The 115,343-nt window shown below is 60.4% G+C and carries 94 protein-coding genes, 1 pseudogene and 1 riboswitch (1 of these 96 only partly in view); of the genes and pseudogenes, 47 read left to right on the top strand and 48 right to left on the bottom strand.

Translation table 11 applies throughout. The annotated features are described in order from the left end of the window. Positions 1 to 71: 71 nt before the first annotated feature. A complete protein-coding gene (locus D8U73_RS06050; RefSeq protein WP_130903963.1) occupies positions 72 to 1,031 on the top strand; it encodes a caspase family protein in 960 nt (319 codons plus the stop codon). Beyond that, a pseudogene (locus D8U73_RS06045) lies at positions 1,031 to 1,522 on the top strand (toll/interleukin-1 receptor domain-containing protein). The gene D8U73_RS06050 and the pseudogene D8U73_RS06045 overlap by 1 nt, the downstream one beginning before the upstream one ends. Positions 1,523 to 1,651: 129 nt before the next feature. Here D8U73_RS06045 and motB read toward each other — a convergent pair. Both motB and motA read right to left on the bottom strand, forming a co-directional pair. Further along, positions 1,652 to 2,680: a flagellar motor protein MotB gene (gene motB / locus D8U73_RS06040; RefSeq protein ID WP_056852359.1), complete on the bottom strand. Its 1,029-nt coding sequence runs from the start codon at positions 2,678 to 2,680 to the stop codon at positions 1,652 to 1,654. Between the two features lie 3 nt (positions 2,681 to 2,683). Then, on the bottom strand, positions 2,684 to 3,535 hold the full coding sequence (motA, locus tag D8U73_RS06035; RefSeq protein ID WP_056852358.1) for a flagellar motor stator protein MotA: 852 nt from the start codon (positions 3,533 to 3,535) through the stop codon (positions 2,684 to 2,686). A 166-nt stretch (positions 3,536 to 3,701) separates the two neighbouring features. Here motA and D8U73_RS06030 point away from each other — a divergent pair, with 166 nt between their 5' ends. From D8U73_RS06030 to asd, 3 genes are read left to right on the top strand one after another with little or no spacing between them, the layout of a single operon-like run. Further along, positions 3,702 to 5,240 (top strand): HDOD domain-containing protein, encoded by a 1,539-nt coding sequence (locus tag D8U73_RS06030; protein WP_130903962.1) that lies wholly within the window; start codon positions 3,702 to 3,704, stop codon positions 5,238 to 5,240. Between the two features lie 43 nt (positions 5,241 to 5,283). Next, on the top strand, positions 5,284 to 6,099 hold the full coding sequence (locus D8U73_RS06025; protein ID WP_056852356.1) for a rhodanese-like domain-containing protein: 816 nt from the start codon (positions 5,284 to 5,286) through the stop codon (positions 6,097 to 6,099). Positions 6,100 to 6,117: 18 nt separating this feature from the next. Next, positions 6,118 to 6,978 (top strand): archaetidylserine decarboxylase, encoded by an 861-nt coding sequence (gene asd / locus D8U73_RS06020; RefSeq protein ID WP_130903961.1) that lies wholly within the window; start codon positions 6,118 to 6,120, stop codon positions 6,976 to 6,978. Positions 6,979 to 7,099: 121 nt separating this feature from the next. Here the strand turns inward: asd and serB are convergent, their stop codons facing one another. Beyond that, positions 7,100 to 8,314 carry a phosphoserine phosphatase SerB gene (gene serB, locus D8U73_RS06015; protein WP_034148725.1) on the bottom strand — a complete coding sequence of 405 codons (1,215 nt, stop codon included), beginning with the start codon at positions 8,312 to 8,314 and terminating at the stop codon, positions 7,100 to 7,102. Positions 8,315 to 8,449: 135 nt separating this feature from the next. Here serB and D8U73_RS06010 point away from each other — a divergent pair, with 135 nt between their 5' ends. Then, entirely contained in the window at positions 8,450 to 9,967 is a 1,518-nt protein-coding gene (locus D8U73_RS06010; protein WP_130903960.1) for an AhpA/YtjB family protein, read from the top strand. 250 nt (positions 9,968 to 10,217) lie between these two features. Here the strand turns inward: D8U73_RS06010 and D8U73_RS06005 are convergent, their stop codons facing one another. The 9 genes from D8U73_RS06005 to D8U73_RS05965 all read right to left on the bottom strand — a co-directional run bounded on the left by D8U73_RS06005 (position 10,218) and on the right by D8U73_RS05965 (position 19,642). Next, positions 10,218 to 10,931: an ABC-type transport auxiliary lipoprotein family protein gene (locus tag D8U73_RS06005; protein WP_056852353.1), complete on the bottom strand. Its 714-nt coding sequence runs from the start codon at positions 10,929 to 10,931 to the stop codon at positions 10,218 to 10,220. Between the two features lie 176 nt (positions 10,932 to 11,107). Further along, positions 11,108 to 13,375 (bottom strand): DNA topoisomerase IV subunit A, encoded by a 2,268-nt coding sequence (parC, locus tag D8U73_RS06000; RefSeq protein WP_056852352.1) that lies wholly within the window; start codon positions 13,373 to 13,375, stop codon positions 11,108 to 11,110. Positions 13,376 to 13,382: 7 nt separating this feature from the next. Further along, positions 13,383 to 13,907 carry a TIGR02281 family clan AA aspartic protease gene (locus D8U73_RS05995; RefSeq protein WP_056852351.1) on the bottom strand — a complete coding sequence of 175 codons (525 nt, stop codon included), beginning with the start codon at positions 13,905 to 13,907 and terminating at the stop codon, positions 13,383 to 13,385. After that, on the bottom strand, positions 13,904 to 14,890 hold the full coding sequence (locus D8U73_RS05990) for an esterase-like activity of phytase family protein (protein ID WP_130903959.1): 987 nt from the start codon (positions 14,888 to 14,890) through the stop codon (positions 13,904 to 13,906). Before D8U73_RS05990 ends, D8U73_RS05995 begins: the two co-directional genes overlap by 4 nt. After that, on the bottom strand, positions 14,890 to 16,794 hold the full coding sequence (gene parE, locus D8U73_RS05985; RefSeq protein ID WP_056852349.1) for a DNA topoisomerase IV subunit B: 1,905 nt from the start codon (positions 16,792 to 16,794) through the stop codon (positions 14,890 to 14,892). Before parE ends, D8U73_RS05990 begins: the two co-directional genes overlap by 1 nt. Positions 16,795 to 16,837: 43 nt before the next feature. Beyond that, entirely contained in the window at positions 16,838 to 17,446 is a 609-nt protein-coding gene (locus tag D8U73_RS05980) for a YqiA/YcfP family alpha/beta fold hydrolase (protein ID WP_056852348.1), read from the bottom strand. Between the two features lie 208 nt (positions 17,447 to 17,654). Next, positions 17,655 to 18,470 carry a 3',5'-cyclic-AMP phosphodiesterase gene (gene cpdA / locus D8U73_RS05975; RefSeq protein ID WP_130903958.1) on the bottom strand — a complete coding sequence of 272 codons (816 nt, stop codon included), beginning with the start codon at positions 18,468 to 18,470 and terminating at the stop codon, positions 17,655 to 17,657. A 111-nt stretch (positions 18,471 to 18,581) separates the two neighbouring features. Then, complete coding sequence (locus tag D8U73_RS05970; RefSeq protein WP_008063540.1) at positions 18,582 to 19,034, bottom strand: DUF1249 domain-containing protein; 453 nt, start codon at positions 19,032 to 19,034, stop codon at positions 18,582 to 18,584. Beyond that, positions 19,025 to 19,642 (bottom strand): NUDIX domain-containing protein, encoded by a 618-nt coding sequence (locus D8U73_RS05965; RefSeq protein ID WP_056852346.1) that lies wholly within the window; start codon positions 19,640 to 19,642, stop codon positions 19,025 to 19,027. Before D8U73_RS05965 ends, D8U73_RS05970 begins: the two co-directional genes overlap by 10 nt. Before the next feature lie 224 nt (positions 19,643 to 19,866). Here D8U73_RS05965 and D8U73_RS05960 point away from each other — a divergent pair, with 224 nt between their 5' ends. After that, positions 19,867 to 20,613, top strand: coding sequence for an RsiV family protein (locus D8U73_RS05960; RefSeq protein WP_130903957.1), 747 nt, complete (start codon positions 19,867 to 19,869; stop codon positions 20,611 to 20,613). On the opposite strand, the gene cytX is transcribed toward D8U73_RS05960, so the two are convergent. Together cytX and thiC are read right to left on the bottom strand one after the other, a co-directional pair. Further along, a complete protein-coding gene (gene cytX / locus D8U73_RS05955) occupies positions 20,582 to 21,874 on the bottom strand; it encodes a putative hydroxymethylpyrimidine transporter CytX (protein ID WP_130903956.1) in 1,293 nt (430 codons plus the stop codon). The two genes, D8U73_RS05960 and cytX, sit on opposite strands and share 32 nt — an antisense overlap. A 208-nt stretch (positions 21,875 to 22,082) precedes the next feature. After that, positions 22,083 to 23,972, bottom strand: coding sequence for a phosphomethylpyrimidine synthase ThiC (gene thiC, locus D8U73_RS05950; protein WP_056852343.1), 1,890 nt, complete (start codon positions 23,970 to 23,972; stop codon positions 22,083 to 22,085). 163 nt (positions 23,973 to 24,135) lie between these two features. Continuing rightward, positions 24,136 to 24,241: riboswitch (TPP riboswitch) on the bottom strand. Positions 24,242 to 24,447: 206 nt separating this feature from the next. Between thiC and D8U73_RS05945 the strand changes: the two genes are divergently transcribed. Further along, entirely contained in the window at positions 24,448 to 25,887 is a 1,440-nt protein-coding gene (locus D8U73_RS05945) for a TolC family outer membrane protein (protein ID WP_056852342.1), read from the top strand. A gap of 165 nt (positions 25,888 to 26,052) precedes the next feature. On the opposite strand, the gene waaA is transcribed toward D8U73_RS05945, so the two are convergent. Then, positions 26,053 to 27,333 carry a lipid IV(A) 3-deoxy-D-manno-octulosonic acid transferase gene (waaA, locus tag D8U73_RS05940; RefSeq protein WP_056852341.1) on the bottom strand — a complete coding sequence of 427 codons (1,281 nt, stop codon included), beginning with the start codon at positions 27,331 to 27,333 and terminating at the stop codon, positions 26,053 to 26,055. An 11-nt stretch (positions 27,334 to 27,344) separates the two neighbouring features. Beyond that, complete coding sequence (locus D8U73_RS05935; protein WP_130903955.1) at positions 27,345 to 28,247, bottom strand: LysR family transcriptional regulator; 903 nt, start codon at positions 28,245 to 28,247, stop codon at positions 27,345 to 27,347. Between the two features lie 103 nt (positions 28,248 to 28,350). Between D8U73_RS05935 and D8U73_RS05930 the strand changes: the two genes are divergently transcribed. The 4 genes from D8U73_RS05930 to D8U73_RS05915 all read left to right on the top strand — a co-directional run bounded on the left by D8U73_RS05930 (position 28,351) and on the right by D8U73_RS05915 (position 31,802). Further along, positions 28,351 to 28,683 carry a multidrug efflux SMR transporter gene (locus D8U73_RS05930; protein ID WP_008004867.1) on the top strand — a complete coding sequence of 111 codons (333 nt, stop codon included), beginning with the start codon at positions 28,351 to 28,353 and terminating at the stop codon, positions 28,681 to 28,683. 135 nt (positions 28,684 to 28,818) lie between these two features. Continuing rightward, positions 28,819 to 29,994: an FAD-dependent oxidoreductase gene (locus D8U73_RS05925; protein ID WP_130903954.1), complete on the top strand. Its 1,176-nt coding sequence runs from the start codon at positions 28,819 to 28,821 to the stop codon at positions 29,992 to 29,994. Next, the gene (locus D8U73_RS05920) at positions 29,991 to 30,803 is read left to right on the top strand and encodes an aldo/keto reductase (protein WP_130903953.1); all 813 of its coding nucleotides are present in this window, start codon (positions 29,991 to 29,993) and stop codon (positions 30,801 to 30,803) included. Before D8U73_RS05925 ends, D8U73_RS05920 begins: the two co-directional genes overlap by 4 nt. A 33-nt stretch (positions 30,804 to 30,836) precedes the next feature. Beyond that, the gene (locus D8U73_RS05915) at positions 30,837 to 31,802 is read left to right on the top strand and encodes a hypothetical protein (protein WP_056852337.1); all 966 of its coding nucleotides are present in this window, start codon (positions 30,837 to 30,839) and stop codon (positions 31,800 to 31,802) included. 161 nt (positions 31,803 to 31,963) lie between these two features. On the opposite strand, the gene hldE is transcribed toward D8U73_RS05915, so the two are convergent. From hldE to D8U73_RS05900, 3 genes are all read right to left on the bottom strand, one after another. Then, positions 31,964 to 33,388 carry a bifunctional D-glycero-beta-D-manno-heptose-7-phosphate kinase/D-glycero-beta-D-manno-heptose 1-phosphate adenylyltransferase HldE gene (hldE, locus tag D8U73_RS05910; protein WP_046819873.1) on the bottom strand — a complete coding sequence of 475 codons (1,425 nt, stop codon included), beginning with the start codon at positions 33,386 to 33,388 and terminating at the stop codon, positions 31,964 to 31,966. Positions 33,389 to 33,577: 189 nt separating this feature from the next. Next, positions 33,578 to 35,383: a lipid A export permease/ATP-binding protein MsbA gene (msbA, locus tag D8U73_RS05905; RefSeq protein ID WP_056852336.1), complete on the bottom strand. Its 1,806-nt coding sequence runs from the start codon at positions 35,381 to 35,383 to the stop codon at positions 33,578 to 33,580. A gap of 15 nt (positions 35,384 to 35,398) precedes the next feature. Further along, positions 35,399 to 36,571, bottom strand: a complete 1,173-nt coding sequence (locus D8U73_RS05900) for an O-antigen ligase family protein (protein WP_130903952.1) — start codon at positions 36,569 to 36,571, stop codon at positions 35,399 to 35,401. A gap of 108 nt (positions 36,572 to 36,679) precedes the next feature. Here D8U73_RS05900 and D8U73_RS05895 point away from each other — a divergent pair, with 108 nt between their 5' ends. After that, complete coding sequence (locus D8U73_RS05895; RefSeq protein WP_056852334.1) at positions 36,680 to 37,285, top strand: serine/threonine-protein kinase; 606 nt, start codon at positions 36,680 to 36,682, stop codon at positions 37,283 to 37,285. Here D8U73_RS05895 and D8U73_RS05890 read toward each other — a convergent pair. The 15 genes from D8U73_RS05890 to glnE form a co-directional block, all read right to left on the bottom strand. Beyond that, on the bottom strand, positions 37,280 to 38,374 hold the full coding sequence (locus D8U73_RS05890) for a glycosyltransferase (protein WP_130903951.1): 1,095 nt from the start codon (positions 38,372 to 38,374) through the stop codon (positions 37,280 to 37,282). The two genes, D8U73_RS05895 and D8U73_RS05890, sit on opposite strands and share 6 nt — an antisense overlap. Positions 38,375 to 38,576: 202 nt before the next feature. Further along, positions 38,577 to 39,533 carry a glycosyltransferase gene (locus tag D8U73_RS05885; RefSeq protein WP_130903950.1) on the bottom strand — a complete coding sequence of 319 codons (957 nt, stop codon included), beginning with the start codon at positions 39,531 to 39,533 and terminating at the stop codon, positions 38,577 to 38,579. 81 nt (positions 39,534 to 39,614) lie between these two features. Further along, entirely contained in the window at positions 39,615 to 41,015 is a 1,401-nt protein-coding gene (locus D8U73_RS05880; RefSeq protein WP_130903949.1) for a PIG-L family deacetylase, read from the bottom strand. 8 nt (positions 41,016 to 41,023) lie between these two features. Next, on the bottom strand, positions 41,024 to 41,920 hold the full coding sequence (locus D8U73_RS05875) for an antimicrobial resistance protein Mig-14 (protein ID WP_130903948.1): 897 nt from the start codon (positions 41,918 to 41,920) through the stop codon (positions 41,024 to 41,026). Beyond that, positions 41,920 to 43,050 carry a glycosyltransferase gene (locus tag D8U73_RS05870; RefSeq protein WP_056852330.1) on the bottom strand — a complete coding sequence of 377 codons (1,131 nt, stop codon included), beginning with the start codon at positions 43,048 to 43,050 and terminating at the stop codon, positions 41,920 to 41,922. The genes D8U73_RS05875 and D8U73_RS05870 overlap by 1 nt, the downstream gene beginning before the upstream one ends. Continuing rightward, on the bottom strand, positions 43,034 to 44,791 hold the full coding sequence (locus tag D8U73_RS05865) for a carbamoyltransferase (protein WP_130903947.1): 1,758 nt from the start codon (positions 44,789 to 44,791) through the stop codon (positions 43,034 to 43,036). Before D8U73_RS05865 ends, D8U73_RS05870 begins: the two co-directional genes overlap by 17 nt. Positions 44,792 to 44,956: 165 nt before the next feature. Continuing rightward, a complete protein-coding gene (locus tag D8U73_RS05860; RefSeq protein ID WP_056852546.1) occupies positions 44,957 to 45,292 on the bottom strand; it encodes a YceK/YidQ family lipoprotein in 336 nt (111 codons plus the stop codon). Between the two features lie 167 nt (positions 45,293 to 45,459). Next, complete coding sequence (locus D8U73_RS05855; RefSeq protein WP_130903946.1) at positions 45,460 to 46,911, bottom strand: lipopolysaccharide kinase InaA family protein; 1,452 nt, start codon at positions 46,909 to 46,911, stop codon at positions 45,460 to 45,462. Further along, positions 46,911 to 47,663, bottom strand: a complete 753-nt coding sequence (locus D8U73_RS05850) for a lipopolysaccharide kinase InaA family protein (protein ID WP_130903945.1) — start codon at positions 47,661 to 47,663, stop codon at positions 46,911 to 46,913. The genes D8U73_RS05855 and D8U73_RS05850 overlap by 1 nt, the downstream gene beginning before the upstream one ends. Then, positions 47,660 to 48,394 (bottom strand): lipopolysaccharide kinase InaA family protein, encoded by a 735-nt coding sequence (locus tag D8U73_RS05845; RefSeq protein WP_056852326.1) that lies wholly within the window; start codon positions 48,392 to 48,394, stop codon positions 47,660 to 47,662. The genes D8U73_RS05850 and D8U73_RS05845 overlap by 4 nt, the downstream gene beginning before the upstream one ends. Further along, positions 48,394 to 49,200 (bottom strand): lipopolysaccharide core heptose(I) kinase RfaP, encoded by an 807-nt coding sequence (rfaP, locus tag D8U73_RS05840; RefSeq protein ID WP_130903944.1) that lies wholly within the window; start codon positions 49,198 to 49,200, stop codon positions 48,394 to 48,396. Before rfaP ends, D8U73_RS05845 begins: the two co-directional genes overlap by 1 nt. Next, complete coding sequence (locus D8U73_RS05835) at positions 49,197 to 50,321, bottom strand: glycosyltransferase family 4 protein (protein ID WP_056852324.1); 1,125 nt, start codon at positions 50,319 to 50,321, stop codon at positions 49,197 to 49,199. Before D8U73_RS05835 ends, rfaP begins: the two co-directional genes overlap by 4 nt. Further along, a complete protein-coding gene (gene waaC, locus D8U73_RS05830; RefSeq protein ID WP_056852323.1) occupies positions 50,321 to 51,382 on the bottom strand; it encodes a lipopolysaccharide heptosyltransferase I in 1,062 nt (353 codons plus the stop codon). Before waaC ends, D8U73_RS05835 begins: the two co-directional genes overlap by 1 nt. A 1-nt stretch (position 51,383) precedes the next feature. After that, complete coding sequence (gene waaF, locus D8U73_RS05825; RefSeq protein WP_056852322.1) at positions 51,384 to 52,418, bottom strand: lipopolysaccharide heptosyltransferase II; 1,035 nt, start codon at positions 52,416 to 52,418, stop codon at positions 51,384 to 51,386. 314 nt (positions 52,419 to 52,732) lie between these two features. Next, entirely contained in the window at positions 52,733 to 55,672 is a 2,940-nt protein-coding gene (gene glnE / locus D8U73_RS05820; protein ID WP_130903943.1) for a bifunctional [glutamate--ammonia ligase]-adenylyl-L-tyrosine phosphorylase/[glutamate--ammonia-ligase] adenylyltransferase, read from the bottom strand. Positions 55,673 to 56,055: 383 nt separating this feature from the next. On the opposite strand from glnE, the gene aceE reads away from it, so the two are divergent. From aceE to msrA, 5 genes are all read left to right on the top strand, one after another. Further along, on the top strand, positions 56,056 to 58,701 hold the full coding sequence (aceE, locus tag D8U73_RS05815; protein WP_130903942.1) for a pyruvate dehydrogenase (acetyl-transferring), homodimeric type: 2,646 nt from the start codon (positions 56,056 to 56,058) through the stop codon (positions 58,699 to 58,701). A gap of 11 nt (positions 58,702 to 58,712) precedes the next feature. Then, positions 58,713 to 60,674 carry a dihydrolipoyllysine-residue acetyltransferase gene (gene aceF, locus D8U73_RS05810; RefSeq protein WP_130903941.1) on the top strand — a complete coding sequence of 654 codons (1,962 nt, stop codon included), beginning with the start codon at positions 58,713 to 58,715 and terminating at the stop codon, positions 60,672 to 60,674. 279 nt (positions 60,675 to 60,953) lie between these two features. Next, the gene (locus D8U73_RS05805) at positions 60,954 to 62,348 is read left to right on the top strand and encodes an alkaline phosphatase D family protein (protein ID WP_130903940.1); all 1,395 of its coding nucleotides are present in this window, start codon (positions 60,954 to 60,956) and stop codon (positions 62,346 to 62,348) included. A 264-nt stretch (positions 62,349 to 62,612) separates the two neighbouring features. Next, positions 62,613 to 65,306 carry a GGDEF and EAL domain-containing protein gene (locus D8U73_RS05800; protein WP_130903939.1) on the top strand — a complete coding sequence of 898 codons (2,694 nt, stop codon included), beginning with the start codon at positions 62,613 to 62,615 and terminating at the stop codon, positions 65,304 to 65,306. Positions 65,307 to 65,368: 62 nt separating this feature from the next. Next, positions 65,369 to 66,016, top strand: a complete 648-nt coding sequence (gene msrA / locus D8U73_RS05795) for a peptide-methionine (S)-S-oxide reductase MsrA (RefSeq protein ID WP_075947336.1) — start codon at positions 65,369 to 65,371, stop codon at positions 66,014 to 66,016. 135 nt (positions 66,017 to 66,151) lie between these two features. Here msrA and rlmJ read toward each other — a convergent pair whose 3' ends face one another. The 4 genes from rlmJ to putP form a co-directional block, all read right to left on the bottom strand. Next, on the bottom strand, positions 66,152 to 66,988 hold the full coding sequence (gene rlmJ / locus D8U73_RS05790) for a 23S rRNA (adenine(2030)-N(6))-methyltransferase RlmJ (RefSeq protein ID WP_056852315.1): 837 nt from the start codon (positions 66,986 to 66,988) through the stop codon (positions 66,152 to 66,154). Positions 66,989 to 67,079: 91 nt separating this feature from the next. Then, positions 67,080 to 67,817, bottom strand: coding sequence for a DUF4123 domain-containing protein (locus D8U73_RS05785; protein WP_130903938.1), 738 nt, complete (start codon positions 67,815 to 67,817; stop codon positions 67,080 to 67,082). Continuing rightward, entirely contained in the window at positions 67,807 to 69,693 is a 1,887-nt protein-coding gene (locus tag D8U73_RS05780; protein ID WP_130903937.1) for a type VI secretion system tip protein VgrG, read from the bottom strand. The genes D8U73_RS05785 and D8U73_RS05780 overlap by 11 nt, the downstream gene beginning before the upstream one ends. Before the next feature lie 347 nt (positions 69,694 to 70,040). Further along, the gene (gene putP / locus D8U73_RS05775) at positions 70,041 to 71,525 is read right to left on the bottom strand and encodes a sodium/proline symporter PutP (protein ID WP_056852312.1); all 1,485 of its coding nucleotides are present in this window, start codon (positions 71,523 to 71,525) and stop codon (positions 70,041 to 70,043) included. A gap of 462 nt (positions 71,526 to 71,987) precedes the next feature. Between putP and putA the strand changes: the two genes are divergently transcribed. Both putA and D8U73_RS05765 read left to right on the top strand, forming a co-directional pair. Further along, entirely contained in the window at positions 71,988 to 75,938 is a 3,951-nt protein-coding gene (putA, locus tag D8U73_RS05770) for a trifunctional transcriptional regulator/proline dehydrogenase/L-glutamate gamma-semialdehyde dehydrogenase (RefSeq protein WP_130903936.1), read from the top strand. A gap of 230 nt (positions 75,939 to 76,168) precedes the next feature. Continuing rightward, on the top strand, positions 76,169 to 77,971 hold the full coding sequence (locus D8U73_RS05765; RefSeq protein WP_130903935.1) for an acyl-CoA dehydrogenase: 1,803 nt from the start codon (positions 76,169 to 76,171) through the stop codon (positions 77,969 to 77,971). A gap of 140 nt (positions 77,972 to 78,111) precedes the next feature. Here the strand turns inward: D8U73_RS05765 and D8U73_RS05760 are convergent, their stop codons facing one another. From D8U73_RS05760 to D8U73_RS05750, 3 genes are all read right to left on the bottom strand, one after another. Beyond that, on the bottom strand, positions 78,112 to 80,049 hold the full coding sequence (locus tag D8U73_RS05760) for a methyl-accepting chemotaxis protein (protein ID WP_130903934.1): 1,938 nt from the start codon (positions 80,047 to 80,049) through the stop codon (positions 78,112 to 78,114). Between the two features lie 100 nt (positions 80,050 to 80,149). Next, complete coding sequence (locus tag D8U73_RS05755; RefSeq protein ID WP_056852309.1) at positions 80,150 to 80,449, bottom strand: cell division protein ZapA; 300 nt, start codon at positions 80,447 to 80,449, stop codon at positions 80,150 to 80,152. After that, positions 80,446 to 80,676, bottom strand: coding sequence for a hypothetical protein (locus tag D8U73_RS05750; RefSeq protein WP_056852308.1), 231 nt, complete (start codon positions 80,674 to 80,676; stop codon positions 80,446 to 80,448). The genes D8U73_RS05755 and D8U73_RS05750 overlap by 4 nt, the downstream gene beginning before the upstream one ends. Positions 80,677 to 80,950: 274 nt before the next feature. Here D8U73_RS05750 and D8U73_RS05745 point away from each other — a divergent pair, with 274 nt between their 5' ends. The 4 genes from D8U73_RS05745 to selO all read left to right on the top strand — a co-directional run bounded on the left by D8U73_RS05745 (position 80,951) and on the right by selO (position 89,637). Continuing rightward, entirely contained in the window at positions 80,951 to 82,576 is a 1,626-nt protein-coding gene (locus D8U73_RS05745) for a methyl-accepting chemotaxis protein (RefSeq protein WP_056852307.1), read from the top strand. A gap of 417 nt (positions 82,577 to 82,993) precedes the next feature. Further along, complete coding sequence (locus tag D8U73_RS05735) at positions 82,994 to 84,736, top strand: potassium/proton antiporter (RefSeq protein ID WP_056852306.1); 1,743 nt, start codon at positions 82,994 to 82,996, stop codon at positions 84,734 to 84,736. Between the two features lie 35 nt (positions 84,737 to 84,771). Beyond that, positions 84,772 to 88,125 carry a mechanosensitive channel MscK gene (gene mscK / locus D8U73_RS05730; protein WP_056852305.1) on the top strand — a complete coding sequence of 1,118 codons (3,354 nt, stop codon included), beginning with the start codon at positions 84,772 to 84,774 and terminating at the stop codon, positions 88,123 to 88,125. A gap of 48 nt (positions 88,126 to 88,173) precedes the next feature. Beyond that, positions 88,174 to 89,637: a protein adenylyltransferase SelO gene (selO, locus tag D8U73_RS05725; protein ID WP_130903932.1), complete on the top strand. Its 1,464-nt coding sequence runs from the start codon at positions 88,174 to 88,176 to the stop codon at positions 89,635 to 89,637. 6 nt (positions 89,638 to 89,643) lie between these two features. Here the strand turns inward: selO and D8U73_RS05720 are convergent, their stop codons facing one another. Next, positions 89,644 to 90,045 carry a transcriptional regulator gene (locus tag D8U73_RS05720; RefSeq protein ID WP_130903931.1) on the bottom strand — a complete coding sequence of 134 codons (402 nt, stop codon included), beginning with the start codon at positions 90,043 to 90,045 and terminating at the stop codon, positions 89,644 to 89,646. Beyond that, positions 90,042 to 90,338: a type II toxin-antitoxin system HigB family toxin gene (locus tag D8U73_RS05715; RefSeq protein WP_130903930.1), complete on the bottom strand. Its 297-nt coding sequence runs from the start codon at positions 90,336 to 90,338 to the stop codon at positions 90,042 to 90,044. The genes D8U73_RS05720 and D8U73_RS05715 overlap by 4 nt, the downstream gene beginning before the upstream one ends. Positions 90,339 to 90,536: 198 nt before the next feature. On the opposite strand from D8U73_RS05715, the gene trxC reads away from it, so the two are divergent. Then, complete coding sequence (trxC, locus tag D8U73_RS05710) at positions 90,537 to 90,971, top strand: thioredoxin TrxC (protein ID WP_130903929.1); 435 nt, start codon at positions 90,537 to 90,539, stop codon at positions 90,969 to 90,971. Between the two features lie 208 nt (positions 90,972 to 91,179). After that, positions 91,180 to 91,548 carry a hypothetical protein gene (locus D8U73_RS05705; protein WP_130903928.1) on the top strand — a complete coding sequence of 123 codons (369 nt, stop codon included), beginning with the start codon at positions 91,180 to 91,182 and terminating at the stop codon, positions 91,546 to 91,548. A 107-nt stretch (positions 91,549 to 91,655) separates the two neighbouring features. On the opposite strand, the gene D8U73_RS05700 is transcribed toward D8U73_RS05705, so the two are convergent. After that, a complete protein-coding gene (locus D8U73_RS05700) occupies positions 91,656 to 92,426 on the bottom strand; it encodes a ParA family protein (RefSeq protein WP_056852300.1) in 771 nt (256 codons plus the stop codon). Positions 92,427 to 92,778: 352 nt separating this feature from the next. Between D8U73_RS05700 and D8U73_RS05695 the strand changes: the two genes are divergently transcribed. From D8U73_RS05695 to D8U73_RS05600, 20 genes are read left to right on the top strand one after another with little or no spacing between them, the layout of a single operon-like run. Then, positions 92,779 to 93,504, top strand: coding sequence for a beta-ketoacyl synthase chain length factor (locus tag D8U73_RS05695; RefSeq protein ID WP_056852299.1), 726 nt, complete (start codon positions 92,779 to 92,781; stop codon positions 93,502 to 93,504). Beyond that, positions 93,480 to 94,289, top strand: coding sequence for a lysophospholipid acyltransferase family protein (locus D8U73_RS05690; RefSeq protein ID WP_056852298.1), 810 nt, complete (start codon positions 93,480 to 93,482; stop codon positions 94,287 to 94,289). Before D8U73_RS05695 ends, D8U73_RS05690 begins: the two co-directional genes overlap by 25 nt. Next, the gene (locus D8U73_RS05685; protein WP_056852297.1) at positions 94,270 to 94,530 is read left to right on the top strand and encodes a phosphopantetheine-binding protein; all 261 of its coding nucleotides are present in this window, start codon (positions 94,270 to 94,272) and stop codon (positions 94,528 to 94,530) included. The genes D8U73_RS05690 and D8U73_RS05685 overlap by 20 nt, the downstream gene beginning before the upstream one ends. A gap of 9 nt (positions 94,531 to 94,539) precedes the next feature. Next, the gene (locus D8U73_RS05680) at positions 94,540 to 94,794 is read left to right on the top strand and encodes an acyl carrier protein (protein ID WP_028622164.1); all 255 of its coding nucleotides are present in this window, start codon (positions 94,540 to 94,542) and stop codon (positions 94,792 to 94,794) included. After that, entirely contained in the window at positions 94,791 to 95,336 is a 546-nt protein-coding gene (locus D8U73_RS05675) for a hypothetical protein (protein WP_130903927.1), read from the top strand. The genes D8U73_RS05680 and D8U73_RS05675 overlap by 4 nt, the downstream gene beginning before the upstream one ends. After that, complete coding sequence (locus D8U73_RS05670; RefSeq protein WP_130903926.1) at positions 95,333 to 97,030, top strand: acyl-CoA synthetase family protein; 1,698 nt, start codon at positions 95,333 to 95,335, stop codon at positions 97,028 to 97,030. The genes D8U73_RS05675 and D8U73_RS05670 overlap by 4 nt, the downstream gene beginning before the upstream one ends. After that, positions 97,023 to 97,757 (top strand): glycosyltransferase family 2 protein, encoded by a 735-nt coding sequence (locus tag D8U73_RS05665; RefSeq protein ID WP_130903925.1) that lies wholly within the window; start codon positions 97,023 to 97,025, stop codon positions 97,755 to 97,757. Before D8U73_RS05670 ends, D8U73_RS05665 begins: the two co-directional genes overlap by 8 nt. Next, positions 97,754 to 98,695 carry a glycosyl transferase gene (locus tag D8U73_RS05660; protein ID WP_130903924.1) on the top strand — a complete coding sequence of 314 codons (942 nt, stop codon included), beginning with the start codon at positions 97,754 to 97,756 and terminating at the stop codon, positions 98,693 to 98,695. Before D8U73_RS05665 ends, D8U73_RS05660 begins: the two co-directional genes overlap by 4 nt. Continuing rightward, positions 98,676 to 100,220, top strand: a complete 1,545-nt coding sequence (locus tag D8U73_RS05655) for an aromatic amino acid ammonia-lyase (protein WP_130903923.1) — start codon at positions 98,676 to 98,678, stop codon at positions 100,218 to 100,220. Before D8U73_RS05660 ends, D8U73_RS05655 begins: the two co-directional genes overlap by 20 nt. Further along, positions 100,213 to 100,638, top strand: coding sequence for an acyl-CoA thioesterase (locus D8U73_RS05650; protein WP_056852292.1), 426 nt, complete (start codon positions 100,213 to 100,215; stop codon positions 100,636 to 100,638). Before D8U73_RS05655 ends, D8U73_RS05650 begins: the two co-directional genes overlap by 8 nt. Then, positions 100,635 to 101,336, top strand: coding sequence for an outer membrane lipoprotein carrier protein LolA (locus D8U73_RS05645; RefSeq protein ID WP_130903922.1), 702 nt, complete (start codon positions 100,635 to 100,637; stop codon positions 101,334 to 101,336). Before D8U73_RS05650 ends, D8U73_RS05645 begins: the two co-directional genes overlap by 4 nt. Continuing rightward, positions 101,320 to 103,659, top strand: a complete 2,340-nt coding sequence (locus D8U73_RS05640; RefSeq protein ID WP_130903921.1) for an MMPL family transporter — start codon at positions 101,320 to 101,322, stop codon at positions 103,657 to 103,659. Before D8U73_RS05645 ends, D8U73_RS05640 begins: the two co-directional genes overlap by 17 nt. Then, positions 103,656 to 104,816: a sodium:proton antiporter gene (locus D8U73_RS05635; protein WP_130903920.1), complete on the top strand. Its 1,161-nt coding sequence runs from the start codon at positions 103,656 to 103,658 to the stop codon at positions 104,814 to 104,816. Before D8U73_RS05640 ends, D8U73_RS05635 begins: the two co-directional genes overlap by 4 nt. Further along, positions 104,803 to 106,050: an NAD(P)/FAD-dependent oxidoreductase gene (locus D8U73_RS05630; protein ID WP_130903919.1), complete on the top strand. Its 1,248-nt coding sequence runs from the start codon at positions 104,803 to 104,805 to the stop codon at positions 106,048 to 106,050. The genes D8U73_RS05635 and D8U73_RS05630 overlap by 14 nt, the downstream gene beginning before the upstream one ends. Next, positions 106,047 to 106,772 (top strand): class I SAM-dependent methyltransferase, encoded by a 726-nt coding sequence (locus tag D8U73_RS05625; protein WP_130903918.1) that lies wholly within the window; start codon positions 106,047 to 106,049, stop codon positions 106,770 to 106,772. Before D8U73_RS05630 ends, D8U73_RS05625 begins: the two co-directional genes overlap by 4 nt. After that, the gene (locus D8U73_RS05620) at positions 106,772 to 107,275 is read left to right on the top strand and encodes a hypothetical protein (protein WP_082557516.1); all 504 of its coding nucleotides are present in this window, start codon (positions 106,772 to 106,774) and stop codon (positions 107,273 to 107,275) included. Before D8U73_RS05625 ends, D8U73_RS05620 begins: the two co-directional genes overlap by 1 nt. Further along, complete coding sequence (locus D8U73_RS05615) at positions 107,272 to 108,468, top strand: beta-ketoacyl-[acyl-carrier-protein] synthase family protein (protein ID WP_130903917.1); 1,197 nt, start codon at positions 107,272 to 107,274, stop codon at positions 108,466 to 108,468. Before D8U73_RS05620 ends, D8U73_RS05615 begins: the two co-directional genes overlap by 4 nt. Further along, positions 108,465 to 108,926, top strand: coding sequence for a hotdog family protein (locus D8U73_RS05610; RefSeq protein ID WP_056852285.1), 462 nt, complete (start codon positions 108,465 to 108,467; stop codon positions 108,924 to 108,926). The genes D8U73_RS05615 and D8U73_RS05610 overlap by 4 nt, the downstream gene beginning before the upstream one ends. Next, positions 108,923 to 109,651, top strand: a complete 729-nt coding sequence (gene fabG / locus D8U73_RS05605; protein ID WP_130903916.1) for a 3-oxoacyl-ACP reductase FabG — start codon at positions 108,923 to 108,925, stop codon at positions 109,649 to 109,651. Before D8U73_RS05610 ends, fabG begins: the two co-directional genes overlap by 4 nt. Further along, positions 109,651 to 110,877, top strand: coding sequence for a beta-ketoacyl-ACP synthase (locus D8U73_RS05600; RefSeq protein WP_056852283.1), 1,227 nt, complete (start codon positions 109,651 to 109,653; stop codon positions 110,875 to 110,877). Before fabG ends, D8U73_RS05600 begins: the two co-directional genes overlap by 1 nt. A 142-nt stretch (positions 110,878 to 111,019) precedes the next feature. Here the strand turns inward: D8U73_RS05600 and D8U73_RS05595 are convergent, their stop codons facing one another. Beyond that, a complete protein-coding gene (locus tag D8U73_RS05595; RefSeq protein ID WP_056852282.1) occupies positions 111,020 to 111,922 on the bottom strand; it encodes a LysR family transcriptional regulator in 903 nt (300 codons plus the stop codon). A 119-nt stretch (positions 111,923 to 112,041) separates the two neighbouring features. Between D8U73_RS05595 and D8U73_RS05590 the strand changes: the two genes are divergently transcribed. Next, entirely contained in the window at positions 112,042 to 113,319 is a 1,278-nt protein-coding gene (locus D8U73_RS05590; RefSeq protein ID WP_130903915.1) for an MFS transporter, read from the top strand. On the opposite strand, the gene gspM is transcribed toward D8U73_RS05590, so the two are convergent. The 3 genes in view from gspM to D8U73_RS05575 are tightly spaced (at most 20 nt apart) and all read right to left on the bottom strand, a layout consistent with a single transcriptional unit that may run on beyond the window. Beyond that, positions 113,312 to 113,740 carry a type II secretion system protein GspM gene (gene gspM / locus D8U73_RS05585; protein ID WP_130904005.1) on the bottom strand — a complete coding sequence of 143 codons (429 nt, stop codon included), beginning with the start codon at positions 113,738 to 113,740 and terminating at the stop codon, positions 113,312 to 113,314. The two genes, D8U73_RS05590 and gspM, sit on opposite strands and share 8 nt — an antisense overlap. A 20-nt stretch (positions 113,741 to 113,760) precedes the next feature. Beyond that, positions 113,761 to 114,870, bottom strand: a complete 1,110-nt coding sequence (gene gspL / locus D8U73_RS05580; RefSeq protein WP_130903914.1) for a type II secretion system protein GspL — start codon at positions 114,868 to 114,870, stop codon at positions 113,761 to 113,763. Continuing rightward, positions 114,867 to 115,343, bottom strand: partial view of a type II secretion system protein GspK gene (locus tag D8U73_RS05575; RefSeq protein WP_130903913.1) — the 3' portion only. Its footprint extends 354 nt past the window's final position; 477 of the gene's 831 nt are visible here — the last part of the coding sequence; the start codon falls outside the window, past its right edge — the gene reads right to left on this strand; it ends in the stop codon at positions 114,867 to 114,869. The genes gspL and D8U73_RS05575 overlap by 4 nt, the downstream gene beginning before the upstream one ends.

Genomic DNA, 115,343 nt, shown 5'->3' with positions numbered 1-115,343 from the left:
AGCCCTCCGTGGGTCTACCTGTACGCCCCTGCCCACCGCGTCGCCATTTGCCAGCGCACGGCGGTGTAACCATGCGCAAAGGACTGTTCATTGGCATCAACGATTACACCCATGTCTCGCGCCTGAGCGGTTGTTGCAACGACGCCATCGCCATGGCGTCTGTGCTGAAGACCGACGCCAATGGCGACCCGAACTTCAAGAACATCGTGTTGACCTGTGCCGAGGATTACCTGAGTCGAAAGAAACTCGAGGATCAGATCCGCGAGTTGTTTTCCGGGGACTGCAACGTCGCACTGCTGTACTTCGCCGGTCACGGCACTTTCGACACCGATACCGACGAAGGCATGCTGATCCCGCAGGATTACAGGAACGCCAATGACGGGATTCGCCTCAGCGATGTTCTTAATTGGGCAACCAAAGCCACCCGGATCAAAAACAAGGTGATCATTCTCGACTGCTGCCAGAGCGGCTCGGCAGGCGAACTGCGCGCCTTGCGCAGTGAAGGCAGCGTAGTGGGCGAAGGCATGACCATTCTTACTGCGTGCAAAAAGGAAGAGCCGGCGATGGAAGGCGCCCAACACGGCGTATTCACCGGGCTATTGCTCCAGGCTCTGCACGGCGGCGCCGCCAACATCCTCGGCAAGATCACTCCCGGCAGCCTCTATTCGTTTGTCGACAACGCCCTTGATGCCTGGGAACAGCGGCCGGCGTTCAAGACCAACGTGTCGCAGTTCATTTCCCTGCGCGAGGTTTCACCGCTGATCGCCAAGGAAATCCTGCGCAAACTGCCCGAGTGGTTTGCCGAAGCGGAATCGGTCTACCCCCTCGCCCCCAGCTTCGAGCCCAGCGAACCCGAGTTCAATCCGGAACACGGCGAGGTCTTCTCTCAACTGCAAAAGTGCAATCGTCACAGCCTGATCGAACCGGTTGATGCCGAACATATGTATTACGCCGCCATTCACTCCACCGGCTGCCGCCTCACCGCCCTCGGTGCCTATTACCGCGAACTCGCAATCAAGGGACATTTCTGATGCCAGTGTTTATCAGCTACCGCCACATGGATCGCGCCTACGCGGTCAACATCAATACCCGCCTGATGCAGGCCAACATCAAGACCTATCTCGATGTGCTGGACGCCGAATCCCAGACCACCGACGACATCACCGGTGTGATCACGCGCAACATCAGTGAATGCACGCACCTGCTGGCGGTGGTGTCGGAAAAAACCGCACTGTCCTGATGGGTACCGTTCGAAATCGGCGAGGCGACCATCACCAACCGACGCATCTGCTCATTCAAGACCGGCCCAACGGAACTGCCGCTGTACCTCGATAAATGGCCGAAACTGACCAGCGACAGAGACATCGAGTTCTTCATTGATGCCTATCGAAACGAATCGACCATCAAGCGATCGATGTCACTGGAGTCGGTTAACGGCAGCGAGGCGGTGCGCAGCGTCAACAAAACCAACGCCGATCGATTTCACACGGATCTCAAATCCAGGATCATTCGCGGTTTCTGAAGGATCAGGTCGGCTGTCAGTCCGACATCGCTGGCAAGCCAGCTCCCACAGGAATCGTGCCCACACGGAGAATGCAGCGGCCTGATAAACGCCGAAAAAAAACCGACATCACTGTCGGTTTTTTTGGGATCACTGCTTCGCTGGCTCAGCCGGCTTCGGCGCCGGATCATCAAACAGATTCAAACGCTCGCGCAGCTCGTGGGCCGGCAGCGGTTCCTTGTCTGCCGGCAGCGCATTCGGGTCGACCGGTGCAGCCGGGGTGGCGCCTGGCGCTGCAGAACCTTGCGGTGCATCAGGAGCAGGTTCCGCGCCTTGCGAACCTTCAATGGCGCGCTGGGCTTTCTTGGTCAGCACCACAATGTCGATGCGACGGTTGACCGGGTTGAACGGATGTTCACGGTCGAACAAGGCAGACGAGGCATAACCCACCACCCGCGCCACCTGCCCGTCCGGATAACTGCCCGCCACCAGCGCACGGCGGGCGGCGTTGGCACGGTTGGCCGACAGTTCCCAGTTACCGAAATCGCCCTGGCCGCTATACGGTTTGGCATCGGTGTGGCCACTGATGCTGATCTTGTTCGGCACCGCTTTGATGGTGTCGGCCATGGCCAGCAGGATGTCTTCGAAATACGGTTTCAGACGCGCAGAACCCGAGTCGAACATCGGCCGATTTTCGGCATCGACGATCTGGATACGCAAGCCGTCCGGGGTGATCTCGAACATGATCTGGTCTTTGAATTTCTGCAGCTGCGGGTTCTCTTCAACCTTGTTTTGCAGTTCTTGCAGCAACAACTCGAGACGTTCCTTCTCGACCATTTCGGCCATGCCTTCGACCTGTTCGGCGTCGACGGTCACCTTGTCCGGTTGCGGCTGGGACTTCACCTCGGGGTTGAGGGTGTTTTCCGGCGCCAGGGTCGGCGTACCGCCAAGGTCGATGATGTACGGCGTGCCGCTTTCGGAAAAGCCGATCGGGTCCTTGAAGTAACCGGCGATGGCGATCTTCTGTTCCGGCGTTGCCGTCGACAGCAGCCACAGCACCAGGAAGAACGCCATCATCGCCGTGGCGAAGTCGGCGAAAGCGATCTTCCACGCCCCGCCGTGATGCCCGCCGGCGATGCGCTTGACGCGCTTGATGATTATCGGCTGGTTATTTTCCATGGCTTAACGACCGCGAACCGCTTGTTCCAGCTCGGCGAAGCTAGGGCGGTGCGCCGGGTACAGAACCTTGCGCCCGAACTCGACGGCCAGCGATGGCGGCATGCCGGAAGCCGAAGCCACCAGGGAAGCCTTGATGGCTTCGTAGACGTTCAGCTCTTCCTTGGCATCGTGAGCCAGGGAATGGGCCAACGGGCCGAAGAAACCGTAGGCAGCGAGAATACCGAAGAAGGTACCGACCAGCGCCGCACCCACGTGCAGGCCGATGGACTTCTGATCGCCCTCACCCAGGGACGCCATGGTCACCACGATCCCCAATACCGCCGCGACGATACCGAAACCGGGCATGGCGTCGGCGATGCCGTTCACCGCATGGGACGGGTGCTCAAGGTCTTCCTTGAGGCTGTAGAGTTCCATGTCGAACAGGCCTTCCAGCTCATGGGGAGCCATGTTCCCGGAAGACATGATGCGCAGGTAATCGCAGATGAACGCGGTCATGCGCTCGTCTTTCAGGACCGTCGGGTACTTGGCGAAGATCGGGCTCGCGGCCGCATCTTCGATATCGCCTTCAATGGCCATCATGCCTTCACGACGGCTCTTGTTGAGGATCTCGTAAATCAGGCCAAGCACTTCAAGATAAAAACCGTGGCTGAAACGCGAACCGAACATGCTCAGGGACTTCTTGAGCACATGCATGGTCATGTAGCCGGGGTTGGCCTGCAAGAATGCGCCGAGGGCCGCACCACCGATGATCATCACCTCGAAAGGCTGGATCAGGGCGGCAATTTTGCCGTGGGAGAGCACGTATCCGCCGAGCACGCTCGCGAATACGACGATGATGCCGATTATTTTAGCCATAGGTAGGAGAGCACTTACTGAGTCGGGTTCAAGGTCATATTCGGAAGTTAAAAAATCTCTTCTTCTACTTATCGGCAAAACTGCGCCAGACTATAGCCAGTTCAGGCGAAAAGCCAATTTGACCCATTCCGGGCGCAGGTAACGCAGACGATGATCGCCTCCAGACATGGTTAACGAAACGAACGTCCCGACTCCCAAACCAACCACGCTCCAAGGCTGGGTCAAGCTTCTGGATGGCGTCCGCCTGCCGGTTCCGCAGGCCAGTCACGACCGCGTCTGCCGGGCGATCCGCGACAGTCGCAGCTCGCTGCGCGACATCGCCGATTTGATGCAGGACAGTCCGGCTTTGGCCTTGAGCGTGATTCGCGAAGCCAACCGCCACACCCACGGCAGCATGACCGAGCCGGCAGAAAACCTTGAGGTAGCGATCAACCGCCTCGGTTTGAAACGCACCGAAGAATTGCTGGAACGCTTGCCTGCCGCGCCCATGGGCGAGATTCCCAAGGCACTGCGTCAGCTACAAATGATCAGCCAGCACGCGACGCAACAAGCCAACGGTTTTTTTGCCAGCCGCCTCGCACGCCTGTGGCAGGACATTCATTGGGGCAGCCTGCTGTTTCTGTCACCGCTGTGGCCCCTGGCATTGACGCATCCGCAGTTGCTCGAAGAATGGGAGCTGCGGGTCATCCATAAAGGCGAGTCGGCGTGTAAAGTCGAAAAGCAGTTGTTTGGCGCGCGCCTGCTGGAAATCGGCCTGGCCCTGGTGGAGGCCTGGCACCTGCCGATCTGGGTGCAGCAAGGCTATAAACTGTTGCTCACCGAACAGCGGGAACTGGTCAAAGTCCTGCGCATTGCCCGCGACAGCGAGCATCCTTTGCGCCAGCAAAATCGCCTGGATGACGATCCGACGCTGCGCCGCTGGCTCAACCAGCCCGCCAACACGGTGCTGCTGGCCAACGGGCTGGCGCTGTCGGCGCAACAGGCCTGGGACAGTCCGCACAGCGAGCGCTGGCAGTACCTGACCAGCCTTTACCTGCAAATGCCCATGGACGAGGTGCAACAACAATTGCACCAGCAGGCCGCCAACAGCGCCCGCCATCACGCCATGCCCGACCTTTGGCACCCTGCCGTTGCATTGCTCTGGCCATGGGGCACGAATCGATTGCATGCCGGTCTGTTGCCAGCCCCGGCGCCGACCGCCGAAGACCTGGCAAAGTGGCGTCGTCAATGTGCCGAATTGCTGATCGAGCCGAGCCGCTTCACCAACGCCATGCACTTGACCACCTCGGCCCGCGACGCCCTGGTCGCGTGCGGCATGCGCCGGGTAATGATCCTGATGGCTGATCGAGCCCATGCCAACCTGCGAGTGCACCAGAGCGCCGGTTTACCGAAAGAAGTGGCCGGCATGAATTTCGCGGTCAGCCAGAGCACAGTGCTGCAACGGCTGCTCGCGCAACAGGCGCAGGTGCGTTTGACGCCAGCCAACAACGCACAGTTTTCCGCCCTGCTGCCCAACAGCCTGCGCTCACAATTCAGCGGTGAGCATCTGTTGCTGCGCTCACTGGTCAATAACGGCCGCGTGATCATGATTGTCGTGGCGGATCAGGGTGGCGGCGCCTTTTCGGAAATAACCGTACAAGCCTTCGGCAAAACCGCGCAGTGCATCGAGAAAGCCCTGCACAGCTTTAGCCACCGCGGCCAGTAAGGCTGCGTTACAATCTTCCCTTTTTGTGCCCTGGAGACCTCACATGTCTGACTTCTCTGGCTTGCCGCTGGTGATCGAGCCGAGCGACTTGCTCCCTCGCCTCGATGCCCGCGAACTGATCCTGGTGGACCTGACCAGCAGCGCCCGCTACACCGCAGGGCATATTCCCGGTGCTCGTTTTGTCGACCCCAAGCGCACGCAACTCGGTCAGGCGCCTGCGCCGGGACTGATGCCGCCGCAGGCTGCACTCGAGACGTTGTTTGGTGAGCTGGGACACAACCCCGACGCAGTCTACGTAGTGTACGACGACGAAGGCGGCGGTTGGGCCGGGCGCTTTATCTGGCTGCTGGATGTCATCGGCCACCGCAAGTACCACTATATAGACGGCGGCCTGACAGCCTGGCTGGCAGAAGGCTTGCCGATGTCGATCCAGATCCCGCCAGCCGTGGGTGGTCCGGTTTCACTGACCTTGCATGACGAACCCACCGCTACCCGCGAGTACCTGCAAAGCCGTCTCGGCGCCGCCGACCTGGCGATCTGGGATGCCCGCGGACCGCTGGAATACTCCGGCGAGAAAGTGCTCGCGGCGAAGGCCGGTCATATTCCCGGCGCGATCAATTTCGAATGGACGGCGGGCATGGATCAGGCGCGCCAACTGCGCATTCGCACCGACATGCCGCAGATCCTTGAAAAACTCGGCATCACGCCGGACAAGGAAATCATTACCCACTGCCAGACCCACCACCGGTCCGGCTTCACTTATCTGGTGGCCAAGTCCCTCGGTTATCCGCGGGTCAAAGGCTACGCCGGTTCCTGGGGCGAGTGGGGCAATCACCCTGACACGCCTGTCGAGCTTTAAGGTTTTTAAGGACACCCAATGAAAGAACGTTTGTTTATCCTCAGCCAGTACCTGCTGCCCCACCACTTGCTTTCGCGACTGGCGGGCTGCGTCGCCGAATGCCGGGTGCGCTGGTTCAAGAATGCCTTTACCGCCTGGTTTGCCAAGCGCTATCAGGTGGACATGTCCCAGGCATTGGTCGAAGACCTGACGGCCTATGAGCACTTCAACGACTTCTTCACCCGCGCCTTGAAAGACGACGCACGTCCGCTGGACGAAACACCGGGCGCGATCCTCAGCCCGGCCGACGGTGCGATCAGCCAACTCGGCCCGATCGAACACGGTCGCGTGTTCCAGGCCAAGGGCCACAGTTTCAGCGTGCTGGAACTGCTGGGGGGTGATGCTGCCAATGCTGCGCCGTTCATGGGCGGTGATTTCGCGACCATTTATCTGTCGCCGAAGGACTACCACCGTGTGCACATGCCGCTGGCCGGCACCCTGCGCGAAATGGTCTACATCCCGGGCCGGCTGTTCTCGGTGAACCAGTCCACCGCTGAAAACGTACCGGAACTGTTCGCCCGCAACGAGCGAGTCGCGTGCATTTTCGACACCGAGCGCGGGCCGATGGCCGTGGTATTGGTGGGGGCGATGATCGTCGCGTCGATCGAAACCGTGTGGGCCGGCCTGGTCACACCGCCCAAGCGCGAACTGAAAACCTTCCGTTACGACGAAGCCGCCCGTGCGCCGATTCATCTGGAAAAAGGTGCGGAACTGGGCCGCTTCAAGCTGGGTTCGACCGCTGTCGTACTGTTCGGGCCGGATCAGGTGAAGTGGACTGAAGACATGGTCGCCGGCGCCCCGGTACAGATGGGCCAGGGCATGGGCCTGCCGAAGGCTTAAAGACCACGCTGTACCTTGTGGGAGCGGGCTTGCCCGCGATTGCGGACTGACCGTCAACCGTGATGTTGATGGTTGGTCAGTCATCGCTGGCAAGCCAGCTCCCACATTGATTTCCAGCGTATCAGAGCTGTCCGTCGCGATCGCGGAAGCCCAGCAAGTACAGCACGCCATCCAGCCCCAGGGTGGAAATCGCCTGCTTGGCCGATTGCTTGACCAGCGGCTTGGCACGGAACGCCACGCCCAACCCGGCAATCGCCAGCATCGGCAAGTCATTGGCGCCGTCGCCCACGGCAATGGTCTGCTCCAGACGCAAACCTTCCTTGTGTGCCAGTTCTTTGAGCAGATCCGCTTTGCGCTGCGCATCGACAATCGGCTCGATCGCCACGCCAGTCACCTTGCCGTCGACCACTTCCAGTTCGTTGGCGAACACGTAATCGATACCGAGCTTGGCCTGCAATTGCTTGGCGAAGTAGGTGAAACCGCCCGACAGAATCGCAGTCTTGTAACCCAGGCGCTTGAGTTCGGCGAACAGGGTTTCAGCGCCTTCGGTCAAGCGCAACGAAGCGCCGATAGAATCCAGTACACCGACATCCAGGCCTTTGAGCAAGGCCAGACGCTCCTTGAAGCTGGCACGGAAATCCAGTTCGCCGGCCATCGCCCGCTCGGTAATTTCCGAAACCTTGTCACCCACACCGGCGGCCTTGGCCAATTCGTCGATCACCTCGGCTTCGATCAGCGTCGAGTCCATGTCAAACACCGCCAAACGACGGTTGCGACGGAACAGCGAATCCTCCTGGAACGCGATGTCGACGTTCAGCTCCTGGGCGACGCTGAGGAATTCGGCACGCAACGCCTGCGGATCGGCCGCCTCGCCGCGTACGGAAAACTCGATGCAACCCTTGCCTTTATCAGCCGGAGTATCCAGCGGCATGCGCCCGGACAGGCGATCGATGTGATCGATGTTCAAACCGTACTTGGCGGTGATCGAGCTCACGGCCTGCAGTTGTCCGGCAGTCACCTTGCGGGTCAACAACGTGACGATGTGGCGCTTTTTGCCCTGGTTGCCGACCCACTGCTGGTAATCCTCTTCGGACACCGGCGTGAAACGCACCTGTTGATCAAGCTCATAGCCCTTGAACAGGATGTCCTTGAGCACGGATTTACCTTGCTCGGTATCGGGAATTTCAACCAGGATGCCGAACGACAAGGTGTCGTGGATCACCGCCTGACCGATGTCGAGAATGTTCACACCACCCTGGGCCAGAACGCCGGTAATGGCCGCAGTCAGACCCGGACGGTCGACTCCCGTGATGTTTATCAGGACGATTTCGCGCAAGGCGCACCCCCGCAGGTGGAAAAAAACCGCATTCTACCCACTTTCAGTGACCATCGGGCACCGTGAGCGCTTTGACGGTCTAGGGCCTGTCGCTATACTGCGCGTCAACTTCACGGACAAAAGAGCCGAGCTCAAGTGAACCGGCCCACGCCAGTTAAAACCGATAACTTCTTCCTGCTGATCTTCCGGGCACTGCGTCACCGCCGTGTACCGATTGCATTGCGCATTGCCAGCCATAACGTGATCCTGGTCGCTCTGGCCCTGGTGATCTACGCCTGTGTGATGGGTTTGCAATTCAAGCAGGCCATGCATGAGCAGGCGGATGCGCTGGGCGAAAGCCTGACCACGCAGACGGCCACCTCGGCCACCGAGCTGCTGGTGTCCAATGACATCCTCAGCCTCAACGTGCTGCTCAACAACCTGACCAAGAACAAGCTGGTGGCCCACGCCGCCATCTACAGCGTCGACAACCGCATCCTCGCCGAAGCCGGTCAGCGGCCCAAGCACGGCTTGCTGGGCGAAGCCGAGGGCATGTACCAGAGCAAGATCACCTTCCAGGACGTGACGGCCGGGCAACTGCGCATCAGCCTGGACATGGATCAGTTCCAGCAGCCGATGACCATCAGCCTGCAAAGCATGGGCATCCTCAGCGCGATCCTGCTGGCACTTTCCCTGGCCTTGAGCCTGCGCCTGGGTCGGCACATTTCCACGCCGCTCCTGCAGTTGCGCGTCTGGCTGCGCAATATCGACGAATACACCCCGGCCACCGAACGCCAGGACGAGATCGGTGATCTGGCCCGGCAACTGCACGCCAACTTCGCACCGGAACCGGCCGAGCCTGAACCGGCGCCGGAACCCGAGCTCGAAGACAGCGATGATGACGATGCCGAACCGGGCTTCGAAGTGCGCAACCTGCGCGATCCGAGCTTCGACGAAAGCCGGCCGATGGCGGCGAAAAAAGCGGCCCCACGGCGCGTTGTCAGCACCGTTGAAGACGATGACGACGATGCGTTTGCCGATTTGCTCGATGACGCAGACAGCGTAGTGAAACCGCTTGCCCGCCCTGCTCCTTCGAATGTACCGCAGCACAGCGCCGTTCTGGCCGTGCAGCTGGGCTCCCAGGAGCAACTGCGTCGCTTGCCGCGCACACGTCTGGAAGAATTGCTCAAACGCTATCGTGATTGCCTTGATCAGGCCGCTTCGTTGTACGAGAGCGAACTGCACACGCTGAACGACGGCAGCACACTGATGCTGTTCCACACCGAAGACAGCGGCGACGACTACCTGACCAATGCCATTTGCTGCGGCGAGTTGCTCCGCGCGCTCGGCCACCAGTTACAAATCGAAGTCGCCGACAGCGGCATCACCCTGCAATTGCAGCTGGGCCTGACCCTGGGCGACGATTTGTTCGGCCTGAGCCAGATCGATCTGCTGCTGACCGATGCCGCCCAGGACGCCCTGGCCCTGTCGCAACACAGCCGCAACCTGCTGCTGGTGGAACGCAAGATCAGTGACGACGCGCTGATCCGCCAACGCGCGCGGATCCGCCCGATCGCCAGCCCTGAAGGCGCTTGCTGCGTAGAGCGGTTGATGGAGCCTTATCCGTCGATGCTGGAGCGGCAATTGGCGCGGATGCACGAACGCCGGGCGTAAGCCTTAAGCCCCGTTGTGAAAGAGCCCGCAGATCATCACTCGTCTGCGGGCTGATCGTTCCCATGCTCAGCGTGGGAATGCCTCCAGGGACGCTCCGCGTTCCAGCCCCACCTCCTTCCAGCCTGGCCCTGATGTGACGCAGAGCGTCACGGGCTGCATTCCCACGCTGAGCATGGGAACGATCATCTCCAACCCGCAGAAACAACAAGGCCCGCATCAAAGCGGGCCTTGTCATGAATCAATCACAAGCTTAGAAGCGGAACACTTCCATGTCCGTGCGAATCGGCGAGGCCATCGGGATCTTCGGCTGCTTTTCCGCTTCCGCCGCCGGTGCCACAGGCTTGGCCGCCGGTTTTTTTGGCGCTTCGGCGATTGGCGGTTGGTTGGCCAGAGGCTTGAGCGCGGTCGACAGCTGTTCGGCCAGTTTCTGCAACAGCACACCCTGAGCCTGAACCTGCGCCGCCGTGCTGCCGGCGTGCTGCTCCTGCAAATGAATGATGCGATTATCGCGGACCTGCCCACGACGGTCGATGAGGCGCCATTGCGCATCGAGGATGGCCGGCTGCTTGGTCCCAGAATCCAGGCGCGTGATGGTCAACAACACTTGAACGTCCGGCGTGAAGCCAACGGTGGCCGGCGCCAATACCACGCGCTGGCTGTCCAGATGACCGGCGACCTGACGCAGCAACAACTGGTCGATGTCGGAAGACAGGCTGCCGGCCCAGCGACCGTCGGTCGCGGCTTGCAGGCTGCCGTCGGGCTGACGCTGCAACAGGGTTTCGCGTTGCAGATAGTCGGCAACGGTCACCGGGCCCAGCAATACAGCCATGCCCGCGCTTTGCGCAGGCTGAACCGGACTACCGCTGTCCAGTTGATACAGCGACACCGGCTGGTGAACGCTGCAGCCCGCCAGGCCAAGAACGCCGGCGAGCATCAGAATAAAAGGAAGGCGCAGAGCAGTCATCGTCCCATCCAGGTGATTGCCACAAGGCTAATCACAGTGAAAATACTCAATAAATATGAAGAACGCTCGGCCACGCCGGCGCTTGAAAGGCCATATCATCCGTGAATATGCGTTCCGACTCCAGCGCGAAAGCGTCGATCTACGCGTTAAATCGTAGATCGAGCGCTCTAGGACGCTTAATTGAGGTTTTCGACGAGCAGCGCATCCACCCGCTGGAAGCCACGCGGCAGTTTATTACCACGACGCCCACGCTCACCCTTGTAGTGTTCGAGGTCGTCCGCTTTCAGTGACAAGGTACGTTTTCCAGCCTGAAGCACCAAGGTTGCACCCTCCGGGATAACGGCGATGTCCGTGACATATTCTTCGCGACTGGCCACTCGCTCACCGGAAATCCCGATGATCTTGTTGCCTTTGCCCTTACCTAATTGTGGCAGATCGCTGATCTTGAAGATAAGCAGGCGACCTTCGGTGGTCACCGACGCCAACCAGTTCTGTTCACGATCGGCGACAGGCCGCGGCAGGATGACCTTGGCGTTGTTCGGCAGGCTCAACAGCGCCTTGCCCGCCTTGTTCTTGGCCTGCAGGTCTTCACCCTTGACCACGAAACCGTAACCGGCATCGGAGGCGATCACGTACAACGCATCGTCTTCGGGCATCAGCACGCACTCGAAACTCGCCCCCGGCGGTGGCGTCAGACGACCGGTCAGCGGCTCGCCCTGGCCACGGGCCGATGGCAGCGTGTGCGCAGCCACCGAATAGCTGCGACCGGTGGAGTCGATAAACACCGCAAACTGGTTGGAACGCCCCGCCGCCAGGGCCTTGAAGCCGTCGCCAGCCTTGTAGGAAAGCCCGGTGGCGTCGATTTCGTGACCTTTGGCCGAACGTACCCAGCCTTTCTCCGACAGAACGACTGTTACTTTCTCGTTCGGCAGCAGATCGTGTTCGGTCAGGGCCTTGGCTTCAGCACGCTCGACGATTGGCGAACGGCGGTCATCGCCATAGGTTTCAGCGTCCTTGATCAACTCGCTGCGCACCAGCTTCTTCAGCTTGGCTTCACTGCTCAGCAAGGCTTGCAGCTTGGCTTGTTCCTTGAGCAGTTCATCCTGCTCGGCGCGCAGCTTCATTTCTTCCAACCGCGCCAACTGACGCAGGCGGGTGTCGAGGATGTAGTCAGCCTGGATCTCGCTCAGGGCAAAACGCTCGATCAGCGCGGCTTTCGGATGTTCCTCGGTGCGGATGATGTGGATCACTTCATCCAGGTTGAGGTAGGCAATCAGCAAACCGTCCAACAGGTGCAGGCGACGCTCGACTTTATCGAGGCGGAATTGCAGGCGTCGACGAACGGTCTGAACCCGGAACTCCAGCCACTCGACCAGCAAGGCGCGCAGGTTTTTCAGCTGCGGCTTGCCATCCAGGCCGATGATGTTGACGTTGACCCGGTAACTCGACTCCAGCTCGGTGCTGGCGAACAGATGCTGCATCAGCGCATCGTGGTCGAAGTTTTTCCGCGCTCCCGGAATGATCACGATCCGGCACGGGTTCTCGTGGTCGGATTCGTCGCGCAAGTCAGCGATCTGCGGGGCCTTGGACGGTTTGGCCTGCATCATGGCCGCGATCTGTTCCAGCACCTTGGCGCCGGAAACCTGATGCGGCAGCGCGGTGACGATGATGTCGCCGTCTTCGATGTGATAAACGGCGCGCATGCGCACCGAGCCTTTGCCGGTTTCATACATTTTCAGCAGATCGGCACGGGGCGTGATGATTTCCGCTTCGGTCGGGTAATCCGGGCCCTGGATATGCTCGCAGAGCTGTTCGACCGTGGCTTTGGGCTCATCCAGCAAACGCACGCAGGCACTGGCGACTTCGCGCAGGTTATGCGGCGGCACGTCAGTGGCCATGCCCACCGCGATACCGGTGGTGCCATTGAGGAGGATGTTCGGCAAACGTGCCGGCAACACCAGCGGTTCGTCGAGGGTGCCGTCAAAGTTCGGTCCCCAGTCCGCGGTGCCCTGGCCCAGTTCGCTGAGCAGCACCTCGGAGTAGCGCGACAGTCGCGCTTCGGTGTATCGCATGGCCGCAAAAGACTTGGGATCATCCGGTGCACCCCAGTTGCCTTGGCCGTCCACCAGCGTGTAGCGGTAGCTGAACGGCTGGGCCATCAGGACCATGGCTTCGTAGCAGGCCGAATCGCCGTGCGGATGGAACTTGCCGAGCACGTCACCGACGGTACGCGCCGATTTCTTGTGCTTGGAATCAGCGTCCAGCCCCAGCTCGCTCATGGCGTAGATGATGCGCCGCTGTACCGGCTTCAGGCCGTCGCCGATATGCGGCAAGGCACGGTCCATGATCACGTACATGGAGTAGTTGAGGTAGGCATTTTCGGTGAAGTCAGCCAGCGATCGGCGTTCTACGCCATCTAAGCTGTCTGCAAGGATGTCGCTCATGCGGGCCTCATCGGTTCGTTGTCTGGCGCAGCAGCATGGTGCCACCGCGCTGGGTAAATTCAAGTTTGTTCAGTGCGCTCATGCCGAGCAACACCTGGTCGCCATGCAGGCCGGGCGCCACCAGTGCGCGGACATCCCGCAGCACGATGTCGCCCAGTTGCAGGCGTTCTATACGGGTGCGATAGCCCTGGCTCAGGCCATTGGCCGTGCTCAGGGTCACACCGAAACCTTCTGCCAGCTGCAAGCGCTTGGCCAGTTCCGCCGGGACCGCCACATCAGTGGCCCCGGTGTCGAGCATGAAGTCCACCGGCTGCCCGTTGATATGGCCACTGGCGACGAAGTGTCCCTGGGCATTGCTGGCCAGTTTCACCTCGATGTAACCATTGCCCTGTTCCGAGCTCACCATCACATTCGGGTTTTGCTGACGCTCTTCCCACTGCCCGAAAAACCGTGTGGCCAGAAACAGCGCCGCACACCAGGCCAGCACCATCAACACTCGACCGGCGCGTTTACCGGGTGTTTGCTGGCTCACGGCGCGTTCCAGCCACCGTCAGGCGCGGCAAAGCGCCAGACGATCGGACGAAATTCACCATCGGCACGGGCTCCGGTGTTGTTGTCGATACCGATCCAGGCTCCGTCAGCGTCAACTACCAATGCCTCCGTGAGGCCGAAATCCTGGGGATAACGCCGATTTTCCTGCAATGCCTCGTCGGCAAACGACCAGCAACGCTCGAGCTTGGCAGTCAATGCGTCGCGGCGACAGATCTCGAACGCATTGCGTTCCAGGGTGAACAGCTTGCCGTTGAACAGTGACAGATCGGCAAAGTCCCGGGGCATTGCCCTGGCATGGGGGAACTGTGCAGGCTGCATTTCTTTTCCGTCTTCGCTGAGCAGCACGCAGCCGCCGTCGCAATCCCAGACGGTTTGCTTGCGCTTGACCAGCAGCAATCCACGGTTCTGGCGTTCAGCGGCCAACCACAACTGGTCACCCTCAGGATTGATCGCCAGGCCCTCGAACAACGCGTTGAAACGCAACAGCATGCCTCTGGCCCGAGCTTCACGCACCATCAGCGGGGAAATCTTCAACCAGGAAGTCGGCCCGGTCGGCGGAATTTGCAACACCGCTGCATGGGCTTCACTGACGACATAGCGGTTGCCGGCGTTGTCGCAAGTAATGCCTTCGAAGTCCAGACCGCCGCCACGCACGAATGACGCCGCCCAGGCCCGCGAACGCAGGCCCCAGGGCAAGCCGCTGTCAGGCACCTGCGGCACGCCGATGCCCACGGCCTCTGCACGCCAGACGCTGGCCTGGGTATCGAGGCGGTAGATCTGATCGTCGTCGCGGTCGGAGATCGTCCACAGTTCCTTGCCGCACTGAGCCAGCCCGGACAGGTTGCCGCCGCGCATGCCATCGATGGCATGCTCGGACAACAGACGCAGTTGCGGTGCCGGTTCGCCGGACACCGTCATCGAGGTCAGCAGCAACGCACACGCCAGGGCAAAGCCCAGGCGCATCAGCCCAGCACCTCCGCCAGGTTGCCCTTGGATTCCAGCCAGGTCTTGCGATCGCCAGCGCGTTTTTTCGCCAGCAGCATGTCCATGATTTCCGAGGTCGCCTCGAAATCATCCAGCGTCAGTTGCACCAGGCGCCGGGTGTTCGGATCCATGGTGGTTTCGCGCAACTGCGGCGGGTTCATTTCACCCAGACCCTTGAATCGGGTGACCTGAGGCTTGCCGCGCTTCTTCTCCGCCACCAGGCGATCAAGAATGCCGTCGCGCTCGGCTTCGTCGAGGGCGTAGTAGATCTCTTTGCCCAGGTCGATGCGGTACAGCGGCGGCATGGCGACATACACGTGGCCGGCATCGACCAGCGCACGGAAGTGCTGGACGAACAGGGCACAGAGCAATGTCGCGATGTGCAGACCGTCGGAGTCGGCGTCGGCGAGGATGCAGATCTTGCCGTAGCGCAGCTGGCTCATGTCCGCCGCGCCCGGATCGACGCCGATGGCCACGGCAATGTTATGCACTTCCTGGCTGGCCAGCACTTCGCTGCCGTCGACTTCCCAGGTGTTGAGGATCTTGCCGCGCAACGGCAGGATCGCCTGGAACTCTTTGTCCCGCGCCTGCTTGGCCGAACCGCCGGCGGAATCACCTTCCACCAGGAACAGCTCGGAGCGCATCGGGTCCTGCCCGGCGCAATCGGCGAGTTTGCCCGGCAGCGCCGGTCCTTGGGTGATGCGCTTGCGCTCAACCTTTTTGCTGGCCTTCAGACGACGACCGGCGTTGTTGATCGCCAGTTCGGCCAACGCCAGACCGGTTTCCGGGTTGGCATTGAGCCACAGGCTGAACGCATCCTTGACCACGCCGGAAACGAACGCCGCGGCTTCCCGGGACGACAGGCGCTCCTTGGTCTGGCCGGAGAATTGCGGTTCTTGCATTTTCATCGACAGCACGAAAGCGATGCGCTCCCAGACGTCTTCCGGGGCCAGCTTTACGCCGCGCGGCAACAGGCTGCGGAATTCGCAGAACTCGCGCATGGCGTCGAGCAGGCCCTGGCGCAAACCGTTGACGTGGGTACCGCCCTGGGCGGTCGGGATCAGGTTGACGTAACTTTCCTGCACCGCGTCGCCGCCTTCCGGCAGCCACAGCAGCGCCCAGTCCACCGCTTCCTTGTTACCGGCAAACGCACCGCAGAATGGCTCGTCCGGCAGGCGCTCGAATTCGCTGACCGCATCGACCAGGTAGGAACGCAGGCCGTCTTCGTAATGCCATTCGACTTTCTCGCCGGTGGCTTTGTCTTCAAAACTGACCAGCAGCCCCGGGCACAGCACGGCCTTGGCCTTGAGCACATGCTTGAGGCGGCTGATGGAGAACTTCGGTGAGTCGAAGTATTTCGGGTCCGGCGCAAAGAACACGCTGGTACCGGTGTTGCGTTTGCCGACCGTGCCGACCACTTCCAGCTCGGTGGCCTTGTAACCATCGGCGAACGTCATCTGGTATTCGTTGCCGTCACGCTTTACACGCACCCGGACTTCGGTCGACAAGGCGTTGACCACCGAAATACCCACCCCGTGCAGACCGCCGGAGAACTGGTAGTTCTTGTTGGAAAACTTGCCACCGGCATGCAGCTTGGTGAGGATCAGTTCGACCCCGGAAACACCCTCTTCGGGGTGAATGTCCACCGGCATGCCACGGCCGTCGTCGCTGACTTCCAGCGAGTGATCGGCGTGCAGGATGACTTGCACCGATTTGGCGTGCCCGGCCAGGGCTTCGTCGACACTGTTGTCGATGACTTCCTGGGCAAGGTGGTTCGGCCGACTGGTGTCGGTGTACATGCCGGGGCGTTTGCGCACCGGGTCGAGGCCCGAGAGGACTTCGATGGCGTCGGCGTTATAAGAGCTAGCGCTGGGAGTGGCCATGGGGTCTCGTCGTCAGTCATTCATTGAAAATAGGGGCGAGGTTTCACAATGCGGTGAAATCTATCGCCTGATACACATCGGCGCCAATGCCGGCAAAACTCAGCATGGCTGGAAGCTGTGCGGCAAACCCCTGGAAACTATGGTCGCCGCCGGCCTGGATACGCAAGGCACAGGCCCGGTAATACTGCTGGGCCAGGCGATAGTCCAGCGTTTCATCCCCCGTCTGCAACCATACCTGATACCGCAGCGGGTCCAGGGGTGGCGGCACTTCCAGCTCGGCCAGCGCCGTTACGTGGTCGTGGGTCAGTTCCCAGGTCTCATCGGTATACAGGTTTTTCTGCGTCCCCAGAAATCCGTCGAACATCCGGTGCGGGCTGACGGCAGGGTTGATCAGCAGGGCTTTCAGGCCATGGCGCTCGGCCAGGTGAGTCGCATAGTAGCCGCCGAGTGAGCTGCCGACCAGTAATGGCCGCCCGAGCGCTGCAATCGCCTGTTCAAGCTGACCGATGGCCTCGCGGGGATGGTGATGCAAGGCCGGCACGCGCAAATGGTCGCTCAAGCCCAGCCGTTCCATCACTGCGCTCAACTGCGTGGCCTTTTTCGATGCAGGCGCGCTGTTGAAACCGTGGATATAAAGGATCGAACCGGACATTTGGACTCCCTGCGCGTCGGGTAAAGAAGCGGAGTTTACAGGGACTCGGGGGATGTTGGGTGCCATCGCCACCGAATTGAAGACAGCCCCTGTGGGAGCTGGCTTGCCAGCGATGAGGCCGTCACATTCAACATTGATGTTGTCAGGCAGTCCGTAATCGCTGGCAAGCCAGCTCCCACAATGGAAATCAGTGTTCGCAGGAAACGTGTCAGTAGCCGTTGGAGCCGTAGTCGACCTGGAAATCGAAACCGGTAACGCGTTCCACCCCGGTTTGCAGCTGTCCATCGGGCATCAACCGCAACCAGCGATACCCCGGCGCCTGCTCTCCGACCGTGAAGTCCTCGCTGCCCGGTTCAAACTGAATGCAGGTCGACGGCGAGGCGATCAGACGCACATTGTCACGCAATTGATCGATCTCCTGATGCACATGCCCCCACAGCACGGCACGCACCTGCGGAAAACGATCGAGCACTTCAAAAAAGGCGTCCGGATTGCGCAAACCGATCGGTTCCATCCACGCACAACCAATCGAAACCGGATGATGGTGCAGGCACACCAGATGATGCCGCTGCGGTGCCTCGCTCAACGAGCGGGCCAACAGTTGCAATTGTTCGTCCTGCAAGTAGCCCGGCACTGAGCCCGGCACTGCCGAATCCAGCAGCGTGACCCGCCAGTTGCCGATATCCACTACCGGCTCCAGCAATGCACTCTGAACGGCGGCCTCGGCCATGATCTGCGGCTCGTCGTGATTGCCGGGAATCCAGCGCGCCGGCGCATCGAGCTGTCGGGTCAGGTCGCGAAACGCCTGGTAAGACTCCAGCGAGCCGTCCTGAGACAGGTCACCGGTGGCCAGGACCAGGTCGATCCGTGGCTGCTGGGCGCGCACCATTTCAAGGACTTTTTGCAGGCTGTCGCGGGTGTTCATGCCCAGTAGCGTGCCGTGCGCCTCGGCGAACAGATGGCTGTCGGAAATTTGCACCAGCAGTGCCGGCTCAGCGGTGCTCAAGGTGGATACGCTCGGCAAGGTGTTCTCCCAGGGCGTGATCACGGGATTGGATGATTGGCGCAATTATGCTGGGGGACGATCGAAAGAAGAAACCTGTGAACCTGACGCAGTTCACAACTGCGACGGAAGTTAACGTACCACTTCGTACTCATGCCCCAATGCCAGGCAATGACTCAGCCACTCGCCCAGGAACATGTTCAGCTGGGCTTTTTCGTCGGGCTGGTGCATCGAGGCATTTGGATAAGGATAGATGCCGCGAAAGCGTCGCGCATGTTCGGCACTGACCACTTCGGCCATGCAGGCATCGTGATAGACCTGTACTTCCAGTTGCGGCACCGGTAGCCAGGGCAGACTGTGCTCCTGACGCACTTGCAGGGTGGTGGTGTACGGACAGACCTGCAACACCTCCAGCGCCAGCACGCCGAGCATCTGGTCGCCATGGGTCACGGCGATGCGCCTCGCCGCAGGCTCGCTGCGCATGTCCGGCAACAGTCGCATCAGGCGCGCGTAGTTCGCCTCACAGGACGCTTGCAGCCCCACGAGGTCCACCCGATAGCGATCGCGCAGTTTGTTTACGACCATAACCCCCTCACTTCAACGCGATTCAAAGCAAGCCATTGCAAGGCAATGATGCTTGGCGCGTTGGCAATACGTCCATCGCGTACGGCTTGCAGGGCATCTTCAAAGGCCCACACCGAAACGCGGATATCTTCGGCCTCTTCCTCCAGTCCATGCAGGCCACCGGCGCCGGTGGTGTCGCAACGCCCCAGGTACAAATGCACGAATTCGTCGCTGCCGCCCGGCGATGGAAAATATTTGGTCATCGGCCAGAGCGCTGCGATTTCAAGCCCAGCTTCCTCCTGCGCTTCGCGGTGAGCAACTTCTTCCGGCTGTTCGTCCTTGTCGATCAGACCGGCAACCAGTTCTACCAGCCACGGATTGTCGGTCTTGCCGAGGGCACCGACACGAAACTGCTCGATCAGCACGACTTCGTCTCGCTGCGGATCGTACGGCAGCATGCACACTGCATCATGACGGACGAACAGTTCACGGTTGATTTCGCGGCTCATGCCACCGGCGAACAATTCATGGCGCAAGTGCACGCGTTCGAGCTTGTAGAAGCCCTCGAAGCACTTTTCGCGCCGAACGATCTCTACGGCGGTCGGAATGGCGTTGGCAAAATCGGTCATGACAATCCTCATTACTTCAATCCGATACGAGATTCCTTTTCCCGTGGAACCTCGACTTCGCGCCATCCTAACGCGCCCGTGAGGTTTGATGCAGCCCCTTTCCCGTCAGCGGGATAGACGGTGAGGACGAAACCCACTCTAATTAGCTTAGTGGCGAACTGACTGCTCCGTTGGTAGTCGAAGCGGGTAACTTTTTGCCTTTCCCTGATTTATGAAGGACGCACATGTCGCTTTTTAAAATCGCCTCCGTGGCCGCTATCGCCCTGACCCTGGGCGCCTGCCAGAGTTTGTTCCAGCCCAATTATCGCGCACCGCTGGAAGTCACCCGCGACGCCACCGAACAGCTTCAGCCGGGTTGCAAGGATCAGGATTGCCCGCTGGTGAACATCGACACCCTGCACTTCCCCGCGGAACCCGCACTGGATGGCATCATCGAAAAACGCCTGCTGGCAATGACCCACACCTCGCCCGATGCTCCGGTCGCGCCGACGCTGGCGGCCTATCGCGAGCAATTCTTGCGCACTGCGGGGCCACGCAACAGCAGCTACCTGCAAGCGAAAGTACGCGAGCAGCATGACGGCTTGGTGATCATCGAATTGTCCAGCTACCTGGACACTGGCGGCGCCCATGGCACGCCGGGCCGCGGTTTCATCAACTACTCGCGTCAGCAGCATAAAGTGCTGACGCTGGCGGACATGCTGGTGCCAGGGCAGGAAGAGGCGTTCTGGAAAGCCGCGCAGGTGGCGCACAACAGCTGGTTGATCAGCACCAAGCTCGATCAGGAACCGGAGTTCGTCAAAAGCTGGCCGTTCCAGAAAACCCAGAACGTGGCGCTGACCTATGGCGGGGTGATCCTCAAATATGAAACCAGCAGCATCGCGCCGTACGCACTGGGCCATGTCGAACTGAAGATCCCCTACCCTCGCCTGAACGGAATCCTCAAGCCCGAGCTGTTTCCCGGCCGTAACTGAAGGCCCGGCCCAGCACCAGTTGCAGCAGCCCTGCCACCACCAGTGCCGGCAGGGTTGCACCGATATCGGCATACAGGTTGGCCAGCAAATGATAGGTGCTGATCCCGCCCAGCCAGGCGAGCAGCGCCGGCCAGCGCAGCGCGGCTGACGCCACCTGGCCACTGCGCTTGCGCAGGATGAAGTGATCCACCAGCACCACGCCGAACAACGGCGCAAACACCGAGCCGATCAGCAGCAGGAAGTTCTGGTACTGGGCCAATGGCGCCAGCAAGGCGATCAGGGTGCAGACCACGCCGATGGCCAATGCCAGGTGCTCGACTTTCAGGCGCAACAGAATCCCGCTGGACACCGCTGCCGAGTGAATGTCGGCGAAGGCGTTCTCCGACTCGTCCAACAGAATCAACAGCAACGGAATGCCCAGGCCGGCGCCGGCCAGTGCCAGCAACAGGGCATTGACTTCACCGCTCGGCGCGAACGCCAGGGTGTAGGCCACGCCCAGGCTCATCAGCCAGAAATTACCGATGAAGAAACCGATGGCGGTGCCACCGAAGACGTTTTTCGCCCGCTTGCCGAAACGCGAGTAGTCGGCAATCAAAGGCAACCACGACAGCGGCATGGCGATGGCAATGTCGAAGCCCACGGCAAACGGCATCGAGCCATCGCCGGCCTGCGTCCACAATGCGGCCAGATCGGCCTTGGCGAACAGGTTCCAGGTCAACCAGATGCACGCCCCCAACAGCAACCAGATGCCCCACTTGCGCAGTATCTTGCGCACGAAGGTCAACGGACCGCTGACAGCGAGCAAGGTCGCCAGCGCGCCGAAAAACAGCGTCCACAGCACCGGGCTCGACATCAGGCTGGCGTCGCTGAAAGCCTTGGCGCCCAACAGGCTGGCGGCATCGCGCATGACGATGATTTCGAACGCCCCCCAACCGATCAGTTGCAGCAGGTTCAGCACTGCCGGCAGGCTCGCGCCCTTGGCGCCGAGGCTGAGTTTGAGTGCAGTCATCGATGACAGGCCGGTGTCGCTACCGATCACCCCGACCGCCGCCAGTAGAAGAACGCCGACCAGCGTGCCGAGGAAAATCGCCAGCAACGAGCCCGACAGGCCCAGGCCTGGTGCAAGCAATGCGCCGGTCTGCAGGACCATCAGGCCGATGCCGAGGGAGAACCACAGAGAAAACAGATCGCGGCCGCCGAACACACGTTTGTCGATCGGCACGGCGATATCAGGTGAGTAAGTGCTGGGTTGAATGCTCAAGGGTGTTATCTCAGAGGGACATTGTTGTGTAAACCACCCTTGTGGCGAGGGAGCTTGCTCCCGCTCGGCTGCGCAGCAGTCGTAAAATCGGTCATCGCAATCTGGCACCCAGAATGCGGTGGCTGGTTTTGGGTCTGCTTCGCAGGCCAGCGGGAGCAAGCTCCCTCGCCACATGGATAAGCGGCGCACCCGAGTGCGCCCGGTCAGATCAAACCTTCTTGTACAGCTGGCTGCCTTCCTGCTTGAAGCGCTCGGCCTGTTCGGCCATGCCTTGGGCAACGTCCACGTCGACCGCTTCGATGCGTTGGTTGGCCGCGTACTCGCGGACTTCCTGGGTGATTTTCATCGAGCAGAACTTCGGCCCGCACATCGAGCAGAAATGCGCGACCTTGGCCGAATCCTTCGGCAGGGTTTCATCGTGATACGAACGCGCGGTGTCCGGATCAAGGCCCAGGTTGAACTGGTCTTCCCACCGGAATTCGAAACGCGCCTTGCTCAGGGCGTTGTCGCGAATCTGCGCGCCCGGATGTCCCTTGGCAAGGTCGGCGGCGTGGGCGGCGATCTTGTAGGTGATGATCCCGGTCTTCACGTCATCCTTGTTCGGCAGACCCAAGTGCTCCTTGGGCGTTACGTAGCAAAGCATGGCGCAACCGAACCAGCCGATCATTGCCGCACCGATGCCGGAGGTGATGTGGTCGTAGCCCGGCGCGATGTCGGTGGTCAGTGGGCCGAGGGTGTAGAACGGCGCCTCGTCGCAGCATTCGAGCTGCTTGTCCATGTTCTCTTTGATCAACTGCATCGGCACGTGGCCCGGGCCTTCGATCATGCATTGTACGTCGTGCTTCCAGGCGATCTTGGTCAGCTCGCCGAGGGTTTCCAGCTCGCCGAACTGCGCTTCGTCGTTGGCATCGGCAATCGAGCCAGGACGCAGGCCATCGCCCAGCGAGAAGCTGACGTCGTAGGCCTTCATGATTTCGCAGATGTCTTCGAAATGAGTGTAGAGGAAGTTCTCTTTGTGATGCGCCAGGCACCACTTGGCCATGATCGAACCGCCACGGGAGACGATGCCGGTCACGCGTTTGGCGGTCATCGGCACGTAGCGCAGCAGCACGCCGGCGTGGATGGTGAAGTAGTCGACGCCCTGCTCGGCTTGCTCGATCAGCGTGTCGCGGAACAGCTCCCAGGTCAGGTCTTCGGCGACGCCGCCGACTTTTTCCAGGGCCTGATAGATCGGCACAGTACCGATCGGCACGGGCGAGTTGCGGATGATCCACTCACGGGTTTCATGGATGTGCTTGCCGGTGGACAGGTCCATGACCGTGTCCGAACCCCAGCGAATGCCCCAGGTCAATTTCGCCACTTCTTCTTCGATGGACGAACCCAGGGCGCTGTTGCCGATGTTGCCGTTGATCTTCACCAGGAAGTTACGGCCGATGATCATCGGTTCCAGTTCGGTGTGGTTGATGTTGGCCGGGATGATCGCGCGGCCCCGGGCGATTTCGTCACGGACGAACTCGGGGGTAATGACTTTCGGCACGCTGGCGCCGAAGCTGTGGCCGGCGTGCTGCTGGTCCAGCAGGCCGGCGGCGCGGGCCACTTCCAGCTTCATGTTTTCGCGGATGGCGACGTATTCCATCTCGGCGGTGATGATGCCTTTGCGCGCGTAGTGCATCTGGCTGACGTTGGCGCCCGGTTTCGCGCGACGTGGATTGTTGACGTGAGCGAAACGCAGCTGGGTCAACTCGGGATCGGCAAGGCGTTCCTGGCCGAAATTCGAACTCAGGCCAGCCAGTCGCTCGGTGTCGCCACGGGCCTCGATCCACGGCGAACGCACATCGGCCAAGCCTTTGCGCACGTCGATGATGACGTTGGGATCGGTGTACGGGCCTGATGTGTCATAGACCACGACCGGTGCGTTGACCTCGCCGCCGAAGTCGGTCGGCGTCACGTCGAGGCTGATTTCACGCATCGGCACGAGAATGTCCGGACGAGAGCCCTGGACATAGATTTTTTGCGAGCGGGTAAACGGCTGAACCGATTGCTGATCGACCTTGGCCGATTCACTCAGGTTGGTGGCGATTTTTGCTTTTGTAGTCATCACGGGTTCTCCAGACATCATCCAGGCAGTGGATTTTTGTCGGAGCGAACCTGTAAACGAATGGACGCACGGGCGCTGGGAAACCAGCTGTGCTGTGCTCGGTGCACGAGGGCTGTTCGATTGTCGAACAACATCCCGGACGAAGCACAAGAGGACTCGCCGGGTGACGAGAAATCTTGTTCCCTACGCAGGCGTTAACCTGATCAGGTTCAACGGGATCCGAAATTATTCGATCTCAGCCTCATAGCAAGGCACCCCGACAAGAACCCGGCCAGTCTAGACACAACTGGCAAAGAACGCCAACACCGCTGCAAACACCTTGATGAATGGCGTAATTACGGGGGAAGGCAGGATTGTTGCCGATTGAATGCACAACTACACTCGCTACGCCGAGGCTGCGCATTGACGCTGCACCTGTAGCGCCTTAGCCTTGGCGCTTAAATTACTTGTGTAATATTTCTACTAGGGATCGCCTATGCTGCGCAAACTCTCACTGGCCGTTGCCGTGTCATGTGCGTCCAATGGAATGGCCTGGGCAGCAGAAGCGCCCTTGTCGACAAAAAACGATCTGGTCAGCGTCTACCAGGAGGCGGTGGACAACAACGCCGACCTCGCTGCCGCCATCGCTCAATATGGCGCCCAGAAAGAAGTCGTGCCCCAGGCCCGCGCCGGGCTGCTGCCCAATCTGTCGGGTGGCGCGGATGTCACCAGTGTCCGCACGTCTATCGATCAGCCGTCGGCCACTGCCAACCGCAATGCCCACTCTTACCAGGCAACCCTGGCACAGCCGCTGTTTCGTGCCGATCGCTGGTTCCAGTTCCAGGCCGCCAAGGACGTCAACGAACAGGCCGCCCTGCAACTCTCGGCGACCCAGCAAAACCTGATCCTGCAAACCGCCGACAGTTACTTCAACGTGTTGCGCAGTCAGGACAACCTGGCATCGACCAAGGCCGAAGAAGCCGCGTTCAAACGGCAGCTGGATCAGTCCAACGAACGTTTCGATGTCGGCCTTTCGGACAAGACCGACGTCTTGAACTCACAAGCCAGCTACGACACTGCACGTGCCAACCGGATCGTCGCGCAGCGTCAGGTGGATGACGCGTTCGAAGCCCTGATCACCCTGACCAACCGTCAGTACAAGGCTATCTGGGGCATTTCCCATAACTTGCCGATCCTGCCGCCGGCACCGAACGATGCCAAGGCGTGGGTCGACACAGCCGCCAGACAGAACCTCAATCTGTTGGCCAGCAACTATGCCGTCAGCGCCGCCGAGCAAACCCTCAAACAGCGCAAGGCCGGCCATGCACCGACCGTTGATGCCGTGGCCAGATACCAGAAAGGCGATAACGATGCACTGGGCTTCAGTAACCCGAGTGCCTTTGGGCAGTCGTACAAGGGTGATGTCGAGCAATCGTCGATTGGCCTGCAATTGAACATCCCGATCTACAGTGGCGGGCTGATCAATTCCCAGGTCCGTCAGTCTTACGCTCAACTGGACCAGACCGAGCAGCAGCGCGAATCCCTGCGCCGGCAAATCGTCGAAAACACCCGCGACCTGCATCGCGCGGTGAACACTGACGTCGAACAGGTACAGGCGCGCAAGCAATCGATCATCTCCAACCAGAGCGCGGTGGAAGCGACCGAAATCGGTTATCAGGTGGGGACGCGAAACATCGTCGACGTGCTGGATGCGCAGCGCCAGCTGTACACCTCGGTGCGTGATTACAACAACACCCGCTACGACTACATCCTCGACAACCTGCGCCTCAAGCAACAGGCCGGGACATTGAACCCGGGTGATTTGCAGGACCTGGCGCGCTGGCTCAAGGCCGACTACAACCCGGACAAGGATTTCCTGCCACCGGATCTGGCCAAGGCTGCGGCTGAACAGTTGAAGGCCCGGCCGGGTCAGTAAAAAGGCAACTTGGGTGAAAAGCTTTCTGTGGCGAGGGAGCTTGCTCCCGCTCGGCTGCGAAGCAGTCGTAAAACCTGGCAATGCGATATGTCTGTATGCAGTGCGGTGTCGGGGTATGGGGCTGCTTCGCAGCCCAGCGGGAGCAAGCTCCCTCGCCACAATTGGTCAGTGGCCAGCGATCAACCGGCCTAGCCCATCCAGCAACCGCTGCAATGCGCCCTGATTGCTGCGCATCACTTTCAAGCCTGCTTCGGCCATGCGTTGTGCATCCCGCGGCAATTCGAACAGCCGCTGAACTGCCAGGGCCAAACCTTCGGCATCTTCCACTTCCTGCAAGGCCCCGGCACTGCGCAGTTGCGCGGCGATTTCGAGGAAATTGAACAGGTGCGGGCCACTCAATACCGGTTTTGCCAGCGCGGCCGGCTCCAGCAGGTTATGCCCGCCGTTGGGCACCAGACTGCCGCCGACAAAAGCGCTGTCGGCCAACGCGTAGAGAAACAGCAATTCACCCATGGTGTCGCCGAGCAGCACCGAAGTACCGGCACCAACCGGCTCGCCGCTGGAACGCCGGACCGTGGCAAACCCTTGTTGCTGGCACAAGCCGTACACCGAATCGAATCGCTCCGGATGACGCGGCACCAGGATCAGCAACGCATCAGGATGATCGGCCAGCAACCGGCGATGGGCCGCCAGCACCACTTCATCTTCGCCGTCATGGGTGCTCGCGGCGATCCACACCGGGCGCTCCTGGGCCTGCCATTGGCTACGCAATTCGCTGGCGCGCTGCAACAGTTGCGGATCGATCGTCAGGTCAAACTTGATCGAGCCGGTCACTTCAACCGTTTCTGCCCGCGCCCCCAGATCACGGAAACGCTGGGCCTCGGCTTCGGTCTGCACCGCGAACAGGCTCATCTCGGCGAGCATTGGTCCGGTCAATTTGCCGAAGCGGCCATAACCCTTGGCGGATCGTTCCGACAACCGCGCATTGGCCAGTGCCACCGGAATCCCGCGCTTGGCGCATTGATGAATATGGTTGGGCCACAGCTCGGTTTCCATGATCACCGCCAGTTTTGGTCGGGCCCGATCAAGAAAGCGTTTAGCGGCGCACGGCAAGTCATAGGGCAAATAACAGTGCTGGACGCGCGGCTCAGTGGCAAACAACGCCTGGATGCGCTCCGAGCCAGTTGGCGTCATGCACGTCACGGTGATCGGCAATTGTGGATAGCGTTGCAGCAAGGCACGGATCATCGGCGCGGCAGCAATGCTCTCGCCCACCGACACCGCATGCACCCAGATACCGCCCGGTTTCATCGCGGGCATGCCATAGGAGAAACGCTCGCCAATGCGTTTGGCATACGCCGGCGCCTTGCGTGCGCGCAGCCAAAGCCGAATCGCCACCAATGGCAGCCCCAGATAAAACAGCGCGGTGTAGAGAGTTCTATTCATGGCGGCGGAGTTTATCGGCTTTTTTCGCCGATCGCCTGCAAGTGCACGGCAAAACGTTCAGCAAGCCAGCGAGCCGCCGGACCGAGCGGTTCGTCGCGGCGCCAGACCAGCTCCACCACCAGCGCCGGCGGAGTCCATTCGCTGACCAGTTCCACCATCTGATTCTGATACGTCGGGTACTGCACCACGTGGCGCGGCAACCATGCCCAACCCAGGCCGCGCACCAGCCATTCGGCCATCACGTAGAAACTGTCGGCACGCCAGACTTGCGGACTGGCTGGCTCGCTGCCCGGATAAATGCTGGACTCCGTCGACATCAACAACTGCCGGTGTTGCGCCAGTTGCTGGCAGTCCACTGTGCCCTTGGCCGCCAGCGGATGATCCCTGCCGCACACGGTGACCATTTCGACGCTGCCCAATACCCGCCGTTCCAGCGCTTCGGGTATCTGATCATGAAAGAACAACAACCCCAGATCGGCCCGCCGCTCCACCAGTTTGCGCGCGACATCGCCTTGGGCGGCGCTGGTCAACTGCACTTCGACACTGGGAAATTTTTCCGCCAGGGCTTCGAAGCTTTCGATGATCGGCTGGTAAGGCATCGCCTCGTCCTGCGCCACACGCAAACGGGCCTCTTGCCCGCGCATCATCGCCAACGCCCGGCCATTGAGGCGTTCACACTGGCGCAGCACTTCTCGGGCCTCCTCCAGTAATGTCGTGCCGGCCTCGGTGAGTTTCGGCTGACGGCCGCTACTGCGCTCGAACAGGCTCACGCCCAGGTCTTCCTCCAGCAATGCAATAGAACTGCTGACCGCCGATTGCGCCTTGCGCTGATCCCGCGCCACGGCGGAAAACGATCGTTGCTCAGCCACGCTGACAAACAGCCGCAACTGCTCCAGATTCCATTGTGTGTTCATGGCTCAACCCATCTCCAAAGCAGATAGGTAATGACTTTACCGCATCTGGGGAATCTCTAAAATGCCGACCTCAGAGAGCAACACTTCACACGAGGATTGAACCATGACCGCCTACTACTATCTGGCCATCGCCATCTGCGCCGAAGTGATTGCCACCGTTTCGATGAAAGCGGTCAAAGGCTTCAGCACACCGTTGCCCTTGTTGCTGGTCATCGTCGGTTACGGGATTGCCTTCTGGATGCTGACGCTGGTGGTGCGCAGCGTGCCGGTGGGTGTTGCCTACGCGGTGTGGGCCGGCATGGGCATCGTCATGGTCAGTGTAGCGGCGCTGTTTATCTACGGGCAGAAACTGGATGTGCCGGCGATGCTGGGGATGGCGTTGATTGTGCTGGGGGTTGTTGTCATCCAGCTCTTCTCCAAGACTGCCGGGCATTAAGCTCGCACCTAATGCACTGTGGGAGTGAGCCTGCTCGCTCCCACAGGATTTTGATTCGCCGTGTTGATCGCCAGCAAAACCTCCAATCTTCGAGTCTGTATACTGCGCCCTCGTCTTGAACACTGAGGTCGTCGCATGCCATCCGTTATTTCCACCGACGTTCTGATTGTCGGCGCTGGTGTCGCCGGCCTCTGGCTGAATGCGCGCCTGCGCCGCCAGGGTTTTTCGACCGTGCTGGTGGAAAGCGCCAGCCTCGGCGGCGGGCAAAGCATGAAATCCCAAGGCATCATTCACGGCGGCGCCAAGTACGCATTGCATGGCGCAATCACCGGTGCCTCTGAAGCCATTGCCGACATGCCCCGTCGCTGGCGGGAAGCGCTGGCCGGTGACGGCGAGCTGGATCTGTCCGGCGTGCGCCTGTTATCGCAAGCCCATTATCTGTGGTCCCCCGGCACGATCGCCGGCAACCTCACCAGTTTCTTCGCCAGCAAAGCCGTGCGCGGCCGTGTCGATCAGGTCAAGGGCGAGCAATTGCCGCCCGCCCTGCAAGACAAGCGTTTCAAGGGCAAGGTCTATCGACTGGCCGAATTGGTGATCGACGTGCCGAGCCTGATCCAGCGCCTGGCCGATCTGGCGGGTGATGGCCTGCTCGCCGGTCAGAAGATCGAACCGCTGCTGGAGGCCGGTGTTCTGGTCGGCCTGAAAGTCGATGAGCATGAAATTCGTGCGCAACGCATCGTCTTGAGCGCCGGTGGCGGGACAGCTGCGCTGCTTGAAGCTTTGGGGTTGAGCCAACCCGCCATGCAACGTCGCCCGCTGCACATGATCATCGCCAAAGGCCCGAGCCTCAAGCCGCTGTATGCCCACTGCCTGGGTGGTGGCACCAAACCGCGCCTTACCATAACCACCCATCCGGCAGCCGATGGTCAGTGGGTCTGGTACATGGGCGGAGACATCGCCGAAAGCGAAGGTGTGGCTCGCGAGCCCGCCGAACAGATCGCCACCGCACAGAAAGAACTCGGCCAGTTGTTGCCCTGGATTGATCTGAGCACGGTGCAGTGGGCAACCTTGCGCGTGGATCGTGCCGAGCCGTTGCAATCGGGCCTGACCCGCCCCGACAACGCCTTCCTCGCCGAGGAAGGTCGATTGTTGGTGGGTTGGCCTACCAAGCTGGCATTGGCGCCGGACTTTGCCGACCGGGTGATCGCCAGCCTTGCACGCGACGGCATTCAACCGGGTCCGGTAGCGACGCTGCCGCCGCTGCCAAGGCCACCGATGGGCATTCCGGTCTGGGAGCAACTACTGCCATGAGCCAACCTACCCTGCACGACCTGCATCGCCCCCTGGGCAGCACCGGCCTGATGGTTTCTCCGCTGGGCCTGGGCACCGTGAAACTCGGCCGGGACCAAGGGGTGAAGTACCCCAACGGCTTCCAGATTCCGGACGATGACGAAGCGCGCATGCTGCTCAAGTTGACCCGGGAACTGGGCATCAACCTGATCGACACCGCCCCGGCCTATGGCCGCAGTGAAGAACGCCTCGGCCCGCTCTTGCGCGGCCAGCGTCAGGACTGGGTGATCGTCAGCAAGGTTGGCGAAGAGTTTGCCGACGGCCAATCGCGCCACGATTTCAGCGCTGCGCATACCCGGCTCTCGGTTGAACGCAGCCTGCAACGCCTGGAAACAGATTTCATTGACCTGGTGCTGGTGCACTCCGATGGCAACGACCTGGCGATCCTCAACGATTGCGAAGTCTATGCAACCCTCGCCGCGCTCAAGGGCGAGGGCAAGATTCGCGGCTTCGGTTTTTCCGGCAAAACCGTCGAGGGTGGCTTGAAGGCGCTGGAGCAAGGCGATTGCGCAATGGTCACCTACAATCTGAACGAGCAAAACGAGAAAGCCGTGATTGACTATGCTGCTGCTCACGGCAAAGCCATTCTGGTCAAAAAAGCCCTCGCCAGTGGTCACGTTTGCCTGAGTCCCGGGGTGGACCCGGTGCGCGCCAGTTTCGAGTTGCTGTTTGAACATCCGGGGGTGGCCAGTGCTATTGTCGGAACGATCAACCCGCTGCACCTCGCCCACAACGTCGCGACCGTTGCCCAGGTCCTACGTAGCCACTGATGCCGCCCCACGCGGCCTAAAGCAGGAGCCGACATGCCGCGTACGCTCATTAGAAAGAATCCGAGCAACTTCAAGACCCTGCCGTTATTCGTCGAAGCGACTCCCGAAGGCCTGAGTTACCAGAGCGTCGGCAGGCCGCTGAACTTCTCCCAGACCCTGCAACGTCGCCGCCCGGTCACCGTCGCCGACAGCGAGCGCTTTGCCCTGGAACTGGCCAACCTCGGCGTTTCGGTGCGCCTGACGCTGCATTGGCAGAATCGCGATTACTGGGTACTGGTGCGTCAGCGTCGCCAGGATCGCGGGGACGTCGTGCTCAAGCTGATTTCCGGCTACGTGCCGGCCCACGAGCTGAACCTGCCGCTGCACACGGCGATCCAGGAGATTGCCGAAGAATGCCTGCTGGAAACCCCGGAAGGCTGGCTCGGTGGGCGCTTCAACGACACATGGTTGCCCGCGCCCTACTCGTCTGCTCTGCATTACCGCGAAGCCCTGCCGTTTCGCCTGTCGCCACTGTCCGGCTCGGCGCGGCCGGTGCGTTGCGCCAACCTGCAGCTGATTGAGCGGCCCCGGGCCTATGTGCACCTGCCGACGGCATCGTTGCAGTTGATCTATGATTTGCGCCTGGACGTGCCCAAGGAAGCCAAATCCCTGAGTCTGTTCCACGTCGACGAACGGCTGGAAGGCGATCAACTGGTGGCCCGACTGGATCGCAAGCGGCCCGATCTGTACTTGATGCCTTTGCAGGACGGCCACCCGTTGGCCGAGCTCTATACCTTGAAGAAGGATCAACTGTACCCGGCGAGCACGCGCGGGTTGTTTCTGGCCGAGAGCTTTGCCCGGCAGGAAGGCTGGTTGGTGAGGGATGAGCGCATTCGCTGGAAGGACTGGGTCCGCCAGCAAGGCTTGACGCCACCGGCGAAGGATTCAGGCCTGGCGCGACTGCGCGGGAAGGCCAAGCAACTGCTGAAGAAGATCGTACCGCGCAAGGCTGCACGATAGGCTGATCAGTACGCTGCCGTGGCGAGGGAGCTTGCTCCCGTTGGGTCGCGGAGCGACCCTAAAACCTGCAATCGAGTTGCACCAGGCAAATCGCATTCAATGGTTTTACGACCGCTTCGCAGTCGAACGGGAGCAAGCTCCCTCGCCACAGTGATCACGCGTTATTCGGACTTGCGGATTTTCTCGACAATGGCGGTAGTGGAGCTGTTTTCCACCAGCCCCAGCACTTTCACGGTGCCGCCGTAGGCAGTCACGATGTCCGCGCCCACCACCTGGTCAATCCCGTAATCCCCACCCTTGACCAACACGTCCGGCTTGACCTCGCGCAGGAGGTTTTCCGGGGTGCCTTCGGCGAAGCTGATCACCCAGTCCACCGCACCCAACCCGGCCAGCACGGCCATGCGTCGGTCGACACTGTTGATCGGACGACCCGGCCCTTTCAAGCGACTGACCGACGCATCGTCGTTGACCGCTACGATCAGGCGATCGCCTTGGGCGCGTGCCTGTTCGAGGTAAGTCACGTGGCCGGCATGCAGAATGTCGAAGCAACCGTTGGTGAACACGATCTTCTCGTTGTGCGCACGGGCGTCGTCGACGGCAAGCAGTAATTGCTCGAGCCCCAGCACACCGCGCTCCGAACCTTCTTCACGCTGGATGGCGCGACGCAGTTCCGGCGCACTGATCGCCGCCGTACCGAGCTTGCCGACCACGATGCCCGCGGCCAGGTTGGCCAGGCCCACCGCATGCGGCAGTTCCTCGCCGGCAGCAATCGCCGCCGCCAGGGTGGAAATCACCGTGTCGCCGGCGCCGGTCACGTCGAACACTTCGCGGGCGCGAGCCGGCAGGTGCAGGGCCGGATGATCCGGGCGCAACAGGGTCATGCCGTGTTCGCCACGGGTCACCAGCAAGGCGCCAAGGTCCAGGTCGTGCATCAACTGCGCGCCCTTGCTCACCAGCTCGTGCTCATCGGCGCAACCGCCAACGATGGTTTCGAACTCGCTGAGGTTCGGTGTGATCAGACTCGCACCGCGATAGATCGAAAAATCCTTGCCCTTGGGGTCGGCCAGCACCGGAATGCCACGGGCACGAGCTGCCTGAATCAAGACTTGATGGTTTTTCAACGCACCCTTGCCGTAGTCGGAGAGCACCAGCACCTTGATGCCTTCGAGCAATTCGTCGACTTGCACCGACAACGCCAGCGAGTCGGTGGCGAACGGTTCTTCGAAGTCGATACGCAGCAATTGCTGGTGCCGACTCATGACCCGCAACTTGACGATGGTCGGTTGATGCGCGATGCGCTGGAACAACGCCCGCACACCTGCACCCTTGAGGCTATTGACCAGACTGTCGGCGGCTTCATCGTCGCCGGTCACGCCAACCAGCGAGGCTGGCGCGCCAAGGGCGGCAATGTTCAACGCAACGTTGGCGGCACCGCCGGGGCGGTCCTCGATGTGCTCGACCTTGACTACAGGTACTGGCGCCTCAGGGGAAATCCGTGAGGTACCACCATGCCAGTAACGGTCGAGCATGACATCGCCGACCACCAAGACAGGGGCTTGATCGAATCGCGGCATGGACAACTTCATGGAGCAACCCACATACAAAATGAACAGGGGCGCGATATTAACACAGGGTTGCCGCAGGCTTGTGCGACGGCTGCATCGGGATAAATTCGCGAGGGCAGGACTGTAGAGAGCAACGAGGCTGCGACCTCTTGATCTTTAAAAACAAAGTCAAAAGATCGCAGCCAGGGCAACGCCCTGCAAAAGACTATTTCAGGCGATGTCTTCAGCCGGCGCGTCCAGCCCCATCGCATGCAAACGCGAGTAGTAGCCGTTTTGCGCCAGCAGTTGAGCGTGGGTGCCGCGTTCGACGATCTGGCCCTGCTCCATCACCAGAATCAAATCGGCTTTTTCGATGGTCGACAGACGGTGAGCGATGACCAGCGTGGTGCGCCCTTTCATGACCTGGTCCAGTGCCGCCTGAATGTGGCGCTCGGACTCGGTGTCGAGGGCCGAAGTGGCCTCGTCGAGGATCAGCAATGGCGCGTTTTTCAACAGTGCCCGCGCAATCGCCAGACGCTGACGCTGCCCGCCGGACAGCAGCACGCCGTTTTCTCCGACCTGAGTATCGAGGCCTTCAGGCATCTGCGAGATGAAGTCCATCGCATAGGCATCCGTGGCAGCCTTTTCAATGTCTTCGCGCGGCGCGCCAGCCAGGTCGCCATAAGCGATGTTGTTGGCAATGGTGTCGTTGAACAGCGTCACGTGTTGGGTAACCTGCGCCACGTGCCGGCGCAGGTTGCGCAGGCGATAGTCTTCGATCTCAACGTCATCGAGCAGGATTTCGCCAATGTCGTGATGATAGAAACGCGGAATCAGGCTGGCCAGGGTCGACTTGCCGCTCCCTGAACGGCCGACCAGTGCAATCATCTGCCCCGGCGCCGCCGTGAAGTTGATGTTTTTCAGCACTTCACGGTCGGTTCCAGGGTAGGTGAAGCTGAGGTTGCGCACCTCCAGATGCCCGCTGACGCGGTCTCGCTCGACCGTGCCGCTGTCGACCTCGGGCTCGACGTCCAGTTGCTCGAAAATGCTTTCGGCACCGGCGACGCCTTTCTGGATGGTCGAACTGACCTCCGACAACTGGCGGATCGGCTTGGGCAGCAGGCCAGCGGCGGTAATGTAGGCCACCAGATCACCGGCGGTGGCATCACCGCGCAGGAACAGCACCAGGAACATCAACACAGCCATGGCGGTGTAGATCACCAGTTGCAACATCGGCGTGTAGACCGCGCCGGTCTTGGTCATGCGCAACTGCTTCTCGGTGTTGCCCTGGCTTGCGGCAGCGAAGCGACGCTCTTCATAAGTCTCGCCGCCGAAGCTGCGCACCACGCGATAACCCTGAATGGTTTCGGAAGCCACGTGGGTCACATCACCCATGGCCACCTGGATCTTCTTGCTCTGCTTGCGGAATTTTTTGCTGGCGCTACCCACCATCAAAGCAATCAACGGCAGGATCGCCAGCATCACCAGGGTCAGCTTCCAGTTCATCCACAGCAAATAGGCAAACAGGAAAACCACGGTCAGGCCTTCACGGATCACGACCTTGATCGCATCGGTGGCGGCACCGGTCACCATGGTCACGTTGAACGTGATGCGCGAGATCAGATGCCCGGAGTTGTGGGTGTCGAAATAGCGGTTGGGCAGCACCAGCAGCTTGTTGAACAGCTCGACGCGCAGGTCATGCACCAGCCCTAGCGATACCCTCGCCAGGTAGAAGTTACCGAGAAACGAACCGAGGCCTTGCCACGCCGCGATCAGGATGATCAACAACGGCACGGCCATCAGCAGCTGCAAATCCTTCAGGTAAGGGACTGTAGGGAACAGCACCGCTTCAGGGTTGCTCAGGCCATCGACGAAATATTTGAGAATCCCGGCCAGCATCGGCTGCGTGGAGGCAAAGATCACGAAGCCTACGATACTCAGCAGGAAGAGACCGATATAGGGTTTCACGTACCCCAACAGCCGAAGGTAGATTTTCAGGCTGGAATCCTGTCCCGCTTCAGGCGGTGCATCACTCATCGTAGGGCTCACTGGTTAAATGGAACGTGAAATTTTATCACAGGCGCCGGAGTTGGCCCGTGCCCATACCAGAACACTGGCCAGCCCCACGGGCAACCAGCTTATAAACCATTCGGGCCTCGGGGTCCCGGACAGGCTGGCGGCGTCAAATTGCATGGCCAGCGTCGAGAACACCCAGATGCCAATGATTCCCTTGGCATAAAGCGTCTCCCGGGCTTTCCAGGCCTCGTACAGCACCGCAAGCCAGATCGAACACCACAACAGCAACCCTGGCAGCCCCAATTCGAGAGCCACGTGGGTAAACAGGTTATGCGTATGATTGAAGTACTCACCTGAAGCAAACACTCGGTAGTCACCGCCAAGGCCGAGGCCAAGCCATGGGTGCTCACTGATCATCTGCAGACTGGCTATCAGGATTTGCGGACGATAAGACACTCCGCGCGCCACGACGAACGATTCGAAAAACCAGATTGCCATGACCGCCACGATCAATGCTGCCGCTGCGATGATGCGGCTACGTCGGTCACTGCTCCAAACCGGCATGGCAAGTATCGTGAAAAACAACGCCAGCCCGGCGCCACGGCTCTGGCTAAGCATCACGAATGCACAAAGCAGGGCCAGAGCAATCACCCAGAGCACCTGCAACTTGCCGCTGGCCGGAGGCCAGAAAGCCAGCCAGACCGCAGCCAGCCCAATGACATACCCGCCCAGAATCGGATGAGCCAATTCACCCAACCCCTCCAGGCGTGCGCTCCAATTGTTTCCATCCACTCCATAGAACTTGATGATGGCGATGAGCGCCGTCAGCGCCAACCCGAGCCCACCCCACTGCATGATGCGGATCACGCGATCAGGCTGGCCATTGGCAAATATCGGGAAGAACATCAGGAACACCACGATGTAGAGCAAACGCTTGGCCTCGCGAGCGAGGTCCGGAGCGTTCGTCCAGGCAAGACTGATCAGAGACCACACCAGAAGCCCGAGCATCGGCAGATAGACCCAGCGTTGCTGATGGAATAACTCCCGGAGCCGGGCTCGCGCGGACCATGAAAAAAACAGTGCCGGCAGCCAGACCGATGCGACCAAACCTTGTTGATAGATCTTGTTGGTAGGCGCGACGGCGATGGCCAACAGGAACCAAAGCAGACCTATCGTCATCCATACTTGCGCCCAGCGTTTTTCTTGCATCAAATTACCCCTGAGAAACGTCACCCACCCCGCCCGGCATGGTTAAAGCTGAAACTTTTCGGCATCATTGCCCGTCACAACGCCCGTCTTCCAACAAGGCTTTCTACGATGCAATGTTCTCGGCTTTCACAAGCCGCTCTAAATCAAATGATTGAAGGCGCCAGAGTACTGGAAGCCGACAGCTTTGGGCCGAAAGTCTACCTGTTGCAGAATGGGAATATTCTGAAACTGTTCCGCCGCAAGCGTATTTTTTCTTCTGCGCTGTTTCGTCCCTATTCCAAGCGATTCATCGACAACGCCGTAGAACTGCAAAAACTCGGTGTGCCGACTTTGCAGGTCCTGCAGTACTACCGACTGCAAGCGCCAGGCATGACGGCGGTGCTTTACCAGCCATTGCCAGGCGAGACCCTGCGCCAGATCGCCAACAAGGAAGGATTCACCTGGCCGCAGGCCTTGCCGGACCTGGTGGGCCTGATAAGAAGTCTCCATGAATCGGGAATTTATTTCCGCTCACTGCACCTGGGCAATATCGTGGTCACCCCCGATAACCGCATGGGCCTGATTGATGTGGCGGACATGCGCTTTCTGCGCGCACCGCTGTCCCGTCATCTAGTCAAGCGCAACCTGCAGCACTTCGCTCGCTATATTGCACGGGAAAACCTGAACGACAGCTTTCCGATGAAAGCCCTCGAACAGGCACTGCTCGCTTCATGAGAGCAATGCCCGGGAAGCCTGGCTGAAATCCCGCCAGGCCTGGTCCGGGGCAAGTGCACGATATTGCTCTGCGGCGATCGCTTGAGCGTTGGCACTGAACGCCCGGGCAATCGTGTCGCGCCAGGCAGCCACATCCTCGACGGGGGCATACCAGCCGGCATCGCCCAATTGTTCACGGAACACATCCAGTTCACTGGCGATTACCGGTACCCCGGCCATGACCGCCTCCTGCAGGATCAGCCCCAGGCCTTCGCTCAGCGACGGCATCGCCACCCAGTCGAATGCTCGATAGAGCTGCCCCACGTCACTCACATGACCCGGCAAAAAGACTTTGCCGCGCAACCCTGCCGCGTGGATTTTCGCTTCCAGTTCGGCACGGGCAACACCTTCGCCCACAATCACCAAGCGCAGATCCGGTCGTTCAAGCAATGCTGCCGCGAAAGCATCGATCAGACAGGCAAAACCTTTTCCCCCAACCAGCCGTCCCACGGCACCCAGCATCGATGTGTTATCCACAGGCAAGCCCAACCGGGAACGCGCCTGTTCCCGGGTGAGCAGGGCAGAACGCCAGGCCGTGGGATCAAAAGCGCTGCGCAGTGTCGTGACTGGCCGTTGCAGGTCCTGGCTCAATGACGTCGCGAGGGTTTGCGACACAGCAACCACCGACAGCCGGGACGCCGGGAACCGCTGGAAGAGCGCTCGATCCGCTGCGTGAAGCCGCGTCGAACCATGGAAAACCACTACCGCACGCAAGTGCGGCATGGTCTCGATGCAGGGCAACAGTGCCCGGGCCACGCCCAGGCCATCAAGCAACAGTACGCGCGCATCGCTGGATTTGAGCGCACTCTGCAACTTGTAGTGCATCCAGGGCCGGGCCAGTCGCCAGATGTGTCGCCCTTTCAGTCGCGCAGAGGTCAGCCCCCACTCCCGCACCTTGCCGACCGCCACTCCACACTCCGAGGCATGCCCCTGAAGCAGCCAGGTTTCGATCGGTACAGAGGCCGGGACCTGGGACAATATCTGTTGGTGCACCTTGTGAGTCGAGGCAAACGGAGCGCCGCTGGCCCACATGACGTTAACAATGCTCATAGGGTGAAAAGCCGGGACAGGGAGTGCTTTAGAGAAGCCGTACGGCGCTCAGGGGATGAACCGACCACAACTTCACCATAGCAACCGCCAACAGGAACGCACGCTCGGTGTACCGATGCGATGTCGTTTTCCATGGATAACTGCACCTGATCCCTAAAGAAATGGAGGTCGCCAGCAATGCCAATGGCCGGGTAACACATCGTCAAATGCCTAACTTCAGACGGACTTTTTCCAGCAGGCTCAAGGGCGCGCGAACACGCAATGCCGGTTCGAGCTCCTCGACGATTCGCTGACCGATGCGTGCAAAACTGAACTGGCTGACCGCCAGTTCGCGACCGTTACGGGCAATGCGCTGAGCCAGTTCCGGGTCGCTGCGCAATAGCGCGAGCTTTTGCTGAAGTTGTGCGATGTTCTGGTAGAACACCACGTTTTGCATGTCCACCAGACCCAATGCCTGGCTTTCCGCCTCGCCCTGGTCATACGCCAGCAATACACAACCGCAAGCCATGGCCTCGAAGTTCTTGATCATGAATTCGCCCATGCCGACATCGGCACTGACGAAGTAGCGGATGCGGTTGAGGGTGTCGCGGTATTCCTCGCCGGATTTCGTGCGGGTGACCACCAAGGGTTCGACGCCCGCCAACTCATCGAGCAAGGCTTTGCGCCCGCTGTAGGCGACACTGTTGGTGCTGCCGACGAAGGCCAGTTCGATATCGCGCTCACGCCCTTGATCTTCAAGCTGGGTCTGGTCGTAGCCTTTGGGCACGAATACCGCATCGAACCCTTCGCTGCGCAACCTTTCGGTGACGACGAAACCTGAGCTGATGACTCGCGCCCAGGGCAGCTTGCGGTAATGTGCGCTGAACTTTCCCGTGTACTTGCAAGGAATGTAGTTCTGATAGGCGTCGTGTTCGAGGATCACCAGATTGGGGATCGTGCGGATAAATCCGACCTGGCGGATCTCCTGCTTGAAGCGCAGGAAAAACACGATCCGGTCATACTGCGCCACATCGACTTCGCGTCGAAAATAGCGGCGCAGGTTGCGCTGCTCATCGCTGCTCAGCCACCGCAGGTCGCACTCGCAATGGGCGGCCACGCCCTCGTACAGACGGTCCAGGATAGCCCGCTGATCTTTCTGCACCAGAAACAAAACTTTCATCGTCTTCCTTGCCGCAACAGGCAAACCGAGCAACCTCTGACATACCCCTGCTCGCAGCTGGGGCGCTTCTCGCACGCAATCCTACAAATGCCAGAACAGCTCATGGCGACGTACAGCCTTGCGAAAAAATTCGTTCTCACCGTAGGGCGAACCGCGGCGCCCGGCCAGCAACCGCTGCAATACCCGGCGCACCCGGCGCTTGAACGGGGCTGGCGGCTGCAAGTCATGCATCATTGCCAGCGCCATGGCCTTGTCGCGCTGCTGCGCCGGCGTGAGTAAAAGACAATAGGGATGCAGCAGCGAGGCAGCATCAAACACCGGTGGCAGCGCCACGCCGGTACCGCTATTGCCCATAGGCCAGCGATCGTTGTCATGCAAGTGATTGGCGTAACCCAGCAATGTCGGCTGCCAGTCGAGCCCTTGCAAGGCTTCAAGAACCGCGGCATGAGCGCAAATATGATCCGGATGCGGATCAAGTGTCGGATGCGGCAGCACGATGACTTGCGGTTGCGCGCGCAGCAGCAACTCTCGCAAGTCGGCCAGCAGGTTGTTCCAGGTCGGCGCGCCATCGACATCGCCCGGCAAGGCGAACGGGTTCAACTGGCGAAACACCCGGGTATCACTCAAATCCGCTTCGCGCGAGCCCGCCGGCTGAGCAGGCGAAGCCTGCATGGTCGCCAGTTGCAGGCAGAAATAACCCAATTGCACGCACCGGCTTTCGGCCACGCCAGCCCAACGCGGCACTGCAATGCTGTCCCAGGTTCGCAAACGGCCTTTGAGCCGCGAAGCCTGGACTTTGTCCAATCCCATCTGCTGGTAGTGTTCGGCTTCGATTTCACCGGCGGTGAGCGTGACGATCCAGGCTTCATCCGCCTGGCTGTACAAGCCATAGGCTGCCAGTTCCGCGTCATCGGCATGAGGCGCAATGACCATCACCCGTTGGCGACGGTAATCCGGATGTTCGATCGCCCACAGCACCGGCTCGCCGAGCAGGCGGCAAAAACGGCCGCGCAGGCGGAGCTCGCCTTGGGACAGAACTTGTGCCTGGCCACTGAGGTTGAGATAACGCAGGCCGTTTACACCGCGCTCGAAGGTCAGCCGATCCGGATTGTCACCACCAGCCAGTTCGACCACAGGATCAAGGAAACGCCCCAGCCAGGTGCTTTTGACCCGCAACGCCAGCACCAGCGTCGCGTCTTCGACCAACATGACGCCATCGTCCAACCGCAGGCGATCGCCATTGAGGTGGACTTTCGGTTGCGGCGTGTAGGGCGGGAAGCTGTACTGGTAATCGTCGTTGGGCGAATAGAACAGGTGGTCGGCGAACCACGCTTCATGGGCAATCCAGCCCAGGACTGCGAGCACCAGCGGCAGCCACCAGGCCACCAGCAGGCCCATGACAATCAACATTCCCAGCGCGATCAACAAGCCGATGCGTTTGTTGCGCCGATGGCGCTTGAGCAGTTGTTGTTTGCGGCTCATGGCTTGGCTCATACGGTGAAGACCGGAACAGGGTTGCACCAGCGATCCTTGTATTCCCGGTCGGCGCGACCGAAGGAAAAGCGCAAGGGCTTGTCCAGTGCCCGTGCATGCTCCCAGGCGCTTTGGGTATTGAGGAAGCTCAACACGCTGCCAGGGCTGAACTCGCGGGTTTCAGGGTCGACGCCACCATTGATGTACTCGACGCTGATCCACTGCGGCGTCTCGACGCGGTACACCAGCTGAATGGCAATCGGTGCATCGTTGAGGAAGATCACCGAGCCGATCAGCAACGCGCGCAACAACTCGATGACTTCAGCCATGCGCTCGGCGCCGGTCGCCGGAAAACCCCAGCGGCGCTGGAACAGGTCGCAATAAATGGCCGCCAGCTCGCTACTGGAAAAATCCGAAACCGGGCGTACCACACCGCCCGCCTCTTCCAGTAACCGGAGTTCCCGGCGCTGGTTGTAGCGAAATTTCTTCGACAGTTCTTCGGGAGCGCGGGCCATGGCCAATTGTTCGGCCTGCAACTTGATGCCGGTGAAACGGCTTTCGTTCAGTGCCGAAAGGTAACGCCCGCGATGGCGCAGAGGCACTTGGGCATCGGCCGCAGCCGGCAGGATGATCTCGGCGTTGCCAAGGTCGAACAGGCCTTTTTTACCGCTGCGCTTGAGCACATCCTTGGACAAGGCAAGATCGCGCCCCCAGGTCGGGATCGCCGCTTTCACCTCGCCCTCATGCTCCCAGGCCAGGTAACGCACCGGAATACCAGCCAACTGCGCCAACCGTTCAACCACCATAGGGTGAGTCGCGACGCTGCCGCCATAACGTTGCCAGACCTCGGCATAGATCGAGGCATCGGCTACCGACCAGCCACGTTCGCGCCAGCCTTGAAATCTGTTGAGCATCAGCCCCTCGGTGCCAGTTCGATAACGTGTGGCAAATGCCAGAAAGCATCCTGCACCGCGCGGTCGGAAAAGCGCTCGCGCAAGCGGTCCAGCATCAGCTCGGCACACTGAAGACGTTGTTGATCGTCCATCGCAGCAAGGTGTTTCAATCCTTGCGCCAGATGTTCGGCATCGCCCAGCGGGAACAGAATGCCGACACCTTCGACCACCTCCTTCGCCCCGCCACAAGCGGTGGCGAGCAACGGTACACCAGCGGCCATGGCCTCAAGCAGAACCATGCCGAAAGGTTCGTGATCGGAACTCAAGGCAAAAACATCGAAGGCACGAAAATAACGTCGGGCTTCAGGCACCTGGCCGAGGAACAACACGCGGTCTCCAATCCCCAGTTCACGAGCCTGCGCCTTGAGATCCTGCTCCAGACGCCCGCTGCCGAGAATCACCAGCTGACTGTTGGCGGGTAGCCCTGGCAGCGCTGCGGCAAAGCCCTCAAGCAACGTGGCCTGATCTTTGTCCGGGTGCAATCGACCGACGTTGCCGACGATCCAGGCATCCGCCGACAACCCCAGGATCTCCCGTGCCTCGCGCGCGCAAACCTGGCTGGCCTGCAACGCCGGCACATCGATGCGGTTATAAAGTGTCTGGATGCGCGTCGCCGGCCACTTCGGCAGGCAGCGGCGCATGTCATCGCGCACGGCATCGGAAACCCCGAGCAGGCTCAGGCGCTTGCGGAAAACATGAGCGAACAGCTTGCGCGTGCCGCGCTTGTAATCGTCAAACGCGTGGTGCACGCCGATCACCGGCAACGAAGTGCCCAGCAAGGCGATGTAGATGGGTTTGAAGCGGTGGGCGATGCAGAAACTGAAATTGCGCGAAGCGGCGATCTTGCGCAGATCGCCAATGGCGCCCAGCTTCAGGCCACGAATGGCTCTGGAGCTGTATTCCATGAACAACACTTCATCAGAGGCGCATCCCGCGGCGACTTCGGCGTCGGCGACCCCGGTGAGAAACACCGTGGTCACGCGATAACCGGTCCCCGCGAACAGGCTGGCGTACTGCCGGGCGCAGTCCAGAAACGGCCCGTCATAGCCGTGGCAGAACTGCAACACATGGCGTTCAGCCGAGCGTGTCATATGCGTTCGCGCCCTCTTTGACCACCAGGATGTCTTCCATGATCAGATACTGTAGATCGGAACCGAAGAACATGTTCAAGGCGTCCGTCGGCGAGCAGATCATCGGCTCACCGCGACGGTTGAGCGAGGTGTTGAGCGACACGCCGTTGCCGGTGAGTACTTCCAGCGCTTTCATCATGTCGTAGTAGCGCGGGTTGTATTCGCGCTTGAGCACTTGGGCACGGGAAGTGCCGTCTTCGTGGACCACTTCCGGCACGCGGGTTTTCCACTCTTCAGCCACTTCGAAGGTGAAGGTCATGAACGGCGCCGGGTGATCGATCTTGATCATCTGTGGCGCGACGGTGTCGAGCATCGACGGGCAGAAAGGCCTCCAGCGCTCGCGGAACTTGATCTGGTGGTTGATGCGATCGGCCACGCCCGGCACGCTCGGGCAACCAATGATCGAACGACCGCCCAGTGCACGCGGACCAAACTCCATGCGGCCCTGGAACCAGGCCACCGGGTTGCCGTCGACCATGATTTTGGCGATCTGCTCCGGCATGTTGTCGAGCTTGCGCCACGCAGGTTTGTTCTGATGGCGGGCGCAGGCGGCGATCACATCTTCATTGCTGTAAGACGGGCCGAGGTAGACGTGTTCCATCTTCTCGACCGGAACGCCGCGGGCGTGGGACACATAAGCCGCAGCGCCGACGGCAGTACCGGCATCGCCGGACGCAGGCTGGACGAACAGCTCTTTGATGTCGTCGCGGGCGATGATTTTCTGGTTCAGCTTGACGTTCAAGGCACAGCCGCCAGCGAACGCCAGCTTGCCGGTTTCCTTGAGTACGTCGCCCAGGTAGTGATCGATCATCTGCAACGCCAGCTTCTCGAACAGCGCTTGCATGCTGGCGGCGTAGTGGATGTATGGCTCGTCGGCGATGTCGCCTTCGCGCTTCGGACCCAGCCACTCGATCAGCTTCGGCGAGAAGTAGAAACCCTTGCCCTTCTCTTTATAGCGACGCAGGCCGATGACGTTGGCGTAATCGGTGTTGATCACCAGCTCGCCGTTTTCGAAAGAGGCCAGGCGCGAAAAGTCGTACTTGCTGGCGTCGCCATACGGCGCCATGCCCATGACCTTGAACTCGCCGTCGAGCATCTCGAAACCGAGGAACTCGGTGATTGCGCCGTACAGGCCGCCGAGGGAGTCAGGATCGAAGAATTCCTTGATCTTGTGGATCTTGCCGTTTTCGCCGTAACCGAAGAACGTCGTGGCGTACTCACCCTTGCCGTCGATCCCGAGAATCGCGGTTTTCTCTTTGAAACCGGAGCAGTGGTAGGCACTGGAGGCGTGAGCCAGATGGTGTTCGACCGGCTCGATCTTGATTTTTTTCGGATCGAAACCCAGTTGCTCGAGGCACCAGACGATCTTGTTGCGATAGCGCTTGTAGCGACGGTTGCCCATCAGGATTGCATCGAGGGCGCGGTCCGGCGCGTACCAGTAACGCTTGGCGTAGTGCCAGCGAGCCTTGCCGAACAGGCTGATCGGGGCGAACGGAATGGCCACCACATCAACGTCGGAAGGTTTGATACCGGCCTGTTCCAGGCAGAATTTCGCCGATTCATAAGGCATGCGGTTCTTTGCATGTTTATCGCGCACGAAGCGCTCTTCTTCAGCCGCCGCGACCAGCTTGCCGTCGATGTACAGGGCTGCGGAAGGATCATGGCTAAGGGCGCCGGACAGGCCAAGAATCGTCAATGCCACAGGGGTCTAGCCTCTTTAGTCTGCGTGCAGGCGCAATGCGCCTCAAAAATTTATGTGCCCTCGCAAGGGGCGAGAGACAGCTAAAGGGCGGGATTATAGCGTAAAAGCTGCGGCAAACCTCTAGCGGCAACCGGCAAGCCTTTTCGGAAGTCGACTTGCCGCTGTTTAACCGCGCACGGGTCGCCAATAGATCTGGATATTGCCGTCCACGCTTTGCCGGTAAATCGTGTAGGGCAAGACAACGGTGTCCAGAGCGCCGGACAACGTCAGGTCCAGCAGAATGAATGGCACGAGGAAGCCCGTGGGATCGGGTGGCGCATTCAATACGCAGAAATCATGGGCGAGACCGCTGTAGACCCGCGGTATCGACTGGCAATAGGTTTTTTGCTTTCGCAACCCTTGCGCGGCGTCGGCATCGTCCTGAAGCACCGTCGCAGCGGTCCCGCATCCCGCCAATGCCAGCGAAATCGCGCCTGAAGCAGCTGCCATTCTTATTGTCAAAGTCCGCCCTCCGCAAATGTCAGGGCAAACTAGCATCGGGCCGATCCGGGCCACAGTTCATGGCTTCCGAAGATCGCGTAGGACGGTTCACAAGAACTTGTCCCTGATCTTATTTGGCTGGTCCGATCCCATCGCGGGCAAGCCCGCGACAGGACCGAAGGCCCGATTCAGGAAACGCTGGCGATGTCTTTGGGCAGACGCCGATCGATGACTTGATAAAGCGCGCTACTGTCCGGCCAATTGCGCATGAACCGCGCGCGATCCCGTGCATACGCCGGTGCGAAACTGGCGAGGGAGCCATGCTGGCACATCGAGTCGAGATCGATCAGTGCCCAGCGATCCTGCTGCCAGAACAGGTTGTGGCCCTTGAAGTCACCATGGCTGATGCGCTCGCGAATCAGCTCGGCGAACAAGTGATCCAGCGCTGCCAGCTCGGACTCCGGCGCATCACCACTTTCCACATAGGGCGCAAAGCGCTCGATGATGTCCGGCCCCGACAGATGCTCGGTGATGAGGTAGGCGCGACCACGCAACCCGAGGAAGCGCTTTTCCAATAGCGCCAGCGGCTTGGGCGTGGCGATGCCGAGGAACGCCAGGCGATTGCCTTCGCGCCAGGAGTGCCACGCCCGGCTCGGGCGCCAGAAACGCTTGAGCCAGTGCGCAAAGCCCTTGATGTTGTAGCGCTTGATCACCAGCGTGCGACCATTGACCTGGACTTTGCCGACACTCGCCGCGCCGCCGGTCTTGTACAGATGCCCTTGGTCAAGCAACTCATCGGCCCGCTCCAGCACCGGCAGCATGGCCGCTTCTTCCTCGCGGCGAATCGCCCGCAAGCCGAACGCCCCGCGCTGCACGCTGAACAGTGTGCATTCACGGCCGACTTTGTTCAGAAAATCCTTGAGGCGCCAGTTGCGGACTTTGTCGATCTGCTTCTGTAGCGCTTCCATGGGCAAGGCATGTTCGCCATTGCTCAGCAGGTAGTAGACCAGCAACTCTTCGGTGAACGGCTGCAACGATTGTGGCAACTGGGCAAAGAACACCCCGAGATTTTCCAGGACCTTTTGCCGCGACAACGGCTGGCCAGGCGTTTCGCCGCAGATTCCGGCGCCGTCGATCAGATAGAGCCGACGGCCCTGGCGCAGCAGATTGTCCAGATGCAGATCTTCCTGCCACAGGCCTTTGCGATGCATTTGGCCAATGGCACCCAAGGCTTCGGCCAAAACCGCTGATTGCTCGTCGGCCAACACGGGCAAGCTTTCAACTCGCTGCCACGCATCGCCGAGGCTTTCAGCGCCTTCCAGAAACTCGAACAACAGCCAGCCGCCCTCGCCTTCCTTAAGGCCGTCGGCCAACAGCAGCGGCGTGGTCAAGCCTTGGGCAGCGAGCATACGCACGCCGTCCAGTTCCCGTTGAAAATGCCGTGCAGCCTTGCTGCCGACCAGCAATTTGGCCAGCACCGGCCGGCCACGCCAGACACCGGCGCCCACGTAACGCTGCCCCGGCAACACTCGCAGCAGGCTCAGTAGCTGCAAATCGGCCGGACCGGCCGCGTCGGCCAGGGAAAGAGTCAACGGCAGCGTCGGACTGCGGCCAGCGCTTTTCAGTTCGGACAAACGCATCAAGCTTTCCCCTTATGGCTGCGCCGGGCAGTCAGACGTGTCAGCCAGCTGTCGATCAGCGAACTGTCCTGAGCCTGATCCAGATAGGCGGCCAGAAGCACCCGCAACTGCGCTTCGCTCCACTCGGGTGCTCGACGCAGTAATGGCTCCAGATCCTTGACCCGGTCCCGTTGGCCGAACAGCAGTGGCCGAGTCTTTTCCAGGTCAATCAACTGCGCTTGATAGCCGTCGCCGTTGGCGCGCAGGAAAATGTGCTTGGGATAGAAGCAGCCGTGCACCTGACGCCTGCCATGCAGGCGCTGCGCCAGACGGCCGCAGGCTTGCAGAATGGCCACGTGTTGCGCCTCGCCGAGCTCTGACCAGCGGCGCAGCAGCGAATCCAGATCATCCCAGCCGTCCAGTGCCCGGGTCAGCAGCACAGCGCGGACTTCGCCATCAACTTTGCGCTCGCCGAAAAACGCCGCTTTCAGCGCCGGAATGCCGAGTTTTTCATAACGGCTGATGTTGCGAAATTCACGGGCAAAACTCGGCTCACCGAACGGCGCGTGCAAAGTGCGCATCTGATAGTTGCTCTGGCGCTTGAGATAGAAGCCATGACCTTCCAGGTCCAGTCGAAACACGCTGCTCCAGCCACCGCGAAGGGTGTTGGGTTCGTCCACCGCCTCGAGTTGCCGGGACCACAGCGCATCGAACGTGCCGAGGCCATGGCGTTCGAGCAGCGCACGGTCTTCAGCGGCCAGAAAATCAGTCATTCGCGTCCCTCGAAAAATCTCACCACGTGCCGGATGCGTTTTTTATCGGCGGCATTGAGCCGTTCCCGTTGCCGGTATTGCAGGTAAAAGCGCAGACGCTGAGTGGCCGACAGCTGATATTTGGCGACCTTGTCCAGGCACGCCAGGTCCTTGGTGATGCGGTACTTGAGCCAGAAACCGCTCCAGAAATCACCATTGGGACAGTCAATGAGAAACAGCTGGGGCTGATCGTCGACCAGCAGGTTGCGCCATTTCAGATCGTTGTGGGTAAAACAATGCTCGTGCATGGTCCGGGTGTAGCTGGCCAGCTGGCGGCTGATGGTATCGACCCACGCGCGGTCCGCGAGCTTGGGGTCGTGCCGTTCGGCCAGAGCCGAGAGGTCTTCGGTATGCGGCAGTTCGCGGGTGATCATCGCCCCGCGATCGTAAGCCATGCCGCGACGCTCCAGCCCCCAGGCCACCACCTCGGCGGTGGGAATGCCCCACTTGGCGAAGCGCTTGAGGTTCTGCCACTCCATTTTCACCCGAGGCTTGCCCAGATAACGGCGCAACCCCTTGCCTGCGCCCACGTAGCGTTTGACGTAATAGTTGACGCCCTTGCGCTGGACGCGGATGACTTCCGACAGCGGATCACGGGTCAATCGCTCGCCTTGAAGCGCAAACACCGCTTCGAGGCTGCCGAAGTCCTCTGCCAGATCGCTGTACTCAGGCTCCAGTGTCCAACCCGCCATCAGAGCGCATCCCCGTATCGCTGTTTGCGGTCGTAGAGTTTGTTGGCCTTGCCCTCGAGCCAACTGAGCAGCCCGGCTTCTTCGCTGAGAATCTGCCGCAGCGGTTGCTGGAAATAACCCTTGAGGAACCGCAGCTTGTCGCGACGGGTCAGGCCGATATCCAGAGCGGAAAAATACAGCGCCGCCAGATCCTTGTTGCGCCAGCGGGCAGTGATCCTCGGACGCGTCTGGGCGCGGTGCAGGTCGATTACCGACAGTTTGAAGTCATCGGCCGTCACCGGCTTGTCGGTGTGCAGCAGGAAGTGGCAGATGTAGCAGTCGCGGTGGTTGACCCCGGCGCGGTGCATCATCCCGGTCATGCGTGCCACTTCGGCGATCAGCGCGCGCTTGAGTTTCGGCTCGGGCGGCTGCTTGATCCAGTTGAGGCTGAAGTCTTCGAGACTGACCGTCGGCGCCAGCTCTTCAGTGACGATGAACGAGTGCTGGTCGGCCGGATTGCTGCCTTTCTCACCATAAGCGACGGCGGTCATGGTCGGCACGCCGACTTCCTGCAAGCGCTGGATCGCCTTCCACTCCTGGCCTGCACCGAGTACCGGCAGTTTGGCGGTGAGCAGGTTCTTGAAGATCTCGCCCCAGCCAATGCCGCGGTGGATCTTTACGAAAAACCCGTTGCCGTTCACTTCAGTGCGCAGGGTCCGGCGCGCTTCAAGCTCGCGGTATACCTCGCCCTGCAATCCCTCGACTTCGGCGAACGGATCGCGTCCGGCCCAGAGGCTTTTGAACGGTTCAGCCAGCATCAACTTCATTTAGCGTGCTCCGCCAGAATCACATCGGCCGCGTGCTGCGGCATGCTGTAGAGATCAGCCGTCTCGGCAAACGCCAAACCGTTGCGGCTCCAGGCCGCCCGTGCTTGGGCGTCGTTGAGCATGCCGGTCAGGTATTGCGTCAGCTGTGCTTGCTCGAAGGGTTCGTCCAGCACCAGGCCAGCATCGGCTTCGGCAATGTAATGGGCGTAACCGCACACCGCACTGACCAGCACAGGCAACCCGGCCACCAGCGCTTCAAGCAGCACGGTACCGGTGTTTTCGTTATAGGCCGGATGGATCAACAGATCGGCCCCCAACAGGAAACGCGGAATATCGCTGCGGCCCTTGAGGAACGTCACGTTGTCACCCAGCCCCAACGTCGCACTCTGCATCTGGAACAATTTGGGGTCGTCCTGGCCGATTACAAACAGCCGTGTGCGTTTCTTCAGATCAGCGGGCAATGCCGCCAACGCCTTGAGGCTGCGATCAACCCCCTTGGTCTTGAACCCGGAGCCAATCTGCACCAGCAACAGTTCATCGTCCTTGAGGTTGAATTCGGCCCGGAAGCCGGCGCGAATTTCGTCGGCATCGGCTGGGCGGCGACGATCCTGGGCAATGCCTGGCGGCAGCAGATGAAAACGCTCCAGCGGCGTGTCGTAATGCTTGATGAACAGCGGCTGCTGGACTTCGGAGATCATCAACACTTCAGTCTTCGCGTCTTTGGCAAACACCGCGCGCTCATATTCGGCGAAGTGGCGATAGCGGCCCCAGCGACGATACAGCGAGTTACGCAGGTTCTGCGCTTTGTCTTCGAAGCAGCCGTCAGCGGCGTAATACACATCCAGCCCCGGCATCTTGTTGAAGCCGATCAGACGATCAACCGGGCGCTTGGCCAGGTCCGCTTCCATCCATTCACTGAGCTTTTCGTTGCGACGATGGTTGAAGAATGCCTTGACTGGCGCCACCAGCACTTCAAAACCCGGCGGCACGTCGCCTTCCCAAATCAGCGTGTAGACGCGAATCTGGTGCCCGCGTTTTTGGCATTCCAGGGCGATGCGCATGAAATCGCGCTGCAAGCCACCGAACGGAAAATACTTGTACAGGACAAATGCCAATTGCATCAGCGCAGCTCCTCAGCCAGTAGCAACGTGCTCAGTCGGCTGGCGACCCGCTCGGGATTCAGGCGCGTGAAGCACAAGGGCCACTCGCGCTCAAGGTCGAACTGACGGGCATCTTCGGCCGTCGGTTGATAGGTGCATTTCTTTTGCAGGCAGGGTGCGCAAGGGAAATCGCTGGCCAGGTGGATCTGCGATTTGCCGTAGGCGCCGGTCAGGCCCGGGTTGGTCGGACCGAAGAGCGACAGGGTCGGCACATCCAGTGCAGCGGCCAAATGACCGAGACCGGTGTCGACCGCCACACACGCCTGAGCCCCGGCCAACACCTTGCCGACGCCGGCCAGGTTCAGCTTGGGCAGCACTTCGGCGTGCTTGAAACCGGCAGCGATGCGTTCGGCGCGCGCCTTCTCCACCGCGTTGCCCCAAGGCAGTTTCACCCCGACACCGAGATAACCGACACGCTCGGTCAGCTCGCGCCAATAGGCTTCAGGCCAGTGCTTGGTGTCCCAGGTCGTGCCATGCAGGAACAGTACGTAGGGATTCTTGCGCGGCAATTCCACCAGGCGTTCGACGCTCAGGCCATAGTCGCCCAAGCCCTTGGGCAGGTCGTAGCCCAGGGCGATGGCGAACAATTGACGCACTCGCTCCACCGCGTGCTGGCCACGGGCAACCGCCAGGCGTCGATCATAGAAACGCGCGGCCATTGGCTCGCGGGCCGACGACTTGTCCAGGCCGGCCACCGGGGCTTTGACATAGCGAGTCAGCCAGGCGCTCTTCAGCAAGCCCTGGGCATCAATGACCAAATCGTATTTCGTGGCGCGCAGGCTTTGCTTGAAACGCTTCCACTCGCCGCTCTTGATGGTTTGCCAGAGGTTTTTGCGCCAGCGCCGGATTGCCACCGGAATCACCTTGCCCACCGCCGGATGCCAGGTGGGGATTTCGGCGAAGCCTTCTTCCACCACCCAGTCGAACTTGATGCCGGGGATCGCCCGCGCAGCATCTGTCAGCGCTGGCAACGCATGAATCACGTCGCCCAGCGATGACGTCTTGATCAGCAGTACCCGCAAGCTATTTGACCTCGACCACGGTGCCCTGCAAACGCTGCAAGGCTTCGTTCACGGCTTGCGGCATCAGCTGGCGCAAGCAGTTGTAATGGCCGAAACGGCAGGTGCGATCGAAGCAAGGGCTGCATTCGATGCCCAGGCGTACGATCTCGACATGTTCGGCCAACGGTGGCGTGAAACCCGGCGATGTCGAACCGTAGACCGCCACCAGCGGGCGGTTCAGCGCGGCAGCGACGTGCATCAGGCCGGAATCATTGGACACCACGGAATCAGCGCAAGAGAGCAGATCAATTGCTTCGGCCAGCGAAGTGCCGCCACTGAGGTTCACCGACTCTTCGCGCAAGCCGGGAATCAAACGTGAACGGATGTCTTCACCCACCCCGTGATCATTTTTCGAACCGAACAGCCATACCTGCCAGCCGTCACGGATCTTCGCCTCGGCGACCTTGGCGTAATGCTCGGACGGCCAGCGCTTGGATTCGCCGAACTCTGCGCCTGGGCACAACGCCAACACCGGGCGATCGAGGGTCAGGCCGAACTTGGCCAATGCCGCCTCGCGGGTGACCGGGTCGATCTGCAAGCTCGGGCGCGGATAGGGTTTGGGCAACTCGATACCCGGCTCGAAGGCCAGCGCCATGAAGCGCTCGATCATCAGCGGGTAACGTTCCTTGTCCAGCGTGCGCACATCGTTGAGCAGGCCGTAGCGGAACTCGCCGCGCCAGCCGGTGCGTTTGGGGATGCCGGCAAAGAATGGCACCAGCGCCGACTTCAACGAGTTGGGCAACAGGATCGCCTGGTCGTACTGCCCGGCCAGGGATTTACCGATGCGCCGACGGGTCGCCAGCTCCAGCGCGCCGTGACCGAGCGGAAAGCTCAAGGCCTGGCGAACTTCGGGCATGCGCTCAAGAATCGGCCGGCTCCACTCGGGGGCCAGCACGTCGATTTCGCACTGCGGGTGGCGCTGCTTGAGACACTGGAACAGTGTCTGCGCCATCACCATGTCACCGACCCAACTGGGCCCAACGATCAGAATTTTCATGTGGCTTCCAAAAACGAACCGGGGAGGCTTATGCCTCCCCGCCTCGATAATCCAGCACCTGCGGGATGAACCATCAGGTCATTTGGACGAGCCGGCTGGGGCTCGTCGGATCAATTTCACACATCAATATCAGTCAGCATACAACGTCGTGGCGAGGGAGCTCGCTCCCGCTGGGCTGCGAAGCAGACCCAAAACCTGCGACTGTATTTCATCTGCCAGACCGAGCCGGCTGAGTGGCGACTGCTTCGCAGCCGAGCGGGAGCAAGCTCCCTCGCCACAAAAACCCGCTCCCACATTTGAATCTCGTCGCCTGCTCAGCTTAGCCCCAGCTCGCGCCAGATCCGCATGACCTGTCGCCGCTCGTCCGCGAACTGGTCACCGGCAATCACCCCCGGATCCTTCTGCAAGGCCTGCCGGTGGGCGGCCGAGCGGTAAGCTTTATAGGCTTCACGCAGCAGACTGGCATCTTCGACGGGCATCAGCCCTTCGTGTTCCAGCTCTTCCAGAATGCGGATGTTATCGGTCCAGCGCAGCAATGGCGGGTGCGTTTGCGACCACGCCAGGGCCGCGTATTGCACCATAAATTCAATATCGACGATACCTCCGGCGTCCTGCTTGAGGTCGAAGGGCGCCGTGGCGTCGAAGGCATTTGCCCCGGTGCCGGCCGCCGTGCTCTTGCTGCCAAGGTTCTCGCGCATCTTGGCGCGCATCTCGCTGACCTCCTGGCGCAGGGTCGGCAAGTCACGCGGTTTGCCCAGTATCGCCGCACGGACCTTTTCGAAAGCCTGGCCGACGTCCTGACTGCCCACCAACACCCTTGCCCGCACCAACGCCTGATGCTCCCAGGTCCAGGCTTCATTTTCCTGATAACGGGCAAACGCCCCCAAAGAACTGACCAACAGCCCCGACGCACCGGACGGACGCAGGCGCATATCCACTTCGTACAGCTGGCCCGAGTTGGTCTGGGCCGTGAGCAAGTGGATGATCCGCTGTCCCAGGCGGGTGAAGAACTGGGCACCATCGATCGGCTTCGGCCCGTCGGTTTCGGCCTGCGGATCACCGTCGTGGATGAACACCAGATCCAGGTCCGAACCATGCCCGAGTTCCAGGCCGCCGACTTTCCCGTAACCGACAATGATGAACCCGGGATCGCATAAAGAGCCGTCGGTGCGCAGCGGCGTGCCGTACTTGGCCACCGTTTGCCGCCAGGCCAGGGCCAGGACCTGTTCCAGAATCGCCTCGGCGAGCCAGGTCAGGTAATCGCTGACCTTCATCAGCGGCAGGCTACCGGCGATTTCCGAAGCGGCGACTCGCAAGCGGTGCGCCAGTTTGAAATGGCGCAGGGCTTCCATCTGCTGCTCCAGGTCGTCCTCGGGAATCCGCGTCAGGCGCTCGCGCAATTCGGCGGCCAGCTCGGGAGCCAACGGTGGCTTGAACAGTCGGCCTTCGTTGAGCAATTCATCGAGCAACAGCGGGAAGCGCGTGATCTGTTCAGCGATCCACGGGCTCGCGGCACACAGGGTCAGCAAACGGCGCAATGCACCAGGGTTTTCGGTCAGCAACACCAGATACGCCGAACGACGCGCCACGGCTTCTACCAATGGCAGCACACGCTCGAGTACCAGATCCGGATTGGCATGTTCCACCGCCTGTGCAAGCAGACGCGGAATAAAGGCATCGAGCCGTTCGCGCCCCAAACGCTGCATGGCTCGTAATTGCGGGCTGCTGCGCAAGCCAGCCAAGGCTTTCAGCGCTTTGGGAGCATCAGTGAAACCGCCCTCTTCGAGCTGACGGCAGGCGGCTTCTTCATTCTGCGCCTCCTCCCATAGCGGCAGCCATTCACCACCGACCACCACTTCGCTTTCGGTGCCGGCTTCCTCGTCCGGATCAGCGATGACCTGGCCGAAGTGCCACGCCACCCGACCGCGCCAGTGCATCAATTGCTCATGGAACGCCGCCCAGTCGGCAAACCCCAGCATAAAGGCAATACGCGCCTGATCCTGGGCGCCATCGGGCAGCATCTGTGTCTGACGGTCGGCAATCGCCTGGATGGCGTGTTCGGTGTAGCGCAGGAATTCGTAGCCTTCGCGCAGTTCGCTGATCACCGTCGGCGGCAGATAGCCCTGACCTTCCAGCGTGCTCAGTACTTTTAATAAAGGGCGCTGCTGCAAGCTCAGGTCGCGACCACCGTGGATCAGCTGGAACGCCTGGGCAATGAACTCCACTTCGCGGATGCCGCCGGAACCCAGCTTGATGTTGTCGGCCATGCCCTTGCGCCGCACTTCCTGCTGGATCAATTGCTTCATGGTGCGCAGCGCTTCGATGGCGGAAAAGTCCAGGTAACGCCGGTAAACGAACGGTCGCAGCATTTCCTGCAATTGCGCGCCGGCAACCTGATCGCCCGCCACCACACGCGACTTGATCATCGCATAGCGTTCCCAATCGCGACCCTGATCCTGGTAATACTGCTCCAGCGCATTGAAGCTCAGCACCAATGCCCCGGACGAACCGTAAGGACGCAAACGCATGTCGACCCGGAACACGAAACCGTCGACGGTCATCGGGTCCAGCGCCTTGATCAGGCGTTGGCCGAGCCGGATGAAAAATTCCTGGTTATCCAACGGGCGTTTGGCGCCGACCGTCTCGCCACCCTCGGGGTAGGCGAAAATCAGATCGATGTCGGACGACAGATTCAATTCCACCGCACCGAGCTTGCCCATGCCCAGCACCACCATTTGCTGGGGTTCGCCGCTGCGGCGGCCGGTGGGCACGCCGAATTGCTGGCAATGGCGTGCGTACAACCATTGATAGGCCTGGTCGATACTGGCATCGGCCATGTCGGAGAGATCGCGACAGGTCTGCACCAGATCGGCCTGGCGGGTCAGGTCGCGCCAGATAATCCGCACCTGGTGACGGGTACGCTGACGACGCAAGGCACGGCCGAGCTGGTCATCGGTTTCGGCCGCGTTTGCCGCAGCGGCAATCTGCGCGCACAACTCGCCCGGGCTGAAGCTGCGGTCCAGTTCGCCGGACTGCACCAGCTCCAGCAACATCAAAGGGTCACGCACGCTCTGTTCAATGACAAAGTCGCTGGCAGCGGTCACTCGGGCAAATTGAGCCCAACGCTCAGAAGTCCAGGTGGACAGCCCATGATCGTCGTCCAGGGCATCGACTGCGGCACGGAACGACTGCTCGGCGCGGGTGACAAGCGGCATCAGAATGGCGGGCAGTTCGGCAAGCGTAGGCAGGCTCATGGTCTATCCTTGATCGGCGTGTATCGGGCTGCATGTAGTGAATTTTCATAACGCACTACCTGAAGGACTGTCGAACAAAAGTTAGAAATAGCTGAAATTTCTTTATTTTTGGCAGCCAGCATCAAGCTTTCACCTTTTCGGGTTGGCAAATGACCAACCTTAACGATTATTCTCACAACGCAGCCGGGGGCCACAAGCCGCTCATCTGTAGTTTTACTACTCGTATATACATTAGTAAGGCTGAAATGCCGGATGATTTGTAGTAAAACTACACACCGCCGGAACAACCTATCGGCAATCCAAGAATTCATAACGTCTGCCCACAAGGCCAGTCGCTAACTCAGGCAACCGATTCTGGTAGCCTTTCCGCCCTGGAGCAAGCCATGCAAGACCTCGATCCCGTCGAAACCCAGGAATGGCTGGACGCCCTGGAATCGGTTCTCGACAAAGAAGGCGAAGACCGTGCTCACTATCTGATGACCCGTATGGGTGAACTCGCGACCCGCAGCGGTTCGCAGTTGCCTTACGCCATCACCACGCCTTACCGCAACACCATCCCGGTTACCCACGAAGCACGCATGCCTGGCGACCTGTTCATGGAACGCCGCATTCGCTCGCTGGTACGCTGGAACGCGATGGCCATGGTAATGCGTACGAACCTGAAAGATTCTGACCTCGGCGGTCACATCTCCAGCTTCGCTTCCAGTGCGACCCTGTATGACATCGGCTTCAACTACTTCTTCCAGGCCCCGACCGATGAACACGGCGGCGACCTGATCTACTTCCAGGGCCACACCTCGCCAGGCGTTTACGCCCGTGCATTCATGGAAGGCCGCATCACCGAAGAGCAGATGAACAACTTCCGCCAGGAAGTCGACGGTCAGGGCCTGTCGTCCTACCCGCACCCTTGGCTGATGCCTGACTTCTGGCAGTTCCCGACCGTATCCATGGGTCTGGGCCCGATCCAGGCGATCTACCAGGCACGCTTCATGAAGTACCTGGAAGCCCGCGGCTTCATTCCTGCCGGCAAGCAGAAAGTCTGGTGCTTCCTGGGTGACGGCGAGTGCGACGAGCCGGAATCCCTGGGCGCGATCTCGCTGGCTGGCCGCGAGAAGCTCGACAACCTGATTTTCGTCATCAACTGCAACCTGCAGCGCCTCGATGGCCCGGTTCGCGGCAACGGCAAGATCATCCAGGAACTCGAAGGCGTGTTCCGCGGTGCACAGTGGAACGTGACCAAAGTCATCTGGGGCCGTTTCTGGGACCCACTGCTGGCCAAAGACGTCGACGGTATCCTGCAACGTCGCATGGACGAAGTCATCGACGGCGAGTACCAGAACTACAAAGCCAAAGACGGCGCGTTCGTGCGCGAACACTTCTTCAACACGCCAGAACTCAAGGCGATGGTTGAGGACCTGTCCGACGACGAAATCTGGAAACTCAACCGTGGCGGCCACGACCCGTACAAGGTCTACGCGGCGTACCACGAAGCGGTCAACCACAAAGAACAACCAACCGTCATCCTGGCCAAGACCATCAAGGGTTATGGCACCGGTGCCGGCGAAGCGAAAAACACCGCGCACAACACCAAAAAGGTCGATGTCGAAAGCCTGAAGCTGTTCCGCGACCGCTTCGACATTCCGGTCAAGGACGAAGAGCTGGAGAACCTGCCGTTCTTCAAGCCAGAGCCGAACAGCGCCGAAGCCCGCTACCTGAGCGAGCGCCGCACTGCTCTGGGCGGTTTCGTGCCACAGCGCCGCGCGCAGAGCTTCAGCGTGCCGACTCCGGACCTGGATACCCTCAAGGCTATCCTCGACGGTTCCGGCGACCGTGAAATTTCCACCACCATGGCCTTCGTGCGGATCCTCGCGCAACTGGTCAAGGACAAGGAAATCGGCCCGCGCATCGTTCCGATCATTCCGGACGAAGCCCGTACCTTCGGTATGGAAGGCATGTTCCGTCAGTTGGGCATCTACTCCTCCGTCGGCCAGCTCTACGAGCCAGTCGATAAAGACCAGGTGATGTTCTACAAGGAAGACAAGAAGGGCCAGATCCTCGAAGAAGGCATCAACGAAGCGGGCGCCATGAGCTCCTTCATCGCTGCCGGTACTTCGTACTCCAGCCACAACCAGCCGATGCTGCCGTTCTACATCTTCTATTCGATGTTCGGCTTCCAGCGTATCGGCGACCTGGCCTGGGCCGCTGGCGACAGCCGTACCCGTGGCTTCCTGATCGGCGGCACCGCCGGCCGTACCACCCTGAACGGTGAAGGCCTGCAACACGAAGACGGTCACAGCCACCTGCTGGCCGCGACCATCCCGAACTGCCGCACCTACGATCCAACCTACGGCTACGAGCTGGCGGTGATCATCCAGGACGGCATGAAGAAGATGACCGAAGAGCAACAGGACGTCTTCTACTACATCACCGTGATGAACGAGTCGTACCAGCAGCCAGCCATGCCGGCCGGTGCCGAAGAAGGCATCAAGAAAGGCATGTACCTGCTCGAAGAAGACACCCGCGAAGCGGCGCACCACGTTCAGCTGATGGGCTCCGGCACCATCCTGCGTGAAGTCCGTGAAGCAGCGAAGATTTTGCGTGAAGAGTTCAACGTCGGCGCCGACGTGTGGAGCGTTACCAGCTTCAACGAACTGCGTCGCGACGGCCTGGCCGTTGAGCGCACCAACCGTCTGCACCCGGGCCAGAAGCCTAAGCTGAGCTATGTCGAAGAGTGCCTGAACGGTCGTAAAGGTCCGGTCATTGCCTCTACCGACTACATGAAACTGTTCGCCGAGCAGATCCGTCAGTGGGTACCGTCCAAGGAATTCAAAGTCCTGGGCACCGATGGTTTCGGCCGCAGCGACAGCCGCAAGAAACTGCGTCATTTCTTCGAAGTCGACCGTCATTTCGTGGTGTTGGCAGCCCTGGAAGCACTGGCTGACCGTGGTGACATCGAACCTAAAGTCGTGGCTGAAGCCATTGCCAAGTTCGGTATCAACCCGGAAAAACTCAACCCACTGGACTGCTGAGGAGAGATTCTGTGAGCGAACTCATTCGCGTACCTGACATCGGCAGCGGTGAAGGTGAAGTAATTGAACTGTTTGTGAAGGTCGGCGACCGTATCGAAGCCGACCAGAGCATCCTGACCCTGGAATCGGACAAGGCGAGCATGGAAGTGCCTGCGCCGAAGGCCGGTATCATCAAGAGCCTGAAAGTGAAGCTGGGCGATCGCCTGAAAGAAGGCGACGAGCTGCTGGAGCTGGAAGTCGAAGGCGCCGCGCAAGCGGCTCCTGCGGCTGCCGCGGCGCCTGCTGCAAAAGCTGAAGCCAAACCGGCCGCCGCGCCTGCTGCCGCTCCAGCCGCTGCCCCTGCTGCTCCTGCTGCCGCTTCGGTTCAGCAAGTGCACGTGCCGGACATCGGTTCGTCGGGCAAGGCCCAGATCATCGAGATCCAGGTCAAGGTCGGCGACACCGTCGAGGCTGATCAGTCGCTGATCACCCTGGAATCCGACAAGGCCAGCATGGAAATCCCGTCGCCTGCCGCTGGCGTGGTGAAAGCCATCAGCGTCAAGCTCAACGACGAAGTCGGCACTGGCGACCTGATTCTGGACCTGGAAGTGGCGGGTGCTGCGGCGCCGGCCGCTGCGCCAGCTCAGGCTGCTGCACCTGCCGCCGCTGCTCCTGCGCCAGCTGCTGCCGCTCCGGCTGCACCGGTAGCCGACAGCGTCCAGGACATCCACGTTCCGGACATCGGTTCGGCAGGCAAGGCGAAGATCATCGAAGTCCTGGTCAAGGCCGGCGACACCGTTGAAGCCGACCAGTCGCTGATCACCCTGGAATCCGACAAGGCCAGCATGGAAATCCCATCGCCTGCCGCTGGCGTGGTGGAAAGCGTTTCCATCAAGCTCGATGACGAAGTCGGTACCGGCGACCTGATTCTCAAGTTGAAAGTCAAAGGCGCAGCTCCAGCTGCTGCGGCACCTGCCGCTGCTGCACCGAGCGCTCCGGCTCCAGCCGCTGCTGCTCCGGCTGCCGCTGCCCCTGCTGCTGCCGCTCCGGCCGCTGCGCCTGCCAAGCCGGGCGCGAAAGTTCACGCCGGCCCTGCCGTGCGTCAACTGGCTCGCGAATTCGGTGTCGAGCTGAGCGCTGTCGGCGCCAGCGGTCCGCACGGTCGCATCCTGAAGGAAGACGTACAGGTTTACGTCAAGGCCATGATGCAGAAGGCCAAGGAAGCTCCGGCCGCTGCTGCTGGCGCAACCGGTGGCGCTGGCATTCCGCCGATTCCGGTCGTGGACTTCAGCCGCTTCGGCGAAATCGAAGAAGTGCCGATGACCCGCCTGATGCAGGTCGGCGCTGCCAACCTGCACCGCAGCTGGCTGAACGTGCCGCACGTGACGCAATTCGACTCGGCCGATATCACCGAACTCGAAGCGTTCCGTAACGCCCAGAAAGCCGTAGCAGAGAAGGCCGGCGTCAAGCTGACCATCCTGCCGCTGCTGCTCAAGTCCTGCGCGCACCTGCTCAAGGAACTGCCGGACTTCAACAGCTCGCTGGCGCCAAGCGGCAAAGCGATCATCCGCAAGAAATACGTGAACATCGGCTTCGCCGTCGACACCCCTGATGGCCTGCTGGTACCGGTGATCAAGAACGTCGACCAGAAGAGCCTGCTGCAACTGGCGGCCGAGGCGGCTTCCCTGGCTGAAAAAGCCCGGACCAAGAAGCTCTCGTCGGACGAGATGCAAGGCGCCTGCTTCACCATTTCCAGCCTCGGCCACATTGGCGGCACCGGCTTCACGCCGATCGTCAACGCGCCGGAAGTGGCGATTCTCGGTGTTTCCAAGGCAACCATCCAGCCAGTCTGGGACGGCAAAGCCTTCCAGCCGAAACTGATGCTGCCACTGTCGCTGTCCTACGATCACCGTGTGATCAACGGCGCCGCTGCTGCACGCTTCACCAAGCGTCTGAGCGACTTGCTGGCGGACATCCGCACCATCCTGCTGTAAGACCGGCCGGCCCTCCCTCACGGGAGGGCCAGTCGCGTTCCACGTTTCCGAGCGCCACGCTCGTACCTCAACCCCGCCAATTGGCGGGGCTTTTTTTGCCCGCCGTTTTTTACTCTAAAAGAATCCTTCCTACATTTGTGGCTGACATCGCCCACAACTCAAGTCCGTTTCCGCCCGATATTTTTTGCGATTCAATCACTAGCCTTGGTTATAAGGCTGTTAAAGCAGCCAATAACTTTACCGCTTTGATTAACAGGAAAACATCGAAAGGACTCGACTATGTTCAAGCCTACTGTCGGCCCTATTATTGGCCACACAACAACTAATGACGCACGAATATTCCTGCGCGGAGAATGGCAAAAAGATGCTTTGGTATTTGCCGGCATTCGTTATCGACGGGCGGGGGAAGAGCGCTGGAATAACGGCTTATTTACCCAACTGATCCCGTCGCGCGACATGTCAGATGTCATCGTTCTACAGGATCTCACTGCCGATACTGAATACGAATACCAGGCTGGATGGTTCAGCCCCATGTGCCCGTTGCACAATCCGCAATCCGTCCAGGAGTTGCCTCTACAGTGGCCGCGGGAGGTTTATCACCTGCGTACGCAAGCCAGCAAGGCAGCCATGCCACGAGCTTATATTGTGGGCTCCTGCCGCTATTTGCGCATGACGGCAGGGCAGCCTTCCGCTCCGCACCTGGGCGACCGGATCTTCGCCGCCATCGCCAAACTTGCACACTGCGCGTCACCACCTATCAATGCTGTATTGATGACGGGCGATCAAGTGTATGTTGACGATCTGAACTTCATAGCGCCGGATCGGGAATACACCGAGATACTTGCCAAGTATCGTTCTGCATTTTCCCAACCTAATATTGCAAAACTGATGTCTGGCATTCCCACTTACATGATTCTTGATGATCATGAAATTGAAGATAACTGGCCAGCCAACAAAAACAGCAATGATGAGTATTTATACAAGAACGCCATGGCAGCTTATGAACTGTATCAAGCCAGTCACAGCCCGGCCGGGGAATTCAATGCCCAAGATCAACCAAGTCATTCACCAAGGCGTTACTGGTACCAGTTTGCCAATGGTGATATCGAATGGTTTGTCACCGACAGCAGAACGCGGCGCAACCTGACGGCCAACGACCGGCGCATTCTTGATCGCGAACAGGAACAGGCGCTGTGCGACTGGCTGATTCACAGCCCGGCCCGGGTCAAATTCGTGGTCACCAGTGTGATGTTCTACCCGGACCGCAAACGCTTGGGCGATGACGCCTGGAAAGCCTTTCCCGAGCAACGGTTACGGCTGCTCGAAACGATTCGCACCCACGGCATAAAGAATGTGGTGTTCATTTCCGGCGACGTCCACGGCTCCCTCACCAGCCGCCTGACCCACAGCGAAGACCCGGCTTTCGAGGTCAACACCATCGTTTCGTCACCGCTGTGCAACAGCAAGCTGCTGCCTTATGCCAAGGCTTCGACCTTCATTCTCGATCAACCGTTGGCCCGGACCGCTGCCGGCGACTATCGACACGAATTGACCAGCGACGTGATCAGCCAGGATAACTTCGCGCATCTGATCGTCGATTCGGATCAGATTCATGTGCGTTATCACGATCGGGATGGCCATTTTCTAGAGTCGGTGGCTATTGCGTTGCGTTAAAAGTAAAAAATCGCAGCCTTCGACAGCCCTCGCGTTGGGATGGAATCCCCCCTGCAGGAGCCGACGAAGGCTGCATTCTCTGCGCCGAGAACATTACTTTTGGCTTTAATTGCAGAAATCTTCGCGCCTGCCGACACATTCTTATAGCACTTGGCCTTCATCTCTCTTGTCAGTCGGTGTCGCAATGATGCAACCTTGCCGCAGGCAACAGTAAAGAGGGCGAGAGCCCCGGCGCGTTCAGCAAATTCGAAGCGAGTTCCCTCCATGAAAAGCCAACCCGATGCCGCCAGCCGTATGGTGGCCGAGGTAGTGACGCAGTTGCCCGTGCCCTCGCGGCTCGGCATGCTGCGTTTCGAGCGGCTGAATGAACCAAGCTGGGCGCTGCTGTTTCTTGATCCCAATTGCGAACGCCAGTTCGGCCTGCCGGCTGTGGAACTGTGCGCCCTGGTCGGCTCGCCATACGCCAGCCTCATGGAACCAGAGGCGCGCTATCAGCTGCATGACGCGGTTCAACAGCAACTGAGCGAAAGCACCCATTATCTGATCCGCTACACCCTGCACACGGCTTCCGGCTCGCTGAATCTGCTGGAACTGGGTGAAGCCTACAAACAACACAACCGACACCTGTTGCGTGGCTACCTGTTGGTGATCGACGGATTGTTCGACGACGACCCGTTGCTGCCGGCCCTCGACCTGGAAACCCAGAACTCACGCCTGCAGATCGCCCTTGAGCTCAACCAGCGCGCCCAGCAGGAACAACTGCAGCATCTGGATCGGGTCCGCGCCCAGCAGGACTTGATCCTGCTGTTGACCCGCCAGCGCTACAGCAGCAACAACTCCCTGCAGGAAGCTGCCGAACTGATCACCCGCAGCGCCTGCGACATTTACCAGATCGACTGCGCCAGCCTGTGGCACCTCGAAGGCTCGCAGCTGGTGCCGATTTCGGCCTATCACCGCACGACCCAGGAATACCTGCTGCCGGAACCGATCGATGTCAGCGTATTCCCCGACTACCTCGACGCCTTGCATACCGGCCGCGCCATCGACGCCCACAATGCCATGCGCGACCCGCGCACCCGGGAAATGGCCGAGAGCCTGCGCCCGCGGGATGTCAATGCGATGCTCGACGCCAGCATCCGGGTCGACGGTCAGGTGGTCGGCGTACTGTGCCTGGAGCAAACCGGTGTGACCCGCGCCTGGCAGTCGGACGAAATCGCCTTCGCCGGCGAACTGGCGGATCAGTTTGCTCAGGTCATCAACAATCACAACCGACGCACCGCCACCAGTGCCCTGCACTTGTTCCAGCGTGCGGTGGAACAAAGCGCCAACGCCTTTTTGCTGGTCAACTGCGACGGCGTGGTCGAATACGTCAACCCGAGCTTCACCGCGATCACCCAGTACAGCACCGAAGAAGTCCACGGCCAGCGCCTGTCGGAACTGCCGGCCCTGGAAAACCTCAGCGAACTGCTGTTCGACGCGCCTTCGGCACTGGCCAAGAGCAACAGTTGGCAAGGTGAATTCAAAAGCCGGCGCAAAAACCTGGAACCCTACTGGGGGCAGTTGTCGATCTCCAAGGTTTACGGCGACAACCGCGAGTTGACCCACTACATCGGCATTTACGAAGACATCACCCAGACCAAACTCGCCCAGCAGCGCATCGAGCGCCTGGCCTACACCGACAACCTGACCAACCTCGGCAACCGTCCGGCATTCATCCGCAACCTCGACGAGCGCTTCGCCCGGGACAGCGATACACCCATCAGTCTGTTGCTGGTGGACATCGACAACTTCAAGCGGATCAACGACAGCCTGGGCCACCAGACGGGCGACAAACTGCTCATCAGCCTGGCCCGACGCCTGCGCAACAGCCTCAGCCCGAGCGGCAGCCTGGCGCGGTTTGCCAGTAACGAATTTGCGGTGCTGCTGGACAATACCAATCTGGAAACCGGCCAGCAGATCGCCAGCCAATTGCTGACGACCCTCGACAAGCCAATGTTCGTCGACAACCAATTGATCAGCGTGACCGGCTCGGTCGGCCTGGCCTGCGCGCCGCTGCATGGCCGCGACCCGCAAACCCTGATGCGTAACGCCGGGTTGGCGCTGCACAAGGCCAAGGCCAACGGCAAACATCAGGTGCAAGTGTTCACCGAAGCCTTGAACGCCGAGGCCAGTTACAAGTTGTTCGTCGAAAACAACCTGCGCCGCGCCCTGACCCAGAACGAGCTGGACGTGTTCTACCAGCCCAAGCTTTGCCTGCGCAGCGGTCGACTGCTGGGCATGGAAGCGCTGCTGCGCTGGGACCATCCGGAAAAGGGCATGATCCGCCCGGACCAGTTCATCAGCGTCGCCGAAGAAACCGGCCTGATCATCCCGATCGGCAAATGGATCGCCCGCCAGGCCTGCCGCATGAGCAAGGCACTGACCGCTGCAGGGCTGGGTAATTTGCAGGTGGCGATCAACCTGTCACCCAAACAGTTCTCCGACCCGGACCTGGTGGCCTCCATCGCCAACATTCTCAAGGAAGAAGCATTGCCGGCGCACCTGCTGGAGCTGGAATTGACCGAAGGCCTGCTGCTGGAAGCCACCGAAGACACCCACTTGCAGCTCGACCAGCTCAAACGCCTGGGCCTGACGCTGGCAATGGACGACTTCGGCACCGGTTACTCGTCGCTCAGTTACTTGAAAAAATTCCCGATCGACATCATCAAGATCGATCGAAGCTTCATCCACGAAATCCCGGACAACCAGGACGACATGGAAATCACTTCCGCGGTGATCGCCATGGCGCACAACCTCAAGCTCAAGGTCGTGGCTGAAGGTATCGAGACGGCTGCGCAGCTGGCTTTCCTGCGTCGCCACCGCTGTGACGTCGGCCAGGGCTACCTGTTCGACCAGCCGATCCCCGGCGCCGAGCTGATCGAGAAGCTCAAACGCTACCCGCGCGGTCCAATCGCCTGACAGCGGGCCAACACTCGGGCAAACTGCACTTCTAAATATTCCAACGACTGAGGGGACTGATGATGGTTCTGCGCTCGGAAATTCTGGTGAACAAAAACGTGCTCCCTACCAAAGAACAAGCTCTGCCTGGCCGCGAAACCCCGATCAAGGTTCCGGACGAACACTTCGTCAACAAAAACCCGTTGCTGGGTCCGTTCCCCGGCAATGTCGAATTCGCCATCTTCGGCCTGGGCTGTTTCTGGGGCGCAGAGCGGCGTTTCTGGCAGCGTGAAGGCGTGTACAGCACAGCCGTGGGGTATGCCGGCGGCTACACGCCGAACCCGACCTATGAAGAAGTCTGCTCGGGGCTGACCGGCCACACCGAAGTGGTGCTGGTGGTGTACGAACCCGAGAAAGTCAGCTATGAAGAGCTGCTGAAGATGTTCTGGGAATTGCACAACCCGACTCAGGGCATGCGCCAGGGCAACGACATCGGCACTCAGTACCGTTCGGTGATCTACGCCACCAAACCGGAACAACTGGAAGCGGCGAAAAAAAGCGCGCAAGTGTTCCAGGTCGAACTGACCAAGGCCGGCAAAGGCATCATCACCACTGAAATCGACGAAGCCCCGACGTTCTATTACGCCGAGGCGTATCACCAACAGTATCTGGCGAAGAATCCGGAAGGCTATTGCGGGATTGGCGGTACTGGCGTGACTTGCCCGATCTGATTCAGCACAACCTCTGTACCCGATCGTTCCCACGCTCTGCGTGGGAATGCAGCCCGGAACGCTCCGCGGCCCAAAAGCGTGACGCAGAGCGTCACATGAGGCATTCCCACGCAGAGCGTGGGAACGATCATCGCCTCATTCGGCAATCAACCAATCCATCTGCCACCCACCCTGGGTCTGCCCCAGCTTCTGGGACAACCATGGCAGCAGTTCACGCAGTTCCTCTTCCAGCCCCCACGGCGGATTGGCGATTGCCAGACCGGAACCGTTCAGGCTGTTGGGCGTGTCCAGCGGATGCACCAGCAACTCCACGCGCAACAATTTCGGCGCGCCGGTGCCGGCCAGGTCCTGATAGAAACGGCGCAGTGCGCGCTGATCCTTCACCGGATACCAGATGGCCGCCACGGTTTGCCGCATACGGCCAATCGCCTCTTTCAACGAAGCCGCGCAACGCTGCATTTCATCGAGCTTTTCGAACGGCGGATCGATCAACATCACCGCACGCTTCTCTGGCACCGGCAGCAAGGCGCGCGACACATGCCAACCTTCGCCCAAGTGCACCTTCACGCGACGATCGCCCGCCATGTTGTCCTTGAGCAACAAGCCGTCTTGCGGGTGCTTTTCGTTGAGCAACACGCGATCCTGCTTACGCGTCAGACGTCGCGCCAATTCCGGCGAACCGGGGTAATAGCGCAACTGGCCATCCGGGTTCATCTCATGCAGCACCTGCATGTAGTCAGCGGTCAGGATCGGCAGATCCGGCTGATCCCACAAACGCGCAATGCCCTCCAGGTACTCACCGGTACGACTGGCCTGATCACCCTGAAGGTCATACAGACCGATGCCGGCGTGGGTATCGAGATAGGCAAACGGCTGTTCCTTGCGCGACATCAGGGCGATGAGGCGGGTCAAGGTCAGGTGTTTGAACACATCGGCGTGATTGCCGGCATGGAAGGCGTGACGATAATTCATGGTTGCTCCTGCGAAGGCCGGCAAGTTTACCTTTTACCGGCCTGCAAGTCAGGGTTCACGGCTGAGTGGCCGGCTGTATCGAAGACTGGCGTCAGCTCGACGCCTCCAGCAAATACTCCACCCAATCAGCTTTCGACGCAGCTGCCACGTCAGTTTCCGCAAGGAAATGCGCAGCCTTGCTGCGCAAGACGCGCTCCGAAAACACCTCGAAAATACCCGGCTGCTCTTCACTCAACCATTGCAACAAGTTGTTGATCCGGGTGGTAGCGTCATCCGCAGCCAGTTGTTGCAACAGCGCATCTGGCACCTTCCACCAGGGGAAGACCTTCGATGTTTTCTGCGCATTGCCATCTATCTCGACAGCGTGCCCGTTAATCCAGCATCGGCCGATGACCGGCAGGAGCTCATAAGGATTGACCTCTGTACTGTGCAGGATCGGTATCAGAAAACGCCCATCCCAGAAGCGGAAAAACACCGCATTGTCATTGGGCAACAGAACCTGTGTGAGACTGCGCAGGTGTTCGGCGAGCACCTCTTGGCTCGCAGAAGAAACCGCCAGCCACCCCCAATCGCGAGACCTTGTGGTCGCCACCCACTGCACAAACTCACTGTCCACCGCGACATGTGCGACGTAGGGCATCACTGCTTCCCACTCGGCATAAGCGGTATCGGCCCAGATCGGGGTCGCCTTGCTGATGGGCATCGATCGTCGCCAGGCTTCGAGTGGTTTGGCGGCACTGGCGTTACTGAAGATCGCGAACAACTGCTGCGACGCTTGCAGCGGCTGGCGTTCGAGCCAGTCGAGGGGCAATAGAAAATCAGGCGGCACACGCACCTTCCTTGCAGCGTTCGCACTCTTCGCAAAATGGCGAAGCACTTTGCAAACTCAGCCTCTGCGCCATGCTTAGCGCTACACCTTGCACAGCCACGCTTGATACACCGGGAGCCGACATCGGCGCCCCACCGACTTCGATCGGCACACTGCTGAAAATTCCCGCAGGACCGATATTGATCCAGTGGCCACCGGCCTGAATCGTGGCGTTGGTGCCGCCATCAATCACGACCTGGCTAACGGCATTGACCTGAAACTGCCCGCTCGCCGTGACGGTCTGGCTGCCGACGCGGATGTGCCGGTCACCGGTGACCTGCAGGTATTCGTTTTGCCCGACCTGCACGTGCATGTCATGCAGCACCTGCTGGTTCCAGTTTCGCTGGGCGCGCAAGTGGATTTCCTCGGCCCCTTTGCGATCCTCGATGCGCAATTCGTTGTAGCCCCCGCCACCGGGACTGCTGCGCGAGCGGAAAATACTGCGAGTCTTGTCTGCCGGAAGATCCAGCGGCACCGGGTTCATCGCATTGGGCAGGCAACCCATCACCAGCGGCTTGTCCGCATCGCCATCTACGAACCCCACCAGGACTTCCATGCCGACACGCGGGATCAACACACTGCCGTAGCTGTCGTGCGCCCAACCGCTGGCCACCCGCAGCCAGCAACTGGAATGTTCTTCCAACTGACCGAAGCGGTCCCACATCAACCGGACCTTGACCCTGCCGAATTCGTCGCAATGAATTTCGCTGTCTTTCGGCCCACTCACCACAGCGGCTTGATACCCGGCCACCTGAGGCTTGGCGCGCATTCGCGGGCGGAAAAAAGCGTCCCACGGCGTTGCCAGGAAGGTATTGCGATAACCTTGAAAACTGTCCGTGCTGCCCGCCGACTCTTCCAGTACTTGCGGCTGACAGCCATGGTGTTCGATTTCAGTCAGCAGCCACAGGTTGTTCCACTCCTGCTGCGGATGCTCGTCGAGTAGCAGGAAATGCCCACTGATCAACGCAGCTTGATCACTCTTGCCTTGCGCCTGACGGTAATCCGCGCGATGGCTCTGCAATGCCCGCTGAGCCAGCCGCCCGCCGATTTCCCGATCATTGAACTGCCCCGGAAAACGGTAATCCTCAAGCAGCGGCAACTGCTCACTGTCGGAACGACTTTGCAGTTCCAGGCGTGGTTGATGGAAGTCGTAGTCGCGGCGCGTCACCACGGTGGGTCGGGTTTCCAGACGAACATTGAACCGCTTGATGACAGCTTCATTCACCGCCATGCCACTGCCCGGCCGGTAAGGTATCGGTTCAGGCATGCGTGGAAAAACTGTCTGGTCATCGCCAAACACCAACAGGTGACCGTCGCAACTGTGTTGGAAATGGTAGTGGATACCCAGTTCGGCACACAGCCGCTGGATGAACCCCAGATCGCTTTCGGCGTATTGCACGCAGTACTCGCGTTCGGGATAGGCACCGCCGAGTTGAAACGCGAAGGCATCGCCGAGGATGCCGTGGTCCTTGAAGATTTGAGTGATGATCGCCGGCACAGTTTGGTGCTGAAAGATTCGCTGGTTGATCCGATGATCGAGGTAGGCCAGACGCGGTACAAGGCTGATCTCGTAGCGCGTCAGACGTTTACCGGAATCGCCCTGGCCCACCCGATAAATCTGACCATGAACACCGGCGCCTTGCGCATCGAAACCCAGAAACGCCTGACGATGCAGAAGGTTTTCGAGATCGATGTCCGGCCGCTCGCTGACCAGCTCCACGTCAAAACGGTATGGCTGGCTGATGGCCTCCTTACCGGTGAACTCAAGTACCTTGAGTTCACTCTGGACACCGTCGACGGTCAACGTGAAGCGCGGTTGATTGGCAGAAGCGAACATCCGATGTGTCTCGGCAGAATGACAGCGGGCGATTCTGCATGAGCATCAAGCCTCCCTGATCAAGAAACAGGAAAATCAGATTTGCCCTACCGCTCCTGAAGCATCGCCCCTCAAAAAACGCTTCATTCGACTACAGACAACCCCGAGAACATCGCGCCCCTTGCAGGAACCGAGCTTGCTCGCGATGGCGGTCTGGATGCCAACATATGTGTTGAACGTGCTGCGCGCGCGAGCAAGCTCAGCGCCTACAGAAAACCTAGAAAGTGCAGGCAAAAAAACGGCCCGCTTCCAAAGGAAGCGGGCCGTTTTCGTTCAAGCCATTGGCGCAGAGCTTTCGCTCGTGCCGATTACTTGTTCAGGCGGAAATCACTTTCGGCAGCAGCGAAACGCTGCAGCATGCCGGCAGTCGGCGCGCCCATTTTGCTGACGAAGTAAATCGCCAGGCTGGCGAAGATGAAACCAGGGATGATTTCGTACAGGCCCAGCAACTCGAAATGCTTCCACACGATCACGGTGATTGCGCCAACCAGGATACCGGCCAGTGCGCCGTTGCGGGTCATGTCTTTCCAGATCACGGAAATCAGCACGACCGGACCGAAAGCGGCACCGAAACCGGCCCAGGCGTAGCTCACCAGACCCAGTACACGGTTTTCCGGGTTGGCAGCCAATGCGATGGCAACCAGGGCAACCAGCAACACCATGGCGCGACCGACCCAGACCAGTTCGACCTGGGAAGCCGACTTGCGCAGGAAGGTTTTGTAGAAGTCTTCAGTCAGCGCACTGGAACACACCAGCAGCTGGCAGCTCAGGGTGCTCATGACAGCGGCCAGAATGGCCGACAGCAGTACACCGGCAATCCATGGGTTGAACAGGATCTTGGCCAGTTCGATGAACACACGTTCGTGGTTTTCAGTCACCGGACCGGCCACCTCAGGGTGCGCCGAGAAGTACGCGATACCGAAGAAGCCGACGGCCACGGTGCCGCCCAGGCACAGGATCATCCAGGTCATGGAAATACGACGGGCGTTGGCGATCGACTTGACCGAATCCGCTGCCATGAAACGCGCCAGGATGTGCGGCTGACCGAAGTAGCCCAGACCCCAACCCATCAGCGAGATGATGCCGATGAAGGTGGTGTTTTTCAGCATGTCGAAGTTGCTTGGATCTTGCGCTTCGATGGCCAGGAACGTGGTATCCACGCCACCGGTGGCCAACAGCACGATGATCGGCGTCAGCAACAGGGCGAAGATCATCAAGGTGGCTTGTACGGTGTCAGTCCAGCTCACCGCCAGGAAACCGCCGACGAAGGTGTAGGCAATCGTCGCCGCAGCGCCGGCCCACAGCGCTGTCTCGTAGGACATGCCGAAGGTGCTCTCGAACAGACGGGCGCCAGCCACGATGCCGGAAGCGCAGTAGATGGTGAAGAACACCAGGATCACGACGGCGGAGATGATCCGCAGCAAGCCGCTTTTGTCTTCAAAACGGCTGGAGAAGTAATCCGGCAGAGTCAGGGCATCACCGTTGTGCTCGGTCTGCACGCGCAGGCGACCGGCAACGAACAGCCAGTTCAAGTAAGCACCGACGATCAGGCCGATGGCGATCCAGCTTTCGGACAGACCGGACATGTAGATGGCGCCCGGCAGGCCCATCAACAACCAGCCGCTCATGTCGGAAGCACCGGCGGACAGTGCCGTCACGACGCTGCCCAGGCTACGGCCGCCCAGAATATAGTCAGAAAGGTTATTGGTGGAGCGATAGGCCATGAAGCCGATCAGCACCATTGCTGCGATGTAGATCACGAACGTGATCAGGGTTGGATTGCTTACGCTCATTTAAGTGACGCCCTGGCTTTGTTTTTATGTAGCGGCGGCTGGTGAACCGCTCGCAAACGGTGACGTTTGACAGACGATTCGGGATCCCGCGCATTTATGACTGATGTTTCCCCAGGAAAGCCATCAGCCGGTGCACCTGCCTCTTCGACGGTTGCACCTTGGGGCGCGAATGCTATTCAACAAAGCAAATAAGGTGCAACCCATTTCTGGAGAATAAGTTGCACCTAGTCGGAAAAATCTTGTTATGCGCTTTTTTTGCTCCTTTTCGGAGCAAAGATCGCCAGCGATCCATCAAAAAAGCCCCAAGGAAATGCAGCACGGTCGTACCAGAATTTATTTCCTGACGAGCTGCGTATTAATCCGACAAAAAAAGGGTTGCACCCGGTTGCACCTCAGGAGTCGCACGGCTAATCTTGCCGCCAGCTGATGCCACGCAGTCGTGGCAAACATGAGGATAAAAACATGGCTACCACCACCCTTGGCGTCAAACTTGACGACCCGACCCGCGAACGCCTGAAGGCTGCCGCGACCTCGATTGATCGCACGCCACACTGGCTGATCAAGCAGGCAATTTTCAATTACCTGGAAAAACTCGAGGGTGGTGCAACCCTGACCGAGCTGAACGGTTCGACCAAGGATTCCGACGATGCCGTCGATGCGCCTCTGGATCACGCCCACCAGTGCTTCCTTGAATTCGCCGAAAGCATCCTGCCGCAATCGGTACTGCGCGCATCGATCACCGCCGCTTACCGTCGCCCGGAGCCGGAAGTGGTGCCGATGCTGATCGAGCAGGCACGCCTGCCGGCGCCGATGGCCGAAGCCACCAACAAACTGGCCGCCTCCATTGCGGAAAAACTGCGCAACCAGAAGAGCGCTGGCGGCCGTGCCGGCATCGTGCAGGGCCTGTTGCAGGAATTTTCCCTGTCGTCCCAGGAAGGCGTGGCGCTGATGTGCCTGGCCGAAGCGCTGCTGCGCATCCCGGACAAAGGCACTCGCGACGCGCTGATCCGCGACAAGATCAGCACCGGCAACTGGCAACCACACCTGGGCAACAGCCCGTCGCTGTTCGTCAACGCCGCTACCTGGGGGCTGCTGCTGACCGGCAAACTGGTGTCCACGCACAACGAAGCGGGTTTGACTTCGTCCCTGAGCCGCATCATCGGCAAGAGCGGCGAGCCGATGATCCGTAAGGGCGTCGACATGGCCATGCGCCTGATGGGCGAGCAGTTCGTCACCGGTGAAACCATCGCTGAAGCCCTGGCCAATGCGAGCAAGTTCGAAGCCAAGGGCTTCCGCTACTCCTACGACATGCTCGGCGAAGCGGCGTTGACCGAACACGACGCGCAGAAGTACCTGGCCTCGTACGAACAAGCCATCCATTCGATCGGTAAAGCGTCCCACGGCCGTGGGATTTATGAAGGCCCGGGCATCTCCATCAAACTGTCCGCACTGCACCCGCGCTACAGCCGTGCGCAGTACGAGCGCGTGATGGATGAGCTGTACCCACGCCTGCTGTCGCTGACCCTGCTGGCCAAGCAATACGACATCGGCCTGAACATCGACGCCGAAGAAGCCGACCGTCTCGAGCTGTCGCTGGATCTGCTCGAGCGCCTGTGCTTCGAGCCGCAGCTGACTGGCTGGAATGGCATCGGTTTCGTGATCCAGGCTTACCAGAAGCGTTGCCCTTATGTAATCGACTACGTGATCGACCTGGCTCGCCGCAGCCGTCATCGCCTGATGATCCGTCTGGTGAAAGGCGCGTACTGGGACAGCGAAATCAAGCGCGCCCAGGTCGAAGGCCTGGAAGGCTATCCGGTCTACACCCGCAAGGTGTACACCGACGTGTCCTACATCGCTTGTGCACGCAAACTGCTGTCGGTGCCAGAAGTCATCTACCCGCAGTTCGCCACGCACAACGCCCACACCTTGTCGGCCATTTATCACATCGCCGGTCAGAACTATTACCCGGGCCAGTACGAATTCCAGTGCCTGCACGGCATGGGCGAACCACTGTACGAACAAGTTGTAGGCAAAGTTTCCGAAGGCAAGCTGAACCGTCCTTGCCGCGTGTACGCTCCAGTCGGCACCCACGAAACCCTGTTGGCGTACCTGGTTCGTCGCCTGCTGGAAAACGGCGCGAACACTTCGTTCGTCAACCGTATCGCCGATCAGTCGATCTCCATTCAGGAACTGGTGGCCGATCCGGTGGCCAGCATCGAGCAGATGGCGACCGTGGAAGGTGGTTTCGGCCTGCCGCACCCGCGCATTCCATTGCCGCGTGACCTGTATGGCGCCGAGCGCGCCAACTCCGCCGGCATCGACATGGCCAACGAACATCGCCTGGCCTCGCTGTCCTGCGCCCTGCTCGCCACCGCGCACAACCACTGGAAAGCCGCGCCGATGCTCGGTTGCGCTTCCAGCAACGAAGCGCCGGCGCCGGTGCTGAACCCGTCCGATTTGCGTGACGTGGTTGGCCATGTTCAGGAAGCCACTGTCGAAGACGTCGACAACGCCATCCAGTGCGCCCTCAACGCCGCACCGATCTGGCAGGCCACCCCGCCCGCCGAACGCGCCGCGATCCTGGAACGTGCCGCCGACCTGATGGAAGCCGAGATCCAGCCGCTGATGGGCCTGTTGGCTCGCGAAGCCGGCAAGACTTTCGCCAACGCCATCGCCGAAGTGCGCGAAGCCGTGGACTTCCTGCGCTACTACGCGGTGCAGGCGCGCAACGATTTCAGCAATGACGCCCACCGTCCATTGGGTCCGGTGGTATGCATCAGTCCGTGGAACTTCCCGCTGGCGATTTTCAGCGGTCAGGTGGCTGCTGCCCTGGCTGCCGGTAACCCGGTACTGGCCAAGCCTGCCGAACAGACTCCGCTGGTAGCGGCTCAGGCCGTGCGCCTGCTGCTCGAAGCCGGCATCCCGGAAGGCGTGCTGCAACTGCTGCCGGGCCGTGGCGAAACCGTCGGTGCCGGTCTGGTGGGTGACGATCGCGTCAAAGGCGTGATGTTCACCGGTTCGACCGAAGTCGCTCGTCTGTTGCAACGCAACATCGCCGGTCGCCTGGACAGCCAGGGCCGTCCGATCCCGCTGATCGCCGAAACCGGCGGCCAGAACGCAATGATCGTCGACTCTTCGGCCCTCACCGAACAAGTGGTGATCGACGTGGTTTCGTCGGCCTTCGACAGCGCCGGCCAGCGTTGCTCGGCCCTGCGCGTCCTGTGCCTGCAGGAAGATTCCGCCGACCGCGTCATCGAAATGCTCAAGGGTGCCATGGCTGAAAGTCGTCTCGGCAATCCCGAGCGCCTGTCCGTGGACATCGGCCCGGTGATCGACGCCGAAGCCAAGGCTGGCATCGAGAAGCATATCCAGGCCATGCGCGACAAAGGACGCAGCGTGTACCAGGTGGCCATCGCCGACGCCGAAGAAGTCAAACGCGGCACCTTCGTGATGCCGACACTGATCGAACTGGAAAGCTTCGACGAACTGCAACGGGAGATCTTCGGCCCGGTGCTGCACGTGGTTCGCTACAAGCGCAAAGACATCGATCAACTGATCGGCCAGATCAACGCTTCCGGCTATGGCCTGACGTTGGGTGTACACACCCGCATCGACGAGACCATCGCCAAGGTGATCGATAACGTCAATGCCGGTAACGTCTACGTCAACCGCAACATCGTCGGTGCCGTGGTTGGTGTACAACCGTTCGGTGGCGAAGGTTTGTCGGGTACTGGCCCGAAAGCCGGCGGCCCGCTGTACCTGTACCGTCTGCTGTCGACGCGTCCTACCGATGCGATCGAACAATCCTTCGCTCGCGGTGACGCTCTTGCCGCACCGGATGTACGACTGCGTGAAGCCCTGAGCAAGCCGCTGACCGCCCTGAAAGCCTGGGCCGACAGCAACAAATTCGCTGACCTGAGCACCCTGTGCGTGCAGTTCGCCGCGCAATCGCAAAGCGGTATCACCCGCGTACTGGCAGGCCCGACCGGCGAGCGCAACAGCTATGCGATTCTGCCGCGTGAGCACGTGCTGTGCCTGGCGGAAGTCGAAGGCGACCTGTTGACTCAACTGGCAGCGGTATTGGCTGTCGGCGGTTCGGCGGTATGGCCGGAAGCCGAGTTGACCAAGGCATTGTTCGCACGCCTGCCGAAGGACATTCAGGCACGCATCAAGCTGGTGTCCGACTGGAACAAGGACGAGGTGGTGTTTGACGCGGTTCTGCACCACGGTCATTCCGATCAGTTGCGCGCGGTCTGCCAGCAAGTGGCCAAGCGTGCGGGTGCGATCGTTGGCGTGCAGGGTCTGTCGCAAGGCGAGTCCAACATTGCGCTGGAGCGTCTGGTGATCGAGCGGGCGCTGAGTGTCAACACCGCGGCGGCAGGTGGTAATGCCAGCTTGATGACCATCGGTTAAACCTCTGCACCAAGATTGTGTGATCGTTCCCACGCTCTGCGTGGGAATGCCTCCTGTGACGCTCTGCGTCACGTCGTTTGGGGACGCGGAGCGTCCTGGGCTGCATTCCCACGCGGAGCGTGGGAACGATCAAGTCGGTGCTCGGCTCCAACATCACCGCTATCAATCATCCTGTTCAGCCTCAATTCGCACGCCTAGACTCGGCCCATCCCAATAAAAGGTAGGCCGCCATGTCCGAGACGTTGCTCAGTTCCCGCAATCTGGCTTTCGAGCTGTACGAAGTCCTCGATGCCGAGGGCCTGACCCAGCGTGAGCGTTTCGCCGAGCACAATCGCGAAACCTTCGATGCCGCCATCGGCACTGCCAGAAGCATCGCCGAAAAGTTCTTCGCCCCGCACAACCGAAAGGGTGACGAGAACGAGCCGCGCTACGAGGACGGTCAGGCGATTCTGATTCCGGAAGTGAAACCGGCGGTGGATGCGTTCCTTGAAGCAGGCTTCCTCAATGCCGCGCGCAGTTTCGACGCCGGCGGCATGCAACTTCCTACACTGCTGTCCCAGGCGTGCTTCGCGCATTTTCAGTCAGCGAACGCAGCGTCGACTTCGTATCCATTCCTGACCATGGGCGCAGCGAACCTGATCGAAAGCTTCGGCACCGAAGAGCAGAAACGCCGTTTTCTGCAACCGATGATCGACGGCCGTTTCTTCGGCACCATGGCCCTGACTGAACCCCATGCAGGCTCATCGTTGTCGGATATTCGCACGCGCGCCGAGCCTGCGTCTGACGGCACCTATCGACTCAAGGGCAATAAAATCTTCATCTCCGGTGGCGACCATCCGCTGTCGGAAAACATCGTGCACATGGTACTGGCCAAGCTGCCGGACGCACCGGCCGGGGTGAAGGGGATCTCCCTGTTTATCGTGCCGAAATTCCTGGTCAACGATGACGGCAGCCTGGGCAAGCGTAATGACGTGCTGCTGGCCGGGTTGTTCCACAAGATGGGCTGGCGCGGCACTACTTCTACCGCACTGAACTTCGGTGACAACGGTGAGTGCGTCGGCTATCTGGTGGGCAAGCCGCACCATGGCTTGAGCTATATGTTCCAGATGATGAACGAAGCGCGCATCGGTGTCGGCATGGGCGCAGTGATGCTTGGCTATGCCGGTTATCTGTATTCGCTGGAATACGCCCGCGAACGTCCGCAAGGACGGGTGCCGGATAGCAAAGACCCCAATACCGCCCCTGTGGCGATCATTCAACATGCCGACGTGAAGCGCATGTTGTTGACGCAAAAAGCCTACGTCGAAGGTTCGTTCGACCTTGGCCTGTACGCGGCACGGCTGTTCGATGACACCACGACTCTCGAGACGGAAGAGGCGCGCAAGCAGGCCCATGAACTGTTGGATCTGCTGACCCCCATCGTCAAATCCTGGCCGTCAGAGTTTTGCCTGAAGGCCAACGAACTGGCGATCCAGATCCTCGGCGGCCACGGCTACACCCGCGAATACCCGGTGGAGCAGTATTACCGCGACAACCGCCTGAACCCGATTCACGAAGGCACCCACGGCATTCAATCCCTGGACTTGCTCGGCCGTAAACTGGCGCAGAATGGCGGCGCGGGGCTCAAGCAACTGATCCGCTTGATCGCCGACACCGCCGAGCGTGCACAGGCGTTTGATTCGCTGACTGCGTTGCGTGAACCACTGGAGAAACTGGTGGCGCGCCTGCAAACCGTGACCATCGGCCTGCTGACCGACCTGGCCCAAGGCAAGGTCAACAGCAGCCTGGCGAATTCGGCGCTGTACCTGAAGGTGTTCGGGCACACGGTGATTGGCTGGCGCTGGCTGGAACAGGCGATTCGCGCCGAAGAAGGCTTGACCAAGGGCAATGCGGCGGATGTGAGCTTCTATAAAGGCAAGTTGCAGGCGGCGCGATACTTCCTGACGTGGGAGGTGCCGGGTTGTCACCATGAACTGGCGATTCTTGAAGCGCGGGATGATGTCTGCCTGGGCATGCAGGATGAGTGGTTCTGAAGCAAGTCTTGGGTTGTAGCTGAAATCCAATCGCTGGCAAGCCAGCTCCCACAGGTATCTCTCTTGATCACAAATCTTGTGCTCAACACAAAACCCTGTGGGAGCGGGCTTGCCCGCGATGAGGCCCGCACCGCCAACCATCAACTCAACTTGAACCCACCCATCTGCCGCGCCAGATCGTCCGCCAGACGTTGCAATGTCTGACAATCCTCACGACAAGCCCTGACCTCCCCCGCCGTCGCCCGGGCCAGATCGGAAATGCCCTGCACGTTACGGTTGATCTCTTCGGTCACTGCCGACTGCTCTTCAGTCGCCGTTGCCACCTGATGATTCATGTCGCTGATGCGCTCGACCTGCCCGGTAATCGCGGTCAACGACGCCCCGGTGCGCTGACTGGATTGGACACCGGTGCCAGTCGCCGCTTGCCCGGAATGCATCGACGACACCGCATTTTCCGCACCCTGCTTGAGACTGCCGATCATTTGTTGAATCTCATCGGTGGACGATTGTGTACGCCGTGCCAGTGTGCGCACTTCATCGGCGACCACCGCAAACCCGCGCCCCATATCGCCTGCACGTGCGGCTTCGATGGCAGCGTTGAGCGCCAGCAAATTGGTTTGCTCGGAGATTCCGCGGATCACTGCCAACACCTGATCGATTGACGCCACCTGATGGGCCAGCGCCCCGACCGCCGTGGCGGCAACGCCGATTTCGTCGGACATGCTTTCAATGTGTCGGATCGATCCGCCGACCACTTCCCGCGCCTGCATTGCTTCATCCCGGGCGTTTTGCGAAGCGACTGCCGCGTTACCGGCGTTCTGCGCGATCTCTTGCACGGTCAGGCCCATCTCATGGACCGCAGTAGCGACCATGTCGGTCATTTCCTGTTGTCGGCCCGAGCGTTCGGCGGTGTTTTCCACCACCCGCGCCACTTGCCCGACAGCCGTACGCAAGCGCTCGCTGGTGGTGAGCACTTCGCCGATCATGTCGCGCTGGCTGTCGAGAAACCGATTGAACCCTCGCGCCAGATCGCCCAGCTCATCGGCGCGGCTGGAATCCAGCCGATGGGTCAAATCGCCACCACCGCTACCGATGGCCACCAACGCCGCTGTTACCTGACGGATCGGTCGGACCAATCCACGGGCCAGCACCACCACCAGCAACAGGCATATCACCGCTACTGCCAGGCCGATGCCGCTGCTCATCCACATGGCGCGACGGGCTTCAGCGTAGATCTGCGACTGCGGCACTTCGGCCACCAGGGTCCAGCCGAGATCGCGCAAAGGCAGGCTTAATGCGAGGAAGTCTTCACCGTCCCGCTGGAAGCTATTACTCGTGGCAGTTTTTTGACCCAGGGACGCGCCGGCCGCCGCCGCGCCAATTTGCTCTGCCAGGGTACGTTTACCACTCAATTGCGCTTGGGGATGAACCTGGATCAAACCGTCGGAACGCACGAGATAGACCTTGCCGCGCTCTCCGAAACTGAAGTTGTGAATCAGTTCGGAGAGCTCCTTCATGCTCAGGCCCAGCCCGGCAACGCCCACGACTTTGCCGGCCTTTTCGACTTTAAGGTCGATGAAAAGCGCCAATTCTCCGCTGGCGGTGTCATTGTCGATGTTGAGGGTGCGCGGCTGGTCGCTATCGAGAAACGCATAGAACCACGCGTCTTTGGGGTTGGTGCGGCTGAGGGTCCGGTCCAGGCCTTTTTCATTGAAGTAGTGGTTGGACGCGGTGCCGACAATCAGCGCGGTAAAGGCCTTGTGTTCGGCGCGGATGCCTTCGAGGTAAGTGGTGAACGTAGCGGCCTGGGCACTGTTTTCACCCTCGGCCAACCAGTCGCGCACCATGCTGTTGCTGGCGATGTCCTTGGCGGCGGTGAGCGGTTGGACGAGGATGCGCTCGATGTCGTTGCGCATCGCTTCGATGCTCGACGGCAGCGCTTGTTCGACCAGATAACGCTGGGCGAGGCGATTGACCACAAGGGTATAAATGCCAACCACGATCAGAATACTGACGAGCAGGGCGGTGCCCATGCTCAAGATCAACTGCCATTGAATACTGCGTCGCCAGAACTGCATGGAGCACCCCCAAAGAATAAGAGGCTGAAACACTGCAACAGCCGTGCCGATTGTATACAACGCAAACGACAATTTATTCTTTGGTTGTGCGCAAAGCCGATCAGGCCTGATTGATCGTCTTGGAGATCACTTCAACCGTGGCGTTGACTTGCTCTTGGTAACGGTCGAGTTCGAGCTTGTGTTGCTTCTGCATCTCGATCTGTTGCGAGCACAGATTCATCGCGGCCAGTACCAGCAATCGGTCTCCGATCAGCGTCGGGTACTTCTTTTTGGTGTCGGCCAGGGCAGCCTTCAACATTAATGCAGCGTCCAGCAGGGTCTGCTCTTCCCCGGCCGGGGCCTTGATCGAATAGTCCTCACCCAGGATCGAGACGACTTTCACACCCGGGCCGTAACTCATGCGCTGACTGGGCCAGCGCTCACACGCTCAACCAGGGCTTGAATGCGCGCGGCGGTGGCGCCTTGTTTCTCTTCCTGTTCCATCAGGCTCAGTTGCAGGCTTTCGTTTTCATCCTTGGCCTGGGCCAGTTCGGCGCTCAGGGCTTGGTTGGTGCCGAGCAGGGTCTGGTTCTGTTGCACCAGGTCGCTGACCAGCTGTTCCAATTGGCTTAGGGATGCTTCCAACATTTTGATTTTCCAGGCATTTTCAAAGGGCGCGTAAGATAAAGAAAAGTCACTGTGGAAGCCAGGGTTATACGGGCCCAAGGCCCTGATTTTCCTGACGACCGACCTTTCTCGCGAACTGTAGAGACTGTGATCAGCCGATCTGGTTCCTGCACTTCGTCGCCATGACGTTTGTGCGGCAAAACCGCGCAGGGACTCAAGACTTCAGGCGCATGACCGATAAGTCATCCATACGTCAGCCTCGGCACCCTCTGGTGCGCTCTCTTCGGTAAACACCATGTCCCTTCGAAATATGAATATCGCGCCGCGAGCGTTCCTCGGTTTTGCCCTGATTGGCGGTTTGATGATGCTGCTGGGCGTGTTCGCCCTGAACCAGATGAGCAAGATCCGCGACGCCGCCGAGAACATCACCGTAAGCAGCGTGCCCAGCATCAAGAGCCTCGACGAGTTCACCCAGCTGACCCTGCGTTTGCGCGTGTTGTCCTACCGTTTGCTGGTCAACCGTGAACCAGATGTGCAGCACAAGACCATGGAGCTGCTGGAAATGCGCAACCAGCAAATCCGCACCGCCCAGAACGTCTACGAAAAACTGATCAGCAGCCCCGAGGAACGTGCGGCCTACGATCAATACGTGCAGTTGCTTGGGCAATACCGCCAGATCGAAGATCGGATGAAGACCCTGTCGCGCAACAATCAGGTCGACGAATTGCGCAACCTGCTCAACGCCGACCTGCTGAGTAACTCCGAAGCGGTCAATGCGGTGCTGAACAAACTGCTGGAGATCAACACTCAGCAGACCCTCGACACCAACCAGCAAGCCGCCGACCAATACGATTCGGCCTTCAATCTGGTGATCGCCCTGCTTGTGATCGCCACCGCCCTGACCATGCTGTTCGCCTGGTTGCTGACCAACAGCATCACCCGCCCCATCGCCAACGCACTGAACGCCGCCGAACAGATTGCCGAAGGCAACCTGACGCGCCCGATCACCGTCGATGGCGAAGATGAGGCCGGCCGCCTGCTCTTGGCGATGTCGAAGATGCAGGACAAACTGCGCGACACCCTGCAGCGGATTTCCGGCTCGGCCACGCAATTGGCGTCCGCCGCGGAAGAGCTCAACAGTGTCACCGACGAAAGTGCCCGTGGCCTGACCCAGCAGAACAACGAAATCGAACAGGCCGCCACCGCGGTCAATGAAATGACCAGTGCGGTGGAAGAAGTCGCGCGCAACGCCGTAAGTACGTCCGAAGCCTCGAAGAACGCCACTACGTCTGCCGGCGACGGCCGTGATCTGGTGCAGGAAACCGTCAGCGCCATTGAACGCATGAGCGCCGATGTTCAGAGCACCGCGACCCTGATCGGCGACCTGGCGAACGAGTCCCGCGACATCGGCAAAGTACTGGACGTGATCCGTGGCCTGGCCGACCAGACCAACCTGCTGGCCCTGAACGCGGCCATCGAAGCTGCACGTGCCGGTGAAGCCGGTCGTGGTTTTGCGGTGGTGGCCGACGAAGTGCGGGCACTGGCTCATCGCACCCAGCAGTCGACCAGCGAAATCGAGCGCATGATCGGCAGCATCCAGAGCGGCACCGAACATGCGGTGGATTCGATGCGCAACAGCACAGAGCGTGCCGAATCGACCCTGAACATCGCCCGCGGCGCGGGAATGTCACTGGACACCATCAACAGCGCCATTGTCGAAATCAACGAACGCAATCTGGTAATCGCCAGCGCTGCTGAAGAACAGGCGCAAGTGGCCCGTGAAGTGGACCGCAACCTGGTGAATATCCGCGATTTGTCGGTGCAATCGGCCACCGGCGCCAACCAGACCAGCGCAGCGAGCAGTGAGTTGTCGCGCCTGGCGGTGGACCTGAACACCATGGTTGGGCGGTTCAGCCTTTAATCTGAAGTCGCCTCTGTGGCGAGGGAGCTTGCTCCCGCTCGGCTGCGAAGCAGTCGCAATTGACCCATGCGCTGAATCTGACGAACCGCTGTGTCGTTTTGGGGGCGCTACGCGCCCAGCGGGAGCGAGCTCCCTCGCCACACTGATCTTCCCTGCTCAAGCGGGTGTGCATGTCCGCTGTCAAAAGCTTTCCATGATCGTTCCCACGCTCCGCGTGGGCATGCATCCCAGGGCGCTCCGCGTCCCGGAAGTGGACGCAGAGCGTCCATTGAGGCGTTCCCACGCAGAGCGTGGGAACGATCTGGTATAAACCAGAAAAGCTTTTTGACAGCATCACATTTCAACAGGTTAGAATCGCTGGCACGCAGACTGCATGGTCAGTTTGTGCCCGCCTTTCAGTTTTCTGGAGTACTGCCTTTGAATGCGACCACCATCAACAGCCTGTTCTTGATCGGCGCGTTGCTGGTAGGTGCAAGCATTCTGGTGAGCTCACTTTCGTCGCGCCTCGGCATCCCGATTCTGGTGATCATCCTGGCCGTTGGCATGGCGGCCGGCGTCGACGGCGGCGGCATTATTTTCGATAACTACCCCACGGCTTATCTGGTCGGCAACCTCGCACTGGCGGTGATCCTGCTCGACGGCGGTTTGCGCACGCGGGTCTCGAGTTTCCGCGTGGCGTTGTGGCCGGCGTTGTCGCTGGCCACGGTCGGGGTGTTGATCACCACCGGGCTGACCGGCATGGCCGCGGCCTGGCTGTTCGACCTGAACCTGATCCAGGGCCTGCTCATTGGCGCCATCGTCGGCTCCACCGATGCGGCGGCGGTGTTTTCGTTGCTGGGCGGCAAAGGCTTGAACGAACGGGTGACCGCCAGCCTGGAGATCGAATCCGGCAGCAACGACCCGATGGCGGTGTTCCTCACCGTCACGCTGATCGACATGCTCGCCAGCGGCCAGACTGGGCTGCACTGGAGCCTGCTGGCGCACCTGCTGCGCGAGTTCGGTATCGGTGGTGTGATTGGCCTCGGCGGCGGCTGGCTGATGTTGCAACTGGTCAACCGGATCAATCTGGCCACCGGTCTGTACCCGATCCTGGTCATCGCCGGTGGCCTGGTGGTGTTTGCCCTGACCAACGCCTTGCACGGCAGCGGCTTCCTCGCGGTGTACCTGTGCGGTCTGGTCATCGGCAACCGGCCGGTACGCAGCCGCCACGGCATCCTGCACATGCTCGACGGCATGGCCTGGCTGGCACAGATCGGCATGTTCCTGGTGCTGGGGCTGTTGGTCACGCCCCACGATTTGCTGCCGATTGCCTTGCCGGCCCTGGCCTTGGCGCTATGGATGATTCTGTTTGCACGGCCGCTGTCAGTGGTGGTGGGGTTGTTGCCGTTCAAGGCGTTCCATGGCCGCGAAAAGGCGTTCATTTCCTGGGTGGGCCTGCGTGGCGCGGTACCGATCATTCTGGCGGTGTTCCCGCTGATGGCCGGCCTGCCCAATGCCCAGCTGTACTTCAACCTGGCCTTCTTCATCGTTCTGGTCTCGCTGCTGGTACAAGGCACCAGCCTGCCGTGGGTCGCCAAGCTGCTAAAGGTCACGGTGCCACCGGAGCCCGCGCCGATTTCCCGGTCTGCGCTCGAAGTGCATGTCACCAGTGAGTGGGAACTGTTCGTTTATCGCCTCGGTGCCGAAAAATGGTGCATCGGTTCGCCCCTGCGCGAACTGAAAATGCCCGAAGGAACCCGCATCGCTGCCCTGTTTCGTGGTCAACAACTGCTCCATCCGTCGGGTAGTACGGTGCTGGAAGTCGATGATTTACTGTGCGTAATCGGCCATGAACACAACCTTGCGGCCCTCGGAAAACTGTTCAGCCAGGCACCGCAACGCGGCCTCGATTTGCGCTTTTTCGGCGACTTCGTTCTCGAAGGAGACGCCCAGCTGGCCGCGGTTGCTGCCCTGTACGGGTTGAAGGTCGAAGACATCGATCCGCAGATGACTCTGGGCAAGTTCATCGCCCAGAAAGTCGGGGGAGCGCCGGTGGTCGGCGACCAGGTGGAGTGGAACAACACCCTCTGGACTGTCGCGGTCATGGACGGGAACAAGATCGATAAAGTGGGCGTCAGATTCCCCGAAGGAAGTCGCCCGGGTCCGGGCTTGTTCCTCTAAACTCCACTCTTCGCCTCGTATTTTGATCGGTCTCTATGTCAAGCCTGCGCACCTTTTTCGTCCTGGCCCTGTTGGGCCTGAGCCTCTCCGTCGGACCTTTGCAAGCCGCCGAACCGCCCTCCCGCGAATCTGTGCAGACGAGTCTGGACAAGATTGCCGACCGCAAATTGCCGGAGGCCGATCAAAAGGCTCTGCAGTCCGTCCTGCAAGGCACGCTGACGCAGCTCAACAATCAGCGTGATTACGAGCAGAAACTCAGCGATCTCAAGCAGCAACTGGCCACCGCGCCCAAGCAAACCATCGAAAACCAGCGTGAGCTGACGCGCCTCAAGGCCAGCGTCGTCGCGCCCGTATCGCAACGCTTCGCAAAAGAGTCGATCCAGCAACTCGAGCAAATGCTCACTGAGCGATCGACCCAGCAAAGCGATCTGCAGAAAGCCCTGGCGGACGCCAACAGCCTGATCATTACTGCACAGACCCGTCCCGAGCGTGCCCAGGCGGAAATTTCCGCCAGCCAGACGCGTATCCAGCAGATCAACAATATGCTCAAGACCGGCAAAGACGCCGGCAAGACCCTGAGCGCCGAGCAGCGCGACCAGCTCAATGCCGAGCTCGCCGCCCTCAACGCCTTGATCCCGCTGCGGCGCCAGGAACTGGCCGGCAATACCCAGCTGCAAGACCTGGGCAACAGCCAGCATGATTTGCTGTCGGAAAAATCCGATCGCCTGGACCGGGAAATCCAGGACCTGCAAAGCCTGATCAATCAGAAGCGCCTGGCTCAATCCCAGGAGACGGTGACGCAGCAGTCGATCGAAGCACAGAAGGCCGGCGGCAGCAGCCTGTTGGCGACTGAAAGCACCGCCAACCTGAAACTCTCGGATTACCTGCTCAAAAGCACTGACCGTCTCAACGAAGTCACCCAGCAGAACCTGCAGACCAAGCAACAGCTGGACAGCGTGACCCAAAGCGATGCGGCGCTGGACGAGCAGATCAGCGTGCTCAAGGGCAGCCTGCTGCTCTCGAAGATTCTCTACAAACAGAAACTGGCCCTACCGCGCCTCAAGGTCGATCGCGACCTCGCCGACCAGATCGCCGACATTCGGCTGTATCAATTCGAAGTCAGCCAACAACGGGAATTGCTCAGCAACCCGGCCACTTATGTCGACAATCTGCTGGCCGCCCAACCGCCCGAGCAAGTCACCCCGCAGTTGCGCAAAAGCCTCTTGGAACTGGCGACCACGCGTGCCGACCTGCTCGAGCGCCTGAACCGCGAATTGAGCGCAGTGCTCAACGAGTCCATCACCCTGCAGTTGAACCAGAAGCAATTGCTCAGCACCGCGCAAAGCCTGCGTGCGACGCTGGACGAGCAGATGTTCTGGATTCCCAGCAATAAACCGCTGGACCTTGAATGGCTGCGCAGCGTGCCGGATCGCTTGCAACGCCAGGTCGACTCCCTGCCCCTGGCCTCGAGCCTGAGCGAGTTGACTGATGGCCTGACCCAACGACCGCTGCTGTTCCTGCCACTTGCGCTGTTGATCGGCGCCCTGCTGTGGCGTCGCAAGCAACTGTATGCCCGTCTGAACAAGGTTCACCAGGACATCGGCCACTTCAAGCGTGACAGTCAGTGGCACACACCTCAGGCGATTCTGATCAATATCCTGTTGGCGATGCCGGTCTCGTTGGGTCTGGCCCTGTGCGGCCTGGCCCTGCAAATCGACGCCCGCGGGCAAAACGCCAATATGGGCGCGGCGTTGCTGCAAATGGCCCAGGCATGGCTGGTGTTCTACACCGCCTACCGCATCCTCGCACCGGGCGGCGTGGCTGAACTGCATTTCCGCTGGGAAAAACCTCAGGTCGAATTCCTCCGGGGCTGGGTCCGTCGGCTCGGGATGGTGGTGATGGCCCTGGTGGCAGTGGTAGCCGTTGCCGAACTGCAACCGGCCGGGCTCGCCGATGACGTGATCGGCATGCCGGTCGTACTCACTTGCTACGCCTTGATGACATTGCTGCTCAGCCGCCTGCTGGTCAGCAGCCCGACCCACGAAAACGCCTCGCTGTTCCGCAAAGCCGTGGGCGTCATGTTCACCATCCTGCCCGTGGCGCTGTTCGTGGCCGTGTGCTTCGGCTACTACTACACCGCACTCAAACTCAGCGACCGCCTGATCAACACCCTGTACCTGCTGATGTTCTGGCTGGTGATCGAAGCCACCTTCGTCCGTGGCCTGAGCGTAGCGGCCCGTCGCCTGGCCTATCAGCGCGCCCTCGCCAAGCGGCAGGCAGCCAAGGAGGCCGGCGATGGCGAAGCGGTGATCGAAGAGCCGACCATGGACATCGAGAAGGTCAACGAACAGTCCCTGCGCCTGATTCGCCTGGCCTTGCTCGGCGGGTTCATGGCCTTGCTGTACTGGGTCTGGGCCGACCTGATCACGGTGTTCTCGTACCTGGACAACATCACCCTCTACGAATACACCAGCGGCACCGGCGCCAACATGAGCATGGTGCCGATCAGTATCGGCGACATGCTCGGCGCACTGATCATCATCGGCATTACCTTCGCCCTGGCGCGCAACTTGCCGGGCCTGCTGGAAGTGTTCGTGCTGTCCAAACTCAACCTGGCCCAGGGCAGTGCTTACGCCACGACGACGTTGCTGTCCTACGTGATCGCCGGCGTCGGTTTCGTTTCCACCCTGTCGACACTCGGGGTGAGCTGGGACAAGTTGCAGTGGCTGGTGGCCGCGCTGTCGGTTGGCCTCGGTTTCGGCATGCAGGAGATCTTCGCCAACTTTATTTCCGGGATCATGATCCTGTTCGAACGCCCGGTGCGCATCGGCGACACCATCACCATCGGCAACCTGTCGGGCACGGTGAGCAAGATCCGCATCCGCGCCACGACCATCACCGACTTCGACCGCAAGGACATCATTGTCCCGAACAAGACGTTCATTACCGGGCAGCTGATCAACTGGTCGCTGACCGACACCATCACACGGGTGACCCTCAAACTCGGCGTCGATTACGGTTCGGACCTGGACCTGGTCAAAGAGCTGCTGCTGAAGGCCGCGCGGGATAACCCACGCGTGCTGAAAGATCCGGAACCCCACGTGTATTTCCTGAACTTCGGTGAAAGCACTCTCGACCACGAACTGCGCATGCACGTGCGCGACCTCGGCGACCGCAACCCGGTGCTCGACGAGGTCAACCGCTTCATCAATCGCGAGTTCAAGAAGCAGCACATCAACATCTCGTTCCGGCAGATGGAGGTTTACCTGAAGAACCTGCACGGACAGGAATACAAGATGGTGCCGATCGAGCCGGAAGCGAAAACCATTGTGCCGATAAAGGATGGCAAGCAACCGCCACAAATGCCGCCCGCCGCCAAACTCGACTAACCGGACTTTCCCCAGCAGAATGCTCGGACATTCTGCTGGAGCCGGCCCTTGAAAGCCCTCGACGAACTGACCTTCGATAATCGCTTCGACCGCTTGGGCGATACGTTTTCCGCCCACGTGCTGCCCGAGCCCATCGACAACCCGCGCCTCGTAGTCGCTAGCCCTGCCGCCATGGCGCTGCTGGACCTTGACCCGGCCGTGGCCGAAACCCCGGAGTTCGCCGAGCTGTTCAGCGGCCATAAGCTCTGGGCCGATGCGGTTCCTCGGGCCATGGTCTATTCCGGGCATCAGTTCGGTTCGTACAACCCGCAACTGGGCGACGGTCGGGGCCTGTTGCTGGGTGAGGTGTACAACGAGGCCGGCGAACACTGGGACCTGCACCTCAAGGGTGCCGGCCAGACACCTTTCTCGCGCATGGGCGATGGTCGTGCGGTGCTGCGCTCCTCGATCCGCGAATTCCTTGCTTCTGAAGCGTTGCACGCGCTGAACATCCCGACCACACGAGCATTGTGCGTGATCGGCTCCGACACCCCGGTCTGGCGCGAAAAACAGGAACGCGCCGCCATGGTCCTGCGCCTGGCACCGAGCCATGTGCGCTTCGGGCATTTCGAGTATTTCTACTACACCAAGCGCCCCGAAAAACAGAAAGAGCTCGGCGATCACGTGCTGGCCATGCATTTCCCGCAATGCCTGGAACAACCGGAATCGTATCTGGCCATGTTCCGCGAAATCGTCGAACGCAACGCCGAGCTGATCGCCAAGTGGCAAGCCTACGGCTTCTGCCACGGGGTGATGAATACCGACAACATGTCGATCCTCGGCATTACCTTCGATTTCGGCCCGTTCGCCTTCCTCGACGACTTCGACGCCAACTTCATCTGCAACCACTCCGATGACCAGGGCCGCTATTCCTTCAGCAACCAGGTGCCGATCGGACAGTGGAACCTCAGCGCCCTGGCCCAGGCCTTGACGCCGTTCATCAGCGTCGAGGCCCTGCGCGAAACCCTCGGCCTGTACCTGCCACTGTTCCAGGCCCATTACCTCGACCTGATGCGCCGTCGTCTAGGCTTCACCACGGCTGAAGACGACGACCAGAAGCTGCTGGAACATCTGCTGCAACTGATGCAAAACAGCGGCGTCGATTACAGCCTGTTCTTCCGCCGCCTGGGCGACGAATCACCGGAGGCGGCCGTCGCCCGCTTGCGTGACGACTTCGTCGACCTCAAGGGCTTCGATGCCTGGGGCGAGCTCTACATCGCCCGGGTTGCCCGCGAAGGCGCGCTTGATCAAGCGCAGCGCCGGCAACGGATGCACGCGGTGAATCCGCTGTACATCCTGCGCAATTATCTGGCGCAAAAGGCTATCGATGCGGCAGAGAGCGGCGACTACTCGGAGGTTCGGCGCCTGCACGCGGTGCTGAGCAAGCCGTTCGAGGAACAGCCGGGAATGGAAAGCTACGCCGAACGACCGCCGGAGTGGGGCAAGCATCTGGAGATCAGTTGTTCTTCCTGAATTCGGTCATATGAAGGTTTCCACCGACACACCAAAGCGTTCGGCCAACCAGCGGATCTGCCGCAGGTTGAGCTGACGCTTCCCGCTCAGAATCTCGGATACCACTGACTGGGGGCCGACTCCGGGTAGATCGCTCTGTGTCAGGCCGTGTTCGCGCATCATGTAACCAAGCACTTCGGCACCCGTAGCTTCGGGCATAGGGTGATGTTTGTGATCCCACTCTTCAATCCAGTCACCGATGATGTCCACCAGACTCATCAGGGGGTGTGACTCGTCAACTCCGGTCATCTCGAGTAACTCGTCGAGTGCCTGCACCAGAGTGTCATAGTCGTCTTCGTTCTTGGGCTTGCGCAGCAATGGCGCAACGAACTCCCAATGCTCGGCCGCGTTTTTGATCAGAACACTCATGATCTTCCCTCCTTCCATTTACCGCGGTCATATTCGCGGTGATCCAGCACATGCTTGATGTAGATTTTTTGATGCTGATATCGAACATAGGCAATCAGCCGTAATTTGTTTCCGCCAATATCAAAAACGTGAAACTCACCGACCTTGTCGGTTGCGGGAAACGAAGATTTCATGGCCGAAAAATCAGTTGGCTTGACGCGCTTTGCCAATCGATACCACTGGTCCAGCGCGCTGGCCGCCAGCGGCCACTTTACTTTGGCGTCCCGGATACGCTTTTCGGAAAACACTCGCATGCAACATCCTTATCGCACTTTGCTATGGATGAGTTAATCACAAGGATTTTTTATCGCAACATGCGATACATCTAAACAGACCAACGGTCTCAATCAGATCCTTGTCTCAGCCTAGTTTCAGCTTCAGTTGCTGCACGATTGAAAATATAAGCAAACGTCTCCAACTAGCCGTTATCAGTTCTCTATTGGATATCGCCCATGACCAATCCTCTTCTCATCCCCTGCCCCCACTGCAATGGCCTCAACCGCATCCCGGCCGAACGCCTGAACGATCATCCCAAATGCGGACGCTGCAAAGCCGAGGTCTTGTTGAACAAGCCGTTTGAACTGAAACAAGGTGACTACGCCAGCCAGATCAAGGGTGATTTGCCGTTGCTGGTGGACGTGTGGGCGGACTGGTGCGGACCGTGCAAGTCGTTTGCGCCGGTATTTGAACAAGCGGCAGCGCAACTGGCGGGCAAGTGCCGGCTGGCCAAGCTGGACAGTGAGGCCAATCAGCAATTGTCAGCCCAGCTGGGGATTCGCTCGATCCCGAGCCTGATCCTGTTCAAGAACGGCCGGGAAGTCGCACGCCAGAGCGGGGCGTTTCCATTGCCGCAGTTGATGAGCTGGCTGCGCAGTCAGGGGGTCTGATTCCATTGAGCCGATCACGGGGTGGTACGCTGCCGAGAGGTCCAGCCGCTGAGGCGGCTAGCACCTTTTTCGTGACCTGACCACCTGCGAAATGTGACAGTATCGGCGCTAAAAAAAAGCTGATTGAATCAGTTTCAGTGTTCTGCCGCACGGCCAGGACGCCTTCTGAATCCGGCCTCGGCCAGGACTACTACAAGGGAGAACTGAAATGACTCAATCATCCACTGAATCGTCAAAAGATCTTGCCAGACCAGAGCTACCCGAAAAGCTGAACGGTAGAATTACCGAGCAATTCCTTGATTCCAACCGACAAAGGATTCCGGTGACCATTCAGCGCTACCCGGGGCAAGCGGAGGGCGACCGGATAAATTTGTACAGTGGAGGTCCCGACGCTGATGTCGTGGTGAGCACGGCAATAGTCACCCAAACACAGAGTGAAACCACGATCCACATCGACGCCATCAAACTAAGGAAGCTCGCGCCTGGTACGCATGCGATGTTCTACGACACTACTCCCAAATCCGGGACGCCTGTACGGGAATCCAGCTGGCTACTCTACCAGTGGCTCCCGAAGTAACTTGCACCGGTCTTTTCCTAACGATTCATGCAGTGTCATCCGGGAGCGCTGAAAAGTAGCGAATCCTGTCGCTCGGTGTGTTGCGCCGCACCATCGGTCCGTATCAATCAGGCGTTTTCCAGCAGGTTGTGCAGCTCGACGAATTGCTGCGTCAGCTTGTGTCTTGGATCGAGATGGATCAGCGGCGTATTGGCCTGGTGGGATTCGCGCATGCGCACCGAAGAGGCCAGATACACCGGCAACACAGGCAGCCCCTCAGCGATCAGTTCGTCGAGAATTTGCTGCGGCAGGCTGGCTCGGGCCTGAAACTGGTTGACGACGATGCCTTCAACTTCCAGACCTTCGTTGTGGTCCTCCTTCAGCTCTTCGATTTCCGCCAGCAGGCCGTATAGCGCCTGGCGCGAAAAACTGTCGCAATCGAAGGGAATCAGCACGCGATCAGCGGCAATCAGCGCTGAAACGGCGTAAAAATTGAGCGCTGGAGGGGTATCGAGGTAGATCCGGTCATAGTCTTCGCTCAGCTCTTCCAGCAACTTCCTCAGTTTGTTGATCTTGTGCTTGGCCTCGAGCTTGGGCTGCAGGTCCGCCAGTTCAGCCGTGGCGGTGACGACATGGAGGTTATCGAACGGCGTTTCGTAGATATCGACCTGATTTTTTCTGGAGAACGGCCCGGAAGACAGGGTTTGCTTGAAAAAATCGGCAATCCCCATGGGAATGTCATTGCCGGTGAGCCCCGTCAGGTATTGAGTGGAATTGGCCTGGGCATCGAGGTCTACCAACAGGGTGCGAAAACCCTCGTTGGCGCTGACCGCCGCCAAATTGCAGGCAATGCTGGATTTGCCCACGCCACCTTTCTGATTGAACACCACGCGCCGCATGTCAAAACCTCCGTGTATCAAAGAATGACCGAGTGTAGTGGTGCACGGCGTTGCTTAGCTACCTCCCGGGATGTGGACTGCACAGTCAGTCGTCGTCTCGCACCAAAAAACGGGAAACATCAGAGCCATACGCAGCAATGGCCGACAAACGGCATGATGAAAATGTGAATAATTGCCAAACGTTCATTTTTCGCCAACCAGGCGGTACATCTTGCTGAGCAAAATGTAACCAGCATTTGCTACGCGTTCGTCGCACCGGGATAATGCGCACCACTCGGCGCCAAGCGCCACGTAGGGTGTGCCGTGCATTTGCGCACTCATCGCGTCAAGAAAGCCCGCAGGGGCGGGATGAATGTCTGTGATCAATTTCAACATCGCCCAGTGGCGCGCGTGGGCCCCGGGGCTCGAAAGCGTGGACGATTGGCAAGCCTGGAGTCGACGACCGGTCGTACTCCCGGGCAGCGATGCGGCCCCGGATGTCTCGTTTCTGCCGGCCATGCAGCGCCGACGCCTCAGTCGGCTGGCGAGGATGGCATTCAGTGTCGCTTGGCCCCTGGCCGAAGGTCGTCAGGACTTGCCGCTGGTCTTTGTTTCCCGTCATGGTGAAACCCCGCGCACCTTCGACATTCTCAGTGAGTTGGCCGTTGAACAGCCGCTGTCGCCCACTCAATTCAGTCTTTCTGTGCACAACGCGATCATTGGCCTGTGGTCGATCATGCGCGGTGAAACCAGCGAGATGACCGCCCTTGCCGCAGCCGGCGATGGCCTGGAACACGGCATGCTGGAAGCCGCGGCCTTGCTGAATGAGGGTGCGCCGGCCGTGTTGCTGGTGGTAACCGAGGAACAGCCCCCCGAAGCCTATTCGACGTGGATTGATGACGTGCCGTTTCCGTACGCCCTCGGCCTGCTGATCACGCCAGGCAACGACTGGCAGCTGTCCCTGAACAGCCCCTCGGATGCGTTGTCCAAGTCTCGCTGGCCCCATGCACTGAATCTGTTGAAAACGCTGCTGGGCCAGCAAACCACCTGCCAACATGCCTGGAAAAATCGTGTATGGACCTGGCAACGCAATCCATGATCGAGAAAAACCGCGACGCCTACTACTGGCGCCTGCTGGCAACTGCTGCAAGCTTTACCCTGTTCGGACTGGGCGGGCTGTGCCTGCGCGTGGTGGTTTTTCCGTTGCTCGGCTGTTTGCCGGGCGATGCCCGGACCCATCGCCTGCGCGCGCGGCACACGGTCAGCCGTTGCTTCTGGTTTTTCGTGCGGTTCATGGCTCGCGCCGGCGTGCTGACCTATGACATTCAGGGCGAGGAAAAACTCGGACGCCCGGGGCAGATGATCATCGCCAATCATCCCTCGCTGATCGACGTGGTATTCCTGATCGGGCTGGTGCGCCACGCCAACTGCGTGGTCAAGCAAAGCCTCTGGGAAAACCCTTTCACCCGCGGCCCGCTACGCCGTACCGAATACATCAGCAACGACGGCAGCATGGACATGCTCGATGCCGCCGCCGATGCATTGAAAGAGGGTCAAACCCTGATCATCTTTCCCGAAGGCACCCGCACCCAGCCGGGTCAGGCACCGGCCTTTCATCGGGGAGGAGCGGCAATTGCCGTGCGGGGTGCGAAAATCCTCACCCCCGTGGTGATCAGGGTCAATCCGACCACGTTGACCAAGGCGGAGCCTTGGTATCGGATCCCAAAGCGTCGTGTGCACTTCAGTTTTCGCGTCGGGGCCGATATAGACCCACAGGCCTTCGCTGCGCTGGGCCCAGCGCCTCAAGCCTCGCGCAAGCTCAATGATTACCTACATTCGTACTTTATTAAGGAGCTCGCCGAAGATGAGCGATCTGCACCGTGATATCAAAATGCTTATCATCGACGCCCTTGGCCTCGAAGACATCAGTGCCGACGACATCGGCGATGACCAGACGCTCTTCGGCGAAGGCTTGGGCCTGGACTCTGTCGATGCTCTGGAACTCGGCCTGGCCATCCAGAAAAAATACGGCATCAAAATCGATGCCGACGCCAAGGACACGCGTAATCATTTCAGCAACGTGGCGAGCCTTGCGGCGTTCGTCACCGCAAAACAGGCAGCTTGAGACCGGACCATGCAAACTCGTGACGACATTTTCAACACCCTGCGCGATGCCTTGGTCGAGCTGTTTGAACTGGAGCCCGAGCGCGTCAGCCTCGAATCCAACCTGTATCAGGATCTGGAAATCGACAGCATCGACGCGGTTGACCTGATCGACCACATCAAACGTCAGACCGGCAAGAAAATCGCCGCCGAAGAATTCAAATCGGTGCGTACCGTCAGCGACGTCGTCGAGGCGGTCTACCGTCTGGTTCAACCGGCCGCATGAGCCGACTGATCGGCCTTGGCCTGCTGCTGGCAGGCCTGCTGTACCCCTTTGCGGTGTATTTCGGCATGGAGCATTTCGCGCCGTGGCAATTCGGTTTGCTGCTGGGCAGCCTGTGGCTGGCCCGCGCACTGAGCGGCCAACAAAAGCCCGGCAGCCTGTGGATGGCCGCGGCAGCCATCGTCTTTTGCCTGCTGCTGGCGCTGTTCGACAGCCCGGCGTTGTTGCGTTGGTATCCGGTGCTGATCAGCGGTTTCATGCTGGCGCTGTTCGGATCGAGTCTGATGTACGGCCCGCCAATGGTCGAACGCCTGGCCCGTCTGCGCGAACCGCACTTGCCCGCCAAGGCCATTCGCTATACCCGCCAGGTGACCATCGCCTGGAGCGTGTTTTTTCTGTGCAACGGTTTGTGCGCCGCCGCCCTGACGCTGTGGGCGCCACTGAACTGGTGGATGTTGTACACCGGTCTTATTTCCTACGGATTGATAGGCCTGATGTTTGCCATTGAATGGCTGATACGACAACGGGTACGAGGCCACCCATGAATTGGATAAAACTTGAGCAGCTGCTGCTCAAGGCCGAGCCGCAGCGAGCCGTAACGGCCGAGCCGCCGCTCGATCACGCACATCTGTGTGCCCAGGCCCTGAGCCTGGCCGCCGGCCTGCAAGCCCAGGGTGTGCAGCGCATTGCCGTGCACCTTGAAGACGCCGCCGATCTGGCGATTGCCCTGCTGGGTGCCTGGCGTGCCGGGGTCAGCGTATTGCTGCCCGCAGACTTGCAAGCGCAAACCCGCCAGCGCTGGTCGAAGGAAGTGGACCTGTGGCTCACCGATCAGCCCGACGATGCTCAGCTGAGCGCTTACCGACATGCACCGCTCAGCGCCGCCGCACTGGATCTGGATCAATGCCGGCTGAGCCTGTGCACGTCCGGATCCAGTGGCGAGCCCAAGCGCATCGAAAAAAACCTGCGGCAATTGGCCAATGAGGTCGAGGCCCTGGAACAGCTGTGGGGCGCCGATCTCGGCCCGGCATGCATCATCGGCAGCGTTGCCACCCAACACATCTACGGCCTGCTGTTCCGCGTGCTCTGGCCACTGTGTGCCGGACGCCCGTTCACGCGCAGGCAACTGGCGTTTCCGGAAGACCTGCAACGCGCCAGTCGCCAGCATCCGGCTTTCGCCTGGGTGGCCAGCCCGGCACTGCTCAAGCGCATGGGCGACAACCTCGACTGGCCCGCCATGAGCGCAGTGCGCCGGGTATTTTCTTCCGGCGGCGCGTTGCCGGCCGAGGCGGCTAAGATCTTGTACCAACGCCTCCATCAATGGCCGACAGAAATTTTTGGCAGCTCGGAAACCGGCGGCATCGCCTGGCGCCAGGGGCCAACGCTCTGGCAACCCTTCGCCGATGTCGCCTTGAGCCAGGACGCTGACGGCGCACTGCTCATCGCCTCACCCTACTTGCCCGCCGGCCATGTCGAACATACCGCCGATGCCGCGCGAATTGTCGCTGACGGCCGTTTCGAGTTGCTGGGGCGGCTGGACCGAATCGTCAAACTGGAAGAAAAGCGCATTTCGCTGCCGATGCTGGAACAGGCGTTGATGACCCATGCATGGGTGGCCGAAGCGCGCCTTGGCGTCGTCCAGGAAAATCGCGCTTCACTGGGTGCATTGCTGGTCCTGACAGAAGCGGGCCTTCATGCCTTGCGCAATCAAGGACGACGCACGCTCACTGAACAATTGCGCCAACACCTGAGCCAGCATTGCGAAGCGCTGGCCCTGCCACGGCGCTGGCGCTTGCTGCGACAACTACCGCTGAACACCCAGGGCAAACTGCCCCAGGCCGACGTCGAAGCCTTGCTGCTGGCGCCACGCCTCAAGGCGCCGCAAATTCTGGAACAGCTCGAAACCGAAGGCGAGTGGAGCCTGCAACTGGCCGTACCGCCGGATCTTGCCTATTTCAGTGGTCACTTCCCCACGGCGCCGGTATTGCCCGGCGTGGTGCAAGTGGAGTGGGCGCTGAGCCTCGGCCAGCAATTGATGAACTTGCCGGAAAAGTTCGCCGGCATGGAAGTGCTGAAGTTCCAGCAACTGGTGCGCCCGGGGGATGAAGTCCAATTGCACCTGCGTTTCGACCCGGACCGCAGCAAACTGTACTTTGCCTATCGCAATGAAACAGCGACCTGCTCCAGCGGGCGGATTTTGCTGGAACCCGCACTTGCAGGTGCAAACCAGCATGCATAGCCCCTGCGCAGTCATTCCGGTGTACAACCACGAAAGTGCAATCACCACCGTGGTCGATGCGCTGATTGCCCGCCATCTGCCGTGCATTCTGGTGGATGATGCCAGCAGCCCGGCGTGCGCCAGGGTGCTTGATCGACTGGCGCAACGCGAAATGGTCTACCTGATTCGCCTCGCTGCCAATCAGGGCAAGGGCGGCGCGGTCATGACCGGCCTGCGTGAAGCGTCGCGCCTGGGTTTCAGCCACGCCTTGCAAGTGGACGCCGACGGCCAGCATGACCTGCAAGACGTGCAACGCTTTATCGAACTGTCGCGCAAGCATCCGCAAGCGGTGATCTGCGGCTACCCGAAGTACGATGAAAGCGTGCCCAAAGGCCGCTTGTACGCCCGCTACCTGACCCACGTCATGGTCTGGATCAACACCCTGTCGCTGCAGATTCGCGACTCGATGTGCGGCTTCCGTGTGTATCCGCTGCCGCCGGTTCTGGCACTGATCGAGTCGGCAAAAATCGGCAAACGCATGGATTTCGACTCGGACATCCTGGTACGCCTGGCCTGGCGCAACCAACCGATGCAATGGCTGCAAACCAAAGTGCATTACCCGCTGGACGGTGTTTCGCATTTCCGCCTGTTCTACGACAACGTACTGATATCGAGCATGCACACCCGGCTGTTTTTCGGCATGTTGCTGCGTTCACCGGTGATCCTCTGGCGGCGGTGGCGAGCATGAACGCGCAAAAGCAACACTGGGCCGACCGCGAAGAGCGCGGCAGTTTCTGGCTGATGAAATTTACCGCGGTCGCCGCCAAAGTGCTTGGCCGTCGCCTGCTGAGCCCGCTGCTGTACGGCATCGTCCTGTATTTCTTCCTGTTCGGCCGCAGCGCCCGCCACAGTGCCTGGCAATATCAGCAACGCCTGGCCGAGTGGAGCGGTCGCAATGAATTGCGCCCGAGCCATTGGCGAGTGTTCGGCCAGTTCATGGCCTTCGCCGACTCCATGCTCGACAAACTCGACGTGTGGAACGGCAAGTTGAGCATCGAGCAGATCGAAATCATCGACCCGGCGCTGCTGCGCAATCAGTTGCGCGGTACTCGCGGGCAGCTGCTGGTGGGCGCTCACCTGGGCAATCTCGAAGTCTGCCGCGCACTGGCGGAAATCGGCGAAAAGGTCACTATGAATGTGCTGGTGCACACCAAACACGCCGAGCAATTCAACCGCTTGCTCGGCGAAGCCGGCGCGACCAATCTGCGCCTGATCCAGGTCAGCGAACTGGACCCGGTGATCATGCTGCAACTGCACGAGCGCCTGGAGCGCGGCGAGTGGCTGGCGATTGCCGGCGACCGCGTGCCACTGCATGGCGGGCGCAGCGTGACAGTGGATTTCCTTGGCCATCCGGCCAGGTTTCCGCAAGGGCCGTGGCTGTTGGCCGGTTTGTTGAAATGCCCGGTCAACCTGTTGCTGTGCCTGAAGAAACCCGACGGTGACTATCGCCTGACCATTGAGCCTTTTGCGGACTCGATTATCTGGAAACGTACGGATCGCGAGCAGGTCATTCATCAGTGGGCCTCCCGCTACGCCGAGCGCCTGAGTCACTATTGCCTCGACGCGCCTCAACAATGGTTCAACTTTTACCCTTTCTGGAAGACCGATGACGACGCCAACGCTTGAGCCGGTAACCTTCGGCGAACTCCCTTTGCGCATCGAAGACGTGCTGGCCCTGGCCAACCGCCAGGCGCCGGCGCAATTGCAGAGCGACGCTGCCTACCGCGAGCGCATCGCCAAGGGCGCTCGTTTCCTCGACTCTCTGCTGGACAAGGAAGGCGTGATCTACGGCGTGACCACCGGTTACGGCGATTCCTGTGTGGTGGCGGTGCCGCTGCATCACGTCGAAGCGCTGCCGCAGCATCTGTACACCTTCCACGGTTGCGGGTTGGGCAAATTGCTCGACGCCCAGGCCACCCGTGCGGTGCTGGCGGCGCGGTTGCAGTCACTGTGCCACGGCGTGTCGGGGGTGCGGGTGGAACTGCTGGAACGCCTGCAAGCCTTCCTTGAATACGACATTCTGCCGCTGATTCCGGAAGAAGGTTCGGTCGGCGCCAGCGGCGATCTGACGCCGCTGTCCTACGTCGCCGCCACGCTGTCTGGTGAACGCGAAGTGATGTTCCGCGGCGAACGCCGCCAGTCCGCCGAGGTGCATCGCGAGCTCGGCTGGCAACCGCTGGTGCTGCGTCCGAAAGAAGCCCTGGCGCTGATGAACGGCACCGCCGTGATGACTGGCCTCGCCTGCCTGGCCTTCGCCCGCGCCGACTACCTGCTGCGACTGGCGACGCGCATCACCGCGCTGAACGTGGTCGCGCTGCAAGGTAATCCCGAGCATTTCGACGAGCGCCTGTTCGCCGCCAAACCCCATCCGGGGCAGATGCAAGTCGCCGCGTGGCTGCGCAAGGATCTGGCGATCGACGCCCCGACCGCACCGCTGCATCGCCTGCAAGACCGCTATTCCCTGCGTTGCGCGCCCCATGTCCTTGGCGTGCTGGCCGACAGCCTGAACTGGTTGCGTTCATTCATTGAAATCGAGCTCAACAGCGCCAACGACAACCCGATCATCGATGCCGAAGCCGAACGTGTTTTGCATGGCGGGCACTTCTATGGCGGCCACATCGCGTTCGCCATGGACAGTTTGAAAAACCTGGTCGCCAACGTCGCCGACCTATTGGACCGGCAACTCGCCCTGCTGGTGGATGAGCGCTACAACCACGGTTTGCCGAGCAATCTCTCCGGTGCCACAGCCGACCGAGCGATGCTCAACCACGGTTTCAAGGCCGTGCAGATCGGCACCAGTGCCTGGACCGCCGAAGCATTGAAAAACACCATGCCGGCCAGCGTGTTTTCGCGTTCCACCGAGTGTCACAACCAGGACAAGGTGAGCATGGGCACCATCGCCGCCCGCGATGCGATCCGTGTACTGGAATTGACCGAACAGGTCGCCGCCGCCACATTGCTCGCCGCCAACCAAGGCGTCTGGCTGCGTGGTCAGGCCGAGGACGCGCGACCGTTGCCGCCAGCGCTCGCGGCCATGCACGAAGCGTTGGGCAAAGACTTCCCGCCGGTCATCGAAGATCGTGCGCTGGAAGGCGAACTGCGCCTGTGCCTGAAACGGATCGCCGAACAACACTGGAGGCTGCATGCGTAGCAAGGGAGTGCTGCACACCGATACGGAAATCCTCGTACCGTTCTTTGACGTCGACAGCATGAACGTCGTCTGGCACGGTCATTACGTCAAATACCTGGAAATCGCCCGTTGCGCGTTGCTGGACAAGATCGGCCACAACTACACCGCGATGTCCGACTCGGGTTACGCGTGGCCGGTGATCGACCTGCAATTGCGCTACGTGCGCGGTGCGGTGTTCGGCCAGAAGCTCAACGTGCGAGCCAATCTGGTGGAATGGGAAAACCGTCTGAAGATCAACTACCTGATCAGCGATGCGCAAACCGGCGAACGCCTGACCCGCGCGGTTTCCGTGCAAGTCGCGGTCGACATGAGCAACCGCGAGATGTTGTTGGCTTCCCCCAAAGTCTTCACCGACGCCGTCGAAAGGGCCTTGCCATGATGTTCCGCCACCCCCGGTCCCCTGTGGGAGCTGGCTTGCCAGCGATGGTCGTTAACGATGACGCCGGGGCCAAACCCTGCGGCGTTCTCGGGTTTTTCGCGAGCAGGCTCGCTCCTGCAGTGTTGTGCGTGGTGTTGGGCATTCCGGGGCTGGCTCAGGCATTCGATCTGCAACAGCTCAGCGATCAACTGGCCAAGCCCGACGTCATCCACGGCAACTTCATCCAGGAAAAGCACCTGCGTGCCCTGCCCCAGCCACTGACCAGCAAAGGCACGTTTGTCCTGGCGAAAAAATACGGTCTGCTTTGGCTACTGAAAACCCCGTTACAACAGGATTACCGCATCACCACCCAAGGTATTGCCCGACGCGACGGCAACAGCTGGCAGATGCTGCCTGGCAAAAGCGCCGGCGCCGAGCAGAACCGTTTGTTCCTCGCTGTGCTGCAAGGCGACAGCAGCGGCCTGCAACGGGATTTCGAACTGTCCTTGAGCGGCGACGCGCAGAACTGGAAACTGACCCTGCTACCGCGTTCGATGCTGCTCAAGCAGGTGTTCAACCAGATCAACATTGCCGGCGGTGAACTGGTGCACAGCATCGAATTGCTTGAAACCCAGGGCGACCGCACCCTGTTGCGCATGCAGGACAGCACCAGTGCCCAACCCTTGAGCGACGCGGAGCAACATGACTTTGCCCAGTGAACGCAGGCTGCCGTGGCTATTCGTGATCCTGCTGCTGGCCGTGGTGGCGCTCGCCGGTTGGCAATGGCGCAACGGTGCACCGTTGTCGGCCAACCTGATGGAACTGGTGCCGGGCACTGCGCCCGACGCTCTGGAACTGCGCGCCGAACAACGCATGCAGGAACCACTGAATCGCGAAATGCTGGTACTGGTCGGCCATGAACATCGTGAGCAGGCCATCGCCATGGCGCAAAAACTCGGCGATCAATGGCAGGCCAGTGGTTTGTTCGAGAAGGTCCAGTGGAACCTGCAAGCCGATTTGCCGGCGCTGCGCACGCAACTGTTGCAGGGCCGTTTGTCGATGCTCTCGGCGGACGATCGCCAGCAATTGATCGAGCATCCCGACGCCTTTATCCAGCAACGCGTACAAGCGCTGTTCGACCCCTTCACCGGCTTCAGCCTGGTGCCAAGCCAGGACGACTGGCTGGGCCTGACCGGACGCATCCAGAACAGCCAGCCGCAGCACGGTGCGGTGCAACTGGACCTCGGCAGCGGCGCGTTGATTGCCGATGCCGACGGCAAGAGCTGGGTACTGCTGCGCGCCCGCACCACCGGCAACGCCTTCGACATGAGCCTGCCGCTGCAAGTGGCCGATCTGCTTGCGCAAAGCCGCGAAGAAGCCGCTACGTCTGACGTGCAACTGCTGGCCGCCAGCGGCCTGCTCTATGCCGCCAATGGTCAGAAACAGGCGTCCCGTGAGATGACCTGGGTCGGCGGTGGTGCCACCGTCGGCATCCTGTTGCTGTTGCTTCTGGCCTTCCGCCGCTGGCGTGTGTTGCTGGCATTTGTCCCGGTGCTGGTGGGCATGCTGTTCGGCGCGGTGGCGTGTGTGGCACTGTTCGGTCATATGCACGTGATGACACTGGTGCTGGGGTCGAGCCTGATCGGCGTCGCGGTCGATTATCCACTGCACTATTTGTCCAAGAGCTGGAGCCTTAAACCCTGGCAAAGCTGGCCAGCGCTACGCCTGACTTTGCCGGGCCTGACATTGAGCCTGATCACCAGCGCCATCGGCTACCTGGCCCTGGCCTGGACGCCGTTCCCCGCGCTGACCCAGATTGCGGTGTTCTCCGCCGCCGGTCTGCTGGGAGCTTATCTGTCCGCCGTATGCCTGTTGCCGGCGCTGCTCAAGGGTGTGGAGTTGCGCCCGGCGCAATGGCCGCTGCAGGTTTCCGAGTTTTTGCTGGCTCGTCGCGAAGACTTGCTCAAGATCCTGAGCACGCCGGTGCTGCTGGTGCTGCTGCTCGCTTTCTGTGTCGCTGGCCTGCTGCAACTGCAAACGAAAAACGACATTCGCCAATGGGTCGGTGCACCGCAGCAATTGACCGACGAAGCACAAACCATCGCACGGATCAGCGGCTATCAACCCACCAGCCAGTTCTTCCTGGTGCGGGCCGCCAACCAACAGCAATTGCTCGAACGATCAAGTGCCTTGAGCGAACGTCTGGATCAGTTGGTCAATCTGGAAAAACTTCAGGGCTATCTGTCGCTCGACCAATTGGTCAGCCCGTCAAATGACCAGCAACACGTTCGCCAAGCCTTGGGCAAACTGCCGCAGTTCTGGCAGCCGCTGCTGGATGTCGGCGTGCCGGTCGCGGCGTTGCAAGCGGAGTTGACCCAGCTGCAAGCACTGCCCGTCGAAGACATCGACAGTGCCCTGGCCGGGCCGCTGGCGGAACCTTATCGCTTGTTGTGGCTGGGGCCGACCGATGACGGCGTAGCGGCCATGGTCAGCCTGCAAGGCATCACCAACCCGAACTTGCTGCAAGTCCAGGCTGAAGATTTACCGGGGGTGGTACTGGTGGATCGACTGGGTGAGCTGAACCGTGTTTTCGCTGCCACTCAAATCAGCGCTGCCGAACTGAAACTCGCTTCCTGTGTGCTGATCGTGCTGGTGTTGGTCGTGCCGTTCGGCTTTGGCGGCGCACTGCGCATTGTGTCCCTGCCGCTGCTGGCCGCTCTGTGCAGCCTGGCCAGCCTCGGTTGGCTGGGGCAGCCGCTGACGCTGTTCAGCCTGTTCGGCCTGCTGCTGGTGACGGCGATCAGCGTCGACTACGCGATCCTCATGCGCGAACAGGTCGGTGGCGCCGCCGTGAGCCTGTTGGGCACCTTGCTGGCGGCATTGACTACTTGGCTGTCGTTCGGCTTGCTGGCGGTGTCCAGTACGCCCGCGGTGAGTAATTTCGGCTTGTCGGTTAGCCTGGGGCTGATCTTCAGTTTCCTGCTTGCCCCCTGGGCCGGGCGCCATGTGCATGCGCTACCTGTTGCGGAGCCGACAACATGATGATCGTTGTGTTTTGGCTAATGGCCCTGGCGTTGTTCGCCGTGGCGACTCGCATCGGTCGCCACGTCGGCCTGATCCCGATCGTCAGCCAGTTGTTGCTGGCGACCATTGGCCTGCCGCTGTTGATGTTCTTCTGGATCGAGCCGCAATGGCAACTGAGCGGCGCGGCGCTGGTGTCGCCCATCTGGCTGAAAAACCTCTACAGCCTGAGTTTTGCACTGCTGTTGGGCTATATCCTCAGCGATGTGATCGATCTGCAACTGGACCGCCGAAGCCTGAAAATCGCTCTGCCGAGTTTCTGTATTCCGTTCGTCTGCGGCCTCGCCACCGCGGTCTGGCTGCTGCCGCCGCAACCGTGGATCAGCTCGCTGGCCGTTGGTTTGTTGTTTGCCATCACTGCGATTCCAGTGTTGTACCTGTACCTGCGACACATCGATTACCCGCCAGCCGCCACCCGTCGACTGGTACAGACCGCGATCCTGATCGACCTCGCCTGCTGGACCCTCTTTGCCCTCGCCCAAGGCAGCCTGCACCTGGGCAGTCTCCTGCTGCCCTTGGCCGGTGCCTGCCTGCCCGTGTTGCTGCGGCTACTCGGACTGCGCCAGACCTGGCTCTACAGCCTGGGCTTTTTCGCCCTGCTGGTGGTCGCCGAACACTACAAGCTCAATGCGCTGATTTTCGGCATCGGTTATGTGTTGATCATGGCCGCGCTGAAGGCGCCGCTGGTGCTGCCGCTGCCGGCGATCTGGATGAGCCGCCTGCAGACCTACATCGCCATCCCGTTGATCCTCACCTTCGGCATCGTGCAGATCAACGTGCACAGCGCGATGGACTGCCTTGGCTGGCTGCAACTGGTGGCGCTGCTGCTGTTGCCGATTGCCAGCAAACTGCTGGGCAACTGGATCGGCCTGGGCTGGGCCGGCGCCTCGTTCCAGGGCGCCAGTCGCTGGCGCGAAAGCGTGCTGCTGAACATTCGCGGCTTGAGTGAGATCGTCTTTCTCAACCTGCTGCTGCAACAACAGCTGATCAGCCCGGCGCTGTACTTTGCGTTGATGCTGATGGGCCTGGTCGCGACACTGCTGCCGGCACTCGCCGGTATGCACCGAATTCCCCTGAACGCTGCCGCCCCGGCAAGGAGCCCTCATGCCAACCGTTGAATTGCAACGTCGCCCGATCGTGGTCATCGGGGCCGGCCCTTCCGGCGCTATCGCCGCTGCGCTGCTCAAACGCAAGGGCCATGATGTGCTGGTCATCGAGCGACAGCATTTCCCCCGGTTTTCCATCGGCGAGAGCCTGCTGTCGCATTGCCTGGATTTCGTCGAAGAAGCGGGCATGCTCGATGCCGTCAACGCGGCCGGCTTCCAGCTGAAGACCGGTGCTGCGTTCGCCTGGGGCGAGCGCTACAGCAGCTTCGATTTCGGCGATACGTTCACCCAAGGCAAACCGACAACGTTTCAGGTCCAGCGCGCCGACTTCGACAAGCTGCTGGCCGATCAGGCCGCCCTCCAGGGCGTGGAGATCCGCTACGGCGAAACCATCGTCAGCGTCGATATCGATCAAGCCAAGCCACTGCTCGGCGTCAAGCGTGAGGATGGCAGTGAGTATCGGATCGAAGCGGATTTCATGCTTGATGCCAGCGGTTACGGGCGTGTGCTGCCGCGCCTGCTCGACCTGGAGGCGCCGTCGAATTTCCCGCTGCGCCAGGCCGTGTTCACCCACGTCGAAGACCATATCGACAACCCGAATTTCGACCGCAGCAAGATCCTTGTCACCACGCACCCTACCCAGCGCGATATCTGGTTCTGGACCATCCCGTTCAGCAACGGACGTTGCTCGGTCGGCGTGGTCGCTTCAGCGGAACATTTCGAGGGTCGCACCGACAATCTGGACAATTGCCTGCGCGGCTTCATTGCCGAAACGCCGAGCCTCGCCGGCGTATTGACCAACGCCGTTTGGGACACACCGGCGCGTACCATCGGCGGGTACTCGGCCAACGTCAAAACCCTGCACGGGCCGGGTTTTGCCTTGCTGGGCAACGCGGCGGAATTCCTCGATCCGGTGTTTTCCTCCGGCGTGACCATCGCCATGCGTTCAGCGAGCATGGCCGCTGCGGTTTTGCACCGTCAGTTGCAAGGCGAAACCGTCGACTGGCAACGCGAGTTCGCCGAACCGCTCAAGCGCGGTGTCGATACCTTCCGCTGCTACGTCGAGGGCTGGTATGCCGGGACTTTCCAGGACGTGATTTATTTCCCTGGCGGTGCGCCGGACATTCGCCGCATGATCAGTTCGATCCTCGCCGGTTATGCCTGGGATGAGCGCAACCCGTTCGTCGCCGAACCCAAACGCCGACTGCGGATGTTGTCGCAGCTGTGTTCAAGGGACGCCACATGAGCTACTTGAGCAACACTTACGTCGAAGAGACCCGTTTCGGGCTTTGGTTCCTGCGCAGCCACACCTGGCAGCATCATGTGCTGCGCGTGGCGATCAATGATCTGCAGCGCCTGTTCGGCGACGTGTTGCCAAGCCGCCCGGTGTTGCTGGACGCCGGTTGCGGTCAAGGCAAGTCATTTCGCTATCTGCAACAGGCCTTCATGCCCGAGCGTCTGATCGGCGTGGACGCCGACCCGCAAAGCCTGAACCAGAGCCGCGCAGAAGCAGCTGGCCAAGGTTTGACGGTAGAATTGCTCGGCAGCGATTGCGCGACCCTGGCCGTGCCCGACGCCAGCGTCGACCTGCTGTTCTGTCACCAGACATTCCATCATCTGGTCGAGCAGGAACAGGCACTCGCCGAGTTCTATCGCGTGCTCAAGCCGGGTGGTTACCTGCTGTTCGCGGAATCCACCGAGGCTTACATTGATACCTGGGTGATTCGCTGGTTGTTCCGCCACCCGATGCACGTGCAAAAGAGTGCCGCGCAGTATCTGGCGATGATTCGTCGACAGGGTTTTCAATTCACGGAAAAAAACGTGTCCTATCCGTACCTGTGGTGGAGCCGCGCCAGGGATTTCGGCCTGCTTGAACGTATGGGCTTGCGCCAACCGAAGCCTTTTGGCCAACGGGAAGAAACGCTGGTCAATGTAGTGGCGCGCAAACCTCTTGAAGGTGCTGTGTGATGTTTTTCGTCAACCGCTTCGCCATGCGATTTCTTCTATCGGTCGCAGTCCTGCTGCTCGGCGCCTGTGCCAGCCAGCCGCCGCTGCCCGAAAAAAACCCGAGCCTTTCGTTGCCTTTGCAATTTCACATCCAGCGCTTGCAGGCCGAACAGCGTCAAGACTGGGTATTGGTGATCCAGCGTGAAGGTCCGGCCATTCGCTGGTCGATGATGGACCTGCTGGGCATTCCCCAGGCACGACAGAAACTGGTCGACGGCTCGTGGCGCGCCGATGGCCTGCTGCCGCCCAACCCGGAAGCCCGAGAACTGTTCGCCGCGTTGCTGTTCGCGCTGACCCCGAAAGACGAGCTACAGAGCAACTACCCCAGCGCCTGGCAACACGGCGCGCAACGTTCGCTGCCAGCGCGCTGGGACGTTCATTATTCACAACCCTCGAGCTTCGAATTGAATTTGCCAAAAGGCCCGAATTATCAAATCACGCCCCTGAGCGGTGACACCCCATGACGGCCTACCTGAACGCCCTCGGGGTGATTTGCTCGCTGGGGCGCGGCAAGGCGCAAGTCGCCCGCAACCTGTTCGCTGGCGACTGCTCCGGCATGCGCAGTGAAGCTGGCTGGGTGCCGGAGCGTTCATTACCCGTAGGCGCGGTGCAGGGCGAGCTTGCGGCGATTCCGCCACAGCTGAGTCGGCAGCGCAGCCGCAACAATCAACTGTTGCTCGAAGCCGCCCTGCAAATTCGCCAGGACATCGATCAAGCGATCCAGACCTACGGTCGTCATCGCATCGGCGTGGTGCTCGGCACCAGCACCTCGGGCATCGATGAGGCCAGTCAGGGGCTGGCTCAGTACGTGCGCGAGCAGCAGTTCCCGAACGAATATGACTATGAGCAACAGGAACTCGGCGCACCGGCAAATTTCCTCGCCGACTGGTTGCAACTGAGCGGTCCCGCCTATGTGATTTCCACCGCCTGCACCTCCAGCGCCCGGGCATTGATGAGCGCCCGGCGACTGCTCGATCTGGGCGTTTGCGACGTGGTGCTGTGCGGTGGCGTCGACACATTGTGCAAGCTGACCCTTAATGGTTTCTCAGCGTTGGAGGCGGTGTCCGGGCAACGCTGCAATCCGTTCTCGGTAAACCGCAACGGCATCAACATCGGTGAAGCGGCGGTGCTGTTCCTGATGAGCAAACAGTCCAGTGACAGCCAGGCGATTGCCTTGCTGGGCAGCGGCGCCAGCTCCGATGCCCATCACATTTCCGCGCCGGAACCGACCGGCCGTGGAGCCCGACAAGCGATGCGCAAGGCTTTGAACCAGGCCCAATTACAGCCCGAACAAATCGGCTACCTGAACCTGCACGGCACCGCTACCCAGCACAACGACGCCATGGAAAGTCAGGCAGTGAATGCGCTGTTTGCGCAAGGTGTCCCCTGCTCGTCGACCAAACCCATGACCGGTCATACCCTCGGCGCCGCCGGGGCACTGGAAGCGGCGTTCTGCTGGTTGAGCCTGAGCAAGGACAACCACGCGCACGCCCTGCCGCCGCACATCTGGGATGGCCAACCGGACCCGGCGTTACCGCCCCTGAAATGGGTGACCCCGGCCGATCGAATGGCGTCCACAGGACCTCGCTTCCTGATGAGCAATTCCTTTGCCTTCGGTGGCAACAACGTCAGCCTGATTATCGGAGACGCCCCATGATTGACTGGCCGCTCGCCGAACTGCTGCCTCACGCCGGCGACATGATCTTTATCGATCAGATCCTGGCATTCGATGACGAGCAGATTCACACCCGCCTCACCGTCAAGCCTGATGGCTTGTTCAGCCTGCCTGACGGCAGTTTGCCGGCCTGGGTTGGCATCGAACTGATGGCCCAGAGCGTCGCCGCCTTCGCCGGTTGTCATGCGCGCCAGCGCGGCGAAACGGTGGCCTTGGGCTTTCTGCTCGGCAGCCGCAAGTTCGAGTGCAACGTCGAAAACTTCCCGGCCGGCAGCGAGTTGACCATCCACGGCATCCGCTCGCTGGAGGACGACAACGGCATGGGCGTGTTCGAATGCCACATCGACGGGCCAGGCATTCACGCCACCGCCCGCCTGAACGTGTACCGCCCGCCGCAGGCGGCTCAATATCTTCATGAACCCGCAGGAGTCCAGTCATGACTGAATCCGTACTGGTCACCGGTTCCAGCCGTGGTATCGGCCGCGCCATCGCCTTGCGCCTGGCCCAGGCCGGGCATGACATCGTGCTGCATTGCCGCAGTGGACTGACCGAGGCCATGGCCGTGCAAGCCGACATCGAAGCCTTGGGACGCAAGGCACGCATCCTGCAATTCGACGTCAGCGACCGCGCCATGTGCAAAGCGATGCTTGAGGCCGACGTCGAAACCCACGGCGCCTATTACGGCGTGGTGCTCAACGCCGGCCTGACCCGTGATGGTGCTTTTCCGGCACTGAGCGAGGATGATTGGGATGTGGTGATGCGCACCAACCTCGACGGTTTCTACAACGTGTTGCACCCGGTGATGATGCCGATGATCCGTCGTCGCGCCGCCGGGCGGATTGTCTGCATCACGTCGGTGTCCGGCCTGATCGGCAACCGGGGCCAGGTCAACTACAGCGCCTCCAAGGCCGGCCTGATCGGCGCGGCGAAAGCATTGGCGATTGAACTGGGCAAGCGCAAAATTACCGTTAACTGTGTCGCCCCCGGCCTGATCGACACGGCCATGCTCGACGAAAACGTGCCGGTGGAAGAACTGATGAAAATGATTCCCGCACAACGCATGGGCACACCTGAAGAGGTGGCAGGCGCAGTGAATTTCCTGATGTCCGCGGAAGCCTCGTACATCACCCGGCAGGTTCTGGCCGTCAACGGAGGCCTGTGCTGATGAAGCGCGTCGTCGTCACCGGCATGGCCGGCATCACCTCACTCGGCAGCGATTGGCAGACCATCGTCGGCAACTTCGCCGCCAACCGCAGCGGCATCCGCCGGATGGACGAGTGGGATCGATTCACCGAGCTCAACACGCGCCTGGCGGGGCCTATCGACGACTTCAAGGTGCCGAGCCACTGGACCCGTAAGCAACTGCGCAGCATGGGCCGTGTTTCCCGGCTGGCAGTCGGCGCGGCGGAACAGGCGTTGACGGACGCCGGACTGCTCGACGACGAATCGATCAAGGATGGACGCATGGGCGTCGCCTGCGGTTCGTCCACCGGCAGCACCGACGAGATCAAGGCGTTCGGCAACATGCTGCTCAATTCGGTGGCCGAGGGCCTGAACGCCAACTCGTATGTGCGGATGATGCCGCACACCACGGCGGCCAATATCAGCATTTTCTTCGGCCTCACCGGCCGCCTGATCCCGACGTCAAGCGCCTGCACCAGCGGCAGCCAGGGCATCGGCTATGCCTACGAGGCCATCAAGTTCGGCCGCTTGCCGCTGATGCTCGCCGGCGGCGCCGAAGAACTGTGCCCGACCGAAGCCATGGTTTTCGACGCGCTCTACGCCACCAGCCTGAAGAACGACACCCCGCAGTTGTCGCCACGTCCTTATGACAGCGGCCGTGACGGCCTGGTGATCGGTGAAGGGGGTGGCATGCTGGTGCTCGAAGAGCTGGAGCACGCCCTCGCGCGCGGCGCACGCATCCATGCCGAAATCGTCGGTTTCGGCAGCAACGCCGACGGCCAGCACACCACCCGTCCCGAACAAGTCACCATGCGCCGGGCGATGGAGTTGGCACTGGAAGACGCGGGGCTGCAACCGTCGGATATCGGTTACGTCAACGGCCACGGCACTGCCACCGAACAGGGCGACATCGCCGAAACTTTGGCCACCAGCAGCCTGTTTGGCGAACACATGCCCATCAGCTCGCAAAAGAGCTTCCTCGGCCACACCCTCGGCGCCTGCGGTGCGCTGGAGTCCTGGTTCAGCATCGAAATGATGAACCGCGACCTCTACGCCCATACCCTCAACCTCGACGACGTCGACCCGCATTGCGGCAAGCTGGACTACTTGCGCGGCGAGTTCCGGCAGATGAGCAACCGTTACGTGATGAACAACAATTTTGCGTTTGGCGGGGTGAATACTTCGCTGATTTTCAAGCGCTGGGCGTAACGCGGCAAACTACCGAACGACTTTGAATTTTCGGTGTACTTGCGGACGCTTTCGCGGGCAAGCCCGCTTGTGTCGTCCGCAGAAGCGAGGCTCACATCGAACCCCGTGGGAGCAGGCTTGCCCGCGATTGACGGCGCAGCCGTCATGTTTTCAACGGCTCAACCTTGCGCGTCAACAGCTCCACGAATGCCTTGGCCATCGCTGACTTCTGATCCTTGCGTTGCACCAGCCACACCGCCGACACCGCCGCCGGATCAAGCAATGGCCGATAAACCACGCCATCAATCCGCATCCGCTGATAGGACGCCGGCAGCACCGACACGCCGAGCCCCGCAGCGACCAGGCCAATGATGGTCATTGCTTCGCCTGCTTCCTGGGCAAAGTGCGGACTGAAACCGGCGTCTCGGGCCAGGCTGAGCAACTGTGCATAGAGCCCGCTGCCATAGCTGCGCGGGAAAAACACGAACGGTTCTAGGGCCAGCGCAGACAGGAACAATCCTTCCTCACTGTCATTGACCAGCGGATGCTTGGAGCTGAGTACCGCCACCAGCGGTTCACGCATCAACTCGACGACGCTCAGGCAATCCGGCAGTCCGAGCGGTCGCATGATCCCGACTTCGATCGACTCATCCACCAAGGCATCGGCCACTTGGGTACTGCTCATTTCCCGCAGGTTCAAATGCACCGCGGGGAAACGCTGACGAAACGAAAAAATCGCTTGGGGAATCGTCGAGTTGAACGGTGCCGAAGAGGTAAAGCCGATTTTCAGTTCGCCTAGCTCACCCAACTGCGCCCGGCGCGCCACATCTGCCGCCTTGTCGACCTGCGCCAGTACCAGTCGCGCCTCTTCGAGGAACAATCGACCGGCTTCGCTGAGCTCGACCCGACGATTGGTCCGCTCGAACAAGCGTGCACCGACTTCCTGCTCCAGCGCCTGAATCTGCTGACTCAAGGGTGGCTGGGAGATGCCCAGCACCTGTGCGGCACGGCCGAAATGCAGTTCTTCGGCAACGGCGATGAAGTAGCGCAGGTGACGCAATTCCATGAAAACCTCATTAGGTCGTTAAAGCTATCAAACAGGTCGAACAATATATTGGATTGAATCATTAGCCAGCTATATGCTTTTTTCATTGCCTGACCGGCTGCGCTGCTCCGAGGTTCAACGTGAAAACTGCTGTCGCCCCACTCACCCATGAAGTTCCACCCGCTGCACAGGACGATGTCGTCACTGAGCGGGTGGAGATCTACATCGAAAAAGGCACGCCGGCGTTCATGCGCACGGTATTGGCACTGTTCTGTGGCGGCTTTGCCACTTTCGCCCTGCTCTATTGCGTGCAGCCGATGATGCCGCTGTTGTCCAGCGAATACTCCATCAACGCGGCGCAGAGCAGCCTGATTCTGTCGATCGCTACGGGCATGCTTGCCATCGGCCTGCTGATCACCGGTCCCGTCTCCGACCGTATCGGACGCAAGCCGGTAATGGTTGCGGCGCTGTTTGCCGCCGCCCTGTGCACCATGGCCAGCGCGATGATGCCGAGCTGGCACGGCGTGTTGGTCATGCGTGCGCTGATCGGGCTGTCATTGAGCGGCTTGGCGGCGGTCGCGATGACCTATTTGAGCGAAGAGATTCACCCACAACACATCGGTCTGGCCATGGGTCTGTACATCGCCGGCAACGCCATCGGCGGGATGAGCGGTCGGCTGATTACCGGGGTGTTGATCGACTTCGTCAGCTGGCACACGGCAATGCTGGTGATCGGTGGCCTGGCGCTGATTGCCGCGGCAGTGTTCTGGAAAATCCTCCCTGAATCACGCAATTTCCGCGCCCGCTCATTGCATCCGCGCAGCCTGCTGGACGGTTTCACCATGCACTTTCGCGACGCCGGCCTGCCGTTGCTGTTTCTCGAAGCGTTCGTGCTGATGGGCGCGTTCGTCACGCTGTTCAACTACATCGGCTATCGCTTGCTGGCCGAGCCGTATCACATGGAACAAGCCTTCGTCGGCCTGCTCTCGGTGGTGTACCTGTCGGGTATCTACAGTTCGGCGAAAATCGGCTCGCTGGCTGACAAGCTCGGACGGCGCAAAGTGCTTTGGAGCACCATCGTGCTGATGCTCGGCGGCCTCGCCCTGACGATGTTTACCCCGCTGCCGCTGGTGATTATCGGCATGCTGATTTTCACCTTCGGCTTCTTCGGCGCCCACTCGGTCGCCAGCAGTTGGATCGGCCGCCGTGCCACCAGGGCCAAAGGACAGGCCTCGTCGCTGTACCTGTTCAGCTACTACGCTGGATCGAGCATTGCCGGCACGGCGGGCGGGGTGTTCTGGCACCTGGGCGGCTGGAACGGCATCGGCCTGTTCATCGGCTCACTGCTGGTGATTGCGCTGCTGGTGGCGCTGAAACTGGCGAAATTGCCGCCGTTGCCCGCAAGCGCTGCTATCTGAGCACCACCCGCGCCTCCAGCAATCCATCGCGCGCCTCCAGTGTCAGCGATTGCAGTGTGGAGCCGTCGCGTTCGAGGCGGTCCAGCCATGGCAACAGCGCCATGGCGTCGCCGCTGAGGGTCAGGCGTAATTGATCGTTGTCGCTGTCCATCTGATGCAATTCAAGACCTGCCGCCATAGCGCTGTCGCTGATGCGCCGTGACAGCGGCTGGTTGGCTGATTGCGCAACGCCAAGGGGTTGTGCCTGCTGCAATTGCGCCGCGAGTATCCATTGTTGTTGATAGCGGCGTTCGGCTGTTGCGAGTCGTTGTTGGGTTGGCTGCCAAATCAGCAGGTATGCCGGAACGCCCACCACTAAAACACCCAGTGCCAACAGCAGTCTTCGTTCGCGCAAAGAAAGCCGCTGAAACTTTGCAGCGATTGCGCTCAATCCGCTCAATCTCATGCGCCTTGCTCCACGGTCAGAGTCGCCTGCACCCGGTTGTTGTGCTCCTTGTTTGCGCTGTCGAGCCGAACCGGCAGACCTTGCTGTCGGCCCCGTTCGCGCAGCAGCTCCAGTTCGGCAAAGTTGCTGGCCGTCAGCTGGATTCGCCAGCCATCGCCCTCGCGAAACTCGATGCGCCGGACTTCGACATCGCTGGCACCGATCACTTGCTCGACCAGTCTGACCAATCCTGCAATCCGCCCGCCTTGCGCCTGTGCGCCTTGGCTTTGCAGGTTTTTGAGTTGTGCCGCGAGGTCGACGATGCGGGTCTGCTCGGGGTACAACGCCTTGAACTGTTGCTCACTGCGGTTGTAGAGCTGACGACTTTGATTGTCGAGAAAACGGACACGCGTTTCACTCGCGCCCCAGTTCAGCAGTGCAAGCAGCAGCATCGCGATTACGCCGAGGCGCCAAGGCAGGCGAATACCCCGTGGGGCGAAATCGCCCTGCAACAAATTGATCGCCTGGCCCTGTTCCAGCATCAACCATTGATCACACTCGATGTTTGCCTGACGCTCATCGCGCCATTGGATGTCCGAGGGCAAATGAGGCCTCATCAACGCCAATCCGTCATCGGTCAGTGTCAGGCGAGCGGGCAGCCCCCCACCCAGCATCCAACGGCCAAACCACCAGATGCCGAGCGCTTGATCCCGAGGCAATACGTCGGCGTCGATACACACCGAGCGCACGTCAATTCCCGCCTCTCTCAGCAGCGCAAGTACAGCGGCAAATTGCTCCCGGTCAATCAACATCAGCGGATAACGCCCCAGTGGGTCACGCACGCCAATGCTCAGGTGCAGATGCTCCAGTGCTTCGCTTAATTGCTCTTCAATGGCGAAAGCGAGGGTTTGTGCATCGGGAGCGCGTCGGGACGGCCAGGGTTCACTGCACAGCCAACTGCACAATTCCATGGGAAGCAACAGATCTACGGGTTGGCCTTTCAGTGTCTGTGCTGCGTCGCTCAGGGTCATGGGTTGTCGTTGACCGGTTGCAGACCACCTGCAGCAGGGCCACTGCGCCGAAGGTACAGCCAGGCCTTGCGGGGTCAGGTAGAGCCAGTTTTTCATTGCGCTATCTCGTTGCTGTTCGACGGCAGTAACCGCCGTTGCAGAATGTTCAATTGGCGCGTCTTGGGGTCGCGTTCGACATCGGTGGTCAAGCGCAGACGGCTCTGCCCGTGGGTGACGTGGACGGTGATTCGATACCAGCGGCTGTCGATGCCCAGGCCGTGGCTGCTCAAGCCTTTGCCTGACAACAGCGGGTCCTGGGTGAAGGCCTGAACGCTCGACCAGGGCGTCGTCGAGCGCTGGCGCAGCAATGCATCCGCTGCGGCCGCTTCGACACCGTCCAGTGTGCGCAGAAGCAGCGCCGGGGCCGTGTTGATGTTCAGCGAAGCGCCCACGGGCAACAACGCGACCCAAGGTTCCAGTCGACGCAGATGTTCACCGTCGATATCGGGCAATAGGCGCAACTGACTCAGATCTCGCAAGGCACCGACTTGCTCCAGGTGCAGCTCGGGCAGTTCCAGCAGCGCCAACAA

The sequence above is a fragment of the Pseudomonas sp. Sample_22 genome (assembly GCF_004307635.1).
In the GTDB taxonomy this organism is placed as follows: Bacteria; Pseudomonadota; Gammaproteobacteria; order Pseudomonadales; family Pseudomonadaceae; genus Aquipseudomonas.
The sequence above is the reverse complement of the archived record's forward strand: the minus strand, read 5'-3'. Positions and strand labels throughout refer to the sequence as shown.

Excerpts from the sequence above, each read along its gene's own strand:
- D8U73_RS05645 (WP_130903922.1), top strand. The coding sequence starts at position 100,635 with ATGATGTTCCGCCACCCCCGGTCCCCTGTGGGAGCTGGCTTGCCAGCG.
- D8U73_RS05915 (WP_056852337.1), top strand. The coding sequence starts at position 30,837 with ATGCCGCGTACGCTCATTAGAAAGAATCCGAGCAACTTCAAGACCCTG.
- D8U73_RS06025 (WP_056852356.1), top strand. The coding sequence starts at position 5,284 with ATGTCTGACTTCTCTGGCTTGCCGCTGGTGATCGAGCCGAGCGACTTG.
- D8U73_RS05800 (WP_130903939.1), top strand. The coding sequence starts at position 62,613 with ATGAAAAGCCAACCCGATGCCGCCAGCCGTATGGTGGCCGAGGTAGTG.
- D8U73_RS05700 (WP_056852300.1), bottom strand. The coding sequence starts at position 92,426 with ATGCGGCGCGTGGTGTTCAATCAGAAAGGTGGCGTGGGCAAATCCAGC.
- D8U73_RS05745 (WP_056852307.1), top strand. The coding sequence starts at position 80,951 with ATGTCCCTTCGAAATATGAATATCGCGCCGCGAGCGTTCCTCGGTTTT.
- parC (WP_056852352.1), bottom strand. The coding sequence starts at position 13,375 with ATGAGCGACATCCTTGCAGACAGCTTAGATGGCGTAGAACGCCGATCG.
- parE (WP_056852349.1), bottom strand. The coding sequence starts at position 16,794 with ATGGCCACTCCCAGCGCTAGCTCTTATAACGCCGACGCCATCGAAGTC.
- D8U73_RS05655 (WP_130903923.1), top strand. The coding sequence starts at position 98,676 with ATGACGACGCCAACGCTTGAGCCGGTAACCTTCGGCGAACTCCCTTTG.
- D8U73_RS05880 (WP_130903949.1), bottom strand. The coding sequence starts at position 41,015 with ATGAGCCGCAAACAACAACTGCTCAAGCGCCATCGGCGCAACAAACGC.
- D8U73_RS05765 (WP_130903935.1), top strand. The coding sequence starts at position 76,169 with ATGTCCGAGACGTTGCTCAGTTCCCGCAATCTGGCTTTCGAGCTGTAC.
- fabG (WP_130903916.1), top strand. The coding sequence starts at position 108,923 with ATGACTGAATCCGTACTGGTCACCGGTTCCAGCCGTGGTATCGGCCGC.
- D8U73_RS05665 (WP_130903925.1), top strand. The coding sequence starts at position 97,023 with ATGCATAGCCCCTGCGCAGTCATTCCGGTGTACAACCACGAAAGTGCA.
- D8U73_RS05980 (WP_056852348.1), bottom strand. The coding sequence starts at position 17,446 with ATGTCCGGTTCGATCCTTTATATCCACGGTTTCAACAGCGCGCCTGCA.
- D8U73_RS05705 (WP_130903928.1), top strand. The coding sequence starts at position 91,180 with ATGACTCAATCATCCACTGAATCGTCAAAAGATCTTGCCAGACCAGAG.
- asd (WP_130903961.1), top strand. The coding sequence starts at position 6,118 with ATGAAAGAACGTTTGTTTATCCTCAGCCAGTACCTGCTGCCCCACCAC.
- hldE (WP_046819873.1), bottom strand. The coding sequence starts at position 33,388 with ATGAAGTTGTCCATGCCGCGATTCGATCAAGCCCCTGTCTTGGTGGTC.
- thiC (WP_056852343.1), bottom strand. The coding sequence starts at position 23,972 with ATGACTACAAAAGCAAAAATCGCCACCAACCTGAGTGAATCGGCCAAG.
- D8U73_RS05600 (WP_056852283.1), top strand. The coding sequence starts at position 109,651 with ATGAAGCGCGTCGTCGTCACCGGCATGGCCGGCATCACCTCACTCGGC.
- mscK (WP_056852305.1), top strand. The coding sequence starts at position 84,772 with ATGTCAAGCCTGCGCACCTTTTTCGTCCTGGCCCTGTTGGGCCTGAGC.
- D8U73_RS05680 (WP_028622164.1), top strand. The coding sequence starts at position 94,540 with ATGCAAACTCGTGACGACATTTTCAACACCCTGCGCGATGCCTTGGTC.
- D8U73_RS05875 (WP_130903948.1), bottom strand. The coding sequence starts at position 41,920 with ATGCTCAACAGATTTCAAGGCTGGCGCGAACGTGGCTGGTCGGTAGCC.
- D8U73_RS06050 (WP_130903963.1), top strand. The coding sequence starts at position 72 with ATGCGCAAAGGACTGTTCATTGGCATCAACGATTACACCCATGTCTCG.
- D8U73_RS05640 (WP_130903921.1), top strand. The coding sequence starts at position 101,320 with ATGACTTTGCCCAGTGAACGCAGGCTGCCGTGGCTATTCGTGATCCTG.
- putP (WP_056852312.1), bottom strand. The coding sequence starts at position 71,525 with ATGAGCGTAAGCAATCCAACCCTGATCACGTTCGTGATCTACATCGCA.
- aceE (WP_130903942.1), top strand. The coding sequence starts at position 56,056 with ATGCAAGACCTCGATCCCGTCGAAACCCAGGAATGGCTGGACGCCCTG.
- D8U73_RS06030 (WP_130903962.1), top strand. The coding sequence starts at position 3,702 with ATGGTTAACGAAACGAACGTCCCGACTCCCAAACCAACCACGCTCCAA.
- msrA (WP_075947336.1), top strand. The coding sequence starts at position 65,369 with ATGGTTCTGCGCTCGGAAATTCTGGTGAACAAAAACGTGCTCCCTACC.
- D8U73_RS05885 (WP_130903950.1), bottom strand. The coding sequence starts at position 39,533 with ATGAAAGTTTTGTTTCTGGTGCAGAAAGATCAGCGGGCTATCCTGGAC.
- D8U73_RS05690 (WP_056852298.1), top strand. The coding sequence starts at position 93,480 with ATGGACCTGGCAACGCAATCCATGATCGAGAAAAACCGCGACGCCTAC.
- D8U73_RS05625 (WP_130903918.1), top strand. The coding sequence starts at position 106,047 with ATGAGCTACTTGAGCAACACTTACGTCGAAGAGACCCGTTTCGGGCTT.
- D8U73_RS05930 (WP_008004867.1), top strand. The coding sequence starts at position 28,351 with ATGACCGCCTACTACTATCTGGCCATCGCCATCTGCGCCGAAGTGATT.
- D8U73_RS05760 (WP_130903934.1), bottom strand. The coding sequence starts at position 80,049 with ATGCAGTTCTGGCGACGCAGTATTCAATGGCAGTTGATCTTGAGCATG.
- D8U73_RS05900 (WP_130903952.1), bottom strand. The coding sequence starts at position 36,571 with ATGCAAGAAAAACGCTGGGCGCAAGTATGGATGACGATAGGTCTGCTT.
- D8U73_RS05620 (WP_082557516.1), top strand. The coding sequence starts at position 106,772 with ATGTTTTTCGTCAACCGCTTCGCCATGCGATTTCTTCTATCGGTCGCA.
- motA (WP_056852358.1), bottom strand. The coding sequence starts at position 3,535 with ATGGCTAAAATAATCGGCATCATCGTCGTATTCGCGAGCGTGCTCGGC.
- D8U73_RS05685 (WP_056852297.1), top strand. The coding sequence starts at position 94,270 with ATGAGCGATCTGCACCGTGATATCAAAATGCTTATCATCGACGCCCTT.
- D8U73_RS05675 (WP_130903927.1), top strand. The coding sequence starts at position 94,791 with ATGAGCCGACTGATCGGCCTTGGCCTGCTGCTGGCAGGCCTGCTGTAC.
- trxC (WP_130903929.1), top strand. The coding sequence starts at position 90,537 with ATGACCAATCCTCTTCTCATCCCCTGCCCCCACTGCAATGGCCTCAAC.
- rlmJ (WP_056852315.1), bottom strand. The coding sequence starts at position 66,988 with ATGAATTATCGTCACGCCTTCCATGCCGGCAATCACGCCGATGTGTTC.
- D8U73_RS05755 (WP_056852309.1), bottom strand. The coding sequence starts at position 80,449 with ATGAGTTACGGCCCGGGTGTGAAAGTCGTCTCGATCCTGGGTGAGGAC.
- D8U73_RS06005 (WP_056852353.1), bottom strand. The coding sequence starts at position 10,931 with ATGACTGCTCTGCGCCTTCCTTTTATTCTGATGCTCGCCGGCGTTCTT.
- D8U73_RS05670 (WP_130903926.1), top strand. The coding sequence starts at position 95,333 with ATGAATTGGATAAAACTTGAGCAGCTGCTGCTCAAGGCCGAGCCGCAG.
- D8U73_RS05695 (WP_056852299.1), top strand. The coding sequence starts at position 92,779 with ATGTCTGTGATCAATTTCAACATCGCCCAGTGGCGCGCGTGGGCCCCG.
- D8U73_RS05945 (WP_056852342.1), top strand. The coding sequence starts at position 24,448 with ATGCTGCGCAAACTCTCACTGGCCGTTGCCGTGTCATGTGCGTCCAAT.
- putA (WP_130903936.1), top strand. The coding sequence starts at position 71,988 with ATGGCTACCACCACCCTTGGCGTCAAACTTGACGACCCGACCCGCGAA.
- D8U73_RS05990 (WP_130903959.1), bottom strand. The coding sequence starts at position 14,890 with ATGCGCCTGGGCTTTGCCCTGGCGTGTGCGTTGCTGCTGACCTCGATG.
- D8U73_RS05805 (WP_130903940.1), top strand. The coding sequence starts at position 60,954 with ATGTTCAAGCCTACTGTCGGCCCTATTATTGGCCACACAACAACTAAT.
- D8U73_RS05870 (WP_056852330.1), bottom strand. The coding sequence starts at position 43,050 with ATGACACGCTCGGCTGAACGCCATGTGTTGCAGTTCTGCCACGGCTAT.
- D8U73_RS05720 (WP_130903931.1), bottom strand. The coding sequence starts at position 90,045 with ATGAGTGTTCTGATCAAAAACGCGGCCGAGCATTGGGAGTTCGTTGCG.
- D8U73_RS05780 (WP_130903937.1), bottom strand. The coding sequence starts at position 69,693 with ATGTTCGCTTCTGCCAATCAACCGCGCTTCACGTTGACCGTCGACGGT.
- D8U73_RS05890 (WP_130903951.1), bottom strand. The coding sequence starts at position 38,374 with ATGAGCATTGTTAACGTCATGTGGGCCAGCGGCGCTCCGTTTGCCTCG.
- D8U73_RS05660 (WP_130903924.1), top strand. The coding sequence starts at position 97,754 with ATGAACGCGCAAAAGCAACACTGGGCCGACCGCGAAGAGCGCGGCAGT.
- rfaP (WP_130903944.1), bottom strand. The coding sequence starts at position 49,200 with ATGAAGTTGATGCTGGCTGAACCGTTCAAAAGCCTCTGGGCCGGACGC.
- D8U73_RS05935 (WP_130903955.1), bottom strand. The coding sequence starts at position 28,247 with ATGAACACACAATGGAATCTGGAGCAGTTGCGGCTGTTTGTCAGCGTG.
- D8U73_RS05855 (WP_130903946.1), bottom strand. The coding sequence starts at position 46,911 with ATGCGTTTGTCCGAACTGAAAAGCGCTGGCCGCAGTCCGACGCTGCCG.
- D8U73_RS05750 (WP_056852308.1), bottom strand. The coding sequence starts at position 80,676 with ATGTTGGAAGCATCCCTAAGCCAATTGGAACAGCTGGTCAGCGACCTG.
- D8U73_RS05715 (WP_130903930.1), bottom strand. The coding sequence starts at position 90,338 with ATGCGAGTGTTTTCCGAAAAGCGTATCCGGGACGCCAAAGTAAAGTGG.
- D8U73_RS05920 (WP_130903953.1), top strand. The coding sequence starts at position 29,991 with ATGAGCCAACCTACCCTGCACGACCTGCATCGCCCCCTGGGCAGCACC.
- D8U73_RS05925 (WP_130903954.1), top strand. The coding sequence starts at position 28,819 with ATGCCATCCGTTATTTCCACCGACGTTCTGATTGTCGGCGCTGGTGTC.
- glnE (WP_130903943.1), bottom strand. The coding sequence starts at position 55,672 with ATGAGCCTGCCTACGCTTGCCGAACTGCCCGCCATTCTGATGCCGCTT.
- D8U73_RS05595 (WP_056852282.1), bottom strand. The coding sequence starts at position 111,922 with ATGGAATTGCGTCACCTGCGCTACTTCATCGCCGTTGCCGAAGAACTG.
- gspL (WP_130903914.1), bottom strand. The coding sequence starts at position 114,870 with ATGAAAAACTGGCTCTACCTGACCCCGCAAGGCCTGGCTGTACCTTCG.
- D8U73_RS05650 (WP_056852292.1), top strand. The coding sequence starts at position 100,213 with ATGCGTAGCAAGGGAGTGCTGCACACCGATACGGAAATCCTCGTACCG.
- D8U73_RS05630 (WP_130903919.1), top strand. The coding sequence starts at position 104,803 with ATGCCAACCGTTGAATTGCAACGTCGCCCGATCGTGGTCATCGGGGCC.
- D8U73_RS05610 (WP_056852285.1), top strand. The coding sequence starts at position 108,465 with ATGATTGACTGGCCGCTCGCCGAACTGCTGCCTCACGCCGGCGACATG.
- waaA (WP_056852341.1), bottom strand. The coding sequence starts at position 27,333 with ATGAATAGAACTCTCTACACCGCGCTGTTTTATCTGGGGCTGCCATTG.
- msbA (WP_056852336.1), bottom strand. The coding sequence starts at position 35,383 with ATGAGTGATGCACCGCCTGAAGCGGGACAGGATTCCAGCCTGAAAATC.
- D8U73_RS05965 (WP_056852346.1), bottom strand. The coding sequence starts at position 19,642 with ATGACCGATTTTGCCAACGCCATTCCGACCGCCGTAGAGATCGTTCGG.
- D8U73_RS05895 (WP_056852334.1), top strand. The coding sequence starts at position 36,680 with ATGCAATGTTCTCGGCTTTCACAAGCCGCTCTAAATCAAATGATTGAA.
- D8U73_RS05635 (WP_130903920.1), top strand. The coding sequence starts at position 103,656 with ATGATGATCGTTGTGTTTTGGCTAATGGCCCTGGCGTTGTTCGCCGTG.
- motB (WP_056852359.1), bottom strand. The coding sequence starts at position 2,680 with ATGGAAAATAACCAGCCGATAATCATCAAGCGCGTCAAGCGCATCGCC.
- D8U73_RS05835 (WP_056852324.1), bottom strand. The coding sequence starts at position 50,321 with ATGCAATTGGCATTTGTCCTGTACAAGTATTTTCCGTTCGGTGGCTTG.
- D8U73_RS05970 (WP_008063540.1), bottom strand. The coding sequence starts at position 19,034 with ATGGTCGTAAACAAACTGCGCGATCGCTATCGGGTGGACCTCGTGGGG.
- waaF (WP_056852322.1), bottom strand. The coding sequence starts at position 52,418 with ATGAAAATTCTGATCGTTGGGCCCAGTTGGGTCGGTGACATGGTGATG.
- D8U73_RS05615 (WP_130903917.1), top strand. The coding sequence starts at position 107,272 with ATGACGGCCTACCTGAACGCCCTCGGGGTGATTTGCTCGCTGGGGCGC.
- D8U73_RS05845 (WP_056852326.1), bottom strand. The coding sequence starts at position 48,394 with ATGGCGGGTTGGACACTGGAGCCTGAGTACAGCGATCTGGCAGAGGAC.
- D8U73_RS05850 (WP_130903945.1), bottom strand. The coding sequence starts at position 47,663 with ATGACTGATTTTCTGGCCGCTGAAGACCGTGCGCTGCTCGAACGCCAT.
- D8U73_RS05960 (WP_130903957.1), top strand. The coding sequence starts at position 19,867 with ATGTCGCTTTTTAAAATCGCCTCCGTGGCCGCTATCGCCCTGACCCTG.